Raw genomic sequence first — 110,560 nt, 5'->3', positions numbered from 1 at the left:
CGGACCGCGGGATCAACTTCATCGACACGGCGAACGTCTACGGGACGCCCCACGGGACGAGCGAGGAGTACATCGGCGAGTGGCTCGCCGAGCGCGACCGCGAGGACTACGTGATCGCCTCGAAGGTGTACTTCCCGTTCGACGGCCGCGGCGAGCCCGGCCCGAACGACTCCGGGCTGGGGCGGAAGCACATCCGCGCGCAGGTCGAGGGGACACTCGACCGCCTCGACACGGACTACCTCGACATCTACTACATCCACCGCTGGGACGACGGGACGCCCATCGAGGAGACGATGCGCGCGCTCGACGAACTCGTCGCCGAGGGGAAGGTCCACCACCTCGGCGCGTCGACGATGGCGGCCTGGCAGCTGACGAAGGCGCAGTGGACCGCCGACGTCAACGACTACGCCGCCTTCGACGTGGTCCAGCCGCTCCACCACGCGGGCTACTACGAGGACGTGAGCGAGTACCTCGACGTCTGTATCGATCAGGACCTGGCCGTCTGCCCGTACTCCCCGCTCGCCGGCGGATTCCTCACCGGGAAGTACGAGCGCGCCGACCCGGACGACCCCGAGCAGGTTATCGCGCCCGACGGGTCGCGCGCGAGCTTCGACGACCGGTTCGAGCGCTTCTACCTCTCGGAGCGCGGCTGGACGGTGCTCGACGCGGTCTGCGAGGTCGCCGACGAGCTCGACGCCACGCCCGCGCAGGTCGCGCTCGCGTGGCTCTCCGGCTGGGACGAGTTCACCTGCGTTCCCATCGTCGGCGCGCGGACGGTCGACCAGCTCGACGAGAACGTCGCCGCGACAGACCTCGACCTCTCCGACGCGCAGTGGGACCGGATCATGGACGCGCGCTACGATCCGGACGGGAACCTCTGGGGGCACTGAGGGGCCGCGAGACTGCGGTGGCCGGGGCGGGCGGCGACCGGGACGCCCGCTACGCCTCGAAGTCCGGGAGGTCGTCCGGCGCGTCGAAGTCGGCCTCCCAGTCGATGTACTCCGTTTTGAGCGTCTCGCAGACGATCTGGCCCAGCTCCGTGAGACCGGCGTTGATCGCGGAGACGGTCCCCCACGAGTCCAGGTCCGGGTGGAGGTCGCGCTCCTTCCAGTCCTCCGGCAGTCCGGGCGCGTGATAGCCGACGCGGTCGGCGAAGTCGTCCCAGAAGAAGTCGAACCGGGAGACGAGACCGAGGTCGAGCGCGATCCGCCAGTCCTCCTCGTCCATGTCGCTGCCGGCCGTCCACTCGTCGAACGCCTCCTCCCACGCGCCCTCGCGGAGGAACGCCTCCAGCTCGTCGCGGCGGTACTCGCCGCCCGAGACCTCGGCGTCCTCGTACTCGTTCGGGTCGACGGCGGCGAGTTCGGGGGGATCCGGCGGGTCGACGTCGAGTGACATGTTCCGGTGTGGGGGCCGCCGGGGCAAAACGCTACGGGAACGGTCCGGGTCGTCGCGGCGCTGTCGGTGCGTCCGATCCGGTCCTTTTACCGCGGCTCGACTCCGAGGGCGAGTATGGACCTCCGCGCCGTCTCGCGCCGGGTGGGAATCGCCGCAGCCGTCGTCACCGTGGTCGCGCTCGTCGCGCCGTACGCGGTCATCTCGGGGCCGGAGTACGCGTCGCAGCTGGCGACGTACTACGCGTCCGGCGTCGTCGGCTGGGGCGGAATCACGCTGTTCGCGCTGTTGAGCGCGGTCGTCATCGCCTCCGTCGAGCAGGGGAACGTCGACCCCGGGACGCTCGCCGGCGTGGCGGTCGTCCTCGCGTTCGCGACCACCCTGAGCGCGGCGAGCTGGGCCGCGGCGGTCGAGCCGAGCCCGGTGTTCCGCGACAACCTCTGGCTGGTGTGGCACGCGCCCGCCGTCGTCGCGCTGTCGATCCCCCTGCCGCTCTCCGCGGCGGCGTACGCCCGGGCCGTCTTGTCGTAACGCCCTGTCACTCTCGCGCGGCGGCCCGACCCCGCGGCCGACGCTCGCCGAACGAAAGGCCCTTATGCCGGACCCGAATATCGTCGAACGGACTAGGTCGGGCGGTTAGGCCCCGCTCGTAACCCGTGAGGCAGTCTTTAGCGGGGACCGAACAGCGGGCACGTCCGGTCAGACCGGCACGGGCCCCGAGAGCCAACGTGGAAGCCTCGTCCGCCGGGGACAGCGGTCCGCGACGCCCGCTCGCAGGAGCGGTCCGTCGCGGTTCGTCGGCGACACTGGGTCAGGCGCGGAAGCGAGCAGCCCACCGCCGGACGCCCGTCGCTCGTCGGGTCGCGGGGTGGAGGAGGCAATCGGGATACCCCGTGACGGAACGCCGGGCTCCCCCGCCTGTCCGCCATTCATACGCAGTTTTTGACTGATTAGCGGCTGGTTCGTTGGGATACGCTCGGGTCGATTAGCTGTACGCGATTGACCTCGCCACGACCGAGACCGCCGAAGCCTCAGCCGCTCGGCGATACGTGATCACCAACACGGACACGACCGCCGAAGCCCCAGCCGCTCGGCGATACGTGATCACCAACACGGACACGACCGCCGAAGCCCCAGCCGGGAGGACTCGATGCGCTCGCTGTGCTCCTCGTCGCTCGCGTTGCTTACTCCTGCGGTGCTTGCGTCGCGCGTCTTCGTCCTCCCGGCTGCCCCTTCGATTCCCGCCCCGCACAGCACAGCAACCGCACCTCACGCCTCCCCAGCCTCGTCGGCCGCGTCCGTCGGGCTCCCTTCGGTCGCCCTCGTCGCGGCCGACTCCCTCGCGCGGTGCGCCTCGCGGTCGCCGAGGGCGACCGCTCGGCGGCACGCGCAGTAGAAACCGTGTGGGGTGATGTAAGACACCGACAACCCGGGGCGCGTTGTCGCCGGTTCCGACACCGGTTTGTCGCCGGCCCGCCGCGGATCGCCGTGAGCGATTCCCCGACCGGGGTCGACCGCGATCCGGAGCCGCGACCCGTACGCGAGGACCCGCCGGCCGAGAGCCGCCGGACGCGGCTCTGGCGCTACGGGTTCAACCTCCTGCCCGCGTACCGCGGCACGGGGGCGCGCGTCGACCACATCGCAGCCGACTGGCGCTACGTCCGAATCCGGCTCCCCCTGAACTGGCGCACTCGGAACGCGGTCGGGACGATCTTCGGCGGCAGCATCTACGGCGCGATCGATCCCGTGTACATGATGATGCTCCGGCGGGTCCTCGGCGACCGGTTCACCGTGTGGGACAAGTCGGCCGCGCTGGAGTTCATCGAACCCGGCCGCGACACGCTGTACGCCGAGTTCGAACTCCCGGCGGCCGAGACGGAGCGGCTCCGCGAGACGCTCGACCCCGGCGAGTCGACCGACCGCGAGTACCTCGTCTCGCTCGTCGACGAGGCGGGGACCGTCCACGCGGCCTGCGAGAAGACGCTGTACGTGCGCCGCGACGAGTGGGCCGGGGGCGTTCGTCAGGCTCGGGGACAGTCAGTCGTCCGCGACCTGACGGACGGAGTCGAGCGGCGACACCGAGATTAGCAGCCGGTCGTCGGCCGTCGCGCTCACCATCTTGGACTCGGCGAACCGGCTGCCGTCGGCCCGGAGCCCCGTGCTGGTCCCGGTCCACCGCTCCCCGCCCGTCACGGCCGGAATGACGTTCGTTTCGAGGTGTTCGATCGCCGGCTCGGGGTGGAGCCGCTGCCACGGCTCCCCCTCCAACTCCTCGGGGGCGTAGCCGTACAGCGCGCCGTACTCCTCGCCCACGAACTCGAAGGTCCCGTCGGGTGCCACGGTACAGATCCCGTCGAGCGTCACGGACGCCGCGGACGGGTCGCCGACCCCCTCGGTCCCGAACCCCTCGGTCCCGCCGGCGGCGACCCGCTTGACGCGGCGCAACAGCGCGGTGTACCCGTCCGCGCCGCCCCGTTTCGAGACGTAGTCGCTGACGCCGACGCGGACCATCTCGGCCGCGATGTCGGCCGGGCCGGTCGCGGAGAACAGGAGGAACGGGAGGTCCGGGTCGACCTCGCGGGCCGCGGAGAGCAGTTCGACGCCGGTCAGGCGGGGCATGTCGTAGTCGCTGACGACGCAGTCGAACGACTCGCGTTCGATGCGACGGAGCGCGTCGTCGGGGCGTGTTTCGACGGCGGTCTCGCAGTCGAGGTCGTCGTCGCGTTCGAGGCGCGTCGCGACGAGCCGGGCGAGTCCGGGCTCGTCGTCGACGCACAAGACGCGGAGCGTCTCGCTGGTCATGGGCACCGTCCGGGGAGGCCGTTTATATTCGTGTCCGCCCGATCCTCAGCGATGAGAACCGGACGGGTCGGGGGCTGAAAGAGCGGAGACGGCGATCCGACCGACGGCCCTACGCCGCCGCGCCCGCCGCGAGCGCCTCCTCGACCGTCTCGACGAAGCGCTCGGGGTGTTCGACGTGCGGGAGCAGGCGCGCCCGGTCGAAGACGACGAGGCGAGCGTCGGCGGCGTCGGCGAGTTCGCGCCCGTCGGTAAGCGGGCTCACGGTCGCCTCGCGACCCCAGACGATGGTCGGCGGGACGTCCAACCCGGCGAGCGCGGCGGCGAGGTCGATCTCGCTGTTCAGGCTCCCCGAGACGAACGAGGCGGGCGCGAACCGCGCGTTCTCGACGTGAGTCGTGCGCCACTCGTAGTCGGTCCACTCAGCGCTCGGGTTCGCGGGGTCGTCGTAGCCGTGGTCGGCGTTGAAGTAGCGGATCGACGGCTTCGACGTGATGCCGTTGAACAGCGCCCGCCCGACGAGCGGGGCGCGGAGCAGCTCGCGCAGCCACCCCTTCGCCGGGCTCGGCCCCGCGGTCGCGGTCGGACAGACCGCGAGGAACCCGCGCAGGTCGACGCCCCCCTCCGCGTCGCCGTCGTCCACGGCCGCGACCGCGTACGCCGCCGACAGCGAGGAGGCGACGACGGCCGGCTCGTCGAAGTCGGCGAGGAAGTCGTGGACGAAGTCCTCGTACAGCGCCGCCGAGTACCGCAGCGGCGGCCGGTCGGAGCGGCCGTACCCCGGGAAGTCGGGCGCGACGACGTGGTAGTCGGCGGCGAGGTCGTCGAACACCGCACGCCACTCGCCGGAGGAGCCGGCGGCGTTGATCCCGTGGAGTAAGACGAGGTCCGGGTCGTCCGGGTCGCCCGCCTCGGTGTACGCGACGTCCATCCCGCGCCAGCGGAAGGTCCGGTCGTCGCCGTCGAGCGGGGGTTCCAGTTCGCCCTCGTACCGGAGGCCGGTGTTGAGCGCGGCGAGCGCGCCGACGCCGAGGACGGCGCTGCCGAGGAGGTTCCTGAGCTTCATGGAAAACTGTTGGTTCGCTGGCGACTTATACCCGTGGGACGCGGCCGGAGTCGGCGGGCGCGCGCAGCGCCGCGGCGACCCGGATCACTCGTCGCGCGCTCGGTCGCCCGTCTCCTCGACGCAGTCCGCGATCGGGCCCACGATCGCCTCGGCGACCGCGTACGGGTCCGTCTCCCGGTCGCGCACGCGCTCGGCGAGGCGGTCGATCCCGCCGCGGCGCTCGATCTCGTCGGTCGCGAGCGCCCCCACGTCCGCGCGCACGAGGGTGCGAATCTCCTCGGCGTACCGCCGCCGCTCGGTCGCCGCGATCTCGCCGGACTCCCGCAGGTACGCCGCGTGCGCGTCGAACGTCTCGATCAGCGCCGCGACGCCCTCGCCGGTGTTCGCGACGGTCTCTAACACCTCCGGCGTCCACGACTCGTCGTCGTCCGCGTCGTCCGCGTCCGCGACCCCTGCGGCGTCTCCCGTCTCGCCGCTCTCGGAACCGCCCGCGTGACCGGCGTCGCGGTGGCCCGACCCGGAGCCGTCCGCGCCGGTCGAGGCCATCGACGCCGCGCCGTGGTGGCCGGCGTCGCGGCCGGTCGTCCCGCCCTCGCGGCGGTGGACCATCTCCTCCAGTTCGGCGACGGTCCGCTGTGCGCCGTCCATGTCGGCTTTGTTGACGACGAACACGTCGCCGATCTCCAGGATGCCGGCCTTCAGCGTCTGGACGTCGTCGCCGGAGCCGGGCTGGACCAGCACCGCGACCGTGTCGGCCGTACGGACCACGTCGACCTCGTTCTGTCCGGCCCCGACGGTCTCTAAGATCACTACGTCCTTGCCAAAGGCGTCGAGCGCCTTCACGGCGTCCGCGGTCGCGGTCGAGAGGCCGCCGAGCTGGCCGCGGGCGCTCATCGACCGGAAGAACACGTCCATGTCGCCGACGTTCGACCCCATCCGGATCCGGTCGCCGAGGACGGCCCCGCCGGTGTACGGCGAGGAGGGGTCGACCGCGATCACGCCGACGGTGTCGCCGCGGTCGCGGTAGTCGGCGGCGAGCTTGTCGACCAGCGTCGACTTCCCGGCCCCGGGCGAGCCGGTGATCCCGACGACGTCCGCGCCGCCGGTGTGCTCGTGGAGCGCGGAGACGATCGCGCGGTACCCGGGCGTGCGGTTCTCGATCTTCGTGATCACGCGGGCGAGGGCGCGGTGGCTCCCGTCGAGTAGCTCGTCGACGAGGGCGGCGTCGGCCGCCGAGAGCGTCGGCGCGTCCCCGAGCGCGGGTGCGTCCGACCCGTCCATCTACGCGCGCTCCGGGACGTTGTTCCGGATGAACTCGATCGTCTCCTCCATCGGCGTCCCGGGTCCGAACACCTCTGCGACGCCCAGTTCCTTCAGGTCGGCCTCGTCCTCGTCCGGGATGATCCCGCCGACCAGGACGAGCGTGTCGTCGAACGCGTCGTACTCCTTGAGCCCCTCGATGACCTTCGGGACGAGCGTGTTGTGCGCGCCCGAGAGGATCGAGATGCCGAGCACGTCGACGTCCTCTTGCACCGCCGCCTGAACGATGTCGTCCGGCGCGCGGTGGAGCCCGGAGTAGACAACCTCGAAGCCGGCGTCGCGGAACGCCCGCGCTATCACGTGTGCGCCCCGATCGTGGCCGTCAAGGCCGACCTTCGCGACCAGACACCGGACGGCCCGTTCCTGCTGTTCGGCGCTCATGCCACACTCTGGGTCGCGTGTCCGCTTGATTCTAACGGACGATGGGGAAGGTTCGGGCGGGAGTGCCGCGGTCGCCGGACCCCTCCGCGGCCGACGCCGCGACCGACGCGTTGAACGCGCGGGCGACCGTAGTCGGCCCGATGACCGACAGCGCCGACCGCGACGACGCCGGCACCGCCGCGAGCGACGGGGACGACCGACTCCCAGCGGGGACGCGCGTCGGCCGCGCCGCGCTCCGGGTCGCGGATCTCGACGAGACGACCGCGTTCTACCGGGACGTGGTCGGCCTCGCGGTCCTCGACCGCACCGCCGAGCGCGCGACGCTCGGGGTCGACGGAACGCCGCTACTCGTCCTGAAACGCGACGCCGACGGCCCGGCGCGGAGCCGGACCGACGCCGGTCTCTTCCACGCCGCGTTCCGGGTCCCGTCCCGGGCGGCGCTCGGTGAGGCGCTGGGCCGCGTCCGGGAGCGGTGGCGGCTCGACGGTGCCTCGGACCACCTCGTGAGCGAGGCGCTGTACCTCGACGACCCCGAGGGCAACGGCGTGGAGATCTACCGCGACCGGCCACGAGAGGAGTGGCCGGTCGACGAAAACGGCGGGGTACGCATGGCGACCGAACCGCTCGACGTCGAGGGAGTCGTCGCGGCCGCGACGGGCGAAACGGAGGCTGAGGGGACGGCTTCCGCGGACCCCGTCGACCGCGCGCCGGCCGGCACCGACGTGGGCCACGTCCACCTCGAAGTCACCTCGCTGTCGGCGTTCGAGGCGGTCTACGTCGACGGACTCGGCTTCGAGGTCGGAACGTCCGGCCCGGACGTTCGGTTCGTCGCGGCCGGCGGCTACCACCACCACCTCGGCGCGAACACATGGCGAGGACGGACGACCCCGGCGGGCGGACGCGGCCTCGCGTGGTTCGAGGTGGTCGTGCCCGACGAGACCGCGCTGGACGCGGTGCGGGCACGACTCGACGCGGTCGCGGCGGGAGCCGGGAGCGGAGGGGGAGTCGGGAGCGGGGGCGGAGTCGGGAGCGAGGGCGGAGTCGGGAGCGGGGGCGGAGTCGGGAGCGGGGGCGGAGTCGGGATCACCGTCGACGAGCGCGACGACGGGATCGCCGTCACCGACGCCGACGGGATCGAGGTCCGCGTCCGGACGGAGTGAGCGACCGCCGCGGAGCGGTCGCCGTCGGAGCGGCTGACGCGCCCGTCAGCCGACGATCGTCCGGAGCGTCGACTCGGTCAGCAGCGAGGTGACGCCCAGCGCCTCGGCCGTCATCCAGCCGATGAAGGCGAGGTACATCGCGAGGAAGACGTACCCCTCCTCGGTGGTGATCTCGAAGTCCGTCGCGGCCATCACCACCACGACGAGGGTAGTGTAAAACAGGAATAAGAGGAGCGGCACGGACGTGAGGAAGCCGATCGAGACGCCGCCGGCGAGGATGACGCCGATCGGGAGCGCGGCGACGAGGTTGAACGTGTTCGTCCCGAAGACGTTCGCGACCGCCGCCCGCTTGTCGCCGGCCTCGCCCATCTTCACGCCGACGAGCAGGTCGGGGAAGGAACTCATCGCCGACAGCACCGTCACGGAGACGAGGAACGACGGCGCACCGAGCGCCTCGGAGATCTGTACCGTCATCGTGACCATCGACTCGACGCCGACGAGCACGACGACCAGTCCGGCCGCGAACAGCCCGACCTGTTTCGGGAGGTTCGTCGATTCGGTCCGTTTCAGGTCCGACGCGCCGCTCTTGCCGCCGGCGAGGAGGATGACGTACACGCCGTACAACACCAGCAGGCCGACCCCCATCTGGGGGGTTATCCGCGCGATCTCCCGCCCGTCGGTCCCGAGGACGCCGATCGCGATCACGCCGAAGAGGGCGAGGACGGCGACCATGTAGAAGATGGCGTCGCGGTAGACGATCCCCTGCGTCGTCGTCGTGTCGCCGCTCGTGATGGAGACGGCGGCCGGGATGACCAAGATATTGAACACCGCCGTCCCGATGAGCGCGCCGGCACCGACGCCGAAGTCACCGAGGACGAGTACCGAGATGAGGATGATCGCGAGTTCGGGAAACGACGTCGCGGCCGCGACGATGAGCCCGCCTTGGATGGCCTGCGAGACGCCGAAGTGGTCGCTGATCTTCGAGGTCGTCGACTCGATGACGTTCGCTCCCTTCCAGGTCAGCAGGAACCCGATCGCGCCCAACACGATCCACACGACGAGCGACTGGTCCCCGATCAGTTCCTGTAGTACCGTCACGTTTCGTTGCTGCGTCCGGAGGCGATTATCGCTTCCGGAGTCAGGCGTCGGTTCGAGCGCCGAACCGCTCGTCGAAGACCGCGATCACGCGGCGCTCGATCTCGTCGCGGATCTCGCGGACGTCCTCGATGGGCCGTTCGCCGGGGTCGTCGAGGTCCCAGTCGTCGGTGTCGACGGTCTCCAGATCGAGCGTCGAACACCCCATCGTCGCGACGAAGTCCGACCCGGCGAGCGCCGCGTCGGAGATCGACTGCGGTTCGCGGCCGTTCACGTCGAGGCCGACCTCCGCGAGCGCCTCGACGACGACCTCGTGGATGCTGTCGGCGGGCGCGGTCCCGCCGGTCCGGATCTCGAGGCGGTCCCCGAGCCCGCGGCGGTCGCGCTCGCGCTCCGCGAACGCCGTCGCCATCTGGCTGCGGCCGGCGTTTCGGACGCACATGAACGTGAGCACGGTCGTTTCGTCGGTGTCCGTCTCGTCGGTGGGCGTCTCGTCGTCCGCGGTGTCTGTGGTTGTCATGTCGTGTGGGTGTCGCGTCGCGGTCGCGGGTCGCGTCCGCCGCCGGATACCGCGCCGCCCGCGCTGCCGCCGTCTCAGTAGATCAGCTCGTCGTCGTTCTCGACCATGTACAGGGTCCGCGCCGCGATGTTGACCGCGTGGTCGGCGATCCGTTCGAGGTCGCGCACGGCGAGCAGCGCCTGCGACACCTCGTCGAGCGAGGCTTCGAGCGCCTCGTCGTCGGTCGCGCCGCCGTCCGCGTCGCCGTCGGCGTCGCGCGCCTCGGTCCGGGCGCGGTCCGCCTCCAACAGCTCGCGGACGACTGCCTCGCTCGCGCGGCGGCAGCGCTCGTCGAAGTCGTCGTCGCGGGCGGCGATGTCGCGGCAGGCGTCCGGGTCGCGCGCCGCGTAGGCGGCGACCGCGTCCGCAACCATCTCGCGGGCCGCCTCGCCGAGCCGGCGCACGTCCACCGCCGGGTGGACGCCGCCGTCGGGACCGCCGTAGTCCGCGAGGTTCGTCGCGAGGTCGGCGACCCGTTCGAGGTCGGTGATGATCTTGAAGGAGGCGGCGACGAGCCGCAGGTCGCCCGCCACGGGCTGCTGGAGCGCCAGCAGCTCCGTACACTCGTCTTCCAAGGCGAGGTACGTCTCGTTGACCTCGTGGTCGCCCTCGATCACCGAGCGGGCGAGGTCGTCGTCGCCCGACACCGCCGCCTCGACCGCGTCGTCGAGGCGGTCGCAGACGGTCTCTCCCATCTCGACCACGCCCTCTCGGAGGTCGTCGAGCCGATCCCGGTAGTTCTCTCTGGGCATCTATCCGAACTTCCCCGTGATGTAGTCCTCGACGCGCTGCTGTTCGGGGTCCTCGAAGATCTTCGCGGTGTCGTCGTACTCGACCAGTTCGCCGCCGGTGAGGAAGACGGCCGTCCGGTCGGAGATGCGCGCCGCCTGCTGCATGTTGTGCGTGACGATGATGACGGTGTACTCCTCGGCCAGATCGTCGATCAGGTCCTCGATCTTCGAGGCCGCGACGGGGTCCAACGCCGAAGTGGGCTCGTCCATCAAGATTACTTCCGGGTCGGGCGCGATGGCGCGAGCGATACAGAGCCGCTGTTGCTGCCCGCCCGACAGCTCCAGCCCCGAGGAGTGAAGCTGGTCTTTCACCTCGTCCCACAGGGCGGCTCCCTTCAGCGACTCCTCGACGCGGGCGTCGACGTCGCCGTCGAACCCCTGTATCTTCAGGCCGTACGCGACGTTGTCGCGGATCGACTTCGGGAACGGATTCGGCTTCTGGAACACCATCCCGATCTTCCGGCGGAGGGCGACCGGGTCGACGTCGGCGTCGTACACGTTCTTCCCGCCGAACTCCACGTCGCCCTCGACGCGGCAGATGTCGATCATGTCGTTCATCCGGTTGATCGTGCGGAGGAACGTCGACTTGCCGCAGCCGGAGGGCCCGATGAGCGCCGTCACGCGCTTTTCGGGGATCTCCATCGTCACGTCGTTTATCGCCTGCTCGTCGCCGTAGTAGACGTTCAGGTCCCGGGCGGCGACCGCGGTGCCGGCCTCGTTGACGGGCGCGCGGTCGTCGTTCGAGTCCGCCTGTACCTCCGTCGTGATCAGCGAGTCGTCCGATGTCGTGTTACTCATTGTTAGCTCCCGCGCTCCGCGCGGTTCCGCAGTAGGATGGCCGTCCCGTTCATACCGACGAGGATGATCAGCAGCGTGATAACGCCTGCGGCGACGACGCCGTACCGGAAGTCGGCCTGTGGGAACCCGGCCCATGTGTAGATCTGCATCGGCATGGCGCTGAACCGACTGAAGAGGCTGCTCGGCGGGTTGAAGACGGTCGTCGCCGCGCCGATCATAATGAGCGGTGCGGTCTCGCCGATCGCCCGACCGAGCGCGAGGATCGTTCCGGTGAGGATCCCCGGCATCGCCTCGGGCAGGACGACGTTCTTCGTCGTCTGCCAGCGCGTCGCCCCCATCGCGTCCGACCCCCGACGGAGGTCGTCCGGCACCGACCGGATCGCCTCCTGCGCGGAGATGATCGTGATCGGCAGGATGAGAAGCGAGAGCGTCAGCGCGGCGGTCACCGCCGTCCCGATGCCGAGTCCGAGGAGGTTCGCGAACAGCCCCAGCCCGAGGAGTCCGTACACCACCGACGGGACCGCCGCGAGGTTCGCGATGTTGACCTGAAGAATCCGCGTCAGCGTGCCGATCGGTCCGGTCCCCGGCGTGTACTCTTCGAGGAAGACCGACGTGCCGACCCCGAGGAGGAACGACAGCACCGCGACGAGCGCGATGATTATCACCGAGCCGACGATGGCCGGATACAGGCCGGCATTCGCGGGCGTCCGCGACGGTGCCTCCGTGACGAATCCGGCGTCGAGCCACGGGTCCGGCGCGGGGACGCCCCACGCCTCGACGACCAAGGCTCCGACGACGACGCCGCCGGCGATGAGGAACGGGAGCGCGAGGCCGACGACGCCCTCGCCCACGTCGACGACGCGGGAGACGTACACCGCCGTCGGCACGCCGGTCGTGACGAGGACGAGGAGGACGGTCGGTGCCGGCAGTCCCGCGCCGGTCGCCCAGAAGCCGCCGGCGGTCGCGACCGCGAGCGGGAGCCCGGCGGCGACCGCCGCGACGGTTCGACCGCGTCGGTCGGCGACGACGAGCCCCCCGGCGACCGCGATCGGGACGGCGATCGTCCAGAGGTAGATGAGGAGGTCAGACGGGTACGTGGGGATCACGTCGCGGAGGACCACCGCGGCGACCAGCCCGAGGAACCCGACCGGAAGCGCGGCGGTTCGCGCCCGCGACGCCTCGCGGACCCGGCCGTACGCGTACAGCCCGACTGCGGGGAGGACGCCGAGCGTGTACGCGAGGAACCACACGAGCGAGTCGAACACTAAAAAGAGGGTGCCGACCGCGAGGCCGAGCGCAGCGCCGCCGACGAGCCGCCCGAGGAGACCGAAGCCGACGGCCCCCGGCCGACCGTTGCTGCCAACGTACGTGAGGTACGCGGCGACCGGCGCGGCGACGACGAAGAGGTACGCGAGCTGCCAGTTGAGCCGCGGGATCGGCACGAGAAGGGACTCTATCGCGGTGAACACGACGGCGACGGCGACGAGCCCGCCGCCGAGCGCGCCGAGCGCTCGGCGCGTGACCGCTGGGTCGTCCGCGCTGTACAGGCAGAACGCGAGGAAGGGGACGACGAGCGTGACGAAGTAGGTGAGCAGCCACTCGGGGCTGGCGTTCGACAGGTCGAAGGCGTCGATCGCGACGTACACGAGGAGGACGCCGAGCGCGACGAGTCCGAACACGCTCGCGCCGAGCGAGAGGTACTCGAAGGCGATCCCGCGGACCCGACTCACCTCGCCGAACCCGTCCGCGTTCGCGTTGTCGGTCGCCATCAGTACTCCTCCCGGTAGCGTTCCGCGATGATGTCGCTTATCACGTTCATTACGAGGGTCACTACGAACAGCGCGAGACCGAGCGCGAACATGGAGTTGTAGGGGAGCGTGCCGCCGGTGAGGTCGCCGCCGGTGATCTGGACCATCGCGACGGTGATCGTCATGCCGGATTCCAAGAGGACGTCGGCGGGGTTAATGAACGGGATGCCGAACGCGGCCTCCCGGACCGCCGGCATCCGCGCCTGTGCGCCCATCGCGACGACGACGATCATCGTCTCGCCGATGGCGCGGGAGACGGCGAGGATGTACGACGAGGCGATCCCGGAGATGGACGCCGGGACGACGATGCCGGTCGAGACCTCGAACTTGGTCGCGCCGAGCCCGTAGCCGGCCTGTCGGAGTTCGTCGGGGACGGCGCTCATGGCGTCCTCGGAGATCGACGACACCATCGGGATGGTCATGATGCCGACCATGATCGAGGCCGACAGGGCGTTGAACGTGCTCATCTCGGGGAACAGGGTCGCCTTCAGCGCCGGCGTGATGTACACCAGCGCGAAGTACCCGTACACCACGGTGGGCACGCCGGCGAGGATCTCAAGTAGGGGTTTCAGTATCGACCGGGCGTTCGGCGTCGCGTACTCGCTGAGGTAGATGGCGGTCAGCGTTCCGATCGGAAGAGAGATGAACGCCGCCGTGACCGTCACCGTGATCGTCCCGATCAACAGCGGGACGATACCGAACGCCTGCCCGCCGCCGGCCGGATTCGGACTCCAGTTGGTGCCGGTGAGGAACTCGGGAATCGGCGTGGCCCGGAAGAACACCACCGCGTCCGACAGGAGCGTGACGAAGATCGCGGCCGTCGTGAGCAGGGTGATCGCCGCGCACGCCGCGAACAGCCCGCCGTAGGTTCCCTCCTTCAGTCGTGTGAGTCCGCTCTGGCGGCTCAGATCGGGACTCTCTGTGCTGTCAGTCACGAACGGTGGGGTATCGCACGCAGTCGTAAATCAATACACCGGTTCATCGCGCCGGCTCAGCCCTGCGCCTGCTCGATCGCGTCTTCGAGGATACTCATCTGCTCTTCCTGCGTCTCCTCGGTGGCGGGCACGTAGCCGACATCGCCGGCGACGAGGTCCTCGTCGGTCGTCTGCTCGACGAAGTACCGGGCGAACTCCGCGATGTGTTCCTCGCCGAGCGACTCGATCGACGGGTACGTGAAAAGCGGCCGGGAGAGCGGCGTGTACTCGCCCGACGAGGCCGTTTCGAGGCTCGGCTCGACCGGGCCGTCGCCGTCGTCGATGCCCAGCGCCTTCAGCTGGTCGGGGTTCTGGAAGTAGTACGCGAAGCCGAAGTACCCGATGGCGTACTCGCTGCCGGAGACGCCCTGCGCGATGGTGTTGTCCTGTTCGGTCGCCTGATAGTCGCTCGTGTGGCCGCGTTCGCCGAGGGTGGACTCGATGAAGTAGTCGTACGTGCCCGAGGTGTCGGCCGCGCCGAACCGCTCGATCTCCTCGTTCGGGAACTCGTCGCGGACCTCGTCCCACGTCTGGGCGGGGTCGGACTCCCAGATCTGCGCGAGCTCCTCGGTCGTGAGCGAGTCGATCCAGTCGGCGTCGGGGTTGACGACGACGGTGAGCGCGTCGGTCGCGGCGACGAGTTCGACGTACTCGACGCCGTTCTCGGCGCAGAGCTCCTCCTCTTCCGGCTGGATCGGCCGGCTCGCGTTGTTGAAGTCCGTGTCCCCAGTACAGAAGAAGTTCGAGAAGCCGCCGCCGGACCCGGTCGAGCTGATGTCGGGGTCGACGCCTGGATGCTGGGCGGCGAAGTCCTCCATGACCGCGCTCATCAGCGGGAACACCGTGCTCGATCCCGCGATGTTGATCGGGCCTGAGAGTTCGCCGTCGGAGCCGTCCCCGCCGTCGGAGCCGTCACCGCCGTCGGAGCCGTCCGAACTCTGGGTACAGCCCGCGAGGCCGAGCGCCCCCGCGCCGGCGAGCGCCGCGAGCGATTTCCGCCGGGTGATTCCCGTAGCGTCCGCGTCGTGGCTAGAAGCCATCACCCGACAGTGGGCGAGTTCCGGTTAAGTAGTATGCTATGAGGAGTACTGGGGCGCGGGTACGACACGGTACGGCTACGTTTGGCTCCGTACGCTATATAGAACTACATAGATTACCGACCGTGGCCGGCGAGGCGAGTACGTCAGCGTCCCACCGCGTCGAACTCGGCACGAACCGGGACGTGGTTTTAAGTCCCCGTACCGGGAGACACCGGACGAATGGTCCCTCCCACGACCGACGGGCCGCCCGCGCCGACGACCTCCCGAGAGGAGGCGTGGGTGGCGCACGCGGCGCTGCTCGACGCCGCGCGGAACGCGACCGAGGACGCCGAGCCGTACCGCGGGCCGCTCGAATCGATCGAGCGCGGCGAACCGCTCGACCGCGAGGGCGTCGCCGTGCTCCGCGACGCGCTCGTGGACTACCTCGGCGACGCGCCGGTCCGCGACCGGGCCCCCGGACGGGCGCTGTTGCGGCGCGTCGACGACGCGGCGGACGCGCAGTCGCGGCGGGCCTGACGCCCGAACGGCGTCGACGCCGCGGCGCGGAAACGGTCCCCGCTACGCCTCGACCGCCTCGATCAGCAGTTCCGCCACGTCGACGATCTCCACGTCGTCCTCGAAGTCCCCCGTCTTGCGACCGTCCTCGAACATCGTCGTACACATCGGGCAGGCGACGACGAACTTCTCTATCGCAGCGCCGGCGTCGGTGTCCTCGACCGCCTCGCGGAGGCGCTCCTCGCTCGGCTTGACGGCCTCGTCGTGTTCGGTCCAGAGCCCGCCGCCGCCCCCGCCACAGCAGAACGAGTCGTCGCGCGAGCGCGGCATCTCGTGGAGCTCCGCCCCCGTCGCGCGGATCAGCTCGCGGGGGGCCTCGTACTCGTCGTTGTACCGCCCGAGGTGACAGGGGTCGTGGTAGGTGACGGTGTAGTCCAGCTCGTCGCCCGACAGATCGAGTCGGCCGTCGTCGACGAGCTCTTCGACGACCTGCGTCCAGTGGAACACGTCGACCTCGCCGTCCGGGTTCCACGGGTCCTCGCGGTCGAACGGCATCATCGGGTCGTCCGCGAACTCCGCGAAGTCGACCTCGGGGTACTCGTTTTTGATCGTGTTATAGGAGTGCGGGTCGGTACAGACGATGTTCTCGAACTCGCAGTCCGCGAACGTCTCGACGTGGTGCCCGGCGAGTTCGAGGTAGAGGAACTCCTCGCCGATCCGGCGGATGTCGTTCCCGTCGGTCTTCTCGTCGTCGAATAGGATTCCGAAGGACACGTCGGCCTCGTCGAAGAGGCGGGCGAGCGCGCGGGCGACCTTCTTGTTTCGGTCGTCGAAGCTCGGGTAGTCGCCGACGTACCAGAGGTACTCGACCGACTCCTCGCGGGCGTCGGGCACGTCGACGGAGTCGTCCAGCTCGTCCGCCCAGTCGCCGCGCGCCGACTGCGACTCGCCGAAGGTGTTCCCCTTCTGCATCACGTCTTGGAACACGTCCTGGAGGTTCGAGTCGACCGCCCCCTCGTCGACGAGCTGGCGGTTCATCTTCGTGAACGAGGTGAGGTGTTCGATGTCGACCGGACAGGCGTCCATACACGCCATACAGGACATACACGACTCCATCGACTCGCTGGCGATGACGCCGCCCTCGTCGGCGACGATGGGGACTGTTCCCCCATCAGTAGCCATCCGGTCTCCGCTCCCCGCCACCGGGTCGTCGCTGACGGACTCGCGGTACGACTTCAGGTCGAGGATGACGTCCCGCGGGTCGAGGTTCCGGCCGACCGTGTCGGCGGGACAGGCGTCGGTACACCGCCCGCACTTCGTACACGCGTCGCCGTCGAGCAGCTCCTTCCACGTGAAGTCGTCCAGCGACTCGGCGTTGGTGTGATCGAGATCCGCGGGGACGTTCGGGAGCCGCGCGCCCGCCTTCTCGTCGCGGACGACGACGTTGGCGAACGAGGAGATCATGTGGAACGGCTTCGCGTACGGGATCCACGCGACGAACGCGAACGCCAGCAGCGAGTGGCTCCACCAGATGACGCCGTAGGCGGCCTCCGCGCCCGCCGCCGTGAGCCCCGCCGTCTGCAGGCCGGTCGCGAGCGCCATCCCGACGAAGCTCACCGTCTCTGTCGCCCGCTGGGGCTGGCCGACCATGCTCACGCCCTCGACGAGGAAGCCGCCGACGCCGAGCAGGAACAGGGTCCAGAGGAACGCGTCGTCCTCCAGCGAGGTGTGTTTCCCCCAGAGCCGCCCCTCGCGGCTCCGGTAGCGGCGGTAGCCGGCCATGCCGACGCCGACGACGAACAGCAGGCCGAACGCGTCGACGGCGAACTGGTAGGCGAGATAGAAGTCGCCGACCCAGAACGACTCGCCCGCGAGCGGGCGGTAGAGGTCGATGTCGATCCCGAGGATGGTCGTCGCGACGAGTAAGACGAGGAACCCCCAGAGGACGAACGTGTGCATCACGCCCGCGTACAGGTCCCCGTCGAACTGGTTCTCGTTCGAGAGGACCGTCTTCGTCGCGGCGACGACCCGACCGGGCAGGTTCGACAGCCGGTCTCTCGGGTCCGCGCTCCCGCGGGCGTACGCGGCGAACCGCGCGTAGACGCCGTACAGGAACACGGCGACCGCGACAGCGGCGAGCCAGTAGAACGCGGCCTTCCCGACCGGACCGACCGTCCAGAAGGTCTCGCGGGTGGCCGCCTGTAGGGGAGTCATGATCGATCACCGGGATACGGAGCGGTTAAAACTTGCCACAACGCGGAGTTCGTCGCTCGGCGTTCACGCGGTTTCGGGAGCGTGCGCCGGCGACGGTGGTCGACTCACGCGACCCGCAGGACCGCGGCCGCGAGCATCGCGGCCGCGAGCGCGAGCGCCGGGAGGTCGACGCGGCGGAACGCCAGCCGCGGGAGCGTCGGGTTCCACGCGAAACACCGGGCGACGAGCGCCGTCCCGAGGCGGTCGGCCCGCCCGAACGCCCGATTTATTCCCGCGACCGCGACGATCCGCATCCGCTCGCGGACCGGTCGCTCGCCGCCGCCCCGAGCCCGCATCGCCTCGCGCGCGGACAGCAGGTCCCGTTTCAGCAGGGGCAGGAACCGGAACACGAGGGCGACGCCGACCCCGAGGAACTGCCCCGGCTTGCCCGGGACCGTCCGCTGGACCGCCGCGCGCGACTCCCGGACCGGCGTCGACCGGACGTACGCGGCCGCGACGACGAGGATCAACAGCACGCGGTAGCTCGCCAGCCCGGTCGCGGCCGCGTCGTCGACGTCGAACCAGGGGTCGCCGACGGTCGCGCCCGCGACGAGGGGCGCGACGAGCAGGAAGGGAAGCGCGAACCGGTACGCCCACAGGTCCCGCGGCCCGCCCCCGGCGAGCGCGAGGCAGCCGGCCGCCACGAGCGTGAGGACGGCGAGTCCGCGAGGGGTGGTGTACGCGTACGCGACGACCGCGAAGGCGACCTGAACGAGGAGCTTCGACCGGGGGTCGAGCCGGTGCGCGAGCGCGCCGTCGGGAACGTACGAGAGGGTCACGCCGGATCTGTTCCCGTCGACGACGAGTCGCCCTCCGCCTCGAAGGCGGCCGGCACCCGCACGTCGAGCCCGGGGAGGTCGGCGACCGCGCGCTCGGGGGGCGCGTCGACGGCGACCCGCCCGTCCGCGAGGCCGACGACGCGGTCCGCGAGCGCGAGCACGTCGCGCAGGTCGTGGGTGACGACGACGACCCCGACGCCGTCGGCGCGGAGGTCGCGGAGCCGAGCCACGACGGACCGGCGCGCGGGCTCGTCGAGTCCGGTGAACGGCTCGTCGAGCACGAGGTGGTCCGGCTCCATCGCCAGCGCGCCCGCGATCGCGACGCGCTCGCGCTCGCCGCCCGACAGCGACGCGATCCGGTCGTCCCCGCGGCCTCGCATGTTCACGGCGTCGAGCGCGGCATCGACGCGGCGGTCGATCTCGGCGCGGTCGAGTCCGAGGTTCTCCGGCCCGAACCCGACGTCGCCGCCGACGGTCGCGGAGACGATCTGATCCCGGGGGTCCTGAAACACCATGCCGACCGCGGTTCGGGCGGCGAGGGCGTCGTCCGCGACCGGCGTCCCGTTGACCGCGACCGCGCCGGCGTCGGGGTCGACGAGCCCGTTGAACGTCCGCACGAGCGTCGTCTTGCCGGAGCCGTTCGCGCCCGCGATCGCGACGAACTCGCCGTCGGGAAGCGACAGCGAGACGTCGTCGACGGCGACGACGCCGGCGTCGGGGTCGCCCTCCGCACTCGGGCCGCCGCCGTACCGCACGGTGAGGCCGTCGGCGTCGATCACGGCGTCAGGCCGCGGTGATCGCGTCGGACCGGACGATCCCGACCGCGGCGGCGATCTTCGCGGCCTCCGCCGGGAGGAACACCACCGCGCCCTGGAAGACCGCCTCGCCGAGCGCGAGGTCAAGCGAGAGGACCAGTCCGACGACGCCGAGCGCGTAGATGACGAGCGTGCCGACGACCGTCGCGGCGAGGAGCGTCGGAAGGCGGACGGCGTCGAGGTCCCGGAGCGCGAGGCCGCGGTGGACGATTCCGCCGACGAGCGCGGCCGCGATCGGGTACGACCAGAGGTAGCCGGCGCTGTCTCCGACGAGCGCCGCGAACCCGGCGGAGCCGCCGGCGAACACCGGCGCGCCGAGCGCGCCCGCGAGGAGGTAGAGGGCGAGCGCGAGGCCGCCCCACAGCGGCCCGAGGAAGATCCCGGCGAGGAAGACGCCGAGCACCTGTAGCGTCACCGGTGCGGGCGACAGCGGGAACGGGAACGATACGTACGCGAACGCCCCGACGAGCGCCGCGAACAGCGCGGCGCGCGCGAGGTTCGTCGCCGCCTCGTCGCCGACGAGGTCGACGGACTCCGTGTTCGTTGCCATACCTGAACGGACTCGTAAACTCACTTGAACGTGATGGTTTACGAGTCGGCCGGGTCGGTGCTGGTCCCGGATCGGCGGCCTTAGTGCTACTCCAATAATCCACGGATAATAACGTTCATAGCCGCGCGACGTTCACGACGCGAGTATGCCCAACATAAGCGTCGAGATCCCGGCGGAGTTGCTCGCCGACCTCGACGAACACGTCGGCGACGACGGGAAGTTCGTGAACCGAAGCGACGCGGTGCGCGCGTCGATTCGCAAGAACCTCGACCTGCTCGACGAGATCGACGCCCGCCACGACCGGCTCGACGACGACGCGTCGGCGACGGGGGCCGAGGCGACGGAGGACGCCGATGAGTAGCCGGGCCGGGGAGGCGAGCAGTCCCTTCCGGACCGACCCGCTAGACCGGTCGGCGGTCGCGGCGGTCGGGCTGATCACGCTGTTCACGGTGGCGCTGGCGACCTCGCAGCTCACCGCCGCGAAGGTGCTCGCCCTGCCGCTCCCGTTCGCGCTGCCGGTCGTCGGCCCGGAGATCACGCTGCCGGGGGCCGCGCTCGCGTACGCGCTGACCTTCCTCGCGTCGGACTGCTACGCGGAGCTGTACGGGCGGCGCGCCACGCAGGTCGTCGTCAACGTGGCGTTCCTCGCGAACTTCCTCGTGCTGGCCCTGGTGTGGACGACGCTCGCAGCGCCCGGGGTCGACCCCGAGGTGTCGGCCGCCTTCCAGACCGCGCTCGGACCGGCGGCGAACGTCGTCGTCGGCAGCCTGCTGGCGTACGTCGTCAGCCAGAACTGGGACGTGTTCGTCTTCCACGCGATCCGCGACCGCACCGGCGAGCGCATGCTGTGGCTCCGCAACCTCGCGTCAACGGCGACGAGTCAGGCGCTGGACACGGTGATCTTCGTCGGCGTCGCCTTCTACGCCGCCCCGATCCTGCTCGGCGTCGGGTCCCCGCTCCCCGGGAGCGTCCTCCTCGCGCTCGGCGTCGGACAGTACCTCCTCAAGCTCGCGATCGCCGTGCTGGACACGCCGGTCGTCTACCTCGTCGTCGGAACGGTCCGGAACCGAACGCCGTAGGCGACTCGGCCGAGCGACCGACGAACCGAAGTTCCACGAGCGCAAGAGACTTACCGCCCGCACCCGTGTGAACTGTAAGCATGGATCTTCGCGTCCAGGGGGACGTTCCCCCCGACCCGTTTCTCGGTGCCGCGGACCTCTTCGAGACCGAGCGCTCCGTCGAAGCGCCGGTCCGCGTCGTGGTCCGCGACGACCCCGACGAGCGGACCTGGGCCGGTCACTACGACGACCACCACGTCCTGAACGTCTCGCGGCGAGCCGCCACGAGCGCGATGGCGCGCGAACTGGCGATCCACGAGCTCGCGCACATGGCCCGCTACGAGGAGGGCCACCCCTCGCACCTCCAGTCGACCGAGGAGGCGCTGTACCTGGGGCTCTCCGGCGAGAAGGTCGAGCGGCGCAAGCTCGCGCACTGTTACCAGATCGCGAACCACATGAAAGACATCTACGCCGACGACATCACGCTCTCGGTCGCGCCCGCGGACAAGCTCCTCGGCTTCCTCGAATCGACGCTGGCGGCCGCCGTCGCGGACCGGCCCGACGTGTCGCGCACCGGCTCGCCGCCGGTGACGGCCGGGGCCGACCCGGAGATCACGGCCGTCAACGCCGCGTTCGCGCTGGCGCTGGTCGAGCGACACGACATCGCCGGCCGCAACCACCGGATCTACGACCTCGCGCGGGCCGCCGGCAGCGACACCGACGCCGTCGACGTGGACGCGTTCAAAGACCGGTTCCTCGACCTCGGACACGACCCCTCGGAGAGCGACTACCGGAAGGCGCTCGTCGCGGCCGCCCGCGCCTACGCCGTTTAAATAGCCGCGCGGACGGACGGCTTCACGTATCCCCTGTCGAACGACAGACCGTCGGCGAGGAACGATTAGGTGTAAATCCGACTGCGGTGGCGCGCGCCTGCGAGCGGTCGCCACGGGCGACCGCGAAGCAGCGCCGCGCGAGGGAGTCGCGGCAGCTTAAAAGCGGCCGCGACGAGGCTGGGGAGGCGTGAGGCCCGGTTGCCGCGCGTTCCCGCCAGCAGCGTGGCGCGGAGCGCCACCGGCAGCCGGCGTGGACGCCGGCGACGAAGCGAGCGGGAGCACGGAAGTCACAGCCCGCGTGGTTCGAGAATCAGAGATTCCCGTCATCACGAGAACCTTCGGTGTTCGAACGACAGCGAAGCGGGCAGGACCGCCTCTTGGCTGGGGCTTCGGCGGTGCTCGGGTCGATCTGTGATTTATAAGCAACCACATATCGCGGAGCGGCTGGGGCTTCGGCGGTGTTCGCCGCCAGTCGCCAATCGATCACTGATAAACGAACGGTCGAGCGGACCGAGACGACTCTCGTCGCGCCTCGGACCGGACCCTACTCCGCGTCGCCGCGGGCGGACTCGCCGTCGCCGTCGGCCTCCGCGACCGCGTTCCCCTCGACGGGGTCGGTCGCCTCCGTTGAGGCAGTCGAGTCGTCCGCGGCGGCCGCCCCGTCGAGGACGGTCACGCGGGCGGACATGATCCGCGTGTTGTCGACGCGCTCGATGCGGATCCGGATGCCGTCGAACTCGATCTCCTCGCCCTCCTGAACGAGTCGCCCGGCGCGGTTGAACACGAAGCCGGCGAGCGTCTCGAACTCCTCGCCCTCCGGGAGGTCGATCCCGAGGATCTCGTTGACCTCGTCGATGTTCACCTCGCCCTGGACGACCGCGACGTTGTCCTCGACGAACTCCACGGGGGCCTCCTCGTCGCCTTCGAGGATCTCGCCGACGATCTCCTCGACCATGTCCTCGAGGGTGATGATCCCCTCGGTGGTGCCGAACTCGTCGATGACCGTCACCATCTGGAGGCGGTTGTCCTGCATCTCCGCGAGCAGTTCGTCGGCGTTCTTCGACTCGGGGACGTGGAGCGTGGGCTTGACCACGCGCTCCAGAGAGGGCGTCCCCTCGGAGTAGCGCAGTTCGCGGACCAGATCGCGGACGGTGACCACGCCGATGATGTTGTCGAGGTTCCCCTCGTAGACGGGGACGCGCTCGTGGTCGGCCTGGATACACGTCTCGATCGCCTCCTCGACGGAGTCCTCCTTCGCGACCGCGGTGACGTCGAGCCGCGGCGTCATCACCTCCTTGGCGATGGTGTTGTTGAACCGGAAGATGCGGTCGAGCATCTCCCGTTCCTCTTCCTCGATGACGCCCTCCCGTTCACCGGTCTCGATGATGTCCTGGATCTCGTCGCGGGTGACGTACGTCGACTCGATGGCCGCGGAGCCGCCGATGAGGGCGTTGACCCCTTTGACGATGTAGTCGAAGAGGACGACGAGCGGGTACAGCGCGTACTCGGAGAGCTTCAGCGGGCGGGCGATCCGGAGCGCCCACGACTCGGTGTTCTCGACGGCGTACGACTTCGGCGCGCTCTCGCCGAATATCAGCACGAGCGTCGTGATCCCGAACGTCGTCGCAAGCACGGACTGCCCGCGAGAGAGGTAGATCCCGAACAGCGCGGTCGCGATGGAGGTCATCGCCACGTTGACGATGTTGTTGCCGACGAGGATCGTCACCAGCAGGCGGTGAGGGTTCTGTTTCATGTCGCGGATCGTCTCCGCGCCCGTCACTCCCTCGTCGACGAGGCTGTCGATGCGGTGTTGCGGCAGCGAGAACATCGCGATCTCGGACGAGGAGAAGAACGCCGAGAGCCCGACCAAAAGCAGGATCGCGACGACCCCGAGGGCGGTCACGACGCCGTCACCCGGCATCGGTATCTGGAGGACGTCGACCACCGCTGCGCTAGACGACAAGCCCATATTCGTTTGTCATCCGTCGCCCCGCGATTAAAGCGTTCCCTTCGGCTACCCTCACCCGAGGGTGCCGCTGCCGACACGATTACCCGTCTCGCGGGCGAATCGAGGCGCATGAGCGAGCCACAGATCACCCTGTACCGGCTTCAGGCGTGTCCGTTCTGCGAGCGCGTGGTCCGGACGCTGAACGAGCTGGACCTCGAGTACCGCTCCCGATACGTCGAGCCGATGCACTCCGAGCGCAACGTCGTCAAGCGCGTCTCCGGCGCTCGGAGCGTCCCCGCGATCGTCGACCGGGAGACCGGCGTCACGATGTCGGAGAGCGCGAACATCGTGGAGTACCTGAACGGGACGTACGGCGAGGGGGGTGCCTGAGATGGTCGACTTCGACGTCGTCTCCCTGCCCGAGACGGACCACGTCGCCGAGGGCGACACGGCACCGGACTTCACCCGCCCGCTCGTGAACGACGAGTACTGGGAGGACCGCGCGCTCGCCGACGCCGTCGACGGGCCGACGCTCCTGCTCTTCCACCCCATGGACGGGGCCTTCCAGGGGACGTACCTCTACAACACGGTCGACGACCACGGCTGGGCCGCCGACGTGGACGTCCTCGGGGTCTCCATCTCGACGCCGTACGCCCACAAGCGCCTGCTTGCGGACCGCGGCGACGGCGTCCGGGTCTTCTCCGACCCGGGAGCGGGCGTCATCGAGGAGTACGGGCTCGCCCACGACATCGACGGCATGACCGGTGTCACGGAGAGCCGGCCGGCCGTGTTCCTCCTCGACGCCGACCGCACCGTCGAGTACGCGTGGGTCGCGGACGAGCACCCCGCGTTCCCCGACGCCGAGGCGATCGACGACGCGGTCGCCGACCTCGTCGACTGAGCGGCCGAACGCTGTCGGTTAGTCCGGATATCGCACACGCGTCACCCTTTTTCAACTCCGCGACGAACGGACGCACGTGACTGCCGACACGAGCGACGACCGGCCGGATCGAACCGAGGCGCTGCGCGCGGCGGCGACCGCCGTCGAGCGCGGCGATCTCGTCGTCTACCCGACCGAGACGGTGTACGGGCTGGGTGCTGACGCGCTCGACGCCGCCGCCGTCGAACGCGTCTTCGAACTGAAGGGGCGGGACCGGGACGACCCCCTCTCGCTCGGGGTCGCGAGCGTGGACGACGCGCTCCGGTACACGCGGCCGACCGAGTTGGCCGTCGCGTTCGCGCGGGCGTTCCTCCCCGGGCCGGTGACCGTCGTCGTCGAGCGCGACGACCGGGTGCCGGACGCGCTCACCGCCGGCCGCGACCGCGTCGGGATCCGCGTGCCGGACCACGAGATCGCGCGGGCGCTGCTCGCCGAGACCGGCCCGCTCACCGCGACGAGCGCCAACGTGTCCGGAACGGGCAGCGTCACGCGTCCCGACGACCTCGGCGACCGGATCCGGGGGGGCGTCGCCGCCGTGATCGATGGGGGCGAGACGCCCGGGACCGAGAGCACGGTCGTCGACCCCGAGACCGGGGAGATCCACCGCCGCGGCGCGATGGCCGGTGCCATCGAAGCGTGGCTGGCGGACCCGCCGGTAGAGGGGTGAGGAGAGCCGAGAAGGGGCGGTTCGGAAGTTCGCGTCCGATCAGACGGAGAGTTCGCCCTTCGCTTTGATCACGTCGAGGTCCTCGGCGTCGACGGTCTCGACATCGAGCCAGTGCGGGACGTACTCGCGTTTGTCGTAGGCCTCTCGCTCGTCCTCGGTGCCGACAGTACACCAGAGCTGCGGCTCGTCCGGGCCGTGCCAGCCGCCTTGGACGTTGATGCCGAAACAGACCAGCTCCTCGCCGTCGTGTTCGATCACCGCGTCCCGCCGGATCCCCGGGTCGCCGCGGACGATGAGGTGTCTCATGTGCCGGCGTTCGCGTGTTCCGGGCTTAATCGCTTCGATACCGCAGGTCGGACCGGGACCTGCGACGGGCGCGTCGAAAACGGAGGCGGCGGCTCAACCCGAGTAGTAGTACTCGCCGTCGCGTTTCTGCTGGCTGTCGAGCTGCGACCCCGGCTTGTTGATCCGGGGGCGGCCGGTGCGCTCGTCGCGGCGGAAGGTGATGTCGAGGTCCGCGAGGAAGTCGTTCATCCCGGCGCGCATCTCCTGCGGGGGCGCGGCGCGCCCGCGCTCGGCCGGCTCGCCGTCGAACACCATCAGGCGGTCGGCCAGCAGGTCGATCATGTAGATGTCGTGGTCGACCACCATCACCGTCGCGTCGTGGTTCTCGGCGTAGCGGCGGATCGCGGTCGTCGCCCGCACGCGCTGTTCCACGTCGAGGTGCGCGGAAGGCTCGTCGAGGAGGTAGAGGTCGGCGTCCTCGGAGAGACACGCCGCGATGGCGACGCGCTGGCGCTCGCCGCCGGAGAGGTCCGAGAGGTTCTGCTCCATCACGCGTTCGAGCTGGAGCGGTTGGGCGATCTCCGTGTTCCAGTAGGAGGATCCGAACTCGTCGGTGATCGAGGCGAGGAACGCGTCGACCCGCATGTGCTGGTCGATGTCGATGTACTGCGGCTTGTAGGAGATGTCGAGCGCGAAGTCGAGTTCGCCCTGGTCGGGCTCCAAGTCGCCGGTGAACAGCTTCGCGAGCGTCGACTTCCCGATCCCGTTCGGGCCCACGACGCCGAGCACCTCGGAGCGGTTGATCTCGCCGCCCTCGACGCGGAGTTCGAACTCGCCGTCGCCGTACGACTTCGTCAGGTCGGGGTACTCGATCAGCGTCTCGCTCCGCGAAGCGACCCGCGGCGCGTGCTCCTCGAAGGTGATCGCCGACGGGCGGATCCGCATGTTCTCGTTGTCGAGATAGCCCTTGAGATACTCGTTGATCCCGTTGCGGACCGACTTCGGGTCGGTGATGACCCCGTACGCGCCCGGCTCACCGTACGCGACGTGGAGCGTGTCGGCGAGGAGATCGAGGATGGCGAGGTCGTGCTCGACGACGAGCATCGACCGGTCGGCGGCGTCGTCGTCCGCCAGCTCGCGGATGAGCCGGGCGACGATCATCCGCTGGCCGATGTCGAGGTACGGGGTGATCTCGTCGAGGAAGTAGAAGTCGGCGTCGCGCGCGAGACACGCCGCGATGGCGACGCGCTGGAGCTCGCCGCCCGAGATGGAGTCGATGTCCTGGTCCATCACCGGGCGGATGTTGAGCCGGTCGACGAGGGAGTCGAGCGCGCCGCGCTCGTCGGTGCGCTCCAGCAGCTCCCGGGTGTTGCCGTCGAACTGGTTCGGGATCTGGTCGACGTACTGGGGCTTGCGCGCGACGGTCACCTCGCCGTCCTTCAGCGATTCGAGGTAGTTCTGGAGCCCGGTGCCGCGGAAGCGGTCGAGCACGCGCTCCCAGTCGCCGTCGGCCGCGTGGTCGCCGAGGTTCGGGACCATCTCGCCGGCGAGCGCGTGGACGGCGGTCGACTTCCCGATCCCGTTCGGCCCGAGGATGCCGGTGACGCTGCCCGGCTCCGGCGTCGGGAGGCCGTACAGCGAGAAGGCGTTGTCGCCGTAGCGGTGGACCGGGTCGTCGTCGAGTTCCGAGGGGAGGTTGATGATCTCGATGGCGTCGAACGGACAGGAGTTGACGCAGATGCCGCAGGACTCGCCGAGACAGATTTCCTCGGAGATGTGGATCTGCTCGGGGTCGCCCTCCGCCGCGTCCTCGCCCCGCTTCGTGATACACTCCTTGCCCGTCCGGTTTGGCGGGCAGTCCTTCATACACTCGTAGTTACAGCGGTCGGGCTGACACCGGTCGAGGTCCACGACCGCGATGCTGTCGTCGGCCATCTCAGACCCCCAGATCGACGGCAGAGGTCAGCAGCACCGTGTAGCTGATGAACCAGAGGGTGAACGTGAGAAACGCCACGTAGAGGTTGTCCTTGATGCCGAGGTCGCCGACGCCGACCGCCTTGAACACCGGGTACTGGACGATGACGAACGCGCCCAGCACGAAGACCGCGGTGGTGCTCGCGGCGGCGGCGGGGTCGGTCCCGACGTAGGCGGCCGAGACGAGGCCGGCGGCGATGCCGGCGAGACAGCAGATGGTCGTGACGACCACGCCGCGGGCGTGGTCGGACAGGCCCGAGTCGTCGCTCATGCCTTCGGATCCGCGAGCGCACGTGAAAAACCGTTCGTTCCGGGCGTCGGCCGGTTGCGTCCGAGCCGATCTCGGGGCCGATCCGCAGTCGTCCGTCGGGTGCGCGCCGCCGCGGCCGAGGCGCGCGCGAGCCGAATCGCTGACTGACTGGTCAGTCTAGCGGGTAGAAGCCAGCAATAATTACTGGTTTTGAACGCAAAATGCGGCGTATATCTCCGGTAAACGGCGTTTTCGCGGGGGTGCTCCATCAACATTTATGAGCGTGTGTGGTTTCGAATCGTAACGATGGAAGGAACCCAAACGGAGGGCCTCGACGACCTCCCCCCGAGCGCCAAACTCGTCTTCAAGGTGCTCGAATACAACGGACCGCTGACCCAGAAGGGGATCGTCCAGGAGTCGATGCTGTCGGCGCGAACCGTCCGATACGCGCTCGAACGGCTGGAGGGCATCGGCGTCGTCGACGAGGACGTCTACTTCGCGGACGCCAGACAGAACCTCTACAAGCTCACGGAGCCGGCACAGGAGTTCACCGCCGACGAGAGCGAGGCCTCCTGTACGGCCGACTGACGCCTCACCGTCGATCGCTCCGATCTCTTCGTCTTTCGTGTCGACGGCCCGGAGCGGCGCGTGTCGGTCACCCCGGACGCTCCGAACGACTACTCCGGCCGCTCCGCGTCGGTCTCCCGCGCGCCGCGGACCGCCGCGGCGATCGTGAGAGCGATCGCGACCGACAGCGCCGACGTGGCCGCCAGCACGAACGCCAGAAGGAGGAACCAGACGTCCGGGCCGAACAGCGGGTACTCGCGCGTGTCGATCACCGGCCCGAGCAGTTCGAGCGTGCGGACGAGGTACAAAAGCACCGCGAGCAGCGCGCCGACCGCCGCCCCGACCCGGGCGTTGCGGTAGAACGACAGCGACTCCAGCAGGACCAGCATCGGGGGCTTCGATGGCTCGTCGCTCACGGCCTGGCGTACGGCCGGCGGCCGCAAAGAGCCATCGGAACGGAGCGGGTCGATTCGGTCCCTCACGATCGAAACGGACGTATGAGGGCCTGACAGCGTTAGTGGCAGGGGTCAAGTGGGTCGGCCGAGAAGCGCCGCGTATGCCCAGAGTCGTGCTGTCGGCGTTCCCGATGATAGACCCGGAGACGTACCGCGAGGTCCTCGCCGACGCCGTCGACGGCCCCGTCGAGGTCGAGGTCGCGGAGATGGGGTCGACCGAGCGGTTGATTGAGGCGGCCGCCGGTGCCGACGCGGTCGTCACCGACATCAACACCCCGGTCACGGAGGCGGCGCTGGACGCCGTGGACCTCGACGTCGTCGTCCGCTCGGCCGTCGGCGTGGACAACGTCGACGTCGCGGCGGCGGCCGAGCGCGGCGTCACCGTCACCCGCGTCCCCGACTACTGTACCGAGGAGGTGGCGACCCACTCCGTCTCGCTGCTCTTCGCCTGCCTGCGCTCGCTGAAGCCGTACGACGACTCGGTCGACGGCGGCGGGTGGAGCTGGGAGGCTGGCGCGCCGGTCCGGCGCGTGAGCGCGTCGACGATCGGCCTCCTCTCGTTCGGACCGATCGCGGAGCGGGCGGCCGAACAGCTCTCCGGGTTCGACCCCGACCTCGTCGCGTACGACCCGTTCGTCGACGCCGACGAGATGGCCGAGCACGGCGTCGAGAAAGTCGACTTCGAGGGCCTGTTCGACCGCGCCGACCACGTCGGCGTCTACGCGCCCCTGACGGACGCGACGCGCGGGGTCGTCGACGCGGACGCGCTGGCGCGGCTGAGCGAGGACTCGGTCCTCGTCAACGTGAGCCGCGGGCCGGTGGTCGACGCCGACGCCCTGCTCGACGCGCTGGAGACTAACGGGATAAAGGCGGCCGGGCTCGACGTGCTCGAAGCGGAACCCCCGGAGGGCGACCCGCTCGTCGGCCGCGACGACACGCTCGTCACGCCGCACGCGGCGTGGTACAGCGAGGAGGCGAGAGACGACCTGAACCGGAGCGGCGCGGCCGACGTGGCGGCCGTCCTCAACGGCGAGACGCCGGACGGCCGGGTCGACCCCGACGCCGACTGGCTGTAGGGCAGGGCAGGACGGAGAAGCGGAGATCGTCGTCTACAGGCGATCGAGCGCGTCGAAGTCGTCGTCTTTGTTTTCGCCGTCGAGATCGTCGCCGTCGAGGTCGTCTCCACGGAAGTCTCCTCCGCCGAGGTCGTCGCCCCCGGAGTCGTCGTCGGTCGGGTAGCTCGCGTCGAGCCCGGCGGCGAGGCCGGGACCGAGGTCGTACGTGTCCCGGACCGTCTGCGCGAGGACGCCGTCACGGTCGAAGACGACGTAGACGGCGACGAACTCGTGTGCCGCCGGGCGCAACACGAACACCTCCCGGGGGTCGTCGTCCTCGCGGGAGTCGTTCACGCGCGCCACGAGCGGCTCGACCGGGAGCCGGCCCGACCGGACCTCCTCGAAGGTGTCGCCGCCGGGGCCGTCCGCGAAGAGGTACAGCGCGCCGTTGGGGTCGCCGTCGTTCGAGCGGGTCGTGATCGAGCCGACCGGCTCGCCCTCGGCGCGGATCTGCTCCCAGGTCTCGACGGCCGCCTCGAACATCCCCTCGACGTCGTCTGCGAAGCGGAACCGCGTCTCGCGGACGACCTCGACCTCGCGGAAGCGGGCGGAGCCGTCGGTCCACGCGAGCGTCGCGTCGACGACGAAGCCGGGACGGAGCCCGTCGACCGCGTCCGCGAGGTCGTCCTCGTACCCCTCGGCGGCCGCGTAGAGGGGGTCGTACCGGTCCTCGGCGTCGGGGGTGGTCGGGTCGACCGGCCCGTCGGGGAATTCGACGAGGACGAACTCCTCGGCGTCGGCCGTCGGGGTCGAGTTGGTCCCCGCGTCCGGGTCGCCGTCGATATCCGGCCGCTGGCGGCGGTCGTGGACGCGGAACCGACCGCTCGTCGTCGGGTCCATACCCGACGGAGGGGCGGCGGGCGGAAAAGCCGGTCGGAAGCGGGCCGTCCGGCGGCCGGAGAGCCGACCGGAAGCGGGCGGACCGGTCGAAGATGTGACCGGAAGCGGGCCGTGGGCGGGGAGTGAAAATCGCCCGCGGATCCGTGTCGTTATGGGGCGGGCGGCCCAAGGAATCGGCAAATGGGGATCCTCGAGGACAAGTCGAACGCCCGGCTCTTCTACAAGTACCTCTCGAAGGTGTACGACCGGATTAACAGCTTCAACTGGAACGAGGAGATGCGCGCGGAGGCGCTCTCGTGGCTGGAGTTCGGCGACGACCCGAGAGTCCTCGACGTGGGGTGCGGCACCGGGTTCGGCACCGAGGGCCTGCTCGAACACGCCGACGACGTCCACGGGCTCGATCAGAGCATCCACCAGATGGAGAAGGCGTTCGAGAAGTTCGGACGACACGACCGCGTGAACTTCTACCGCGGGGACGCCGAGCGCCTCCCGTTCCGCGACGACGCGTTCGACGTGGTCTGGTCGTCCGGATCGATCGAGTACTGGCCGAACCCCGTCGAGGGGCTCCGCGAACTCCGGCGGGTCGCCAAGCCCGGCGGACAGGTGCTCGTCGTCGGTCCCGACTACCCGCACAACCCGGTCCTCCAGCGGGTGGCCGACGCGATCATGCTGTTCTACGACGCCGACGAGGCCGACCGGATGTTCGCCGAGGCCGGCTACGAGGAGTTCGAACACCACATCCAGCAGGCCACCCCGCAGAGCCCGCGAGCGATCACGACCGTCGCTCGGGTCCCGGGAGGTGACGAGGCGGACGACGCGGACGGCGACGAAGCGAGCGACGCGGACGGCGCGGACGCCGCCGAGACGACCGCCGACGACTAGGGCCTCGGTCCCGCCGCGAGGCCGTTCTCACTCGGGCTCGACGACCGTCTCCAGCGACGCGACCGGCCGCCCGTCGACCGCGATCTCGACGGTTACCGTCCGGCCCGGGGCGAGCGTCGGGTCGTCCCGGCGACGCGGAACGTCGCCGTGTCGCCGGCGCGCCACGTATCGCCGCTGGCGGCGTTGAACGGCCCGGTCGGTCCCGGACGGTACCCGGTCGCCGAGAAGAACGGGACCGGCGGCTGCTCGTCGAGCGGTTCGCCGTCGACCCGGACGCGGACCGTCGCGGCCGCGACGTCGATCGGATCGCCGCCGCGGTGGTAGATCGAGACGCGGTCGTCGGTCGCCGACAGGGACAGCACCGCCGACGGTGGCGGGTCGCTCGGCGCGTCGAGCGTCGCAGTCGCGACGCCGCCGGCCAGCACGACCGTGATCGCGATCAGCAGCACGCCCGCGACGGGAGCGATTCCGCGACCGTCGCGGCGAACGACCGGTGACACGGCGGTGGTGGCGCGGGTTCGTACATAAGGAGTCGCACGGCCGGCCGGCCCAGTTCGGGAGGGGCCTCACTCGTCGCCGACCGGTCTCGGCGTCGGCAGCGGCTCGATGTCGCCGACGACGACGACGCGGGGCTCGTCGACGACCGTGATGCGGTACGCCTCGGACGGGGAGAGCGTCCGGACGACCCCGGCCTCGTTCGTCGCGCCGATGGCCTGACTGTCGCCGTCGCCGACCGACTTGGTGACCGTGACGTCGGGGACCGGTTCGCCCGTCTCGTCGTCGCGGACGGTGACGGTCACCGGGCCGCCGGGGTAGGTCCGCTCGACGGTGACGTTGAACCCGTCGCCGCTCTCCGAGAGCGACTCGCTGTCGGGGAATGCGGCGAGATCGATCCGCTGGTGTTCGACGAACACCCGCTCGGTCCCCCCGCTGACGAAGGTGCGGAGGGTGCCGAACTCGTGGGGGATCGTGATCCGCTGGACCGCGCCCGCGCCGAACGCGTCCGGCTCGCGGAGCGCCGCCGTCTCGGGGTACGCCGCCTCTGTGACCTCGATCGCCAGATCGTTCGAGATGGGGCCGCCGCCGCGGTCCCAGCGGTCCGTCCGGAAGACCTCGCGGACGTACTCGCCGTCGACGGCGGTCGCGAGCACGACCGCGCCCTGACTCGACGCGACGTACATGTCGGTCTGAGGCGACTCTCCCCTGGCGGTCGCGAGCGCCTGCTCGCGGACGGGCCCCTCGTACACCTGTAGCGCCACCTGGAGCTCGTCGAGCCGGCTCGGGGAACTGAAGCCGTCGGTCGCCTCGGCGAGCGCGTCGATCTCGTCGAGGCGCTCGTCGTACTCCCGGGCGGTCGCCGCGATCCGGACGAGTTCGTCGACCAGCTCGCGGTCGGACAGCTCCCCGGCGGCGTGCGCGGCGAAGGCGTTCGCCTGCCGGCTCTCGAGCGCCACCTCCGCGCGCTCGATCCGGTTGATCTCCGCGAGGATCTGCTGTTGGCGCTCGACGGTCGAGTCGGCGTCTTCGATCCGACTGACGACGGCCGCGGTCTCCACCGCGGCGTCGGCGTCCGCGGTCGCGAACCCGAGCGACGATCCGAGGTCCGGGCCGCGCGAGTACGTGCCGACGCGCGTCTCCGCGCCCGGCGGCGTCGACAGGGTGCGGAGCGTGAGGTTCGACCGGTCTATCTGCGGCGTCGACGCCTGTTCGGTGACTGGCGACGACGATCCCGGAGGGACGCCCGAACCGGGGGAGACTGTCGAGTCGGCGACAGCGCTCGAACCGTGGGAAACGGTCGAACCGCCGGACGACGGGGACGCGCCCGGCGCGGCGACGGTCGCGACCGGTCCCGCGAGCAACAGGACCGCGACGACGGCGGCGAGGAGGGCTCTCATCGTCCGTCGATTCGCCCCGTGACACAAAAAATCCACCTACTGCGACCGGTCGTCGGGCGAGTCCACCCGTGCGGACCGAACCGTCGACGGCGATGGGAGCGGCGGCGGCGGACGCGGCGGCGACATTCGACGGCAGCGGCGACATTCGACTGGTTTCGTGTCAAAAAATAGCGTATGGAAAGCGTTTTGCCCGGCGCGCGAGTGGGCCGAGACGTATGCGGAACCCCGCTCTTCGCGCGCTTCTGGTCGCGGCCGTCGCGTTCGCGCTGATAGCGAGCGCGGGCGCTGCGGTCGGCGGCGCGGTCGCCGTCCCTTCCACCCCCCACGCGGACGAATCCCCGCCGACCGCCGCCGTCGGCGGCGACGCGCCGCGTCCCGCCGAGTCGCCCTCCGTCGAGCGCCGGGCGACGGCGCTTCGACAGCAGACCGACGACGCCATCACGTCGCCGTCGGCGACGCGGATCCTCGTCGAGTTGAACCCCGACCGCAGCGCCGACTGGACCGTGGCGGTCCGGTACTCGCTGGCGGACGAGAACGAGACGGACGCGTTCGAGACCGCCGGCGAGCGGTTCCGGGCGGGCGAGGTCGGCCCGAGCGCCGACCTGTTCGAGGGGTTCCGGCGCGAGGCGAACCGCAACGTCGACCGGTCGATGTCGATTCGGGACGTCGACCGCGAGTTCGTCGTCCACGATGACACCGAGGAGTTCGACGTGGCGACGGAGGACGCCGTCGCGGTCGGCGAACTGCGGCTGACGTTCACCTGGACGGCGTTTCTCGCGCAGGACGGCGAGAGCCTCGTGCTCGGCGACGCGCTGACGACGCCGGGCAACGGGACGTGGCTCCGGAGCCTCGAAGCGTCGCAGACGCTGGAGGTGGCGACGCCGGAGGGGTACACCGTCACCGGAACACCGAGCACGGCCGTGACGCGGCTCTCCGACGGCGACGTGATCATCGAGGGCCCCCAGACGTTCGACGGCGGCGAGCCGGTGGCGATCGTCTACGGGCCCGCCAGCACGCCGCCGTGGGGCACGATGCTGGCCGCGCTCCTGCTCGCGGCGACTCTCGTCGCCGGGAGCGTCGTGGGATACCGCCGGATCAACGCGGAGGACGCCGAGGCCGGCGGAGCGGTCGCGAACGGCGACGAGACGGGGACGAGAGACGAGGGCCCGAGTCCCGTCACCGGTCCGAACGGGAGCGGGAACGGCACTCCGAATGGGAGCGGGGACCCCGGTCCGAACGGGGACGGCGGCCCCGAGACGAACGCCGGAGAAGCCAAGGAGGCGGACGATGACGGACCGGACCTCTCGCTGCTGTCGGACGAGGAGCGCGTCGAGCGGCTCCTCGACGAGAGCGGCGGCCGGATGCGACAGGCCGACATCGTCGCCGAGACCGGGTGGTCGGACGCGAAGGTGTCGCAGTTGCTGTCGGCGATGGCCGACGAGGGGCGCGTCGAGAAGCTCCGGCTGGGCCGCGAGAACCTCATCTCGCTGCCCGACGACGGAGACGGCGAGGACGCCGACGGGAGCGGCCGCGTCGACGACTGAGCGCCCCGACAGGACGACTGAGCGGCCGCGTCGACGGGCCGGAGCCTCGATCGGAGAGGGAGGAAACCGCTGGTCCGCCGTCGCGCGTTCCGAAAACCATTACACGGCGAGCGGCCCAGTATCGATCATGAAGGTTCTGGTGACCGTCAAGGAGGTCGCGGAGGCGGACGACGACTTCGCGATCGAGGGGACCGACATCGCCGAGTCCGACCTCGAGTACGACCTCAACGAGTGGGACGACTACGCCGTCGAGGCCGCCGTCCAGTTGGCAGAGAGCGGGGTCGCGGACGAGGTCGTCGCCGTCACCGTCGGCCCGGAGCGCTCCGAGGAGACGATACGGATGGCGCTCGCGAAGGGCGCTGACCGCGCGGTCCGCGTCTGGGACGACGCGCTGGAGGGGTCGTTCCCTGACGTCGCCTCGAAGGTGGACCTGTTCGAGGCCGTCGTCGAGGAGGAGGAGCCGGACCTGATCCTCGGCGGCGTTCAGGCGGCCGACACCGGCTTCGGCGCGACCGGCGTCGCGCTCGCCGAGCGGATCGGCTTCGAGCACGCCGCGGTCGTCAACCACCTCGACGTCGACGCGGACGAGGGGATCGCGCACGTCCACCGCGAGCTGGAGGGCGGCGTCGAGGAGCTGACCGACGTCGACCTCCCGGCGGTGTTGACGGTCCAGACCGGGCTCAACGAGCCGCGGTACGCGAGCCTCCGGGGGATCCGACAGGCGCAGCGCAAGGAGATCGCCGCGAAGGACCTCTCCGACCTCGGCCTGACCGCCGACGACGTCGAGAGCGCGCTGACGATCACATCGATGTACGAGCCGGAGAGCGAGTCGGACGCGGAGATCATCGAGGGCGACGCCGGGGAGTCCGCGGGTCGCCTTGCGGAGGTCCTACGGGAGAAGGGGGTGAGCGCGTGATGAGCGTACTCGTCGTCGCCGAACACCGCCGCGGAGACCTCCGGGACGTGTCGTACGAGGCGATCACCGCCGGGCGAGAGCTCGCCGACGAGCGGGGCGGCGACCTCCACGTGGCCGTGGTCGGCGGCGACGTCGACGCGTTCGCGGAGGAGCTGAACCGCGAGGGCGTCGACGCGATCCACGCCGTCGACGACGGCGAGGAGTTCGACCACAACGCCTACCAGGCGGCGGCCGCGGAACTCGCCGACCGGCTCGACGCCGGCGCGGTGGTACTGCCGAACTCCGTCAACGGGCTGGACTACGCGCCCGCGCTCGCCGAGGCGCTCGGCGTCACGCTCGTGACCGACGCGGTCGGGATCGAGTACGACGACGGGCTCACCGTCACCCGCGAGATGTACGGCTCGAAGGTGGAGACGACCGTCGACGTCGCCGGGGACCGGTTCGTCCTCACGGTCCGCGGCGGCGAGTGGCCGCCCGCCGAGGGGGTCGGCGACGCGACCGTCGAGGCGGCCGAGATCGGCCTCCCCGAGTCGGGGGCGCGCGTCACGGGCTTCGAGGAGGTCGGCGGCGGCGACGTCGACATCGCGGACGCCGACGTGCTCGTGTCGGTCGGGCGCGGCATCGAGGAGGAGGAGAACCTCGAACTCGTCGAGGAGCTGGCGGACGCGCTCGGCGCGACGCTGTCGGCCTCGCGGCCGATCGTCGACAACGGCTGGCTGCCGAAGAACCGGCAGGTCGGCCAGTCGGGGAAGGTCGTCACGCCGGACGTGTACATCGCGGTCGGCATCTCCGGCGCGGTCCAGCACGTCGCCGGCATGAAGTGGTCGGACACGATCGTCGCGATCAACACCGACCCGAACGCGCCCATCTTCGACATCGCCGACTACGGGATCGTCGGCGACCTCTTCGACGTGGTGCCCGAGCTGATCGACGAGTTCGCCTGATCGACGAGTTCGTCTGTGCGGCGGCTCGGAGATCGGCCCGACCGCGCGCCGTTCTCGGTTCGTTTATCACCCCGCCGACCCTCGGATCCGGCAATGAGCGAGGGCGACGAGCAGACGGCCGCGACGGCGACGGGCCGGGAGATCTGGATCGAGAAGTACCGGCCGCAGACGCTCGACGACATCCACGGACAGGAGGAGATCGTCGAACGGCTCCAGAGCTACATCGCGCAGGACGACGTGCCGCACCTCCTTTTCTCGGGGCCGGCCGGCATCGGGAAGACCACCGCGGCCACCGCGATCGCCCGCGAGATCTACGGCGAGGACAACTGGCGCGGGAACTTCCTCGAACTCAACGCCTCCGACCAACGCGGGATCGACGTGGTCCGCGACCGGATCAAGGGGTTCGCGCGCTCGTCGTTCGGCGGCGACTTCCGGATCGTGTTCCTCGACGAGGCCGACTCCCTCACCGACGACGCGCAGTCGGCGCTCCGCCGGACGATGGAGCAGTTCTCCGACAACACGCGCTTCATCCTCTCGTGTAACTACTCGTCGAAGATCATCGACCCGATCCAGTCGCGCTGCGCCGTCTTCCGCTTCTCGCCGCTCTCGGACGAGGCGGTCGGCGGGATGGTCCGCGAGATCGCGGCGGCGGAGGATATCGAGGTGACGGACGAGGGGATAGACGCCCTCGTGTACGCGGCCGACGGCGACATGCGCCGCGCGATCAACTCCCTCCAGGCGGCGGCGACGACGGGCGACGTGGTCGACGAGGAGGCGGTGTACGCGATCACGGCGACGGCGCGCCCGGAGGAGATCGAGTCGATGGTGACCGACGCGCTGAACGGCGACTTCGCGCGGGCGCGGTCGACGCTCGACACGCTGCTCACGGAGACGGGGATGGCCGGCGGCGACGTGATCGACCAGCTTCACCGCTCCGTGTGGGAGTTCGAACTGAGCGAGCGCGAGGCGGTGCGGCTCATGGAGCGTATCGGCGAGGCCGACTACCGGATCGCCGAGGGCGCGAACGAGCAGGTCCAGTTGGAGTCGCTGCTCGCGGCGCTTTCATTGGACGAATAAGTCCGTTCCGGGCCTCTACTCGTCTTTTATAAATCTTTGACCGCGGATCTGCGGTGAACACCGCCGAAGCCCCAGCCGCTCGGCCAGACGTATTCGCTAATAAATCGCTGACCGACACGAACGCCGCCGAAGCCCCAGTCGGGAGGCGGGCGCACGCTCGTTGCGGTCCTCAGTCGCTCGCGTTGCTCCCTCCTTGCGGTCCTTACATCGCCTGCGCCCGCCTCCCGACTGCCCCTTCGAGTCCCACCCCGCACGGCACCTCACGCCTCCCCAGCCTCGTCGGGCGTGCCGCGGCGACGGGTAGTGTTTAAATCGCGGCGGCGGCGAGGGTCGGTATGCTCGTCGTCGTCTCGGACACGCACGCACGCGAGGAGTCGAAGCTTCAGGGGCGGACCGCCGAGGCGGTGCGCGAGGCCGACCTCGTGATCCACGCGGGCGACTTCTACCGCGAGCCCGTGTTCGACGCCTTCCGGTCGGCCGCCGCCAGCCTCCGGGCCGTCTACGGCAACAACGACGACGCCGCGATCCGCGACCGCGTCCCCGAGGTGCGGACCGTCGAGTACGCCGGGGTGCGGTTCGCGGTCACGCACCGCCACCGCAGCGGCGACACGGGCCTCGTCATGCTCGGGCGCGGCCGCGACGCGGACGCCGTCGTCTGCGGCCACAGCCACCGCCCCCGCTTCGACGACGCCGGCAGGCTACCGATACTGAACCCCGGGAGCCACGCGCAGCCGCGCGGTAACCGCCCGGCGCACGCGGAGCTGACCCCGTCGGACGAGGGCGAGGGGGCCGAGCTGGACGGCAGACTGGTGACGCCCGACGGCGAGACCTTCGAGACGTTTCAGATTGCGGGCGGGAACGCAGAGTAGCGGGGAGGAGAGCGGGCCGCCGTCGCGGACGGCGGGACCGGAGGCGACGCCCCGCGACGGCCCGGCCGGCCGACGGTCGTGTGCACGGGAGAGGACCCGGACTGCTGCGGGTGCGGGTGCCGGCGGTCGGTCGCACGGTGGGGGAGGGTACCGGGCAGGGGAGGGAGCGTGCGACTCCGATCCGCCGGCGCGTCGGTCGGCGGTTCGAGCGTTTGAGGGCCGAAGCGGGGGTCGCATCAGTACGTACCGCGGGTGACAACATATACGTGGCTGAGAGACAAGCGGGCGTTTTAGTCACCGATCGCCCCGTCGGGGCGGCCGCGTCGCCGGGTGGTCGGGCGACCCGCCGCCTCGAAACTTATAACCGCGCCCCGACGGATTCGAACGTATGCTCCCGGTCCAGCCGCTGGTCGTCCTGCTGTTGGTGGGTCTTCTCGGGCTCTTCTTCTTCGGGTTCCTCCTCGTCCGTCGCACGGTGACGGGACTGAACGAGGGGTACAACGACGGGCGGAACTGATGGTCCTCGTCACCGCCGCGACGCTGGTCGTCGCCGCCGCCGCCAGCCTCTTCATGGCGTGGTCGATCGGTGCCGGCTCGTCGGGGTCGACACCGTTCGCGCCCGCGGTCGGCGCGAACGCCATCTCCGTGATGCGGGCCGGCCTCGTCGTCGGTGTCCTCGGGCTGCTCGGCGCGGTACTCCAGGGCGCGAACGTGACGGAGGCGGTCGGGACCGAGCTGATCGGCGGGGTGACGCTCACGGCGGTGGCGGCCATCGTCGCGCTCGTCACGGCCGCCGCGCTGGTCGCGGTCGGCGTCTTCGCCGGCTACCCGATCGCGACGGCGTTCACCGTCACGGGGGCGGTCGTCGGCGTCGGGCTCGCGATGGGCGGCGACCCGGCGTGGCCGAAGTACGCCGAGATCGCGACGCTGTGGGTGCTCACCCCGTTCGTCGGCGGGGGCGTCGCCTACGGGGTCGCCCGGATGCTCATCGGCGAGTCGCTGCCGGAGCGACCGCTCACGGCCATCCTCGCCGGACTCGTGGGGGCGATCCTCGCGAACGTCGGGTTCGCGCTGCTCGGTCCCGCCGGGGAGCAGGCGTCGGTCGCGGCCGTCCTCGGGTCGGGACTCGGGGTCGGCGACGCGGGGCCCCCAGCGGTGAGCCTCGCGCTCGCCGCGCTCGTCGCGGTCGCCGTGTACGCTGACCTCGGCCGCGACCGCGAGGGCGCACAGCGCCGGTTCCTGCTCGCGATGGGCGGGCTCGTCGCGTTCTCGGCGGGCGGGTCGCAGGTGGGCCTCGCGATCGGCCCGCTCGTCCCGATCTTCAGCGAGGTGGGCGTCCCGGTGTGGGCGCTGCTCGTCGGCGGCGGGGTCGGGCTGCTGGTTGGGTCGTGGACTGGCGCGCCGCGGATGATCAAGGCCATCTCGCAGGACTACGCCTCGATGGGACCGCGGCGGTCGATCTCGGCGCTCATCCCGTCGTTCGCGATCGCGCAGACCGCCGTCGCCTTCGGGATCCCCGTCTCGTTCAACGAGATCATCGTCTCCGCGATCGTCGGGGCGGGGTACGCCGCCGGCGACGCGGGCGTGAGTCGCAAGAAGATGGGATACACCGTCCTCGCGTGGATCGGCTCGCTCGTCGGCGCGTTCACGCTCGGGTTCGTCGTCTTCTCGGCCGTGGACTTCGCGCTGTGAGGTGAGTCGACGGCGGAGGTTTACGGGACGCGCAGCCCGCTTTTCGGACCTTTAGACGGGGAGCTCCGGGTACGTCGGGAGCCGCGCGGACCGGGAACTCCCGTCGACGAACGGGAGGTCGGCGGCGGTCGCGGGGACCTCGTCGCCGTCGACCCGGACGTCGACCGCGTCGAGGTCGGCGTCGAACGCGACGACCGCCAGCGCGATCGGGGCGTCCGTCGCGGGACCGACCGCGGCGCGCGTGACCTCGCCGACCGCCTCGTCGCCGTCGAAGACGGCCGCGCCGGAGCCGGGGAGCGCGTCGTCGATTCCCCTCGGGTCGGCATCTGCGTCAATGTCGGCGACCGCCTCGGCGAGACCGTCGAGTTCGAGACCGACGAGCCGCCGGCTCGGTCGACCTTGGTTCTCCACGCGCGAGACGACCTCCTGACCGACGTAACACCCCTTGTCGAAGTCGAGCGCGTTCCGGAGCCCGAGGACGTTCGGGACCGTCCCCGCCAGTTCGTACTCGAAGAGGGGGGTTCCGGCCTCGGTCGCGAGCGCGTCCCACGTCCGGTAGCCGAAGGGCGTGGCGTTGAGTCCGCGGTTGATCAGGGTGTCGAACACGTCGCCCGCGTCGGCGGCGGCACAGACGATCTCGTACCCCTCCTCGCCCAGCGGCGCGTCTGTCGCGATCACAGAGACGCCGGCGTCGACCATCGACCCGCGGACGAACGAGAGCGGCTCCTCGGGTGCCCCGGGACCGCCGAGGACGGACGCGACCTTCTCCGTCGACTTGGGGCCGTGGACGCCGAACACGCCGAACTCCTCGGAGACGTCGTCGATCTCGACGTCCTGGATGAACACGTTCTCCGCCCAGTCGGCGGCGACCGACTCCGTCCGCTCCGGCGGGAGGAACACGAGCAGGCGCTCGTCGGCGTTGTACACGTACATGTCCGTCTCGATCCCGCCCTGCGGGTCGAGCAGGAGGGCGTAGGTCCCCTCCCCGTCCTCGCTCGGGACGCGGTTCGAGACGGCGTTGTCGACGAACTCGACGCGGTCGCTCCCCCGGACTGCGAGGACGCCGTATCCCATCTCGATCACGCCGGCGACCTTGCGGACCGCCTTCCCGACGCGGACGGGCTTGCCGTAGTGGTCGACGACCTCGCGGCCGCCGCGGTCGCGGTACGCCGCGCCGTGCGCGTCGTGGGTGCCGGAGACGAGTGTCATGGTCGCAGGGACGCGATCGAGCGTCAAAAGGCCGCCGTCTCCGGCGACGCGGGACGAGACGGTAGCGAGGGGAAGACGGTAGCGCGGGGCGAAACGACGGCGACGCGCGACGAGACGGCGGTTACAGCCCGATCCGGTCGCGGATCGCGTCGACGAGGCTCTCCGAGGAGTCGTCGTCCGGCGCGTCCGGGTCGGGGACGACCCGCTCGTGGGCGTACACCCGGACGCGCTCCTCGGTCTCGACGACGATCAGGGAGTCCTCCTTCAGCGCGGAGAGCGCCTCCTCGACGGCGTCGATGTCGGCGTCGACGGCCGCGCGAAGTTCGAGGACCGTCATCCCCTCGTCACCGCGGTCGACGAGCGCGTCGAGCAGCGCGACCTCGACGTCGGGCCGGTCGCGGTATTCCGGCTTTGCGGCCATACGCGTCCTTTGTACGGGGCGGACTTTACGTCTACCGGCGACGCGTCCGGAACGAACGGCCGGTCAGCGAACGAGCCGAGAACAGGTGCCACAGAGGTGCTCCTCTTTCACGTCGACCTCGCGGACGGTGGGGGAAAACGACATCACGCACTTGCTGTTGTCGCAGTGTTCCAAGCCGAGCGTGTGTCCGATCTCGTGGACGACCTCCTTGCGGACGCGGTCGCCGAAGACATCGACCGCGGGCTTGGTGGAGACGCCGCCGTCGGAGGAGGTACGGAGGCGGTGCGTGGAGATGACGGAGCCGCTCCCGTTGAGGTACGCGAGCCCGAACACGTAGTTCCGGCGGCGGTAGTAGAGGTCCTCGGGCGTGATACCGATGTTCTTCTCGCCGCCGCCGACCCGCGTGACCGTCTCGATGAGGTCCTCGGCGCGGTACTGGGAGCGGTCGGCGTCGAACGCGGACCCGGGGATCGGCTGATCGTCGTGGACCGTCACGTCGCAGTCGTATACTGAGCGCAGCGCGCCGGAGGCCTCCCGTTTCACTTGGGGGGTGACGTCTCCGACGGGGACGATGTCCACGAGCATGGAACCGCTTTTGACCGCCGCAATCATAAAGCCCGCGCCGTGGCACCATCACCCCCGTCGGAAGGGGCACTCGCCGACGCGCTCGACCGATACGAGCGGCTGATCGAGGTCGGCGTCGGTCGACGGCCGGGCGTGGCCCTCGCGCTCGCCGACCGCGGTCGCGAGGTGGTCGCGGTCGACGTCGAAGTGAGCGACGCGGCGCGGGACGCGGCGAGCGAGACGCGAGGTGCGGGCGGGGGATCGCTCCGCGTCGTCGCTGCGGACGTGACGGCGCTGACGACGACCGGCGACCGAGCCGTCGACCGCGCGTTCGGACTCGACGCGGGCGAGGGTAACGGAGACACGACGGGCGTCGACGCCGTGTACGCCCGGAACCTCCCCGCCGAACTCCAGCGACCGACCGTCGCGCTCGCCGAGCGGCTCGACGCCGCCTGCCTGTTCACCACGCTCGGGTTCGAGGAACCGGTCGTCGAGGTCCGGCGGCGCTCGACGGAGTCGGGGCCGGTCGTGTACGTCGCGCGGTGACCGCTGCGCCTCGGCCGGGCCGGGACCGAACCGGCGACCGCGAACCCGAACGTTCATTCCGCCGCCAGCCGGGGTAGCGGTATGCAGGTCGACGCAGTGGTCCTCGACATCGACGGGGTGTTGGTCGACGTGGCGGACTCCTACCGGCGGGCGATCCTCGAGTCCGTCGACCGGGTGTGCGGCAAGCCGATCGACCCGGCGGCGGTCCAGGCGTTCAAGGACGCCGGCGGGTTCAACAACGACTGGGAGCTGACGGACGCGGCCGCGCTGTTCGTGTTGGCCCGCCGCGAGGGGCTCCGGATGGACGTCGACGAGTTCACCGACCGCGTCCGCGAACTCGGCGGCGGCCTCGACGCCGCCAAGGAGGTCGTCGGCGACCTCCCGCGGGTCGCGCAGGCCCGCGTCCGCGACCAGTGGGACCGCGACGCGCTCCGCGAGACCTTCCAGGCGCTGTACCTCGGCTCGGAGCTGTACCGCGAGCTGGAGGGCGGCGAGCCGCCGGTCGAGACGGACGGGTACATCCACGACGAGCCGACGCTCGTCGACCCCGAGACCATCGCCGACCTCACGGCGCGGTTCGACGTGGGCGTCCTCACCGGGCGACCGGCCGCGGAGGCCGACATCGCAGTAGAGCGCGTCGGCTTCGACGTGCCGGAGGACCGCCGGTTCACGATGGACGACTGGGAGGAGGGGAAGCCGCACCCGCGGGCGCTCGTGGAGCTCGCGGAGCGGTTCGACGCCGACCGGGTCGCGTTCGCCGGCGACACCCTCGACGACGTGCGGACCGCGCGCAACGCCGACGAGACCGACGCGACGCGCGTCTACTACGGAATCGGCGTGTTGACGGGCGGACTGACGGGTGAGGCGGGTCGCGAGAAGTTCGCCGAGAGCGGCGCGGACGCCGTCGTCGAGGACGTGAACGAACTGGTGGACCTGTTGGAGTAGCGGGCGAACACGCCGGCGAAAGGATGGGCCCTGCCGGATTCGAACCGGCGATCAACTCGTTATGAGCGAGTCGCTTTAACCGGACTAAGCTAAGGGCCCGTGCGGTTTCGGGATAAATGAGGCACGGTCTTTAGGCTACCGCATTACGCTGACCGGAGGCGATCGAGGACGGTGTCGAGCCGGTACTCCGCGTGCCAGTTCACGTTCGCTCGATTGCCGTTCGCGGCGGGTTCGTACCGGATACTCATCTGCGCCTTCTCGGTCTCCTCAATGCCGACGAGATACTCCTCGTCACAGGCGGGAGCGTACACCGCGAAGAGATCGACTCGTCCGTCGTGACCTTCCCGCTCGTATCCGGAACTCTTCGTCCGCGTACTCCGGGTTCGGAATCGAACCGCCCCGTCGGTCGTCGCCTCGAACGCCGTTTTGATTTGGAGCCGACGGAACTCCTCGCCCGGTTCGATCACGAGGTCGTACGGTTCGTTGTCGTACGCGGGGGTCGACACGGGGATTCCGCGGCTCACGAGTTCGGACTTCACGGTCGCTTCGGCGGCCTGCCCGCGTTCGTGCGGCCCGTCGAGCGAGGCGAACCGCTCGCTTCGGTTCGACATGGACGTGAGAGGACGAGTTACGACAGACAAGCAGACGGCTCGGCGGAGCGACGCCGACGAAGGAATGAGGACGCCGAAGCCAGGACTCGAACCTGGGACCGCCTCGTTAACAGCGAGGCGCTCTACCAACTGAGCTACTTCGGCTCATCCTTCGGTACTCACGTTGTTTTGATAGGGCTTTCGTTTCCGCCCGACGGGGCGAAGTTCGACGGACGCGAACGGTGCGAGACGGTGACGCGGTGGCCGGCCGGCCGCGGGGCCGCCGATCCGACCGACACGTTTTCGGCCGGACCCCGAGTGGTGTCGATATGGACGACGAGGAGCCGCTCGGCGAGGAGTTGGACGCGGTGCTGTCTCGCGTCCGCGAGCGCGTCCTCCCGGAGCCGGAGGAGCGCGAGCGGCTGAAGGCGGCGAGCGCGGCGCTGACCGAGCGGACCCGCGAGGCGATAGCCGACCTCTCGGTCGACGCCGACGTGGTTCAGGTCGGGTCGACCGCGCGCGGCACGTGGGTCGCCGGCGACCGCGACATTGACCTCTTCGTCCGGTTCGACGCGGACCTCGACCGCGCCGAGCTGGAGCAGTACGGGCTGACAGTCGGACACGAAGTCCTCCCCGACGGACACGAGGAGTACGCGGAACACCCGTACGTGAAGGGGAACTACGACGGGTTCGACGTCGACCTGGTGCCCTGTCACGACGTGGAGACGGCGGGGGACCTGGTGTCGGCGGTCGACCGCACCCCGTTCCACGACGCGTACCTCTCGGCGCGGCTCGACGACGACCTCGCGGCGGACGTGGTGCTGGCGAAGGCCTTCCTGAAGGGGATCGGCGCGTACGGCAGCGATCTCCGGACCGAGGGCTTTTCGGGGTACCTCACGGAGCTGCTCGTGTTGGAACTCGGCGGGTTCGTCCCGCTCGTCGAGTCGGCCCGGAGCTGGCACCCGCCGGTGGAGTTCGACCCCGAGGGACACGCCGAGCGCACGTTCGAGGACCCGCTCGTCGTCGTCGACCCCACGGACCCGACGCGGAACGTCGCCGCGGTGCTGTCGGCGACGAACCTCGCGCGGTTCCAGCACTACGCGCGGGAGCTGCTCGCGGCTCCGAGCGAGGCCCTCTTCGAGCCGGACGAGCCGGAGCCGCTCGACCCCGGCGAGGTCCGCGACCACCTCGACCGACGGGAGACGACGCCCGTCGCGGTCGTCTTCGACGCCCCCGACCTCGTCGACGACCAGCTGTGGCCGCAGCTCCGCCGCTCGCTGGACGGAATCGTTCGCGGACTGAACGACCACGGCTTCGACGTCCTCCGGTCGCGGGCCATGACGGACGCGGGAAGCGAGACGGAGAATTCCGCCGGAACGACGCGAGCGGCGCTGTACGCGGAACTGGAGGTGACGGAGCGACCGGCCGTCGAGCGCCACGAGGGACCGCCGGTCGCGGTCCGGAAACACGCGGCGAGCTTCTACGAATCGTACGTCGACGACGTCGACCCGGACACGTACGGCCCGTTCATCGACGGGGACCGCTACGTCGTCGAGCGCGAGCGCGAGTTCCCCACCGTCAGGGAGTACTTAGAGAGCGACGCCGCGAGCGACGTGGCGCTCGGCGCGCAGGTGGAGTCGGCGTTCGACGACCGCGACGTGCTGGTCGGCGACGCGGTCGCGACGCTCGCGCCCGCGTTCGGCCGACCGCTCCGCGAGTTCTACGAGCCGCGACCGTGAGAGCGTCCGTCGGTGCGCGGCCGCGAGGGTCCGGAGCCGAATCCGGACGGCGGCGAGAGGGCGGGCGTCACCGAGAGACGCGGTCGAGAAGCCAGTAGACGACCGCCGCGACGAGAGCGACGACCGCCGCGAGCGCCGAGAGCAGCCCGGCGACGCGGGGGAACGACAGCCAGAACGCGGCATAGAAGGCGAGCGCGAACGCGAGCAGGCCGACGACCAGCACTCCGCGGGAGGGGTTCTGGACCGCCGCGACGAACGCGCGCTGGAGGATCGAGAGGTCGCCGAGCTCGGGGACGTCTTCCGGGTCCGCGTCCTCGGGGAACGGTCCGGAGTCGCCCGAGTCTGCCGACTCGGCGTCGACGGAGCGGTCGGTATCGGTCACGCGCTCGGATACGGGCCGGAGGATCCTGTACCTATCGCTTGTCGGCTCGGACCGAGCGGGCGACGAACGGAAACCGGTCGGGGATCGGCCGGCGCTCAGTTCAGGAGGCCGCCGCTTACGAGCGAACCGAGCAGGAACGCGACCAGCGCGGCCGCGAGGTTCAACGCCGCGACGGCCGCCGCGGCGCGGCCGCCGGTCTCGTTCGCCGCCCGGACGGTCCCGACGGCGAACGACGAGAACGTCGTGAACGCCCCGCAGAAGCCGACGCCGAAGAGCAGCGTCGCCGCCGACCCGACCGGTGCGGCGGCCACCGCACCGAGGGCGAAGCTCCCGAGCGCGTTGACGGCGAGGACCGACCGATCCCCTCCGACGCGGAGGCCGACCGCGTGACGAGAGACCGCGCCGAGGGCCCCGCCGACGCCGACGAGCGCCGGTGCGAGGAGCGATTCGACGGTCATTACGGGTCCCGCCCCCCGACGGCGAGACCGAGCGCGGCCGCGGTGAGTCCGGTGACGTAGCTGACGGCGACGTACCACGCGCCCGTCGGGGTTCCGAGGGCGACCGCGTCCGAGACGAACGTGCTGTACGTCGTGAACGACGAGAGCGCGCCGGTCCCGACGAGGAGCCGGATCCGCTCGCTCGACGTCCGAGTCAACAGGAGCCCGAGCGCGAACGAGCCGAGGACGTTCGCGGTCAGGGTGCCGACCCCGGTCGCCGTCCCGTCGAGGACGGTGAGCCCAGCACCGCGGGTCGCCAGGGCGACGAGCCCGCTCGCAGCGGCGTCGGTCGCGTACCTGGCGACCGCGCCGAGGAACCCACCGACCGCGACGAGGAGGACGCCGTGCGAGGTCCGCTCCATGCGCGTTGGTGGGTCGCGGGGCGCTTGTACGTTCTGACCCGGAGTACCGCTCCGTCCCCGGAGTCACTCCGCGTCCGACAGGCGACTCGCGCGGGGGCTCTCCCCCTCGTGCGGCGTCCTCCGTTCGCGGATCCGAACGGTGTGAGCGGTCTCGGTGGCGTCGTCGACGACGAGCGCCTCGCCGACGCCGTCGGGGAGCCTGGACGCGAGGTCGCCGGCGAGGTACGTCGCCTCCGCCTCCGCCAGCCGGTCCACGTCGCGCTCGGCGGTGAGCCGGTGGGAGACGAGCAGGTCCGACTGCGAGACGGCGACGCTCGGCAGCGCGGCCGGCCGCTGGGTCGCGCAGACGAGCGAGACGCCGGGGGCGCGCCCGCGGGTCAGGAGAGTCCGGAGCGCCGGCTCCCCGACCCCGCCGAAGAAGGCGTGCGCCTCGTCGACGAGCAGCCACGGGAGCCGCGGGAGGTCCCCCTCGACCCGCGCGTCGTAGAGGCCGCGGGCGACCGCGCGGACGACGGCGGCCGCGGCCTCGTCGGGAACACCGGCGAGGTCAAGGACGACGGGTTCGCCATCTGCCGCGAGCGAGGCGACCGGCGGCGCGTCGGCGTCGAAGATTCCCCACGACGCCGCAAGCCGGAGGTGGTTCGCTGCGGCGCGCCGCGTCTCAGCCGGGGCGTCGGCCGCGTCGACCGCCTCGCGGAGCGCCGAGAGCGACGGGGACGGACGGTCGGCGGCCGTCGACTCGGCGTCGGCGGCGTCCGTTCGCCCTCCGCGGCCCTCGTCGACCGCGTCCGCGACGACGCGCCAGACGAGGCTCCCCGGCCCGCTCGCCGGGTCGAGCCCGAGGAGGTCCGGCCACGCCGACGGCGGTATCGACGCGGGCCGGACCGCGGGGTCGACGACGCGACCGCCGGCCGCTTCGAGACCGCCGAAGACGCCCATCGGGTCGACGACGACCGGGGCGACGCCGTCGGCCTCGGCGAGTTCCTCGGCGAGGACGCCGAGCGTGTAGGACTTGCCCGTCCCGCGCTTGCCGAAGACGACCCCCGCGTGCGGGCGGTCGAGGTCGACGCCGACCGGCGCGCCGACGCTCCCGTCGCGCGCGAGGAAGGAGCCGATACGGGCGGTGTGCGGCGGGTCGCGCTCCGTTCCGTCGTCGCCGTCGCGGCCGAGTACGTACACGCCGTCGGGTCGTCTCGGCATCGCGTAAAAACGGTCGGACGTGGAGGCGATCGGATTCAGTCGAGAGGTCGAACCTGACCGCCGCCGGCCGACTCTTTATATACCATACCGCGGCCACCCGGCGTATGTCCGATCGAACACACGACTCGCGCACCGCGAACCGGCGGACGTTCAGCACCGACACCCGAGCGATCGAGGGGCTTCCCGTCCGCCTCGTCATCGCCCTGGTCGTCGGGGTCGCCAGCCTCAGCGTGATGATGGGGATGATCGGCGACATCGACGGGCTGGCCGCGACGGAGCTCGACGCGCAGCCGCAGCCCGAGGTGACCGCGCCCGGCGACCAGACGATCGAGGTCGCGGTCGTCGACCCGGACGGCTCCCGGGTCGCGGACGCGACGGTCATCGTGCGCGGGGGGTCGGCGCGGATGGACGGAGTCGCCACCGCGCAGACGGACAGCGAGGGCGTCGCGAGCGTCGACGTCGATCCGGAGCTCGGTCCGAACCAAGCGGACGGGACGCTCACGGTCGACATCAAGCCGCCGGCGGAGGGCGACTTCGTCGACGAGCGGGGGAACACCGAGGTGCTCGTCGTCGAGGAGTGAGACGGGTGGACGGCCCCAGAGCCGCAAGCCCGATCGGCTCTGCCGGACGTGGGAGCGGCCGGCAGTGCCGGCAGCGGGCTTCGCCGGCGGACACTCGCGGCGGGAATCGTTCTGCCGCCGGTTCTGGTAGCTATCGGTATCTCCGCTTTCGTATATCGCTTATCCGTTCCGGACCGACGGTGATATCATGACATCTTCGACCGATCGGCCTACACCGGCGCTCCAAGAGTGGGACTTCGAGCAGCGCGGTCGCGTCGGGATCTGGACCCTCGACGGATGGCAGGGGTGGGCCGACGAGGAGCTTGAAACGGCGAGTGAACACTATCGGAGCAGAGCCAGCGAGGACGATATCGAGGCGACGATCGCCGTCTTCGGCGACGAGGCGAAGCTCTCTCAGGAGACCCAAGAGTACATGGCGAGCGAGTGGTCGGAGAACGTGAACCGAGCGGGAGTCGAGCGCGTGGCGTTCGTCGCCGACGGTATCACGAGTATGGCGGTCAAGTCTCGGCTTGACGTCGAAGCCGAAAAAGAGGAGTTCGACACGGTGGAAGAGGCGCTCGGCTGGGCGCGGTCGTAATTCCGTCAGAGGCGGTCGTCCCAGTCGATCCAGTCCTGTTCCCAGCCGTGTCGACGGCGGCGGTCGCGCTCGGCGTGTTCGGCGTCCTCCCGCCGCGCTCGGTTTCGCTCCACGCCGGGCTGTTCGCCCTCGACGAGCATCGGCTGGAGCCGCGCCGGGCCGTGGGTTTCGACGGTCTCGAAGCCGGTCGGCGCGGGATCGTCCGCGTCGGCGTTGACTTCGCCGGCGTCGTTGGTGCGGTCATCCGCGCCGGAGCCGTCGGGCGACGACGGTTCGATCGCCGAGACCGTCTGGACCCCAGCGCCGCGCGGGTAGACGATCCGACCGTCGGCCGCGAGCTGCTCGCGGAGGGCGCGCGGCGGCTCGACCACGGCCGCTTCGAGGAGGATCCGGTCGTACGGCGCGTACGCCGGGAGCCCGTCCGCGCCGTCCGCGCGGTCGACCAGGACCGCCTCGTAGCCGGCCGCGTCGAGGTTCGACCGCGCGGCCACGACGGCGGACCGGTCGATGTCGACTGCGTGAACGCGACGAGCGCCCGCCATCTCCGCGATCATCGCGACGGAGTACCCGACGCCAGCGCCGACGACGAGGACGGAGTCGCCCTCGCCGGCGTCAAGCGCGGTGACGAGGCGGACCACGGTTTCGAGCGAGAGCGAGTGGGGGTCGTCGCCGTCGACGCCCCCGCCGCGGGGGGAGTCGTCCACGAAGGGGTCGCGGGGGACCCGCTGGAGCGCGGTCAGCACGGGGGGGTCGATCGGCTCGCCGATCGAGTGTTCGAGCCTCTCGATCATGTCCGCCCTGAGCGACGCTTCGTCCATGGCCGGACTCGGGACTCGGTCCTCTAAAAGCGTGCGTTCGTCGGGTCGGTGCCGCGCGCCGACGGGAAACCGCCTCGGCGGGGACAACGGTCACCGCATCGGCACGAATCGCACGCCGCCGTGGTCCTCGCGGTCGACGCCGTCCTCGCCGACCGTCAGGCGGACGAGGCGCTGGCGGCCGTCCTCCCGGACGGGTGCGACGACGCGGCCGCCCGGGAGAACGCGGTCGACGATCGCCACCGGTATCGACTCGGGCGCTGCGCAGGTGAGGTAGGCGGCGTCGAACGGGGCCTCGTCGGCGAACGCCTCGCGCCCGTCGCGGGCGACGACGGTCACGTCGTAGCCGAGGCGGTCGAGTCGCTCGCGCGCGCCGGCCGCTAGCTCCGGGACGCGCTCGGCGGAGAAGACGTTCCCGGGACCGACGGCCTCGGCGGCGACCGCGGCGTGGTAGCCGCAACCGGTTCCCACCTCGAAGACGCGGTCGCCGCACTCGACGTCGAGGAGATCCGTCATCGTCGCGACCATGTGCGGCGCGCTGACCGTCTGGTCGTGGCCGATCGGGAGGGGGCGGTCTGCGTACGCGGACCCGCGGTGCGACTCCGGGACGAACTCGTGACGCGGGACGGCACCGATCGCCGACAGCGTTCGCTCGCTCGCGTCGAGGCGTCGGCGGAGCGCGCTCACCAGCTCGCGTCTGGCGGCCGCGTGGTCGGCGTCACTCATGAGGGGAGATAACACGGGGCGCGTGGAGAAAGCATCGGCTAGGAGGCGAACGGACCGGATCGAGGGGGTCAGACGGTCGGTGTCAGTTCACGTCGATCGTGTGTCCGCCGTCGTCGGGGGAGCGCTTGGGGAGCGTGACGGTGAGCACGCCGGCGTCGAAGGACGCGGTCGCGGCGGCGGCCTCGACCGGCCGCGGGAGCGGGACCCGGCGGGAGACGGACCGGAGGCGGCGCTCACGCCGATGGTAGCGGACGCCGTCGGCGGTCTCGTCCGCGTCGTCCGCGTCAGTCGCGTCGTCCGCGTCGTCCGCGTCAGTCGCGTCGTCCGCGTCGTCCGCGTCAGNGTCGTCCGCGTCAGTCGCGTCGTCCGCGTCGTCCGCGTCAGTCGCGTCGTCCGCGTCGTCCGCGTCAGTCGCGTCGTCCGCGTCGTCCGCGTCGTCCGCGTCGCCCTCGTCGGCGACGGCGAACTCGGTCGGCTCCTCCCGGGAGCCGGCGATCACGAGCGCGTCGTCACGGAGTTCGACGTCGACGTCGGCGGCGTCGAATCCGGGGAGGTCGGCGACGACGACGATCGACTCGTCGTCTTCGATCACGTCGACGTCGACGTCGCGGGCCCCGGGAAGCCGCGGAACCTCGGGGGCGGTCCCCTCCAGCGTCCCGCCGAGTTCCTCGAACTCGCGGCCCATCCGTTCGAGCAGTTCCTCGATCTCGTCGAAGGGATCGCGTCGGGTCATACAGGACAGGATTCGAGACGGAGCGTCTTGAACGTACTGGCGGGCCGAGGGGCGGAGTCGCCCGGAACCGGTGGCCGACAGACACTATCCGCTGGCGACCCATCCGATCGTATGCAGCTGTTCTGGCACCGCGGGGACGCTCGCACGCGAGACAACGCCGGCCTCGCGGCCGCGGCCCGAGAGGGGGCGGTCGTGCCGGCCTTCGTGTACGACGCCGACCTGCTCGCGACGGTCGGCGCGCGACAGCGCGCGTTCTTTCTGCGCCACGTGAACCGACTGGAGGAGCGGTATCGGGAACTCGGGAGCGATCTGATCGTCCGCGCCGGCGACCCCGACGAGGTTCTCGCCGACCTCGCGGCGGAGTACGAGGCCGAGACGGTGTTCTACAACGAACACTACCGACCGGCCCGCCGGAACCGGCAGCGGGCGGTCGAGGACGCGCTCGCGGCGGCGGGCGTGGGGACGGACTCCCGGACGGATCTGGTGTTGGTGGACCCGGGGCGGCTGGAGGCGCGCTACCCCAATCACAGTCAGTTCCACGACGACTGGGAGGCCGTTCCGAAGCGCGGCCCGTACGCCGAGCCGGACCCGGAGGCGCTGGCCGACGTGCGCGACGGCAAGACGGTCCCCGAGCCGGAGGCCGACATCGACCTCCCCGAGGCGGGGTACGAGGCCGCGCGCGAGCGGTTCGACGAGTTCCTCGATTACGGGATCACGTCGTACAACGACACGCGCGACGACCTCGCACGGGCGGTCGAGGAGCCGACGCACGCGGTCTCGCGGATGTCGCCCTACCTGGCGACGGGCGCGATCGGGATCCGCGAGCTGTGGGCGGGGGCGAGCGACGCCTACGACGCCGTGACCGGCGGCGAGCGCCGCAACGTCGACAAGTACCGCTACGAGCTGTCGTGGCGCGAGCAGATGTACCACCTGCTGTACTACACCCCCGATTTGGCCGTCTCGAACTACAAGTCGTTCCCGAACGAGATCGCGTGGCGCGACGACGACGCCGCGTTCGAGGCGTGGACGCGCGGCGAGACGGGCTACCCGCTCGTCGACGCCGGGATGCGACAGCTGAACGCGGAGGGGTATATCCACAACCGCCCGCGGCAGGTGGTCGCGAGCTTCCTGACGAAGCACCTCCTGATCGACTGGCGGCGCGGGGCGCGCTACTTCACCAAGCAGCTGATCGACCACGACTACGCCTCCAACCACGGGGCGTGGCAGTGGACCGCCTCGACCGGGACCGACTCCGTCGACGTGCGCATCTTCGATCCGGTGAGCCAGATGAGCAAGTACGACGCGGACGCCCGGTTCGTGAAGGCGTACGTCCCGGAGCTCTCGGACGTGCCGGCGGGGAAGGTCGTCGACTGGCCGACCCTGTCGCGGGCGGAACGCGAGGAGCTCGCGCCCGACTACCCGCACCCGATCGTCGACCGGAACGAGGGGTACGAGCGGGCCCAGCGCGTCTTCGAGGAGGCGCTCGGGAAGCGGTAGGCGGCCGACCGCGCCGTCGGCTCCCGCCGTTCCGTATCCGAGTCCTTTTCGTCGGTCCCCGAGAACGCCTCCGCCATGTCCACCGTCACGGTCGCCGACATCGAGGCCGCCGCCGAGCGGGTCGCCGACACCGACATCGTCCAGCGCACGCCGGTCGAACGGAGCCGGTCGCTGAGCGAGCGGTGCGGGGCGGACGTGCGGCTCAAGATGGAGCACCTCCAGCGCACCGGCTCGTTCAAGACGCGCGGCGCGTACAACGCGATCTCGCGGGCGCTCGACGGCTCCGGAGCCGGAGGCGACGAGCCCGCGATCGAGCGCGTCGTGGCCGCGAGCGCGGGCAACCACGCGCAGGGGGTCGCGCTGGCGGCGGCGGACGCCGGGATCGACGCGACGATCGTGATGCCCGAGTCCGCGCCGGCCGCGAAGATCGAGGCGACGCGCGCCTACGGCGCGTCGGTCGTCCTCCGAGGGAGCGCCTTCCCCGAGGCGATGGCGCACGCGCAGACGCTCGTCGACGAGCCCGGCGCGCGGTTCGTCCACGCGTTCGACGACCCCGACGTGGTCGCCGGGCAGGGGACGCTCGGGCTGGAGGTGATAGACCAGGTGCCCGACGCCGACGCCGTCCTCGTCCCGGTCGGCGGCGGCGGGCTCGCGGGCGGGGTGGCCGCCGCGGTCAAGGCGCGGTCGCCGGAGACGCGCGTGATCGGCGTCCAGACGGAGGGGGCCTCGACGCTCTCCGAGAGCCTCGCGGCCGGCGAACTCGTCGCGCGGGATGAGCCGGACACCATCGCCGACGGGATCGCGACCGGCGGCCTGAGCGAGCTCACCTTCGGGCTCCTCGACGAGCACCTCGACGACGCCGTGGTCGTGAGCGACGACGACGTGGCGAACGCGATCCTGCTACTCCTAGAGCGCGCGAAACAGATGGTCGAGGGCGCGGGCGCGACCGCCGCCGCCGCGCTCCTGAACGACGACGCGGTCGACGACCTCGACCTCGCGGGCGAGACGGTCGTCCCGCTGCTCTGCGGCGGCAACATCGACGTGACGACGCTGAAGGAGGTGGTGACCCACGCCCTCGTGGACCGCGACCAGCTGATCGAGCTCGCCGTCCGGATCGACGACACCCCCGGGACGATGGGCGAGATATCGACGCTGATCGGCGGCGAGCGCGCGAACATCCGGACGGTGCGCCACGAGCGCAGCCGACCGGACCTCCCGGTCGGCGACGCCGACCTCGTCTTCGAGGTGGAGACGAACGGGCCGGCCCACGTCGACCGCGTCCTGAACGCGGTGCGCGAGGCGGGTTACGAGGTCGAGTGGACGACGCGGGAAGAGTGAGGAACTGCGTCGGTTGCTTATAAACGAACTGCGGTGGCGCGCGCCTCCGAGCGGCCGCCCTCGGCGGCCGCGAGGAGCGCCGCGCGAGGNGCCAGCGACGAGGCTGGGGAGGCGTGAGGCTGCGGTTGCGGTGCTGGGCGGGACTCAAAGGGGCAACCGCGAGGACGGCGGAGGCGACGTGAGCACCGGAACGAGGGAGCGGAGCGACTGAGTGAGGAGCGCAACGAGCGTCCGCCGTCCTCGCGGTTGGGGCTTTGGAGGTGTTCGCCGCCGATCCGTCAGCAACTATTTATAAGCGAGCGGCAGAGACGTTGGAAGCGACTGCGACGGTCGTAGCAACGGTTTATAAATGTACGATCGAACCACCGGAACGTCCGCATCGCCGTCCTCACCCGATCCGACGATTTAAAACGCTCACCCGAGCTACCACGTCGTAATGAGTCTCGTCGTTACCGACACCTTAGAGGACGAGCGCGTCGAGTTCACGGCCGACGGCGACGTCACGCTGTACGTCTGCGGCCTGACGGTGTCGGACGACCCCCACCTCGGGCACGCCCGCCTGTGGTTCCACGCCGACGTCCTCCACCGGTGGCTCGAACACGTCGGCTACGACGTGCGCCACGTCGAGAACGTCACCGACGTGAACGAGAAGATCACGGCCCGCGTCGGCGAGCGCGACGAGTGGGCCGCGGAGCGCGACGTGGCCGAGACGTTCACCGCGAGCGTCTTCGACGCGATGCGCGGGCTGAACCTGAAACGCGCCGAGGTGTACCCCCGCGTCACCGAACACGTCCCGGAGATAATCGACCTCGTCGAGACGTTGGTCGAGAAGGGGTACGCCTACGAGTCGAACGGCTCCGTCTACTTCGACGTGACCGCGTTCGAGGAGTACGGGAAGCTCTCGAACCAGGAGCTGGACGCGCTCGAAGCGCAGGGCGAACCGGACGAGCGGTCGGAGAAGCGCAACCCGTCGGACTTCGCGTTATGGAAGGCGGACGGCGTGAGCGAGACCGCCGCGCGCGAACACGCGAAACACGACCACGGCGCGGCGACGCCCGACGGCGAGACGTGGGAGTCGCCGTGGGGCGAGGGGCGACCCGGCTGGCACGTCGAGTGCTCGGCGATGTCGACGACGCACCTCGGTGACACGCTCGATATCCACATGGGCGGCCGGGATCTGGTCTTCCCCCATCACGAAAACGAGATCGCGCAGTCGGAGGCCGCGACCGGCGAGACGTTCGCGCGCCACTGGCTCCACGTCGGCCTGCTGGAGATGGACGGCGAGAAGATGTCCTCCTCCATCGGCAACTTCTGGACGGTCCCGGACGCCCTCGACGGGCTCGGCGTCAACGTGGTCCGCACCTTCTACGCCGGGGCCGCCTACCGCTCCGAGCAGGCGCTCACCGAGGAGGCGATCGCCGAGGCCGAGGAGCGTTGGGAGCGCCTCTCGCGCACCTACGACCGCGCCGTCGACGCGCTCGACTCCGTGGACGCCGGCGCGAAGGCGACCGACGACGACCTCCGCGAGGCCGTCGAGACCGCCCGCGAGGACTTCGCGGCCGCGATGAACGACGACCTCAACCTCCGCGAGGCGACCGCGGCGCTGCTCGATCTCACGGACGCGGTGAACCGTCACGTCGACGGGGCGGGCGACGCCGACGGCGAGTCCGCCTATGACTACCGCGCGCTCCGCGAGGCGGTGGAGGCGTTCGAGGAGCTCGGCGGCGACGTGCTCGGCCTCCAGTTCGAGTCGCCGAGCGACGGCGACGCGGACTTGGCCGGCGAACTCGTCGAACTGATCTTGGACGTGCGCGAGACCGAGCGGGAGGCGGGCAACTACGAGCGCGCCGACGAACTCCGGGACGCGCTCCGCGAGGTCGGCGTCGAGATCGAGGACGGCCCGGACGGCGCGACGTACCGGTTCGAGTGAGGGCGGGCCGCGGCGGGCGTCACTCGTTCCGCTCGCGTTCCAACTCCGCTTCCAGTTCAGACACGCGCTGTTCGAGTTCGTTCAGGCGCTGGCTCTGGTCCGGTTCGTCGTCCCAGAAGAACGCCCCGACGAACAGTCCGGCGATGAGGCCGAAGAGCGCTCCGGGCGGTCCGAGCAGGGAACCGATCAGCAGTCCGAGCAGGCCGCTGACGAGGAACAACGCGACGCCCATACCGGCGTCTTGTGAAACTGAATTTATAAATACTGCCTCGCATCGAAGCGCCCGTTCAGGTCGGGATGGAAACTCAGTCCGACTGCGACGGAGTCTCACTCCGACCGGGACGGGGCCTCAGTCCAACACGTGCTCGGTGTCGTACGACCCGAGCACCTTCACCCACCCCTTGTCGGCGATGGCCTCGACGTCCCCGACCGCCTTCGCCATGTGGTCCTCGTAGAGGCCGGCGTCGACGTCGAAGTGGAACAGGTAGTCGCCGAGGCGCTCGCCGCTCGGGCGCGACTCGATCCGCGAGAGGTTGAGGTTGCGGTCGGCGAACGCCTCCAGCAGTTCCAGCAGCAGGCCGGGGTAGTTCGCGTTCGGATAGACGATGAGGGTGGTCTTCCCGCCGGCGTCCGACCGCGCCGACTCGGGGGCGACGACGAGGAAGCGGGTCGCGTTCGAGGTGCGGTCCTGGATGTCCTGCGCGAGGATTTCGAGGTCGTCGCCGGCGTTGTCCGGGTGGCCGATCCCGGCGACCCGGGCGTCCTCGCGGGCGCGCTCGACCCCGCGAGCGGTGGAGGCGACCGCTTCGAGGCTCACCGACGGGTAGTTGGACTCCAGCCAGTTGCGACACTGCGCGAGCGCCTGCGAGTGGCTCGCGACGACCTCGAACTCGTCGTCCTGCGCGAGGAGGGCGTGGCGGATCGGGGTGACGACCTCGCGGGTGACGGACACGTCGTACTCCGCGAGGGCGTCGAGGCTCTCCGTGACGGAGCCCTCGATGCTGTTCTCGATGGGGACGACCCCGCGCTCGAACTCGCCGTCGGCGACGGCGTCGACGATGGCGGTGACCGACTCCCGGAACGACACCTCGGCGGCGACGGCGCGCGCGGCGCGGTGCGAGTACGTGCCGGCGGGGCCCAGCGTGACGGCGTTCATCACTCCACCGTACCCGGGGCGGTGAGAAAAGCCTGCGGGGCGCGGCGACGTTTGGGGCGGACGCGTTCCGACGGGTGCCGAAGCCCGTTACTCCTCGTCCGCGTCGGTCGGCACGCCGCCGAGGTTCCCCTCGTCGTCGAACAGCTTGGCGCGGAGGAACCGCGTCCGGTAGCGGTTCGCGCCCTCCTTCGTGTCCGCCTCGCGGATCTCGTCGGTCCGGCCGTCCGCGACCGCGTCGATGATGTCCTCCACCTGCTCCTTCTCGCTCGGCGTCAGGTCGAACTCGTAGGTCCGCGGCTGCTCGCTCTCCAACCGGGTCCACTTGCGCGCGGCCGAGACCACCACGGAGCAGGGCTCGCGGCAGGGGAAGACGCCGTCGCCGCCGTCGACGTCGAGGTCCGTGTCCTCGTCGTACCCCCACTCCCGTCGCTTCAGACACTGCGAGTCGTCACAGCACGCCTCCGCGACCCAGTTCACGTGCTCGTGGCCCTCGCCGCGGTCCCACGTCTTCACGACGCCGTAGATGCCGGACTGGCGCTCCATCGTCTCGCGCCAGTGGTTCACGTCCAGGTTCCCCTCGCGCTCGCGGTGCCAGTTGGCGACGGTCGCGGGGTATATCGTCTCGACCGTCTCGTAGAGGTCGCGCGGACCGAGGTCGGGGAACACCCACCCGCCCGCGAGCGACGGCGCGGTCTTGAGCGGCCGGTACCGGCCCTTCTCGTCGAGGGTGACGAGGTCGCGCGCGTCGAGCGGGTCGTCGTGGGCGTCGAGGTCGTCGACGGGGACGCCGGCGTCGTCCGCGTGGCGCACGTCGTAGCGGCGCTCGCCCCGGTCCGTGACGGTCGCCGTGATCTTCAGTTCGCCCCACGCCCGCTCGACGCCCGCCGCGAGCGCCGCGTAGCGGGCCGCCACCGTCTCGCCGTCGGCGTCCTCGATCCACCGGACGAAGGCGCGGCGCGGCCCGAACTCGCCGACGACGCGCTCGAACGCGTACCAGTCCGTGACCGCCGGCGCGCGCTCGTCGAGCGCGGCGTGGAGGTCGCGCTCGGAGAGTCCGGTCCGGCGGTCGCCGCCGTCGAGGACGAATTCCGCGTCCTCGTCGCGGGCGACGCTGAACCCTTCGAACCGGAGCGGGTCGCCCGCCTCGCGGTCGGCGAGCGCGTCGAGGACCGCGTCGAACGCGTCGCCGGGGAGATCGATATCGGGGACCGCGGGCGCGTCGTCGCCCGCCTCGTCGGTCGCGGAGGTGGAGTCGCCCACGGTCAGTCCCCCGTGGCGACGCGGGTCGTCTCGCGCACGTCGTCGAGGGCGGTGCCGAGGCTAGCGCCGGCGTCGGCCGCGCGCTCTAAGACCACGTCGGCCATCAGGGGTTCGGTGCCGACCGCGCCGGCGTACCAGATCCGGGTGCCGTCGACGGTCTCGGGCACGTCGTACCCCTCGGTGTGGTCCTCGCAGAGCCCCACGTCCTCCGGGATGTCCTCCTGCGTGTGGTAGCCGTCGGCGATGAAGAGGGGGACTAAGACGACGTCGTCGCTCTCGAAGTGCTCGGGGAGGTCGTCGACCTCCGGCTCCTCGTCCATGTACAGCGCCTTCACCTCGTCGAAGCGGTCGCGCTCGGCGATCCGGTCGGCGTGGTACTCGATCGCCTTCGCCGAGTTCTCGTTGCGCTCGGTGCCGTGGCCGACGACGGCCAGGCCGAAGTCGTCCCCCACGTCGGGGTCGTCGGTGACCGACTCGGCGCGGCGGACGATCACGTCGGTCATCGCGCGGTGCGTCCCCACCGGGCCGCAGTAGTGGACCTCGCGGTCGATGTCCTCGGCGACGAGCGTGGCCTGGTCCGCGGAGAGGCCGTCCGAGCCCCACTCCGAGACGTCCCACCCGTCGAGGCGGAGTTCGCGGGGGATCACCTGCTCGGTGAAGTACCCCTCCGAGACGAACAGCGGGACGACGTACACCTCGTCGCCCTCGACGGTGCGGAGCACCTCCCGGAAGTGCGGCTCCTCCTTCCAGAAGCCGGTGCGGACCTCGTCGAACGCACCGGTGGCGCGGATCGTGTCGGCGTGGTCGTAGGTCGGCGCGCTCGACTCCGGATTGAGGTGAGAGCCGTGCGCGACGATGACGAGCGACTGCATACCCGTGCTGGGGCCGCGCCGCTCTTAGGGACTTCGGAGGCTTCGGGAGGGCGAGAACGGGTCAGGGCGCGTCGAACCTCGGCACGGCGTCGAGCGCGGCCTCGACGATGCGGACCGCGTCGGGGCCGTCCCGCCGACCGACGACGCAGACCAGCGCGTCTCCCGCGACGCCGGCGGCGGCGATCCGGACCTCTCGGGCGGCGAACCGACGGACGACCGTTCCGAGCGCCTCCGCGTCGACGTCTCCGGTCGCGACGACGGCCGTGTGGTCGCCGTCCGAGACGACGCCGGTGTCGCCGACGCGGAGGAGCGGAGCCGTTTCGTCGCCGAGTTCGGCGACGCCGACGCCGCTCCGCATCGAGACCGTCGTCTGACGCGACTCGGTCGCGTACGCGGGGAGGTCCTCGCGGAAGCGGCGGAGCGCGGCCGCGATCGCGTCCGAGTCGCCGTCAAGGTCGGCGGTCTCGGCGAGCCACTCGGCCGCGGCGCTGTGGTTCAGGAGTCCGGCGCGGAGCGCGTCGAAGACGAACGGGCGCGACCGGACGGCCTCGCGGGTGTCGGCTGCCAGCGACATGCCTCCCGGTGCGCGGGCGCGGCGCAAGCCGGTTTCGGTCGCGGTACCGCGCGGCGGGCGGTCGCCGCTCAGTCGTCCTCGGCGACCCCGGCCGCCGGCGACCGCGCGGACTCCGACGACGGGGCGGACTCGGCGGCGGGCGCGGGGTCCGCCGCCCGCGACAGCCACCGGAGGAACCCGCCCATCGCGACGAGACAGACGACCGCGAAGGGAGCGCCGGTGACGATCACCGACGACCGGAGCGCCGTCGCGCCGCCGACGACCACCAACACCGACGCGATAGCGCCCTGAAGGACCCCCCAGAACACGCGGTTCGCGCCCGACGGCTCCCGGCTGCCGCCGGTGGTGAGCATCCCGACGGCGAGCGTCGAGGAGTCGGCGGAGGTGACGAAGAACGTCGTCACCAACACGAGGAACAGGAGCTGCCACAGCTCTCCGCCGGGGAAGGCCCCGAAGATGACGTACCCGGAGACGCCGTCGCCGAACTCGCCCACCGCGCCGAGCACGTCGACCGCCCCGGAGTCCTGGAGCCGGATTGACGTGCCGCCGATGACGGTGAACCACAGCGCGGAGACCGCGGTCATCGTGCCGAACGCGGTTCCGACGACCGATCGGATCGTCCGCCCGCGGGAGATCCGGGCGAGGAACAGCCCGACGAACGGGGCCCACGCGATCCACCACGACCAGTAGAAGACGGTCCACGCCGCGGTCCAGCCGGGGCCGTTCTCGACGCCGCTGCCGGTGAAGAGGCTCATCTCGAAGAAGGAGGTCGCGTACGTGCCGAGCGCCGCCACGCCGACGTTCAAGACGTCCGTCGTCGGGCCGGCGACGAGCGCCACGCCGAGGAGGAGCGCCATGACGCCGACGTTGAACACGGAGAGCCGCCTGATGCCGCGGCCGACGCCCGCGACGAGCGACAGCGTGAACAGCGCGGTGATACCGACGATGACGACGACCGTCTCGGCGTCGCCGAACGAGACGCCGGTCCGGAACGTCACGCCGGTGAGCAGCTGCGTGGCGATGAAGCCGAGCCCCGTCGCGATCCCGCCGATGGTGGCGACGACCGCGAGCGTGTCGACCGTCCGGGCGACGACGCCGTCGAGTCCGTCCGGACCGAGGAGCGGGTACAGGGCGGTTGAGACGCGGAACGGCGCGTCGTGGCGGTACGCGAAGTACGCGACCGGGAGGCCGATCGCGAGGTACCCGCCCCACGCGCTGATCCCGTAGTGGAAGACCGTGTACGCGACCGCCGGCACCGCCGCCGCGCTCGACTCCGCGGCGACCTGCCCCGCGAACAGCGGCGGAACGGTCTGGTAGTGGAGCAGCGCTTCGACGGGACCGAAGAACACGATCCCCGCCGAGAGCCCGGCGGAGAAGAACATCGCGACGTACGAGAGCGTCCCGTACTCCGGGTCGCCGTCGCCGAGGCGGACGCGCCCGTACTTCCCGACGAGGAGGTAGCCGGCCGCGAGCACCAGCGCGAGGACCGATCCGAGGTACAGCCACGCAAGCCCCTGACCGAACGTCACGAACGCGGCGTCGATGGCGGCCGCCGCGCCGTCGGTGTCGGTCACGGTGTACGCGAGGAAGGCGAACGTGACGAGCGACCCGACGGCGAACGGGACGGGATCGACCTCGGCGCGGAACGAGCGTATCGACTCGACGACGGAGCGTTCACTCATAAATGAGCGTCTACCGATCGGTGGGGCGCGATCCGCTTAAACCTGTTTCTGAACCCGCTAAATCAGATATTACGAGAAAGTGGACGCCGAATATTCGCTTATAAATATGATACCGTCCGAACGGGCGGACCCGGAGCGAGTCGCGTCCGAGCCGCCGGGGCAAGTGACTCGTGTCGCGGGGGCGTATCCCTCCGCGTGAACCACGTCCCGAACGAGGCGCTGGCCGCGGTCGACGCGTTCGGCGAGGGGCACCTCCGCGGGGACCCGCCGGCCGTCCGGGAACGGCTTCGATCGGATCTCCGGGTTCGGATAACCGCGAACGGGGACGGCCGGACCGCCCGCTGTCGGTTCGAGACGGAACACGCGCGAGCGCCGCCGACCCTCCGCGATCGCGGCTCGTTCCTCGCCACGTACGTCGACGGGATCGACGAGCGGCTCCGCGAGTGGGGGATCGGGCCGCCGGAGGCCTACGAGTACCGCGGGACCGTCGACGACACGCACCGGTACGAGGGGACGCTGTCGCTGCCGTGACCGGGGCGGCGGGACTCGCGTCGGGGATTTATGGGGCCGTCGGACGCAGGGCGTGACGTGATCCGAACCGCCGCCTACGCCGCGCACGTGCTGTCGGGGGCCTTCTGGACCGGGGCCGTCCTGTTCGTCGTTTACGCGGTCCTCCCGCGGGCGCGAGAGGGCGCGCTGTCCCGGGAGTCGTTCGCCGACGCCGCGCACCGCCTCCTCATGGTCACGCGCTGGACCGGCGTCGCGCTGCCGCTCACCGGGGCGTACCTCATCTGGCTGCTCTACCGGCCGCTGGAGCTTCTGACCGGCACGTCGCGTGGGTGGGCGGTCCTCGCGATGCTGTCGCTGTGGGGGGTCATGAACGGACTCGTCGAGTTGGGGGTCCTCCGAATGCGTCGGGAGACCGACCCCGACGTGGGGTGGGGGACGTATATGGCCGAGGGGTTCCCGACCGAGGCGCTCGACGGTGCCGGGAACGCGCCGGGGGCCGCCCGGTTGGCGACGGTCGCGCGCCCCTACCTGCTGGCGAGCGGGGCTCTGGCCGTCCTGTTGCTCGTCGACGCCGCGCTCTTGGCCGGCGGGCTGCCGGGGTGAGGCTGGGGCGACCGAGAGGGCCGAGACGGCTCGGGAGCGACCGAGAGCATCGAACCGAGCCGTTCGTATATAAACGACCTCGAACCGGCCGTCGCTGCCGGACGAAGTTCAATGGTAACTCCCCACACGGATAGGCGACGACGGCCGCGTTGTAGTGCGGTTTTCGACGGCAACCCTCGGCGGCGATCGCTCGCATCCGTTCGCCGCTCACCGAGAGATTTATATAGAATCACAATCAATCAAACGCTGTATGAGTCAGCGAATGCAGCAGGGCCAGCCGATGATCATTATGGGCGAGGACGCCCAGCGCGTCCAGGACAAGGACGCACAGGAGTACAACATCTCCGCGGCGCGCGGCGTCGCCGAATCCGTCCGCTCGACGCTCGGACCGAAGGGGATGGACAAGATGCTCGTCGACTCGATGGGCGACGTGACCATCACCAACGACGGCGTCACCATCCTCCAGACGATGGACATCGACAACCCGACCGCCGAGATGGTCGTGGAAGTCGCCGAGACCCAGGAGGACGAGGCCGGCGACGGGACGACCAGCGCGGTCGCCATCGCGGGCGAGCTGCTGAAAAACGCCGAGGACCTCCTCGAACAGGACATCCACCCGACCGCGGTGATCAAGGGGTTCAACCTCGCGAGCGAGTACGCCCGCGAGCAGGTCGACGAGGTCGCCACCGCCGTCGACCCCGACGACACGGAGACCCTCCGGAACGTCGCCGAGACGTCGATGACCGGCAAGGGCGCTGAGCTGGACAAGGACGTGCTCGCCGACCTCGTCGTCCGCGCGGTACAGGGCGTCACCGTCGCGGCCGACGACGGCTCCCACGTGGTCGACCTGGCGAACCTCAACATCGAGACCCGCACCGGTCGGGCGGCGGGCGAGTCCCGCCTGCTCACCGGCGCGGCGATCGACAAGGACCCCGTCCACGAGGACATGCCGACCGACTTCGAGTCGGCCAACGTCCTGCTCCTCAACGACCCGATCGAGGTCGAGGAGGCCGACGTCGACACCTCCGTCAACGTCGACTCCCCGGACCAGCTCCAGAAGTTCCTCGATCAGGAGGAAGAGCAGCTCCGCGAGAAGGTCGACACGATCGTCGAGTCCGGCGCTGACGTCGTCTTCTGTCAGAAGGGGATCGACGACCTCGCGCAGCACTACCTCGCGAAGGAGGGAATTCTGGCGGTCCGCCGCACGAAGAAGTCCGACCTGACCTTCCTGAAGAACGTGCTCGACGCGCCGATCGTCACGGACCTCGACTCGCTTTCCGCGGACGACCTCGCGGTCGGCTCGGTCGAGCGCGACGCGGACGAGGAGCTGTTCTACGTCGAGGGCGAGGACGCCCACGGCGTCACGCTCCTCCTGTACGGCACCACCGAGCACGTCGTCGACGAGCTCGAACGCGGCATTCAGGACGCGATCGACGTGGTCTCGACGACCGTCTCCGACGGGCGGACCCTGCCCGGCGGCGGCGCGGTCGAGGTCGAGATCGCGCGCCGGCTGCGCGACTACGCCGACTCCGTCGAGGGCCGCGAGCAGCTCGCGGTCGAGGCGTTCGCGGACTCGCTGGAGCTGATCCCGCGCGTGCTCGCCGAGAACGCGGGCCTCGACGCGATCGACCTGCTGGTCGACCTGCGCGCGGCCCACGAGGCCGGCGACGAGCACGCCGGGCTCGACGTGTTCGCCGGCGAGGTCGTCGACACGGCCGAGGCGGGCGTCGTCGAGACGGCCCACGCCAAGGAGCAGGCGATCGCCTCCGCGGCCGAGGCCGCGAACCTCGTGTTAAAAATCGACGACATCATCTCGGCGGGCGACCTCTCGACCGCCGGCGGCGACGACGAGGGCGGTGCCCCCGGCGGCGGCATGGGCGGCATGGGCGGTATGGGCGGCGCGATGTAGGCGAGGTTCCGGAAGAACCAACCTCAACCGCCGCAGCGATGACCGCTCGATAACCACTGCCGTTCACACGCTCCGTTTTCTCCCCCGTTTCGCGCGACAGTCGACAGCGACCGCCACATCGAAACGACCGACCGGACCGGGACGACGCGCTCCGACCCGGGCCGACCGCGGCGGTCGCCCGTGCGCGGCCCGCGCATCCGCGGCCGCACCTCTTTACGGATCCGCACCGTACGAGTCGGTGATGACGAACCTGACACTCTACGAGCTGGAGGGCTGTCCGTACTGCGCGAAGGTGAAGACGAAGCTCTCTGACCTCGGTCTGGAGTACGACTCGGTGATGGTGCCGCGCTCGCACAGCGAGCGCACCGAGGTCGAGGAGGTCTCCGGACAGACGGGCGTGCCGGTCCTCGTCGACGAGGAGCACGGGGTCGAGGGGATGCCGGAGAGCGACGACATCGTCGAGTACCTCGAAGAGACGTACGGCAACGCGAGCTAAGCGGCCGGTCACGCGGGAAGCGCGGTCGACGGACGCGGCGTCGACCGAACGAGAGGCTATTTATTCGGCGGGGGTGAGGTGTCCGGCGTGCGACTCGTTCACCGTCCCGCCGCGGCGACCGACCGATCCGAGACCGTCCTCGCGAGCGACGTCGACGTCGCGCGCTCGACGCTCGAACAGGCGCGGGGGCTGATGTTCCGCCGGTCGATCACGGACGACTACGCCCTCGTGTTCCCGTTCGACGAGGCCGACACGCAGTGGCTCCACATGCTGTTCGTGCCGTTCGCCATCGACGCGGTGTGGCTCGTCGACGGCGAGGTCGCGGCGAAAAAGCGGCTCGCCCCGTTCGTCGGGCTGGGCCGCGGTCGCGCCGACACCGTCGTCGAACTTCCGGCGGGCGCGGCGGAGTCGGTGAGCGTCGGCGACGAACTGCGGCTCGTCGACTGAGCCCCCGACCGGTCGGGCGCTCCGGCCGCGAGCGGGGCGGCGGAGCGCGTCAGGCGTCCCGCTCGCTCGGACTGAACAGTTCCGCGTCGTCGGACGGCGGGCCCTCCGCGGCGCGAAGCGACAGTTCGATTCGGCTCCCGCCGGCCTTGCTCTCGGCAATGTCGAGTGTCCCGCCGCCGGCCGAGACGATCCAGTTCACGTACCAGAGGCCCAGCCCGCTCGCGTGTTCGAGCGGCGTCTCCTCGCCGGTGAGGACGGCGCGCTCTGCGGGGGGAATCCCCGGCCCGTCGTCGGCGACGACGAGAGAGATCCACGACTCGCTGGGGAGCTCGGCGGCCGAGACCCGGACTCGCGGCTCGTCGGCGTCGTTGTGCCGGATCGCGTTGTCGACGAGTTCGGTGATCGCCTCGGGGAGGAACGAGACGGCGGAGACGACGAGCTCCCCGGGGACGTCGACCTCGACGGCGGCCCGGTCGTGGATCGCCGGGTCGAGCGATTCGAGCGCGGCGTCGACCGCGGGGGCGAGCGCGACGGGGCGCGGCGAGGGCCGCTGCGAGAGCAACCGTTCCACCTTCCGGGACGTCTCGCCGAGGCGCAACAGCCGCTCGGCGGTGTCGACGACCCGCTGAAGTTCGGCGGTGAGGTCCGGGTCGTCGATCGCCTCGATGGCGCGGGCGGTGAACCCCGTCACCACGTTGAGGTCGTTCCGGAAGTTGTGGCGCAGCACGCGCGTCAGCACCGCGAGCCGCTCCTCTCGCAGCGACGCCTCGGTGACGTCCTCGCCGACGCCGACCGCGCCGACGACCCGGTCACCGTCGGTGACGGGACCGATAGAGAGCCGGTAGGGGACGCGCTCGCCGGAGCGGGTGAGCAGCCGCGCCTCGCAGGCGGCGGGGTCGGCGTCGCGGTACACCCGTGAGAGCGCCTCGCTGACGGCGTCGCGCGTCGCCTCGTCGAACAGCGACGTGAGCGCCGTCCCGGACAGCGCAGCCGGCTCGTAGCCGGAGTCGGACGCCAGCCGGCCGTTCCACCGCGAGAGCGTCCCCTCCTCGGTACACCGGAACAGCGCGAGCGGGACGGTCCCGGCGAGCGCGTCGACCAGCCGCCGCTCGGCGTCGCGCTCGTTCGCCGCCGCGACGCGCGCGGTCGCGTCCGAGAACCCGACGACGAGCCACTCGTCGCCGGCGATCGTCGCCGTGTGGAGCGCCGCGTCGACCCGGAGCCCCGGGTCGCCGATCCGGACGTCCCACTCGAACCGCTCGGTCCGGGCGTCGTCGGGGACGGACCCGCCGGCGTTCGAAGCCCGGGCGGCAACCTCCGAGAGCGGCTCCCCGGCGACGGTGCGGTCGGTCTCGCCCACGTCCGGGAGGCCCATCAGCGTCAGCGTGCCGCGGTCGTGGCCGAGGAGGTCGACCGCGGCGGGGTTCGCGGCGCGGATCGCCAGCGTGTCGGGGTCACACACGAGCGTCGCGGTCGGGACCGCCTCGACGAACGCCCGGAGCACTCCGGTCGCGTCGACGGCCCCGTTCGGGTCGGCGGCCCCGCTCGACGACGGCCGGTCGTCGGTCGGGGGGTCCGCGTCGCGGTCTCCCATCTGTCGGTGATCGAGACACTCCGCGCATATGTGTTTATGGATTTATGGGTCGCGGCGACCCGGGAGGGGTGCGGGCCGAGACGCGCGTCGATCGTCGGCCGGGACGCCCGTCGGCTCTCGACCGGAGACCGGTCAGTCCGCCTTCACCTGCCAGTCGCGGACGGTGTCCGCGCCCACGCCGTCGACGTCGGCCGCGAGGTCGTCCGGGTCGGCCGACTTGAGCTCGTCGACGCCGTCGATGCCGGCGTCCTTCAGCTTCTCCGCCGTCTTCTCGCCGATCCCCTCGACCGCCTGAAGCTCCGACCCCTCCTGCCGGGCCGTGAACTCGCGGTAGTTACAGATCGGACAGCCCAGTTCCCACGGCTCGTCGCCGGAGTGGACCCGGAGGTGCGGGAGGTCGTGTTCCTCGCAGCGCTCGTCGGTCACCTCGATCTCGCCGCGCCGCGGGAGCGGTAGCGAGTAGTCGCAGTCGGGATAGCGCGTGCAGCCGACGAGCCGGGAGCCGGAGCGGAGCCGCTTGATCGCGAGGTCGCCGCCGGCGTCGGCGGTTCCACCGCCTCCGTCGCGCGGCGAAGCCGCGCCCTCCCCGCACTCGGGACACGCGCCGATCACCTCGTCCTCCTGCTCGTCCGCCTCGTCGGCCTTACACTGCGGGCAGCCGTGGACGAACGTCTTCCGGCCGGCGAGCATCTTCACGTGCCGGAGGTCGTGGTCCTCGCAGGTCTCGTCGAGGATGAGCGGCTTGCCCGTCGAGGGGAGCGGGAGGGTGTACTCGCAGTCGGGGTAGCCGTCGCAGCCGACGAAGTACGACCCCTGTCGCGACTTCCGAACGAGGAGATCCGAGCCGCACTCCGGACAGGGACCGAGCGTCTTGTCCGCCTTCAGCGAGTCCTGGAGGTGGTCGCCGACCGCCTCGCGCGACTCGGTGAGGTCGTCGAACACGCTCGAAAGCAGCTCGCGGGACGCCGCCGTCACGTCCTCGTACTCCTTCTCGCCGGCCGCGATGGCCGCCATGTCCCGTTCCAGCTGGGCTGTCATCTCCTCGCTCACGATCCGGTCGGCGAACTCCTCGGCGGCCTCGACGACCGCCTCCGCGAGCCGCGTCGGCCGCGGCGGGTCGCTCTCGACGTAGTTGCGGTCGTACAGCTTCTCTATCGTGCGGTGGCGGGTCGCCTTCGTCCCGAGCTGTCGCTTCTCCATCTCCTCGATGAGGCGGGACTGGCCGTAGCGGCGGGGCGGCTGGGTCTCTTTCCCCTCGGTGGCGCGGTCCGACAGCGACAGCGTCTCGCCGACCTCGACGTCCGGGACGATCCGCTCGTCGCTGGACCGGTACGGGTACACCTCGTGATACCCCGCCTCCAGCAGCCGCTTGCCGTTGGCCTTCAGCCGCAGGCCCCCGTCGGCGACGAGGTCGGCGGGCGTCGCCGCGTCGTCCGGGTCCCGCAGCGCGGCGAGCCCGTCCGCGCGCTCGGCGATGGGGGTCGCGTCCCCGTTCGCGAGCGCGACGACGCGCAGCCGCTCCCACGTGGCCGGGTCGGCGCAGGTGGCGAGGAAGCGGCGGACGATCAGCTCGTACACCTCCCACTCGTCGTCGGAGAGGTCCGAGGCCGAGGGGAGCTCGCCGGTCGGGTGGATCGGCGGGTGGTCCGTCGTCTCCTCGTCGCCCTCGGTCGGCTCGATCTCGCGGTCGTCGTCGTCGATCAGGCTCGCGGCGTCGGTCCCGAACGTTGACGACTCCGCGAGGTCGGCTATCAGCTCCTCGGGCTCCAAGTCGTCGGGGTACACCGTGTTGTCGGTCCGGGGGTAGGTGACGTAGCCCGCGGTGTACAGGTCCTCCGCGAGGGACATGGCGCGCTGCGCCGAGTGGCCGATCGACCCCGCGGCGCGGATGAACGCGGTGGTGTTGAACGGCGTCGGCGGGTCGTCGGTCTGGGTCCGTCGCGTCACGTCGTCGACGGTGGCCCCGTCGGCGGCGTCGAGCGCCTCGGTGAGCGTCTCGGCGACGCCTTCGTCCCAGACGCGCTCGCGCTCGTTGCCCTCGTCGTTCAGGTAGAAGTAGCGCGCCTCGAAGGGGTCGCCGCCGGACTTCGCCAGCTCGCCGGTCAGCTCCCAGTAGGACTCCGGATCGAACGCCTGTATCTCCCGCTCGCGGTCGACGATGAGCTTGAGCGTCGGGCCCTGGACCCGGCCGACGGAGATGAAGTCGTCGCCGAGCTGACGGGCGGATAAAGAGAGGAATCGGGTGAGGGCGGCCCCCCAGGTGAGGTCGATGGTCTGGCGGGCCTCGCCGGCGGCCGCGAGCTCGAAGTCGAGCTCGTCGGGGTTCGCGAACGCCTCCTGCACCTCGTTTTCGGTGATCGAGGAGAAGCGCACGCGGTCGACGGGCGCGTCCTCGTTCACCTCGCGCACCAGCTCGTAGGCCTCCTTGCCGATGAGCTCGCCCTCGCGGTCGTAGTCGGTCGCGATGACGACGCGGGAGGCGTTGCGGGCGAGCCGCCGGAGCGCGGCGACGATCCCCTTCTGCGTGGGCGTCTTCGTGACGGGCGCGTCGATCAGCTCGACCGGCTCGACGTCGCGCCAGTCGTTGTACTCGGCGGGGAAGTCGACGCCGACGACGTGGCCGGCGAGGCCGATACACCGCTTGCCGCCCCACTCGTAGACGTTGACGTCGTTGGTCCGCTCCGCCGTCGCGGACTCGCCGCTCAGGATGTCGGCGATGCGCCGCGCGGCGTTGTCCTTCTCCGTGATTATCAGTTCGGGGCCGCGACTCATTGCGCCGAGATACGCCGCTCCCGGGTCTAAAGCTTTCGCGACGCGAGATCGGCGGCAGGCGCGGGGTCGAAGGCCCTCAAAAGACGGGTCGGCGCGTGACCGTCACCGGGCCGCGTCGTCGGATTCCGCGAGGAACTCCGCGTCCGTGGGCTCCGCGTACGGTTCCGGCGGTTCGTCGTCCGCGTCGAGTTCGCGCCGTGCGAGGTGGTTCTCGAGTTGGCGGCGCTTGTTCCTCCCTTTCCGCTCGCGGCCCGATTTCGTGTCTGGCATCGTCACCCGTGCCAAATATACCCACACATATGAATCTTGTGTCGGTACGCGGACGAGTCACGCGGCAATGAGGATGCGGTATTTAAACCACCAGCTCCGGCGGCGACAGTTCTTTATGAATATCCGGTGGCGCGTGCCTCCGAGCGCGCCGCCGAAGGCGGCCGCGAGGAGCACGCGCGAGGGAGTCGCGAGTGGACGGGCGACCGAAGGGAGCCCGGAGCGAGCGACGAGGCTGGGGAGGCGTGAGGTGCGGTGCTGTGCGGGGCGGGACTCGAAGGGGCAGCCACGAGGCGGGCGTAGGCGACGTAAGCACCGTAGCGAAGGAGCGGAGCGACTGAGCGAGGAGCGCAACGAGCGTACGCCCGCCTCGTGGCTGGGGCTTCGGAGGTGTCCGCATTGGCCCCGGCAGAACCACGAGAGGGATTTGAACCGAGATCAGACGTGCTCACACCTCGCACCGTTCGCTGTGCGCGACTGATAAGGTTCAAATCCGCAGACGCTTCGCTGTCGCAGTACTCGCTCGTCGCTGTCGCTCCTCGCTCGCAGTCGGCGTCGACAGAAACGCCAGGAGAGGGATTTGAACCGAAATCAGACGTGCTCGCTCACTCCGTTCGCTGCGCGCGACTGATAGGGTTCAAATCCCTCAATCTCGGGTTTCGACGAACGGCTCGCTCCGCTCGCCGTGTTGTTCGTCGAAAACGCCAGGAGAGGGATTTGAACCCCCGATCCCGGATGGGAACACGCTTTCCAGGCGTGCGCCTTACCACTCGGCCATCCTGGCTCACCCGGTGATACTCCGGTGCGACTGTTAAGTCCTTCTTTTCGCTCGCAGTCGCACCTCGGCGGCGTAGGAGATACCGGCCGACGCCGCGGCGACGGCGAACGCGACGAGCGCCTGCCCGCCGACGCCGATCGGCAGCGACCCGGGACCGAGGAGCCGGTATCCCTGCGCGAGCGCGAGGAACGCGAAGCCGCCGACGGCTCCCCACAGCGCCGCGGACCGCGCTCTGGCGCGCGGGGTGGCCGGCGCGCCGGGCGTCGCCGCCGACTCCTCGCCGCCGTCGGCCATCTACTCGACGACCGCGACGGCCTCGATCTCGACGCCGACGCCCTTCGGGAGCGCGCCCGCCTGGACCGCCGATCGCGCCGGCGGAGACTCGTCGAAGTAGCCGGCGTACGTCTCGTTCATCTCGTCGAAGTCGTCGATGTCGTCGAGGAACACCGTCGTCTTGAGCACGTCCTCGGGCGACGCGCCCGCCTCCTCCAGCACCGCGAGGAGGTTGTCGAGCGCGCGCTCCGTCTGGACCGCGATCGACGCGTCGTCGAGCAGGTCGCCGTCGGGCGTCAGCGGGATCTGCCCGGCCGTGAACACGAGGTCGCCGTCGGTCGTCGCCTGACTGTACGCGCCCACCGCCGCCGGCGCGTCGTCCGTGTGGATGGTCTCTTTCATGCGAGTGCGACTTCGCCCGGCGGCCTCAAGAGTACTCTGGAGCGAGCCGGGCGGGGCCGGTCGAAGCCGGCCTAGCGGGACCACCGTCAGACACAAGACTTTCGAATGGTAACACGACACGTATGACGGGTGATCAGCTCCTGCCGCTCGCCGCGGTCTTCGTCGGCGTGGCGGCGGTCAACCTCGCGGTGATGTGGGTGCTCGTCCGGCGCGACCGCGACATCGCGGAGCTGTTCGGCTCGGCGGCGACGCGGTCGTCCGACGCCGACCGCGACGCAGGGCCGGTCGATCCCGGTTCGACGCCCGCGACCGCGTCCGGCGCGGGCCCCGATACGACGGACGAGGCGGGAGAGCCGCGCGACCCGCCGCCGCTCGACGCGGACGGCGAGACGGTCGTCTGCCGGCACTGCGGTGCCGAGAACCGCGCCGGCTACCAGTACTGTCGGTGGTGCGCGCGCTCGGGGTTCGTCGACGAGGAGGCCGGGGTCACGGCTGGGACCGCGATGACCGACCGGTCGCTGTGAGCGGGCGAAATAAGGGCGGTCGAAGCGAGAGCAGTCGGGAAGGGAGCGGTCGAAGCGAGACCGATCAGGCGACGTCGACCCGACAGCCGGCCGCGTAGTCGATCCCGTCGAGCGCCTCGATGCCGTCGTCGCCGCACACCGGACAGTCCGGGTTGCGCGCGTACGGCACCGTCTCGAACGAGAGGTCCATCGCGTCGTAGAACAGCATCCGGCCGACGAGCGGGTCGCCGACCCCGATGAGCAGCTTCACCGCCTCCGTCGCTTGGAGGCAGCCGACGGTCCCCGGGAGGACTCCGAGGACGCCCGTGCTGGCACAGTCCGGGACCGTCCCCGGCTCCGGCGGCTCGGGGAACAGACAGCGGTAGCAGGGGCCGTCGGGCGAGAGCGTCGTCACCTGCCCCTCGAACTTGTAGATCGCGCCGTGAGAGACGGGGACCTCCTCGATCCGCGCGGCGTCGTTCACCACGTACCGAGTGGCGAAGTTGTCCGAGCAGTCGACGACCACGTCGTGGTCGGCGATCAGCTCGCGGGCGTTGCTCGCGTCGAGCCGGGTCTCGTGTTTCTCCACGTCGACGTCGGGGTTGAGGTCGGCGACGAAGTCGGCGGCCGAGTCCACCTTCGTGCGCCCCACGTCGCCGTCGCCGTGGATGACCTGCCGCTGGAGGTTCGAGCGTTCGACGACATCGTCGTCGACGATTCCGATGGTGCCGACGCCGGCGGCCGCGAGGTACTGGATCGCGGGCGCGCCGAGCCCGCCCGCGCCCACGACGAGGACGCGGCCGTCGAGCAGCCGCTTTTGTCCCTCGGGACCGACGTCGTCCAAAATGACGTGTCTGGAGTAGCGGTCGAGTTGGGTCGCGTCGAGAGAGAGGCTCATGTGCGTCACCTGTGCCGGCGCGGATATAACCGTGTTCCCGAAGGTTCGGCCCGCCCCGTCGACGCCGGCGGAGGCGTTTTCGATCCCGACCCCGCCGCGTTTACTCCGACCCCGCCGCGCTCACTCTGTCGACGCCGCCACCGAGTCGGTCATCCAGCAGCCGTCGACGTCGCCGAGGGCGTCGTCGGTCCCCTGACTCCCGCCGTCGATGAGTTCGAGCCGGAACGCGTACCGGCCGGTTACGTCGCCGCCCTCGCGGGTGACGACCTCGACCTCGGCCGTCCCGCCGTCGACCGCCGGCACCGAGTACGCCGCGGTGTCGTACGTGCGCATCGGCGCGTACCGCTCCGTCTCGAACAGCGCGGCGTAGTCGTCCACCGAGCCGACGGTCGCCCGGTTCTCCGGCGACGCGAACGCCCGCAGGGTCCGCACGCCGTCGTTCGTCGCGTTGTCGTCGTACCGGAGCGCGTTCAGTTGGATCTGGACGACCTGAAGCGCCGACCGCTCGCAGGTGGGGACGGCCGCGGTGTTCCTGGCGACTTCGTCGGTCGGCCCGTCCGTGGGCTCGCCGTCGACGCCGTCCACGGAACCGCCGTCGTCTCCGTCGCTGTCCCCGGTTCCGCCTCCGCCGCCGGCCGCGCCGCCCGGCCCGACCGCGTCCGACCCAGTCGGCGACGGCTCGGTCGACTCTCCGCCGCCGACGCCCGCGAAGCCGTCCAACCCGTCCGATCCGACGGCGGTGCCGACGAGGGCACCCCCGACGCCCGCGGCGAGGAGCGCGACGACCGCGACCGCCGCGAGGAGGGTCCGGGGGTACGTCCGTTCCGTCGCCGCGTCGGCGGGTTCCCCAGCATCGGTTCGGGAGGGCGAACGCGGCCGCGGTCCGGGACCGTCTCGGCGCGTCGCGTCGCCGGCCGCCGCACCGGCGGTCCTCACTCCGCCGACGGTCGCTTCATCGGTCGTTCCCCCGGCGGTCGTCATCGTCTCGTCCGCGGGGTTATCGGCCGTCGTACCGCTGGCCACCCCGTCTACGGTCGTTCCGTCGGCCGCCTCGTCGCCCGTCGACCCGCCCGCCGTCGACCCGTCCGCCGTCGAACCCGCGGCCGCCACGTCGTCGTACTCGGTCGAGCGGACCGGAACGCCGAGGACCCGCTCGGCGAGCGCGTTCGCGTCCGCCGGCGGCGCGGCGTACAGGAGGCGCTCCCGGAGGTCCCCGGGAGTGACGACCTCGACCGCGTCGCCGAGGGGTTCGCCGTCGAGCGACTCGCGGGAACCGCCCGCGACCGCGACGGCGTCGACCGACCCGTCCGGCAGGGGCTCATCAGCGGCCGCGACGACGTGAATCTCGGTCCGCCGATCGCCGTCCGACACCGTGACGCGGGGCGGGTCGACCGTCGCGCCGTCGGCGGTCGCCGCGTACGTCTCGCCGACGAGCGTCGCGAGCGCGTCCCTGTCGAGCGACTCGACCGCGGTCGCGAACTCGTCGAGGGGAATGGGGTTGCTCGCGGTCACCGGTGAATCGCCACGTAGTACCGTTAGTATGTGACGCGTTGTCTTTGCTCTTGCGTCGAGCGGATCCGGTGCCGCGGCTGGGCGGCGAGAGCGAGTCGGGAATAAAAGCGGGTGTCGTCGACCGCGGGCCGGGTTACTTGCCCTGTCGGTCGTTCGAGGTGACGCTCGGGCGCGTCTTCTCGGTGCCCTTGCCGCGCTTGCGCTGGCCGCGGCCCTTGGTGCCGGCGGAGGTGAGACCGCGGTACGCGCGGCCCTTGTGGTCGTCCGAGCAGATCCAGTTCAGTTCCTCGTCGTTCTCGATCGCGGGGTGGGCGGGGTCCACGAGGATGACCTCGTGCCACTTCTGCGAGCCGTCCTCACCGACCCAGTAGGAGTTGAGCACGCGGAGGTTGCGGTACTTCCGCGAGGCGCGCTCCTCGGCGATGCGCTGGATCGACTTGCGGCGCGAGACGCGGTTGACGCCCTGCCGCTTCGAGCGGCGACCGGCCTTGAAGCGCTGCTTGCGCGAACCGCCCTTGCGAACGCTCACGCGGGCGACGATGACGCCCTGCTTGGCCTTGTAGCCCAGTTCGCGGGCCTTGTCCAGCCGAGTGGGGCGCTCGATGCGCTCGATAGCGCCCTCGTCGCGCCACTCCTGTTTGCGCTGCCACTGCAGCTCAGCCAGTTTCCCCTCCTTGGGGGACCGCCACGCCTCCTTGATGTGCGAGTAGAAGCTTCGTGCCATTGTGTGTCCGCGGACGGTTGCGATTCAGCCGCGAGGGGCCACATGTCGTCTCGTCCCGGGACGCGCGTCGGTCGATCCGACGGCGGTCCCGGCGGCGAGTGCCCGCTGTGTCCGCACCAGCGAGTTATCGGCAGTACCCGCGGTTCGCCCTTAACGGCTTCGTTCCCCGGATCGCGTGCGAGCGCGTGCCTCGAGACGGCGGTGCGGTCGGTGTCCCCAGCGCACCGGCGACCGATCACATCGCGGCCGCGCGTCGATCGATTAAAGTCCATTTGTATCGATGAACCGCCAGTGGTACACAACGACGCCGCGCCGGGCGGACGCGGACTCGACGGAGGTGGTGTCCGGTGGGATCCGTGAGGCTGGTCGTCGTCGCGGGGACGACCGCGACGGCCGCGATCGACGGCATCAGCGCCGCGGGCGCGGACCCGGACGTACGGACCGAGACGCCGAGCGCAGACCTGGAGATCGTCGAGACGGGGCGGCCCGCGCCGGACTCGCCCCTGCCGGTGAGTCCGACCGACTGTCCGACGCCCGCGGTCGCCACCCGCGCGGTCCGCGAGCTGTTGGGCCCCGACTCGCTGCCGGTCACGGCCGTCGACGCCGGGCTCGGCGCGCCGACCGCGGCCGCCGTCCGCGACATCGGCGCGGCCCCGGGCGGCGACGTGCGCGACCCGGAGCCGGTCCCGGAAGCGGCGACCGCCTTCGAGCGGGCCCGCGCGCTCGCGCCGGAGCTCGCCGCCCCGGAACACGACGCGCCAGCGGGCGGCGACGGCGATAGCGGGCGAGGCCGGGGAGAGGCCGCCGAACTGCTCCTCGCCGAGACGATCCCCGGCGGGACGACGACCGCGCTCGGCGTCCTGACCGCGCTCGGCGAGCGGGCCGCCGTCTCCTCGTCGCTGCCGGCGAACCCGATCGAGCGGAAGCGGCGCGTCGTCGCCGAGGCGCTGGCGGCGAGCGGCCTCGAACCGGGCGACGCGGCCGGCGAGCCGACCGAGGCGGTCCGGCTCGTCGGCGACCCGGTCCTCGCCGCGCTCGCCGGCCTGATCGTCGGCTGCGCGGACGCCGGCGTCGACGTGACGCTCGCTGGCGGCACCCAGCTCGCGGCCGCGGCCGCGCTCGCCCGACACGCCGGCGTCGAGCGGCCGCTCCCGCTCGCGACCACGTCGCTCGTCGCGGACGACCCCACCGCCGACCTCCCGGCGGTCGCCGACGACCTCGACCTGCGGCTCGCGGCCGCCGACCCGGGGTTCGCGGAGAGCGACCACCCGGCGATGGCGGCGTACGCCCGCGGCGAGGCGAAGGAGGGCGTCGGCATGGGCGGGGCGCTCGCGCTCGCCGAGCGGGCGGGCGTGGCCGACGCCGCCGTCCGCGAACGGATCGCCGCCGTGACCGACCGCCTGCTCGCCGAGCGCTCGGAGGGCGGAGGGGCCGCGAGCGGACCGACCGCCGCGAACGGAGGCGACGCGCCGTGAAGGGGCTCGTCCTCGGCGGCACGGCCTCCGGCGTCGGCAAGACGGTCGCGACGCTCGCGACGCTGCGCGCGTTCGAGGCGGCGGGACGGACGGTCCAGCCCGCGAAGGCGGGGCCGGACTTCATCGACCCGAGCCACCACGCCCGCGCGGCGGGACGCCCCTCCCGGACGCTCGACCCGTGGCTTCAGGGGGCCGACGGGCTCCGGCGCAACTACGCCCGCGGCGACGGCGACGTCTGCGTGATCGAGGGAGTGATGGGGCTGTACGACGGCAGCGTCGCCAGCACGGCCGGGGTCGCCGCCGCGCTCGACCTCCCGGTCGTCCTCGTCGTCGACGCGAGCGCCGGGATGGAGAGCGTCGCGGCGACCGCGCTCGGCTTCCGCGAGTACGCCGACCGGACGGAACACGACCTCGACGTGGCGGGCGTGATCGCCCAGCGGGCGCACGGCGGCCGCCACGAGTCGGGGATCCGCGAGGCGCTGCCGGAGTCGCTCGACTACTTCGGCCGGATCCCGCCCAGCGACGACCTCGAAATTCCGGACCGACACCTCGGCCTCCACGGCGGCGACGAGGCGGCGCTCCCGGACGGCGCGCTCGACGAGGCCGCAGAGACGCTCCGGGCCGACCGGCTGCTCGACGCCGCCCGCGAGCCGACGCCGCCGGAGGTCCCCCCGGGCGAGGCGCGGGGCGCGGCGACCGCCGGCGACGGACCACGCGTCGCGGTCGCCGACGACGCCGCCTTCCGGTTCGTCTACCCCGCCACGCGCGAGCGGCTCCGCGAGCGCGCGACCGTGGTCCCCTTCGCGCCCGCGGCCGGGGACGACCTCCCCGACTGCGACGGCGTCTACCTCCCCGGCGGCTACCCGGAGCTCCACGCCGAGGCGCTCGCCGAGGGGCCGGCGCTCGGATCGATCGCCGACGCCGCGGCCGAGGGCACGCCGGTCCTCGGCGAGTGCGGGGGGCTGATGGCGCTCGCGGAGACGCTGACGACCGCGGACGGCGACGCGTACGAGATGGCGGGCGTCCTCCCGGCGTCGATCGAGCGCTGCGAGCGGTACCAGGCGCTCGACCACGTCGAACTCCGCGCCCGGAGCGACACGCTCACAGCGGGGGCGGGCGACCGGATCCGCGGCCACGAGTTCCACTACTCCGCGGCCGACGCCGCCGGCGACGCGCGGTTCGCCTTCGACGTGGTGCGCGGGACCGGGATCGACGGCGACCGCGACGGACTGACCGAACACCGCACCCTCGGAACGTACGGTCATGTCCACCCGGAGAGCGGGGCGTTCGACGCGTTCCTCGACGGACTATGATCCCGATCGGGGGCGGGGCGGGCGCGGAGAACGCGGCAATCACGGTGACCACGGCGACCGCGGCGAGGCCGTCGGGCGTCGCCGCCGTTCCCTCCCTCACCGCGGCAGCCGCGGCCGCCGCCATCGCGGTCGTCGTCGCCGTCGCGCTCGACGCCGCGCTCGGCGAACCGCCCGGACGAGTCCACCCGGTGGCGCTGTTCGGAGCGGCGGTCGCCCCGTTCGACCGCGACTGGAAGCGCCCGGACGCGGTCGGGGTCGCCGTCGCCGTCGCGCTCCCGCTGGCCGCCGCGGTCGCGGTCGGCGGGACCGTCGCGGTCGCGGCCGGGGTCGGTCCGCGCCTATACGGCGTCCCGCCCGTCGGCGTCGCGGCCGCGGCGCTCGCGCTGTGGGTGACCGTCAGCCGTCGGATGCTCGTCGCGGTCGCGGCCGAGACCGTCGCGCTGACCGAGACGGACCCCGAGGCGGCCCGCGAGCGCGTCGTCGCGCTGGTCGGCCGCGACCCGTCCGACCTCTCGCCGCCCGACCTCCGGAGCGCCGCGGTCGAGAGCGCGGCCGAGAACCTCGCCGACGGCGTCGTCGCCCCGCTCGGCTGGTTCGTCGCGGGAGCGACCGCCGGGGTCGCGGCGGCGGGTGTCGCCCCCCTCCTGGCCGCGTCCCTCTCGCCCGCGGCGCTCGCGCTCGGCGGCGGGTCGGCCGCGGCCGCCTGGGCGAAGGCCGTGAACACCCTGGACTCCATGCTCGGCTACCGGTCGAAGCCGGTCGGGCGCGCGAGCGCCCGCCTCGACGACGCCGTCATGTCCCTCCCGGCGCGGGCGAGCGCCGTCTGTCTCGCCGTCGCGGCGCGGTCGCCGGGGTCGCTCCGGGATGCGAGATCCCTCGCCCGCGAGCCGGCGTCGCCGAACTCCGGGTGGCCGATGGCGACCGCGGCGGTCGCGCTCGGCGTCCGGTTGGAGAAGCGCGGGGCGTACGTCCTCGACGGGGGCCCGGAGCCGCCGACGCCGGCGACCGCCCGTGACGGGGTCCGCCTCGTCGGGACCGCCGCCGGGGTCGCGGCCGCGGTCGCCGTCGGCTGGCTGCTCGCGCTCGCGGGGGTGACGGCGTGGTCCTGACCGGGGCGGTCGCCGCGTTCCGCGGTGCCGTCGGCTTCTGCTCCCGGATTCCGGTCGGGAGCGGCGAGGCCGACTGGGAGGCGTTCCGGCGGCGGCCCGCGGCCCTGCCGGCGGTCGGTTACGCGCTCGGCCCCCTCGTCGCGCTTCCGGTCGTCGCGGCGGCCGCCGCGCCCGTCCGCGTGCCGTCGGCCACGGTCGCGGTCGCGTTCCCCGCGTGGCTCTCCCTCGTCACCGGGATCACCCACCTCGACGGCGTCGCGGACCTCGGGGACGCCGCGGTCGTCCACGGCGACGCCGACCGCCGGCGGGCGGTATTGAAGGACTCGTCGCTCGGCGTCGGCGGCGCGCTCGCCGTCGCGCTGGTCGTCGTCGGTCTCGCGACCGCGGGGGCGGCCGTCGCGGACGCGATTCGTCTCTCAGCAGGCGGCGCGGCGGCCCTCGTCGTCGCCGCGGAGGTGAGCGCGCGGGGCGCGACGGCGGCGCTGGTCTGTCTCGGCGACGCCGCACACGAGGGGCTCGGCTCCGCGCTGACCGGCGAGTCCGGCCCGCGCTCCCTCGCGGGCGTTGCCCTCGCAGTCGCGCCCGCGGTGCCGCTGGCCGGAACGCTCGGCGGCTCCGCCGGCGTCCGGGCGACCGTCGCCGCCCTCGTCGCCGCGGGCGTGGTCGGCCTCCTCGCGTTCGCGTGGGCGCGGGCGCGGCTCGGCGGCGTCTCCGGCGACGTGCTCGGCGCGACGACGGAGCTGGCGCGGGCGACGGCGCTCCACGCGGGGGTGATCGCGTGGACGCTCTCGTGATGTGCGGCGGCCGCGGCACGCGGCTCGGCGGCGACGGCGAGAAGCCCCTGGCGGCGGTCGCCGGGCGGTCGATGGTCGACCGCGCGCTCGACGCCCTCGCCGCGAGCCGGGTCGAGACCGCGTACGCCGCCGTCTCCCCGCACACCCCGCTGACGCGCGAGCGACTGGTCGCGCGCCGGGAGGAGGAGGCGTCCCGGCCGGATCGCGGGTCGCTCGAACTCGCCGTCGTCGACACGCCGGGCGACGGCTACGTCGCGGACCTCCGGGCGGCGTTGTCCGGGGGACCGACCGCGCCGACGCTCACCGTCGCGGCCGACCTCCCGCTGCTCGACGGCCCGGCCGTCGACGCGGTCCTCGACGCCCGCGCCGCGGCCGACGCCGACGCGCTGTCGGTCAGGGTCCCCGCGGCGCGCAAGCGGGAACTCGGCGCGAGCGCCGACGCCGTGACCCGGTACGACGACGAGGGGGACGGCGACGGGGACGGCGGCGACGCGGACGGCGGAGATGCGGGCGACGGCGACGCGACCGCCGACGTTCCGGCCGGGGTCAACGTCGTCGGGGCGCTCGGCGGCGCGGGCGACGAGGCGGTCCGCGCGACCCGCGACGCTCGCCTCGCCGTCAACGTCAACCGCCCCGCGGACCGGCGGCTCGCGGAGCGGATCCTCCGGGAGGACCCGGGCGCACCAACCCTCCCGACCGGCGGGGTCGACTGGCTCGACCGACCGGACGCGGGGTCGGCCGCCGACGGGGGTGGACCGTCGTGAACCGCGAGCGGGCGGCGGCGCTGGGACGCGAGCCGCACGGGAGCAGCGACGACCCCGACCTGCTCGACTTCAGCGCGAACGCGAACCCCGAGGTCCCCGACGGGGTCGAGCGCGCGTACCGCGCCGCGTTCGAGACGGCGCGGACGTACCCGCCGGAGCCGCCGGAAGCGTTCCGCGCGGCCGCCGCGGAGTACGTCGGCTGCGACCCCGAGAGCGTGGTCCCGACGCCGGGCGGGCTGGCGGCGATCCGCGCCGCGGTCGCGCTCGCGGTCGACGACGGCGACACCGCCCTGCTCCCGGCCCCGAGCTTCGGCGAGTACGCCCGTGAAGTGCGGCTACAGGGGGGCGACCCCGCCTTCGTCGACGCCGAGCGCGTCCTCGACGCCGACCCGAGCGGCCACGCGCTGGCGGTCGTCTGTACGCCGAACAACCCCACCGGGACCGGCTACGACCGCGAGTCCTTGCTCTCGTTCGCGGCGCGCTGCCGGGCCGCCGGGACCGTACTGCTCGTCGACGAGGCGTTCCTCGGGTTCACCGAGCGCGAGTCGGTCGCGGGGACCGAGGGCGTCGTCGTCGCGCGGGCGCTCACGAAACTGTTCGGGCTCCCCGGGCTCCGGACCGGCTTCGCGGTCGGGGTCGGCGACCTCGGCGCGGCGCTGCGGGGCGCGCGCCGCGCGTGGAACGTGAGCGCCCCGGCGCTCGCGACCGGGGAGTACTGCCTCCGACAGGGCGGATTCGTCCGCGAGACCCGCGAGCGCGTCCGGCGGGAGCGCGGTCGGCTGCGCGCGGCGCTGACCGACGCCGGGTACGCCGTCGCCCCCTCCGAAGCGCCGTTCCTCCTGCTCGACGTCGGCGACCGCGACATCGACCGCGTGATCGGGCGCGCCCGGGAGCGCGGCGTGGCCGTCCGGGACGCGCGGACCTTCCGCGGGCTCGACTCGCACGTCCGGGTCGCGGTCCGCCGGCCGGCGGAGAACGACCGGCTCCTCGCCGCGCTCGACGCGGGCGACGGGAGCGACGGTGACGGAGAGGGCAACGACGGGAGCGGCGGGGAGGGAGGCGACGGGAACCGGGGTGCGGCCGCCGATGTTTGACGCGACCGTCAGCGAGGGGGTGCTCCGGCTACACCGCCCGGAGACGCGCTGGGTCTCGACCGGCTGGGACGGGGGGCGGGCGCGGGCGGCGGCCGCGTACAACGTGACGGTCCCGGAGGGGTTCGACCGGACCGACCTCGCGGCCTACCGCGACGAGCGGCTGGCGCGGGCGGGGTTCGACGACGGAAGGAACGACTCCGGCGGCGGCGCTCCCGACCGCGACGCCCCGCCGACGCTGTTCACGGGCGTCTCGATGGACCACGCGCGGGGCGCGCGGCTCGGGCCGGTCGTCGCGTACGCGACGGTCGGGCTCTCGAACCCCGCGATGCTGCCGATGGAGCCGGCTGGCGCGGGCGTATCGGACAAATCGGCCGAGATGGACGACTCGCGGAGTGCGGAGCCGACCGACCGCCCCGAGCGCCTCGGGACGGTCAACCTGATCGTCGGCACGACGCGGCGGCTCGCGCCGGGGGCCGCGGCGAACCTCGTCGCGGTCGCGGCCGAGGCGAAGGCGGCGACGCTGCTCGCGGCGGCGGGCGTGCCGGGGACGACGAGCGACGCCGTCGTCGTCGCCGACGACCCGGACGGCGAGCCGGCCGAGTTCTCCGGGAGCGCCACGGCGGTCGGCGCGGCGGCCCGCGCCTGCGTCCGGGACGCGGTCCGCGCGGGCCTGCGGTCGCGGTACCCGGACGGCGACGTGCCCGGTCCGACGGCCGACGCCGAACACGGCGTCGTCACCGACGAGCGGGCGGAGGTTTTCGATCCATGACCACGACCCACGACGACACCACGAACGGAGACGACGTATCGCACGAGGAGACCGACGACCGCGCCGCCCGCACTCCGGGCGGCGGCGCGGCCCCGGAGCCGCAGCCGATCGAGCCGGGCGCGCCCGAGGAGTTCGGGCTGGTCCAGGCGTTCTGGGGCGGCGGGAAGGGGAAGACCACGGCGGCGATGGGGATGGGCTTCCGGGCCGCGGGGCACGGCTACCGCGTCCACATGCTCCAGTTCATGAAGGGGGGCGCGGACAGCGTCGAGGGCGTCAGGGGCGAGTACAACGCGATCGCGGCCGTGCCCGGGTTCTCCTACGAGAACGCCGGCCACTACGGCTGGCACGGCCTGCTCGACGGGTCGGCCGACGACGAGCACGAGGCGAAGGCGACCGCCGCCTTCGAGCGCGCGGAGGCCCTCGTCGCGGCGGCCGGCGAGGCCGACCTGACGGAGCCGTTCCCGCTCGACGGCGACCCCGAGCACGGCGTCCACATGCTAATCCTCGACGAACTGCTGTACGCGGTCGACCGCGGCCTCGTCGACGGGGACGCCGTCGTCGCGCTCGCGGAGTCGAAGCCGGACGGCCTCGAACTCGTCCTCACCGGGAGCCACGCCGAACCCGACTACCTCGACGGGGTCGCCGACCTGATCACGAACGTCCGGAAGGAGGCACACCCGTTCGACGACGGCCAGCGCGCCCGCCGGGGGACGGAGTACTGACGGTGGCGGGGGGAGTCCGATGAGCGGCGACAGCGCGGGGGACGCCGACACCGTCCTGATCGCGGGCACGGCGAGCCACGTCGGCAAGAGCACGCTGGCGGCCGGGCTCTGTCGGCTGCTCGCGCGCCGCGGCGTCTCCGTCGCGCCGTACAAGGCGCAGAACATGAGCAACAACGCCCGGGTGGCGCTCGCCCCGGACGGCGAGTGGGGCGAGGTCGGCGTCTCCCAGCACGTCCAGGCGCGGGCGGCCGAGACGGTGCCGACGACGGACATGAACCCCGTGCTGCTCAAGCCCCGCGGCGGCGGGGAGAGCCAGATAATCGTCGACGGCGAGGCGGTCGCGAACGCCCCGGCGTCGACCTATTACGACGACCACTGGGCGGACGCCCGCGACGCCGCGATCGCCGCGCACGAGCGGCTGGCGGCCGGCCACGATGTCATCGTCGCCGAGGGCGCGGGGAGCGTCGCCGAGATCAACCTTCACGACCGCGACCTCGCGAACGTCGAGTGCGCGCGGTTCGCGGACGCGCGGATCCTGATCGCGGTCGACATCGAGCGCGGCGGCGCGTTCGCGAGCCTCTACGGGACCCTCGAACTGCTGCCCGAGGACCTCCGCAAACGCGTGTGCGGGGCCGTGATCACGAAGTTCCGCGGCGACCCGGACCTCCTCGAACCCGGCATCGACGAGATCGAGGCGCGGACCGGCGTCCCGATAGTCGGCGTCGTCCCGCACGACGATCCGGGCCTGCCGGCGGAGGACAGCCTCTCGCTGCCGGACGCGGCGACCGCCGGAGGGGAGGCCGGGAGCGCGAGCGAGGGCGAGGGCGTCCTCGGCGCGGACGACGGCGTCCCCGACGACGAGGCCGTCCGGGTCGGCGTCCCGCGGCTCCCGCGCATCTCCAACTTCACCGACCTGGAGCCGCTGGCGCGCGAGCCGGGCGTCCGCGTCGTCTACCTCCCGCTCGACGCCGCGCTGGACGGGGTCGACGCGGTCGTCCTCCCGGGGTCGAAGAACACCGTCGACGACCTGCTCGCGCTCCGCGAGGCCGGCTTCGACGCGGCCCTGCGCGCGTTCGACGGCCCCGTGGTCGGCGTCTGCGGCGGCTACCAGCTCCTCGGCGAGCGCCTCGTCGACGCCGCCGTCGAGGGGACGGGCGACCGCGAGACGGTTCCGGGGGTCGGCCTGCTCCCGGTCGAGACCGGGTTCTCGGCGGACAAGCGCGTCGAGCGCGTGACCTGTGCCGTCGACGGCGTCGGACCGATCGCCGGCGCGGACGGGGAGGCGACCGGCTACGAGATCCGCGCCGGGCGGACGCGGCTCCTCGACGGGAAACGGGGGGAGTCGACGCCGGCCGCGACCGAGCCGCTCGGCGCGGAGAGCGTCGCCACCGACCGGGTGCTCGGGACGTACCTCCACGGGCTCTTCGAGACGGAGCGCGTGCGCGACGCGTTCGTCGAGGCGGTCTTCGAGCGGGCGGGGCGGCCGCGCTCGGACGCAGCGGCGGTCGACCGCTCGCCGTACGACCGCGCGGCCGACCTCGTCGCGGACAACGTGGACCTGCGCGCGGCCGGACTCGGCGACCTCGCCGGGTCGTCAGATCGGGCCGACAGGTAGACCCGATGGCGGAAGTTATATTGTCATATATGCCCAATACTGCGATATGAGTGACGCAGCCGACGCGAACGAAGCGGTCGACGATGACGCGAAGACGGAGCGCGAGCGCATCCGGGAGCGGAAGCGCCGGGAGCTCGAAGCGCGCCTCGACGACGGGGAATCGCTCGCGGAGGCCGGGAGCACCGATTCGGGTGACGACGGCGGGTCGGGGACACCGAGCGAGCCGGTCCACGTGAACGGGACGGACGAGCTCCGGCGGACCGTCGACGACCACGACGTCGTCCTCGTGGACTGTTACGCCGACTGGTGCGGGCCCTGTCAGATGATGGAGCCGACGATCGAGGCGCTCGCGGCCGAGACCGACGCCGCGGTCGCGAAGGTCGACGTGGACGCCAATCAGGCGGTCGCTCAACAGCTGGGGGCGCGAAGCATCCCGACGCTCGTCCTGTACGCGGACGGAGAGGCGGTCGACCGGTTCGTCGGCGCGCAGGACCGCGCGACGCTCGAGTCCGCGATCGACGAGCACGCCGCCTAAGGCGGGGGGTCAGTTCTCGGCGAGCGTCTCTTCGAGGAGCTTCCGCTGCGCCGCCGCGAGGTGTTCGGCGAACGTCGAGGGGGCGATGTCGAGCGCGTCGGCGACCACGCTCGCGTTGGCGTCGCGGGGGCGTTCGAAGTACCCCATGCGGTAGGCGGTCCGCAGCACCTCGCACTGGCGGTCGGTGAGCCGGCCGCGGTCGACGAGGGTCCGGTCCGACAGCTCGTCGCCGCGCGTCGCGCCGTGGACGAGGTAGCGGACCTCGACGCGGTCGACGACCCCGTCGAGCGCCGAGACGACGTCGCGGAGGCGTTCGAGGTCGGGGAGGTGTAACGTTAGGAGGAGGACGCCGTCCTCGGCGCGCGCGTCGGCGATCGGGCAGTCCAGCTCCTCGATGATCCGACAGGCGCACGCGCCGTCGTCCGGGCGGTCGTACCGGTACACCCGCTCGCTGCCGAGGTCGATCACCGACGAGGCCGACGGGACGCCCTCCGCGTCTTCGACCGCGGCCGGGTCGCGGGCGCGGAACTCCTCGGTGTGTGTGTCGCCGGCGTGCGTCCAGTTAACGCCCGTGATCGGGCCGTCGTGGGCGGTCGACGCGGCGACGACCGGGCAGTTCCCGGTCCCGTGGATCGCGACGCCCGCGCGGACGCCGTCGGGCGTGGCCTCTGCGGGGCTCTCGGACGACTCCCCTTGGGTTCCCATCGCGTCGGGCTAAGGGGGACGGGCACAAAGTCCTGATCCCAGACGGGCGCTCGTTTCGCCCGTTACCCCCCGTGAACACCCGCAGTACTGAGGGTCCGACGATATCGGTCCGGGGCCCGGAGTCGCGGCCGTGAACCGATCGATCCACGCCCTCGGCGCGCTCGCCCTGACCGGTGCCGGTGCCGCGATGAGCGTCGCGGCGACCGCCGGCCTGGCGTTCGAGACCGGCGGCGGCCCGAACCCGCTCGTCGCGGCGGTCGCGCTCGCGGTCGCCGCGACGAGCCTCGGGTACACCGCCGCGACGGAGACCCGCGACGCCCTGCGGACCGGTGAGTTCGGCGTCACCCGCGTCGACCTCGGCAACGCGGCCGCGGTCGCCGTCGGCGCGCCCGTTACGTTCCTGCTCTCGGTCCGGCTCGGCGTCGGGCCGGTCGTGGCGTCCGCGCTCGTCGGCCTCTGCGCGTACCTCCTGACGGAGACGTACGGCGCGCCCGCGTACTGCGGCTCGTTCGTCGGGATGGCGACCCCGGCGGCCGGGGCGGACCTCGGGACGGTGGTCGCCGCCGGCCTCGTCGCGGCCGTCGTCTTCGTGCTCGTCAAGCGCGCGTTCAACGGCTTCGGCGGGAAGCTCGGGACGACGGCGTTCGTCGGCTGCCTGTCGGTCGCGGCGCTCGGCGGGCTGGCCCCCGGCACGGGGTCGGTGCCGGGTCCGACCGTCGCGGCGGGGCTCGTCGGGGTCGCCGCCCTCGCCGCGCTCGCGACGTTCCTCCTCTCGGTCCGGTTCGACCACGGGCCGGTCGTCGGCTCCGCGGTCGTCGGGCTCGTCGCCGGGGTCGTCTGCCCGCCGCTCTTCGCCGCCGGCGACGCGGTCGCGGCGGTCGCCTTCTGCGCGTCGTTCGCGGGGATGGCGACGCCGGAGCGGATCCCCGGCCCCGGGGCGATGCTGCTGGCCGGCGGGGTCGCGGGGACCGCGTTCGTCGGCGCGACGCCGTACTTCGTCGGCTTCGGCGGAAAGCTCGGCACGATCGCGTTCGCCGCCTGCCTCGTGACCGCCGGGGTCCTGTCGCTCGGCCGCGTCCTCGCGCCGGCCGTCGGCGACGCCGTGACCGGGTGAGTCGCCCGCGAGGTCCCGCCGAGCGCGCACGGGTATTTAAAACACCACGCAACTCCGGTCACATCGGGAGGGGCGTGGAGGCCCTATCCGAACGCGATGCCCGATCCGAGCGAGACCTCCGAGCGCCGATTCGAGTCGAACCCGACCGTCTGTCCGTTCTGCGGGGTCGGCTGCAGCGTCGAGTACGCCGGCCGCGGGAGCGCGACGGGCGTCGAGGGGCCGGTGAACGGCCGCGGAGAGATCTGTCCGAAGGGGGCGGCCGCGTTCGACGTGGTGGACCACGGGGACCGCCTGACGGAGCCGCTGGTCGAACACAACGGGAGCTTCGTCACGGCCCCGTGGGAGGAGGCGCTCGACCGCGTCGCGAGCGGGATCGGAGAGGTGGTCGAGGAGCACGGGGCCGACGCCGTCCAGTTCTTCGCCTCCTCGAACTGCACGAACGAAGAGAACTACGTCCTCCAGAAGCTCGCGCGCGTCCTCGGCACGAACAACGTGGACAACTGCGCGCGGCTCTGTCACGCCTCGACGGTCGCCGCGATGAGCGAGCGGTTCGGCGCGGGCGCGATGACGAACACGCTCGACGACCTGGGGGAGGCGGACTGTATCCTCGTCAACGGGGCGAACCCGGCCGAACAGCACCCGGTCGCGTTCCGGTCGTACATCCTCCCGGCGGTCCGCGACGGCGCGACGCTGGTCCACGTCGACCCGCGCGCGAACGACACGACCGAGGCGGCGGACGTCCACCTCCCGCTGCGGCCCGGCACCGACATCCAGCTGTTGAACGCGGTCGCCGCGGTGCTCGTCGAGGAGGACCTCGTCGACGAGGGGTTCCTCGCGGAGCGGACGACCGGCTTCGACCGGCTGCGCGAGCACCTCGCCGACGTCGACGTCGCGGCGAGCGCCGAGGCGGCCGGCGTCGACCCCGAGGCGGTCCGCGAGGCGGCGCGGGCGTACGGCGAGGCCGACCGCGCGGCGGTGATCACCGGAATGGGGACGAGCCAGCACCGCTGCGGCACCGACAACGTCCACGCCCTGCTCAACCTCGCGCTGCTGACCGGTAACGTCGGGAGACCGGGGACGGGCGTGAACCCGCTGCGCGGGCAGAACAACGTTCAAGGGGCGAGCGACGTCGGCGGCCTTCCCGGCGTGCTCCCCGGCTACGAGCCGGTGACGGACCCGGACGCCCGCGAGCGCGTCGCCGAGGAATGGGGCGTCGAGCCGCCGGCGGAGCCCGGGCTCACCGAGGTCGAGGCCACCCACCGGTTCGGCGACGAGGTGCGGGCGGCGGTCGTCTTCGGCGAGAACCCGGCGGTCACGGAGCCGAACGCGACCGCGGTCTCGTCGGCGTTCGACGACCTCGACTTCTGCGTCGTCATCGACCTCTTCGAGACGCGGACGGCGGAACACGCGGACGTCGTCCTCCCCGGGAGCGCGTGGGCGGAGAAGTCCGGGACCGTGACGAACACCGACCGGCGCGTGATGCGGATGCGGCCGAACGCCGACCTCCCGGGCGACGCCCGGCGCGACTTCGAGATCCTGACCGAACTCGGCCGTCGCCTGACCGACCGGCCCGAGGAGTTCGCGTACGACGGTCCCGAGGCGGCCTTCGACGAACTGACGCGGGTCGCCTCCATCTACGAGGGGATGAGCTACGAGGGGGTCGGCGACGGCTACCAGCGGTGGCCGTTCGACGCCGAGGCGGGGACGGGGACAGACGTGTTACACGCGGAGACGTTCGCGACCGGCGAGCGGACCGCACCGCTCGCGGTCGTGGACGCGGACCCGCCCGCGGACGACCTCGACGCCGGCGAGTTGACCCTGACGACCGGGCGCGTCCTCCAGCACTTCAACAGCGGGGCGCTCAGCCGGCGCTCGGACCGTCTCATGGCGATGCGCGGCGAGGACGTCCTCCAGATCCACCCGGCCGACGCCGCAGAGCGCGGGATCGAGGACGGGGACCGGGTGGTCGCCTCGAACGAGCGCGGGACCGTCGAGGCCGCGGCCGACGTCACGCCGGCGGTCCGCGAGGGGGTCGCGTTCTGCACGTTCCACTACGCGGAGCCGCTCGCGAACGCCCTGACGGGCGACGCGCTCGACCCGGCGGCGAAGATACCGGAGTTCAAGCACTCGGCGGTCGCGGTCGAACCGGCCGCCGACGCGGGAGCCGCCGGGGAGAGCGACGCGGCCGGCGAGGGCGACGCGGCCGCCGGGGACGACTGAGCGGCGTCGTCGCTGCCGCGGCCGCCGAGAGATCCGCCCGACCGCGCCGAGGTATTCTCCGGCGACACCGGAAGTATCGCCCGTGATATTCGGGTGTTGCTTCTTTTATAACCCAAAAGGAGAGGGCCCAGTATGGCTTCACGTGGGGATTTCGGTCGAGACGACTTCGGGCGGGGCGGTTTGAACGACGGACTCGACGCCGACGAACTGGTCGAGGAGATCGGGCTCGACGCCGACGAGATCGCGTGGCGGAAGGAGTTCGTGGGATTCGACGAGGAGGACGAGCGCCGACTGAGCCGGTACGGGGACGCGTTCGCGGAGAACGCGGAGCAGATCGCGGACGACTTCTACGACAACCTCACCGGGTACGACCAGACCGTCGACGTGATCGGTCGGTCCGAAAAGGGAGTCGAACAGCTCAAGCGGACGCAGTCGGCGTACCTCGTGACGCTCGCCGAGGGCGACTACGGCCCGGAGTACTTCGAGGACCGGGCGCGGATCGGGAAGCTCCACGACATGCTGGAGATGCCGATGAAACACTACCTCGGCCAGTACGGGGTGTACTACGACCTCATCCTCCCGCTGGTCGGCGACCGGCTCGTCGACTCGCTCACCGACCGGCTGGCCGAGGGCGGTGCGGGCGGCGAGGTAGACGACGAGACCGCGGCGGCGGTCGAAGCGGAGGTCGACGACGCGATCGAGGACATCCTCTCGGTCCTCCGGATCGTCAACCTCGACATGCAGGTCGTGACGGACACGTACATCCACTCGTACAGCGAGAAGCTCTCCGCGGCCGTCGAGGAGAACGAGCGGCTGATGGCCGAGGTGGAAGCCGAGGTCCGAGAGCCGATCGGCGACCTCCGCGAGTCGGCGGGCGACGTCGCCGACAGCGCCGCCGAGGTCGGCGACGCGGCCGAGGACCAGTCGCGGCGGGTGGCCGAGGTCTCCTCGGAGGTGGCGAACCTCTCGGCGACCGTCGAGGAGGTGGCGTCGACCGCCGACGAGGTGGAGCGCACGAGTAGCCGGGCGGAGGCGCTCGCGGAGGACGGCCGGGACGCGGCCGACGACGCCGCGGCGGCCATGGACGACATCGGCTCCGCCGTCGACGAGGTGGCCGCCGACGTCAGGGCGCTCCAGGACCGCGTCGAGGAGATCGACGAGTTCGTCGACGCGATCAACGGGATCGCGGACCAGACGAACCTGCTCGCGTTGAACGCGTCGATCGAGGCGGCCCGGGCGGGCGACGCGGGGGCCGGGTTCGGCGTCGTCGCCGACGAGATCAAGTCGCTCGCGGAGGAGTCACAGCGGCACGCGAGCGACATCGAGTCGATGGTCGACGGGATCCGCACCGACACCGAGGAGACGGTCGAGAGCCTCTCGGAGACGACCCAACGGGTCGACGACGGGAGCGATCGCGTCGGCGACGCGACCGAGAGCCTCTCCGCCATCGCCAAGGCGGTGACGGAGACGGCGAACGGGATCGACGAGGTCTCGGACGTGACCGACGAGCAGGCCGCCGCCGCCGAGGAGATAGCGGCGACGATAGACGGCGTGGTCGAGCGGTCGAACGACATCACCGAGGAGATGCGGGAGCTGGCGGCCGAGAGCGAGCGCCAGTCGGATGCGGTCGAGGCGCTGGAACGCACCGTGCGCCGGTTGGCCGTGGGCGACGAGGACGGCGGCGGCTCCCGCGTGGCGTCTCGGACGGACGGCGGGAGGCCGGCTGGGGGAACGGACGGCGGGAGGCCGGCCGGGGGAGCAGGCGGCGGCAGGCCGGCCGGGGGAACGGACGGCGACCGGGAGGTTCCGCCGGGCGTTCCCGAGGGGATGCCGGAGTTCGTGGTCGACCGGCTTTCCGACGAGGAGCTGCGGGCGATCGCGGCCGAGGAGGCCGGTGGGAACGATCCGGTGTGAGGAGGGGGCCTAACGTGGTCGGAGCCGTGAGTCGATCTGATCCGTGAGGCGATCGGATCCGTGAGGCAGTCGGACCGATCGGCCGCGGGTGAACCGCGGCCCGCGGACCGCGTTCAGGGCGTGAAGTACGCCTCCGCCCCCCGAAGGCCCGGGAGTTCGCGGAGCGCGCGGGCACCGCAGCGGCCGCAGGCGGTCGGCTCGTCCGGGTCGTCCGGCAGCGCGAACACCGTCCCGCAGGCGTCGCAGACGACGTAGCGGAGCGCGAGCGACGGGGCGTCGGTCATGGCCGCGGTAGGCGGGCGACGCACTTGAACCGACGCCCGGGCGCGGCGCGTCGCTACTCGCCGGAGCCCGGATCGCCGGAGGACTCGATCCGCGCCTCGTACTTCGCCAGCGCCTCGTCGAGCGCTGCCGAGGCGTCGATGTCGGCCGCCTCGGCGAGCGCGAGTAGCGCGAACAGCGCGTCGCCGACCTCGTCGGTCGCGACCGCGGCGGCGGCTGGGTCGCGCCCGTAGTCGGTGGAGGTCGTCACCTCCTTCGCTATCTCGCCGACCTCGCTCTCCAAGTCGAGGACGTGGTAGGCGAGGTCGGTCTCCAGGCCGTACTCGTCGACGAACGCGGCGACGCGGTCCTGCTCGTCCATGTGCGTCGCCTCCCCGCGGTCGGACAAGAAGCCCCCGCTCGACGAGGCCGCACCGCCGGCTTCGACCGTGGCGAGGACGGCCGGTCACGCAACCCTGAAGTCGCGAGCGACCGCACGGATCGTATGAAAATCGCCATCTTGGGCGGCACCGGAGACATCGGGGAGGGGCTCGCGCTGCGGCTGGCCGCGGACACGCCCCACCGGGTCGCAGTCGGCTCGCGGGAGGCCGAGAAGGCCGAGACGAAGGCCGAGGAGTACACCACCGAACTGGAGAGCCGCGGGCTCGACGCCGCGGTGACCGGCGGCGAGAACGCCGCGGTCGCCGCCGACGCGCGGATCGTCGTGCTCGCGGTGCCGCCGTACCACGTCGGCGACACCGTCGAGGCGGTCGCGGCGTCGCTGGACGACGGCGACGTGCTCGTCTCGCCCGCCACCGGGATGAAGCGCGACGAGGAGGGGTTCCACTACCACAAGCCGGGCGCGGGGTCGGTGACGGCGATCGTCGCCGACGCGGCCCCCGAGGGCGTCGCGGTCGTCGGCGCGTTCCACAACCTCGCCGCCGCGCGGCTGGCGAACCTCGACGCCGACCTCGGCGTCGACACGCTCGTGATCGGCGACGACCCGGACGCGAAGGAGACCGTGGCCGACGTGGCCGAGGGGATCGAGGGACTGCGCGCGCTCGACGCCGGCGGGATCGCCAACGCACCCGAAATCGAGGGGCTGACGCCGCTTCTCATCAACGTCGCGCAGAACAACGACGGCCTTCACGACCTGGGCGTCCGGTTCCAGTAAGACGATCTAGTTGTCGGCTGTGGGTCGTTGATCGGTCCGGACGGGGTCGACGATCCGGTCGGTCGCTACGACGCGGTTGCTGCTGGGGACACGACCACCGAAGCCCCAGCCGCTCGGCTACACGCAGACACTGTTCCGACAGAGACCACCGAAGCCCCAGCCGCTCGGCTACACGCAGACACTGTTCCGACAGAGACCACCGAAGCCCCAGCCGCGAGGACTCGCGCGACTCGCTGCGCTCCTCGCTCAGTCACTACGTTCCTTCGCTGTGGTGCTTGCGTCGTCGTGCTTCGCCCTCGCGGCTGCCCCTTCGAGTCCCCGCCCCGCACAGCCCCGCACCTCACGCCTCCCCAGCCTCGTCGGCGGCTTCGCCGCCGGCTGTCCGAGAGACCTTCGGTCTCTCGCTACTCGCGGCCGCCTTCGGCGGCGGGCTCGGAGGCACGCGCCGGCCACCGTCGGTGGTCTGTCACGGACGCTCGTCGCGCAGTCGGTGGATCCGACTCCGCCGGCGGTTCCGTTAGGCCTTTGCGCGGGCGTCCCCTCCGCACGGTAGATGGAGTATTTGCAGCGTCGGGTCGGGTTAGTCGAGGACCGGATCGAGTCGGTCATCGACGACGTCGAGCCCGACGAGCTGTCCGACGAGGTCGGTCACGTCGTCCTCGCGGGCGGCAAGCGGGTCCGCCCCGCGGTGACCGTCCTCGCGTGCGAGGCGTTCGACGGCGACCCGGAGGCGGCGGTCGACTTCGCGGCCGGCATCGAGTTCGTCCACAACGCGTCGCTCGTGGTCGACGACATCATCGACCGCTCCGAGGTCCGCCGCGGCACCGCCGCCGCGTGGGCCGAGTTCGGCTACGGCCCGGCGATCATCGCCAGCGACGGCCTGCTCGGCGAGGCGTTCGCGCTGTTCTCGACGGACCCGCGCGCGATGCGCACCGTCGCCGAGGCGATGGTCGAACTCGGCGAGGGCGAGGCGACGGAGCTGGCGGCGCGACCGACCAACGAGCAGGAGTACATGCAGCTGGCGCGCCGGAAGACGGGCGCGCTGTTCCGCGCCGCCGCCGAGCTCGGCGCGGTCGCGGGCGGCGCGGAGCCGCACGCGATCGACTCGTTCGGCGAGTACGCCGAGCGCGTCGGCGTCGCCTTCCAGATGCGCGACGACGTGTTGGACGCCACCGCCGACGCCGACGACCTCGGCAAGCCGACCGGGCAGGACGCCGAGATGGACCGACCGAGCGTCCTTCAGGTCACGTCGCTGTCGCCGGAGGAGATCAACGAGCGCGCCCGTGCGGAGTCCGAGCGCGCGCTCGCGGCCCTCGACGACGCCGACCCGCCGGAGACCGAGGCGATCGAGTACCTCCGCGATCTGGCGGAGTTCGTCGTCGTCCGCGAGCGGTAGGAGCCGCCCCGGACGGCGACTGCGAGGAGAGGCCGGTTCAGTCGTCGGCCGGTTCTTCGACGGCGTTCTCGCCGATCGGCTCGCTGTCCCAGTACGCGTGGTCGTCGTCCGTCCGGAAGCAGGTCGCCGTCCGGCCGTCGCCCACGTCGTACGCGGGGGGCGTCGACTCCCGGCAGGCCGCGCGCGCCTGCGGACAGCGCGTGTGGAACCGGCAGCCCGGAGGCGGGTTCCGCGGCGAGGGCACGTCGCCGCGGAGCGTGTCGAACGCCTCGTCGCGCGCCTCCGTGGTCGCGCGCGGCACGCTCGACAGCAGCGCCTTCGTGTACGGGTGCGCGGGGTCGTCGAAGATCTCCTCGACCGGCCCGATCTCGACGATCTCGCCGAGGTACATCACCGCGACGCGGTCGCAGACGTGCCGGACCACGCCGAGGTTGTGCGCGATGAAGAGGAACGTCAGCCCGAAGTCCTCCTGGAGGTCGTCGAGGAGGTTCAGGATCTGCGCCTGAACGCTCACGTCGAGCGCCGACACCGGCTCGTCCAAGACGACGAAGTCGGGGTCTAAGGCGAGCGCCCGGGCGATCCCGATCCGCTGGCGCTGCCCGCCGGAGAACTCGTGCGGGTACCGGTCGATCTGGTCGGCCGAGAGCCCGACGCGTTCGAGCAGGTCCCCGGCGCGGGCCCGGCGGATCTCTCGATCCGAGGCGTCGACGGAGACCGTCACGACGATCTCCTCGTCGCCGGTCGTCTCGACGGTCGTTCCGAGCAGGTCTCCCTGCCGGTCGAGGGCGGCGACGACGCCCGCCTCGTCCTCGCGGACGGTGACGGCGACCCGCGCGGCCCCTCNGTCTCCCTGCCGGTCGAGGGCGGCGACGACGCCCGCCTCGTCCTCGCGGACGGTGACGGCGACCCGCGCGGCCCCTCCCTCGGCGTCGACGACGCGGTCGACGTCGCCGTCGACGCGAACCGTGACGGCTCCGGCGTCGAGGGAGGCCCCCTCGACGGTCAGGTCGGCGGTCGTCTCGACGCTCGGGTCGCTCCGGGGGAGCCCGTGGATACGGAGCCCCTCGGCGACGATGTCGCCGGTGGTCATCCGCGGGTCGAGACTGGAGAACGGGTCCTGGAACACGATCTGCGCCCGTTGCCGGAACTCCGTCAGCTCGCCGTCGGTCATCTCGCGGAGGTCCGCCCCGTCGAACGTGACCTCGCCGGCGGTCGGCTCGCGCAGGCGCAACACCGTCTCGCCCGTCGTCGACTTCCCGCAGCCGGACTCGCCGACCAGCCCCAGCGTCTCCCCCTCTCGGACGTCGAAGGAGACGCCGTCGACGGCCTTCACGCTCTCCGACTCCGCGCCGAGCAGGCGGTCGACGAGCGACTGGTCGTCCGCGTAGTACTTCTTCAGCCCGTCGACGGAGAGCAGCGGGTCGCTCATTCGTCCTCACCTCCGTCTTCGTCGAAATACGCTTGCGGGAGCGCGTCCGCCGGGTCGTACTCGCGGTCGGCGAGGACGCACTTGGCCCCGTGGTCGGCGGCGGCGTCGACGGTGCGTTCGGCGGGCCGGTCGAGGCACGCCTCCATCGCCTTCGGACACCGGTCCGCGAAGTAACACCGGTCGCCCATCTCGGCGTCGACCAGGCTCGGGACGTTGCCGCCGATCGGTTCGAGCCGCGCCTTCGGGTCGTCCACGTCGGGGATCGACCCGAGCAGCCCCCGCGTGTACGGGTGGACGGTCTCGTTGAACACCGAGTCGAGCGTGCCGCGCTCGACGACCTCGCCCGCGTACATCACGCAGACGCGGTCGCACATCTCGGCGATCACGCCGAGGTCGTGGGTGATGAGCACGATGCTCATCCCGCGGTCCGCCTGAATCTCCTTCAGCAGGTTCAGGATCTGCGCCTGGATCGTCACGTCGAGCGCGGTCGTCGGCTCGTCGGCGATCAGCACGTCGGGTTCGCCGGCGAGCGCCTGCGCGATCATCGCGCGCTGGAGCATCCCCCCGGAGAACTGGCCGGGGTACTCGTCGACGCGCTCCTCGGGGTCCGGGATCCCCACCTGTCCGAGCAGTTCGACGGCCCGGTCCATGCTCTCCCCGCTCGTGTAGTCGCGGCCGGGAACGATCCCGTCGAGCAGGTACTTCCCCAGCCCGTACCCCTGCGTCCGCGAGCGCGTCGAGCGCGGGTTCGCCCGCGCCCGGCGCTGCACCTCGACCGCCTCTGCGATCTGCTCGCCGACGGTGATGGAGGGGTTGAAACTGCTCATCGGGTCCTGGAAGATGACGCTGAACGACGGCCCCCTGAGGGACCGGCGAACCCGGGGCGGCACGGTCCGGAGGTCGACGTGGCCCCCGTCGACCCGCACCGAGTCGTCGCCGCGGAACTCGTCCGCGAGGTCGGGGTCGCGGTACCACACCTCGCCGGCGGTGACCCGGCCGGGCGTCTCGACGAGGTCGACCAGCGACAGCGCCGTCACCGACTTGCCGGAGCCGGACTCGCCGACGACGCCGAGGATCTCGTCCTCCCGGAGGTCGAAGGAGACGGACTCGACCGCGTTGATCTGTCCCTCCTCGGTGAAGAACCGGGTCGAGAGGTCCCGGACCGAGAGCACGTCGTCGGCCCCCGGCGTCCCGGTCGGGGTCGCGTCGCCGGTCGATCGGGGGGCGACCCCCTCCTCGGCGTCGCCGACGCGGGGGGCGTCGCTCATGCGGCACCCCCTTCGCCCTCGATGCCGGGGTCCAAGGCGTCGCGGAGCCAGTCGCCGAGCAGGTTGATCCCGATCACCGACAGCATGATCGCGAGGCCGGGGATCGAGGCGATCCACCACTGTCCCGAGGAGACGTAGTCGCGGCCCTGCGAGATGTCGAAGCCCCACGACAGCGTCGTCCCGGAGAAGCCGAGGAACGACAGCGAGCTCTCCAAGAGGATGATCGCCGCCACCTGGACCGTCCCGAGGACGATGATCGGCGTCACCGCGTTCGGCAGGACGTGCCGAAGGATGATCGCGTTGTCGTCGGCCCCGAGCGCGCGCGACGCCTTCACGTACTCCTGCCCGCGCAGGGAGAGCGCCTCCCCGCGGGCGACGCGGGCGAACCACACCCAGTTGACGAGGCCGACGACGAGCACCACCGTTATCGGCAGCACGAAGCTCTCCGGCATCCCCGGCGCGAGCCCGGCGACGACGAACGGGTCGGGGACGTCCACCGCCGCGCGGCCCCACAGCCCGATCAGCGCGACCGCTAACACGAGCGACGGGAACGCGAGGCTCACGTCGGCGATCCGCATCAGCGCGTCGTCGACGCGCCCGCGGTGGTAGCCGGCGAGCAGCCCCACGGGGACGCCGATGGAGGCTGCGAGCAGGGTCCCCAGCACGCCGACGACGAGCGAGGTGCGAGCGCCGTACACCACCCGCGAGAACATGTCGCGGCCGAGCCCGTCGGTGCCGAAGACGTGGTCCGGATCGGCCGTGATCTCGACCTCCTCGGTGACCGTCTGGATCTCGCCGTCGACCATCTGCGAGGTGGTCCGCTCGGTGGTCTCCGAGAAGCCGACCGGCGGCAGCTCGCTCTGGTCCAGCTGTTGCTCGGTCGGGTCGTGGGGCGCGACGAAGGGGGCGAAGACGGCGGTCAAGGTGATGAGGACCACCAGCGCCAGCCCGAGCTTCGCGAGCCCGCTACCTCTGAACTCCTTCTTGAGATTTCGGATGACACGTGAAGATACCATGTTAGTCGTTCACTACCTCCGGGTCGAGATAGGCGTACACAACGTCGACGAGGATGTTCACGAGGACGAAGCTCGTCCCGATGACGATGAGGCTCCCCTGGAGCGCCGGCCAGTCGCGCTGGTTGATGCTCTCGATGACCAGCGTGCCGAGGCCGGGCCACGAGAACACCGCCTCCGTGATGACGGCCCCGCCGATCAGCGTCCCGAGCTGAAGCCCGAGGACGGTGATCACGGGGATGAGCGTGTTCCGGAGCGCGTGTTTGTACCGGATCAGCGTCCGGGGGAGCCCCTTGGCCCGCGCGGCCTGGACGTAGCCCTTGCTGAGCTCGTCCAACATCCCCGACCGCGTCAGCCGGGTGATGAGCGCCATGAAGTAGGTTCCCAAGGCGATCGCGGGCAGCGTGATGTACGCGAGCCACGCCAGCAGCGTCCCGACGAACGGCTCGGCGTTCACCACCGACAGCGCGACGTCGCCGACGTCGACCCCGCGGCCGCTGGTGTTGAACACGTCGAACTCCACGGCGAAGATCAGGATGAGCATGATCCCGAGCCAGAAGTTCGGGGTGGAGATGCCGCCGAGCGACAGTAGCGTCGCGCCGTAGTCGACGGGTTCGTTCCGGTTCGTGGCGCTGACGACGCCGAGCGGGATCGCGAGGGCGATCGCGACGACGCTGGCGGCGACCGCCAGCTCGACGGTGGCGGGGAGCCGCTCGAACACGAGCGTCGTGACCTCCTGTCCCTTGATGTACGACCGTCCCATGTCCCCCTGAAGCAGGTTGAAGACGTACTGGCCGTACTGGACGTACAGCGGTTGATCGAGCCCCAGCTCCGCGGCGATGGCGGCCCGCGTCTCCTGTGAGGCGTCGAGCGGCGCGACCGCGTTGATCGCGCTGCCGGGCGTGACGAACCGGAGCGCGAACACGACCGTGATGACGCCCCAGACGACCCCGACCCCTTGGAGGCTTCTTTTGAGTGCGAATCTGCCGAATGACATTAATAACGGTATGGAGAGGTGGCGGCGGCGTTACTGTTGGGTGGCGGTGTCGGGGTCGATGAACTCGTCGGTCCGCGGCTCCCACGAGATGTCGCTGGAGACGCCGTAGACGCTGAACTGCTGGTGCATGAACACCCACGGCGCGAGGTCGTGGGCGAGCTGGTTCGCCTCCTGGAGGATCTCGACGCGCTCGTCGGGGTCCTCCGTCGCCTCGGCGTCCGTGAGCAGTCCGTCGAGCTCCTCGTTTTCGAGGACCGTCAGCGCGCCGCTCGACGAGAGCAGCGGCGTCAGCGTCTGGCTGCCGTCGAACTCGCCGTTCCCCCAGCCGAGGAGGTTGAAGTGCGGGCGGTCCTCGATGTCCGGCGCGGTGACGTCCTGGACGAGCGAGGAGAACTCGCGCTGTTCGACCTCACAGGAGACGTTCGACAGCGAGTCGATCTGGTTGGCCGCCGCCTGCGCGATGTCGACGTCCCGGAGGTACCGACCGATCGGCGTCTCCAGGGTGATCTCGACGCCCGCGTGGCCGGACTCCTCGACGAGCCGCTCGGCCTCGTCGGGGTCGTACGGGTACGGATCGATGTCGGGGTTGTAGCCGACGTGTCCCTCCAGCGTCGGCTGGGCGGTGATGTTGCCGAACCCGTTGAGCACGTTCTCGATGATGCTCCCGACGTCGACCGCGTGGTTGAGCGCCTGCCGGAACTGCTGGCTGGAGAACGGCTCCACGTCGTAGCGCATCTGGAGGAAGATGATCCGCGCGCTCGGCACGGAGTTGATCGTCGCCACGTCGGAGTTGTTCACCCGGGAGACCTCGTTTGGCGGGACGTTCGTCACGATGTCGGTCTCCTCGGCGAGCAGCTGGTTGACTCGCGTGCTCGACTCGCTGGAGGCGCTCATCCTGAGTTCGTCGACCGCCGGCGCGCCGTCCCAGTAGTCCTCGTTCGGCTCGTAGAGAATCTCGGTACCCGAGCTGTACTCCGTGACGCGGAACGGGCCGGTCCCGTTCGCGTTCCGGTTGATGTAGTCGCCGCCGTTCTCCTCGACCCACGACTGCTGGACGATTTCGCCGTTCGTCGCGAACAGCTGGAAGGCGATCGGGTTGTACCCCTCGAACGAGACCGTCACCTCGCCGTCGCCGGCCGTCACCTCGTCGACCACGCCGAGGTCGTTCGACTGCGGACTGGCGATGCCGACGTCCTCGAAGACGATCCGGCGGATGCTAAAGCGGACGTCCTCCGCGGTCAGGTCGTCGCCGTTGTGGAACGTGACGCCGTCCCGGAGCGTGAACCGGACGCTCCCGTCGTCGGTCCGCTCCCAGTCGTCCGCGAGGCCGGCGATGATGCCGCCCTCCTTGTCGCGGTCGAGGAGGCCCTCGTACGCCTGCCCGACGATGATCTCCGTGTTCGTCTCGGCGTGGTCCTGCGGGTCGAGCCCGGAGTCCATCTGGCCCATGGTGACGCCGAGTTCGAAGGCGTCGCCGCCGTCCTCGCCGTCCTCGCCGTCCATGCCGTCCTCGCCGTCTTCGCCGTCCATCCCGTCCTCGCCGTCGCCGCCGTCGCCGCCGTTTCCGGAACACCCCGCGAGCCCGACCGCGCCGGCCGTCCCGGCGTACTTGAGTACCGTCCGCCTATCGATGTGATCGTCGTTGTCAGTAGGCATAGGCGATCCCATACGACAGAACGTTATGAACCTACCGGCGGACGCAGCGGTAGTGTTCAGATAAGCTGATTCCATGCGAAGGCAAAGGATCTGAGCCACTCGTTTGCTGTTTCTGCTTCGGCGTTGCTGAAACAGTNGGTAGTGTTCAGATAAGCTGATTCCATGCGAAGGCAAAGGATCTGAGCCACTCGTTTGCTGTTTCTGCTTCGGCGTTGCTGAAACAGTTTGAGAAACTGGTAGTTCTGCGTTTTACCTCACGAAAGACACGTTCGACGCTGTTCCGATTTCCATGTCGTTCGTATCTGAAATCGAGGCCGTGTTTACGACAGGCTCGCTGAAGTGGAGCCGCACCATCAACGAGAAAGATCGCGTCATCTACGTCGTGTTTTTCGCGGAGTTCCGCGAAAAACCGATCTGCGATCGCGTTATTTCTCGTCGGTTCAAGCCGTGTGTGTAGCAGATCATTTGNTCTAAACAGCCGCTGAGGCGGTCGTTTTCTGGCATAGAACACTTTGAAAACGCACCGCCTCACTTTCAAACCTTATCTGAACACCGTCGACGCAGCGTCTGTCGCCACCGCCTGCTGGCGATCCGTTGACAGAACGTCTCGCCGAATTCCCGCCGATCAGCGGCGGAACGGGCGTCTCCGGCGCGAGTGGAAACCGACGCCTATGTAGGGGCGGGGGCGGTAGCCGGGGCCCATGAACGGAGCCGATCCCGGACCGCGGTGGGGGGCGGTCGAGGAGGACGCGGAGTCGACCGCGGCGGCGTACCGAGAGCGCGGCTGGCGGGCGTTGACGGCCCATCCCGGCGACGTGAACCCCGTGCCCGACGCCGCCCGGATCGACGTGTTGCTGCCCGGGTCGGAGTTCGAGGAGGCGCTGTCGGCGGTCGAGGACGCCGCGATCGACGGCGTCGACGTGTACGCGGGGGCCGCGGGGGGCGTCGCGTACCGGCTCGTGGTCGCGACCGACGAGGCGGCGGCGGTGGTGCTGTGCGTGCCGACGTACCTCCGAGACGACGACCTCGCCTCGCTGCGCGCGGCCGCCGAGGCGTCGGGGTCGCTCACCGTCCGGTTGCGCCCCCTCGACGACCGCGACCACGTCGAGGTCGCGGTCGACGACCCCGCGGTGTTCTTCGACGCGCCCGAGGCGTGAGAACCACGTGCGTGGGTATCGATCCCGGCGTCTGACTTCGACGTATTCATACTTGTGCGATCACGATCATCGGTATGAATCGCGCAGAGAAGGCGGCCCTCCAGCTACAGGCGGTCGCCGTGTTGCGGATGCTGAAGGAGACGCGGACGTACGAGGAGCTGTCGGCGGTCACCGGACTGCCCGCGGGCGACCTGAACCGGTACGTGAACGGCCACGTCCTGCCCGGCACGGACCGCGCGAGCGAGGTCGTCGAGTCGGTCGGGCGCGAGGCGCTCGCCGACGAGCTGGTCGCGCGCGTCGAGTTCGACGACGAGGGGTACGTCGACAACTCCGGCGTCGTCTTCGACCAGTCGTTCCTCGACCTCGTGGCCCCGGTCGCCGCGGAGACGTTCGAGTTCGAGTCGCCGGACGTGGTCCTCACGGCCGCGACCGACGGGATCACGCTGGGCGCGGCGATGGCCTCCTTCTTCGACGCCCGCTTGGCGTACGCCAAGAAGTCGAAGGAGACCGCGGTCGAGGAGTTCATCGAGTCGCGCCAGCGGCTCGCCTCCGGCATCGAGCTCACCTACTACCTCCCGGCGAGCGCCATCGACGCCGGCGACACGGTGTTGGTCGTCGACGACCTGATCCGCTCGGGCGAGACCCAGGAGCTCCTCCTCGACATCGCGCTACAGGGCGACGGCGACGTCACCGGCGTGTTCGCGCTCATCGCGGTCGGCGACGAGGGGATGGACCGCGCGCGAGCGATCACCGACGCGCCGGTCGGGGCGCTGACGACGTTCGAGTAACCACGTTCGAGCATATTCTGCGGAAATAATTCGCCCGGAGGGCGTTTTTGATCCGTATTTATGGATCAGTCACCGAGGCGTTCAGCAAGGCTTATCACTCGATCCCGGGGAACACTCACCCGTTCAATGGGGCTTTCAGACACGCTGGCCGCGCGGTTCGACGTCGAGTCGCACGGGTCGGACGTCCGCACCGAACTGGTCGCCGGGCTCACCACGTTCCTCGCGATGTCGTACATCATCGTGGTGAACCCCGCGATCCTCTCGGAGGCGATCCAGATCGAGGGGTACGGACAGGGCGAGGTGTTCCAGATGATCGCCATCGCGACGATCCTCTCGGCGGCGGTCGGGACGGTCGTGATGGCGCTGTACGCCAACCGCCCGTTCGGGCTCGCCCCCGGACTCGGGCTCAACGCCTTCTTCGCGTACACGGTCGTGTTGGGGCTCGGCATCTCGTGGCAGACGGCGCTCGCGGCGGTGTTCGTCGAGGGCGTCCTGTTCATGCTCCTGACCGCGGTCGGGGCTCGCGAGTACGTCATCCGGTTGTTCCCCGAGCCGGTGAAGAAGTCCGTCGGGGCCGGTATCGGACTGTTCCTGCTGTTCATCGGCCTCCAGGAGCTCCAGATCGTCGTCCCCGACGACTCGACGCTCGTCACGCTCGGCGGGATATTCGGGAACCCGTGGGCGATCCTCGGCGTCCTCGGCCTCGTCCTCACGTTCGTGCTGTGGGCGCGGAACGTCACCGGTGCCATCGTCCTCGGGATCGTGACCACGTCGCTCGCCGGCTGGGGGCTCACCCTCGCCGGGTTCTTCGACCGCGGGACGATCACGCCCGAGTCGCTGCCGGCGGCCCAGTACGACATCACGCCGCTCGCGGGCGCGTTCGTCGACGGGCTCTCCGGGATCGACCCGCTCACGTTCGTCCTCGTCGTGTTCACGTTCTTTTTCGTCGACTTCTTCGACACCGCCGGGACGCTGATCGGCGTCTCGCAGTTCGGCGACTTCCTCGACGAGGACGGCGACCTCCCCGACATGGACAGGCCGCTGATGGCCGACGCGGTCGGTACCACCGCCGGCGCGATGCTCGGCACCTCCACGGTGACGACGTACATCGAGTCGTCGACCGGCGTCGAGGAGGGCGGCCGAACCGGCCTCACGGCGCTGGTCGTCGCGCTGCTCTTCGTCGCGTCGCTGGTCGTGATCCCCGTCGTGGCGGCGATCCCGGCGTACGCCTCCTTCACCGCGCTGATCGTCGTCGGCGTGATGATGCTCCAGGGGCTCGTCGAGGTCGACTGGAGCGACCCCGCGTGGGCGGTCTCCGCGGGGCTCACGGTCACCGTGATGCCGTTCGCCTACTCCATCGCGGACGGGCTGGCGGCCGGCATCGTCGCGTATCCGATCATCAAGCTCGCCGTCGGCGAGGCCGACGAGGTCGCGCTCGGCCAGTACGTCATCGCCGCGCTGCTCGTCGTCTACTACGTCCTCTCGACCCGCGGCGTCATCCTCTGAGGCGGTCCGGGCGACGCGGACGTACGGCGTCGCCGGAACGCCCTCGACGCCACCCCGCCGGAGCGCTCTTGAGGCGTCGGGGTGAATCCGAGGGCGAGAGACCTGATTCATGACCGACCGCTCCGACGAGCTCACCGTCGCCGACCGAGACCGACACGCCAGCGACCCGGCCCGCGAGCTCGCGCTCGACTGCGTCACCGCCGGGGTCGAGGCGGCGCACCCGGCCGGAGTCGTCGCGGACGCGCTCGCCGTGGAGGACGGCCGACTCGTCGTCACGACCGTCGACGGCCGGACCGCGAGCCGCGACCTCAACGGGTACGACCGGGTCGTGGTCGTCGGCGCGGGCAACGCGGCGGGCCACTTCGCGGCCGCGCTGGAGGGACTGCTCGGCGACCGGATCGACGGCGGCGCGGTCGTCACCGACGACCCGGTCGAGACGGAGCGGGTCGCGGTCCTGCCCGGCGACCACCCGACCCCGAGCGAGGCGGGCGTCGAGAGCGCCCGGCGGGTGCGGGCGGTCGCGACCGACGCGGGCGCGTCGGACCTCGTGATCGGGCTGATAACGGGCGGCGGGAGCGCGCTGCTGGCCGCGCCCGCGGCGGGCGTCGGGCTCGACGACCTGCGCGAGACGACCGACGCGCTGCTGGCCAGCGGCGCGACGATAGCCGAGATCAACGCCGTTCGAAAGCACCTCTCGGCGGTGAAGGGCGGCGGGCTGGCCCGGGCGGCCGCGCCCGCCGACGCGCTCGGCCTCGCCGTCAGCGACGTGACCGGCGACGACCCGAGCGTGATCGCGAGCGGCCCGCTCTCGCCCGATCCGACGACGTACGCGGACGCGTTCGCCGTCCTCGACCGGCACGGCGTCGGCGTCCCGCCCGCCGTCGAGGAGCGGCTCGACCGCGGCGTCGCCGGCGAGGTCGCGGAGACGCCCGGGCCGGACGATCCGGTCTTCGACGGCGTCGCGGTCCGGGTCGTCGCGAGCGCGCGCACGGCCCTGAACGCGGCCCGCGAGGTCGCGGCGGAGCGGGGGTACGAGCCGCTCGTGCTCTCCTCGCGGGTGCGCGGCGAGGCCCGGGAGGCGGCGAAGACGCACGCGGCGGTCGCCGAGGAGTGCCGGGCTGCCGGCGACCCGGTCGACCCGCCCGCGGTCGTCCTCTCGGCTGGCGAGGTGACGGTGACGCTCGGCGACGACCCGGGACGCGGCGGGCCGAATCAGGAGTTCGCGCTGTCGGCGGCGCTCGAACTCGACGCTGCGGGACCGGACGGCGGTGGCGTCGCCGTCGCGAGCGTCGACACCGACGGGATCGACGGAAGTACCGACGCCGCGGGGGCGCTGGTCGACGACCGGCTCGCGGGCGAAGACGGGAGCGACCGCGACGACGACGGTCCGCTCGACCGCGAGGCGGCCGCGAGGGCGCTCGGCGCGCACGACGCGTACGGGGCCCTCGACGACGCCGGCGCGCTGCTCCGGACCGGCCCGACCGGGACGAACGTCAACGACCTGCGCGCGGTCGTGATCCCGGCGGGGGCGGACGACTCTCCGGCGGCGGACGAGTAGCGCCCGGGGGTTCGGGAGACGCTCGGAGGACGTTCGGGAGGGACCGTTCGAGTCGTGTTGGGAAGGGGCAATCCGAGGCGCGTTCGGAAGTGACTAAGTGCCGGCCGGCAAATTCTGCGGCATGCAGACGCTGCTCCTCAACGCGGACGACGTGTCGGAAAACGCCGAGATGGACCGCGTGATCGACGCGGTCCGCGGCGCGTTCACGGCATACGAGCGCGGCGACGCCAAGATGCCGGCGAAGTCGTACATCGACCTGCCCGAGTACAACGGCGACTTCCGGTCGATGCCCGCGTACCTCGACGTGCGCGAGGAGGACGTGGCCGAGGAGACGGCGACCGGCGACGGGTGGGACGCCGCCGGGATCAAGTGGGTGAACGTCCACACCGACAACCCCGCCGACCACGACCTCCCGACCGTGATGGGGACGATGATCTACTCCGACCCGGAGACGGCGTTCCCGCTTGCGGTGCTCGACGGGACGACGCTGACGATGAAGCGCACCGGCGCGGCCGCCGCGGTCGCCACCGACCACCTCGCCGTCCCCGACGCCTCCTCGCTCGGGATCGTCGGCGCGGGCGTCCAGTCGTACACGCAGTTGGAAGCGATCGCGGAGGTGCGGGACATCGAGGAGGTCGTCGTGAGCGACCTCGACGAAGAGCGCGTCGCCGCCTTCATCGACCACTTCGAGGACCGGTTCGACGTGCGCGCCGGATCGGTCTCGGAGGCCGGCCACTGCGACATCCTCTCGACGGTGACCCCGGTCGAGGACCCGATCGTCGGCCCCGACGACGTGGGCGAGCACACGCACGTCAACGCGATGGGCGCGGACGCGGAAGGCAAACACGAGCTGGCCGACGACCTCCTCTCGGACGCCACGGTCGTCATCGACGACCACGAGCAGTGTACGCACTCCGGCGAGATCAACGTCCCCTACGCGGCCGGGACGCTCACCGACGAGGACATCTACGGCGAGGTCGGCGAGATCGTCGTCGGCCGGCGGGCGGGCCGCCCCGGCGCGACGGGCACCCCCGCGGACGCCGACGGCGTGAGCGGCGTCAGCGTCTTCGACTCGACCGGCCTCGCGATCCAGGACGTCGCGGCCGCCCGGGTCGTCTACGAGCGCGCCGACGAACTGGACAACGGCTACCCGTTCGACCTGCTCGGACTGGACGACTGAGTCCGGTCGGGACCGGGTTCCGGCGGTCGAGTTCGACCGCGACGCGCGGATTTTTCACCGACGCCGCCCTACTGGGCTCGTGAGACTCGTCAGCGTCGCCGCGCTCGCGGAGAACCGGGTGATCGGGAAAGAGGGCGAGGTGCCGTGGCCGCACATCGAGGCGGACGTCAGGCAGTACCGCGAGCGCGTCGCGGGCTCGCCCGTAATCTTGGGCCGCCGCACGTTCGACTCGATGCGCGACGACCTCCCCGGGAGCCGGCAGATCGTCGTGAGCCGCAGCGTCGACGCCGTCGACGTGCCGAGCGCGACGGTCGCGAACGGCGTCGAGGCGGGGCTCGCGCTGGCCCGCGAGGTCGCCGAGGACGCGATCGACGACGAGACGGCGGTCGCCGCCGAGGCCGACCCGACGCCGAGCCGGACCGACGGGGACGGGGTCGTGTACGTCCTCGGGGGCGGGACCGTCTACGAGCTGTTCCAGCCCCATCTCGACGGGATGGCGCTGAGCCACGTCGACGGGAGCTACGAGGGTGACACCTACTACCCGCAGTGGGACGACGAGGAGTGGGAGGTCGCGGCCGAGACCGACTACGACCGGTTCACCCTGCGCGAGTGGGTCCGTCGCGGGCGCTGAGCGGAGCGGGGAGCGACGGCGCGATTCCGGCAGACCGCCGGGCCTACGACCCGTCTGCGCGCTCGTTAGCGTACCGTTCGAGCTGGAGCGCGGTGCTGTCGGCGAGGCGGTCGAGCGCGTCGTCGACCCCGTGTTCGCGGGCGTCGACGGACGCCTCGGCGACGAGCGTCCGGACCGTGTCGAACGGACCGATCCGCGCGCCCGTCGTGGCGACGCCGTCCTCCGCGTCGAGGAGCTGGTTCACGGCGGTGCGGTAGCCCGGGTTCTCGTCGAACCAGCCGTCGCGGTCGAGCCGGTCGACCGCGCCCTCGTGGACCGGGAAGTAGCCGGTCTCGCGGTGCCAGCGCGCCTGTCGCTCCGGGGCCGCGAGCCAGCCGAGGAACGCCGCCGCGGCGCGCTGCTCGGCGGTCGACGCGCCGTCCGCGACCCACAGCGACCCGCCGCCGACGACGACGCCGTGGCGCTCGTCGGCGACCGGGAAGTAGCCGACGCCGACCGGGAACGAGGCCCCCTCCCGGACGTCGACCATCGCGGAGGTCGACCCGATCAGCATCCCGGCGCGCCCCTCGTGGAACGCCTCGCGGGCCTGTCCGCGGGCCTCGATCCCCGGGTCGTGGTACAGGCCGTCGGCCGCCATGTCGGCGATCCACTCGTATATCCGCTCGGCGACCGGGCCGTCGAACCGGCTCTCCGTCGGCGTGCCGCCCCGCCCGTTGTCGGCGTCGACGAGCGGCTCGCCGGCCTCGGCGAACCACTGCTCGACGAACCACGAGTAGGTCGCGGACGTGATCCCCGTCTCGGTCGCGCCGCTCTCGACGAGCCGCTCGGCGCAGCGGCGGACCTCGTCGAACGTCTCGGGCGGGTCGTCGGGGTCCAGCCCGGCGCGCTCGAACGCCGCGCGGTCGTAGTACAGCACGGGCGTCGACGCGTTGAACGGCATCGAGTGGAGGACGCCGTCGGTCCGGTAGTAGTTGGCCACGGGAGCGAGCAGGTCGTCGGGGGAGAAGCCGGCCCCCGGACCGCCCGCGCCGTCGGAGCCGCCGACGCCCCCGACATCGGCGTCGAGGAGGCGCTCGACCGGCGTGAACGCGCCGCTGTCGAGCGCGCGCTGGGTCCCGATCTCGTAGAGGTGTGCGATCGCCGGCGGGTCGCCCCTGTCGGCCGCCGCGAGCGTCGCCTCGAAGACGCCGCGGTAGCTCCCCTTCGAGGCGGGCCGGACCGCGATCCCGTCGGTCTCCGCGGCGAACTCGGCCGCGAACTCGTCGAGGAGCCGCGCCTTTCGCCCGCCGAACGCGTGCCAGAAGTCGAGGACGACCGCGTCCTCGTCGTCGGTCGCGTCGGCGTCGTACGCGTCGAGCGCGTCGTCCAGCGTTCCGGTCCGGTCGGCGAGCGTCGACGCGCCGGCGGCCACCTCGGTCAGCGACGTCTTCTGGGCGTGCGCGACCGCGGTGGCGTCGCCCGCGTCCGCGGCCGTCTCCTCGGCGAGGTCGCCGACCGACTCGACCGCGTCGACGACCGCCTCGATCGAGGTCGCCTGATCGTCGGTGGCGTCGCGGATCTCGGCGACCCCGCTCGTCGTCTCCTCCACGCCCGCGGCGAGGTCGGTGAACGCCTCCAGCGCCTCCTCGGCGGTGGCGATCCCCTCGTCGGCGCGCTCGCGCATCTCGGCCATCTCGTCGACGGTCGCGTC

General features: G+C 71.4%; 112 protein-coding genes, 3 tRNA genes, 1 other RNA gene and 3 pseudogenes (1 of these 119 cut by a window edge). 57 read left to right on the top strand and 62 right to left on the bottom strand.

What is annotated here, in order from left to right:
- Positions 1–890, top strand: the 3' portion of a protein-coding gene (locus C472_RS09720; protein ID WP_006629654.1) for an aldo/keto reductase. The gene continues 136 nt to the left of window position 1, outside the view; the window shows 890 of its 1,026 coding nt (coding positions 137–1,026); its start codon lies off the left edge, out of view; its stop codon occupies positions 888–890.
- Positions 891–939: 49 nt separating this feature from the next.
- Here the strand turns inward: C472_RS09720 and C472_RS09715 are convergent, their stop codons facing one another.
- Positions 940–1,398, bottom strand: a complete 459-nt coding sequence (locus tag C472_RS09715) for a hypothetical protein (RefSeq protein WP_006629653.1) — start codon at positions 1,396–1,398, stop codon at positions 940–942.
- Positions 1,399–1,512: 114 nt separating this feature from the next.
- Here C472_RS09715 and C472_RS09710 point away from each other — a divergent pair, with 114 nt between their 5' ends.
- The 3 genes and pseudogenes from C472_RS09710 to C472_RS09705 form a co-directional block, all read left to right on the top strand.
- Positions 1,513–1,926: a DUF7548 family protein gene (locus tag C472_RS09710; RefSeq protein WP_006629652.1), complete on the top strand. Its 414-nt coding sequence runs from the start codon at positions 1,513–1,515 to the stop codon at positions 1,924–1,926.
- 85 nt (positions 1,927–2,011) lie between these two features.
- Positions 2,012–2,323, top strand: an RNA gene (gene ffs, locus C472_RS16365) — signal recognition particle sRNA.
- Between the two features lie 560 nt (positions 2,324–2,883).
- A pseudogene (locus tag C472_RS09705) lies at positions 2,884–3,399 on the top strand (DUF4442 domain-containing protein); the annotation flags it as partial.
- 33 nt (positions 3,400–3,432) lie between these two features.
- Here C472_RS09705 and C472_RS09700 read toward each other — a convergent pair.
- The 4 genes from C472_RS09700 to C472_RS09685 all read right to left on the bottom strand — a co-directional run bounded on the left by C472_RS09700 (position 3,433) and on the right by C472_RS09685 (position 6,961).
- Positions 3,433–4,197, bottom strand: coding sequence for a response regulator (locus C472_RS09700; protein WP_006629649.1), 765 nt, complete (start codon positions 4,195–4,197; stop codon positions 3,433–3,435).
- Positions 4,198–4,306: 109 nt separating this feature from the next.
- Complete coding sequence (locus tag C472_RS09695) at positions 4,307–5,260, bottom strand: alpha/beta fold hydrolase (protein WP_006629648.1); 954 nt, start codon at positions 5,258–5,260, stop codon at positions 4,307–4,309.
- An 84-nt stretch (positions 5,261–5,344) separates the two neighbouring features.
- A complete protein-coding gene (gene meaB, locus C472_RS09690; RefSeq protein ID WP_006629647.1) occupies positions 5,345–6,541 on the bottom strand; it encodes a methylmalonyl Co-A mutase-associated GTPase MeaB in 1,197 nt (398 codons plus the stop codon).
- On the bottom strand, positions 6,542–6,961 hold the full coding sequence (locus tag C472_RS09685; protein WP_006629646.1) for a cobalamin B12-binding domain-containing protein: 420 nt from the start codon (positions 6,959–6,961) through the stop codon (positions 6,542–6,544).
- Positions 6,962–7,101: 140 nt separating this feature from the next.
- Between C472_RS09685 and C472_RS09680 the strand changes: the two genes are divergently transcribed.
- Positions 7,102–8,121 carry a VOC family protein gene (locus C472_RS09680; protein WP_049906505.1) on the top strand — a complete coding sequence of 340 codons (1,020 nt, stop codon included), beginning with the start codon at positions 7,102–7,104 and terminating at the stop codon, positions 8,119–8,121.
- Positions 8,122–8,166: 45 nt separating this feature from the next.
- On the opposite strand, the gene C472_RS09675 is transcribed toward C472_RS09680, so the two are convergent.
- From C472_RS09675 to C472_RS09645, 7 genes are all read right to left on the bottom strand, one after another.
- On the bottom strand, positions 8,167–9,219 hold the full coding sequence (locus C472_RS09675; protein ID WP_006629644.1) for a sodium:calcium antiporter: 1,053 nt from the start codon (positions 9,217–9,219) through the stop codon (positions 8,167–8,169).
- A 40-nt stretch (positions 9,220–9,259) separates the two neighbouring features.
- Positions 9,260–9,736 (bottom strand): arsenate-mycothiol transferase ArsC, encoded by a 477-nt coding sequence (locus C472_RS09670; RefSeq protein WP_006629643.1) that lies wholly within the window; start codon positions 9,734–9,736, stop codon positions 9,260–9,262.
- A gap of 74 nt (positions 9,737–9,810) precedes the next feature.
- Positions 9,811–10,527: a phosphate signaling complex PhoU family protein gene (locus C472_RS09665; RefSeq protein WP_006629642.1), complete on the bottom strand. Its 717-nt coding sequence runs from the start codon at positions 10,525–10,527 to the stop codon at positions 9,811–9,813.
- Complete coding sequence (pstB, locus tag C472_RS09660) at positions 10,528–11,364, bottom strand: phosphate ABC transporter ATP-binding protein PstB (RefSeq protein ID WP_006629641.1); 837 nt, start codon at positions 11,362–11,364, stop codon at positions 10,528–10,530.
- 2 nt (positions 11,365–11,366) lie between these two features.
- Positions 11,367–13,133, bottom strand: coding sequence for a phosphate ABC transporter permease PstA (gene pstA / locus C472_RS09655; RefSeq protein ID WP_006629640.1), 1,767 nt, complete (start codon positions 13,131–13,133; stop codon positions 11,367–11,369).
- Complete coding sequence (gene pstC, locus C472_RS09650; protein WP_006629639.1) at positions 13,133–14,107, bottom strand: phosphate ABC transporter permease subunit PstC; 975 nt, start codon at positions 14,105–14,107, stop codon at positions 13,133–13,135. The genes pstA and pstC overlap by 1 nt, the downstream gene beginning before the upstream one ends.
- Positions 14,108–14,163: 56 nt before the next feature.
- Positions 14,164–15,186 carry a PstS family phosphate ABC transporter substrate-binding protein gene (locus tag C472_RS09645; protein ID WP_006629638.1) on the bottom strand — a complete coding sequence of 341 codons (1,023 nt, stop codon included), beginning with the start codon at positions 15,184–15,186 and terminating at the stop codon, positions 14,164–14,166.
- Between the two features lie 219 nt (positions 15,187–15,405).
- Here C472_RS09645 and C472_RS09640 point away from each other — a divergent pair, with 219 nt between their 5' ends.
- A complete protein-coding gene (locus C472_RS09640; RefSeq protein WP_006629637.1) occupies positions 15,406–15,702 on the top strand; it encodes a DUF7853 family protein in 297 nt (98 codons plus the stop codon).
- A gap of 42 nt (positions 15,703–15,744) precedes the next feature.
- On the opposite strand, the gene C472_RS09635 is transcribed toward C472_RS09640, so the two are convergent.
- The 4 genes from C472_RS09635 to C472_RS09620 all read right to left on the bottom strand — a co-directional run bounded on the left by C472_RS09635 (position 15,745) and on the right by C472_RS09620 (position 20,078).
- Entirely contained in the window at positions 15,745–17,895 is a 2,151-nt protein-coding gene (locus C472_RS09635) for a (Fe-S)-binding protein (RefSeq protein WP_006629636.1), read from the bottom strand.
- Between the two features lie 104 nt (positions 17,896–17,999).
- Positions 18,000–18,713 (bottom strand): energy-coupling factor transporter transmembrane component T family protein, encoded by a 714-nt coding sequence (locus C472_RS09630; RefSeq protein ID WP_006629635.1) that lies wholly within the window; start codon positions 18,711–18,713, stop codon positions 18,000–18,002.
- The gene (locus tag C472_RS09625) at positions 18,710–19,492 is read right to left on the bottom strand and encodes an energy-coupling factor ABC transporter ATP-binding protein (RefSeq protein ID WP_006629634.1); all 783 of its coding nucleotides are present in this window, start codon (positions 19,490–19,492) and stop codon (positions 18,710–18,712) included. Before C472_RS09625 ends, C472_RS09630 begins: the two co-directional genes overlap by 4 nt.
- A 4-nt stretch (positions 19,493–19,496) precedes the next feature.
- The gene (locus tag C472_RS09620) at positions 19,497–20,078 is read right to left on the bottom strand and encodes a biotin transporter BioY (protein WP_006629633.1); all 582 of its coding nucleotides are present in this window, start codon (positions 20,076–20,078) and stop codon (positions 19,497–19,499) included.
- A gap of 145 nt (positions 20,079–20,223) precedes the next feature.
- Between C472_RS09620 and C472_RS09615 the strand changes: the two genes are divergently transcribed.
- The 3 genes from C472_RS09615 (at position 20,224) to C472_RS09605 (ending at position 21,969) form a co-directional block, all read left to right on the top strand.
- The gene (locus C472_RS09615) at positions 20,224–20,439 is read left to right on the top strand and encodes a ribbon-helix-helix domain-containing protein (protein ID WP_006629632.1); all 216 of its coding nucleotides are present in this window, start codon (positions 20,224–20,226) and stop codon (positions 20,437–20,439) included.
- On the top strand, positions 20,432–21,157 hold the full coding sequence (locus C472_RS09610) for a queuosine precursor transporter (RefSeq protein ID WP_006629631.1): 726 nt from the start codon (positions 20,432–20,434) through the stop codon (positions 21,155–21,157). Before C472_RS09615 ends, C472_RS09610 begins: the two co-directional genes overlap by 8 nt.
- 80 nt (positions 21,158–21,237) lie before the next feature.
- Positions 21,238–21,969 carry a DUF5781 family protein gene (locus C472_RS09605; protein WP_006629630.1) on the top strand — a complete coding sequence of 244 codons (732 nt, stop codon included), beginning with the start codon at positions 21,238–21,240 and terminating at the stop codon, positions 21,967–21,969.
- A gap of 544 nt (positions 21,970–22,513) precedes the next feature.
- On the opposite strand, the gene C472_RS09600 is transcribed toward C472_RS09605, so the two are convergent.
- A complete protein-coding gene (locus C472_RS09600; RefSeq protein ID WP_049906494.1) occupies positions 22,514–23,938 on the bottom strand; it encodes a hemolysin family protein in 1,425 nt (474 codons plus the stop codon).
- A 108-nt stretch (positions 23,939–24,046) separates the two neighbouring features.
- Between C472_RS09600 and C472_RS09595 the strand changes: the two genes are divergently transcribed.
- From C472_RS09595 to C472_RS09585, 3 genes are all read left to right on the top strand, one after another.
- Positions 24,047–24,307 (top strand): glutaredoxin family protein, encoded by a 261-nt coding sequence (locus C472_RS09595; RefSeq protein WP_006629628.1) that lies wholly within the window; start codon positions 24,047–24,049, stop codon positions 24,305–24,307.
- Position 24,308: 1 nt separating this feature from the next.
- Positions 24,309–24,818 carry a redoxin domain-containing protein gene (locus C472_RS09590; protein WP_006629627.1) on the top strand — a complete coding sequence of 170 codons (510 nt, stop codon included), beginning with the start codon at positions 24,309–24,311 and terminating at the stop codon, positions 24,816–24,818.
- A gap of 76 nt (positions 24,819–24,894) precedes the next feature.
- Entirely contained in the window at positions 24,895–25,524 is a 630-nt protein-coding gene (locus C472_RS09585; RefSeq protein ID WP_006629626.1) for an L-threonylcarbamoyladenylate synthase, read from the top strand.
- Between the two features lie 39 nt (positions 25,525–25,563).
- On the opposite strand, the gene C472_RS09580 is transcribed toward C472_RS09585, so the two are convergent.
- From C472_RS09580 to C472_RS09570, 3 genes are all read right to left on the bottom strand, one after another.
- Positions 25,564–25,830 (bottom strand): HAH_0734 family protein, encoded by a 267-nt coding sequence (locus tag C472_RS09580; protein ID WP_006629625.1) that lies wholly within the window; start codon positions 25,828–25,830, stop codon positions 25,564–25,566.
- A 93-nt stretch (positions 25,831–25,923) separates the two neighbouring features.
- The gene (locus C472_RS09575; protein WP_006629624.1) at positions 25,924–27,744 is read right to left on the bottom strand and encodes a ribosome biogenesis/translation initiation ATPase RLI; all 1,821 of its coding nucleotides are present in this window, start codon (positions 27,742–27,744) and stop codon (positions 25,924–25,926) included.
- 1 nt (position 27,745) lies between these two features.
- Complete coding sequence (locus C472_RS09570) at positions 27,746–28,054, bottom strand: EMC6-like membrane protein (RefSeq protein WP_006629623.1); 309 nt, start codon at positions 28,052–28,054, stop codon at positions 27,746–27,748.
- Positions 28,055–28,339: 285 nt separating this feature from the next.
- On the opposite strand from C472_RS09570, the gene C472_RS09565 reads away from it, so the two are divergent.
- On the top strand, positions 28,340–28,621 hold the full coding sequence (locus tag C472_RS09565; protein WP_004598013.1) for a MarR family transcriptional regulator: 282 nt from the start codon (positions 28,340–28,342) through the stop codon (positions 28,619–28,621).
- An 89-nt stretch (positions 28,622–28,710) separates the two neighbouring features.
- Here the strand turns inward: C472_RS09565 and C472_RS09560 are convergent, their stop codons facing one another.
- On the bottom strand, positions 28,711–29,016 hold the full coding sequence (locus C472_RS09560) for a DUF7536 family protein (protein WP_449271987.1): 306 nt from the start codon (positions 29,014–29,016) through the stop codon (positions 28,711–28,713).
- A 140-nt stretch (positions 29,017–29,156) separates the two neighbouring features.
- Between C472_RS09560 and C472_RS09555 the strand changes: the two genes are divergently transcribed.
- Positions 29,157–30,131, top strand: a complete 975-nt coding sequence (locus C472_RS09555) for a C-terminal binding protein (RefSeq protein ID WP_006629621.1) — start codon at positions 29,157–29,159, stop codon at positions 30,129–30,131.
- A gap of 33 nt (positions 30,132–30,164) precedes the next feature.
- Here the strand turns inward: C472_RS09555 and C472_RS09550 are convergent, their stop codons facing one another.
- Positions 30,165–31,010: a DUF6663 family protein gene (locus C472_RS09550; protein ID WP_006629620.1), complete on the bottom strand. Its 846-nt coding sequence runs from the start codon at positions 31,008–31,010 to the stop codon at positions 30,165–30,167.
- 180 nt (positions 31,011–31,190) lie between these two features.
- Between C472_RS09550 and C472_RS09545 the strand changes: the two genes are divergently transcribed.
- Complete coding sequence (locus tag C472_RS09545; RefSeq protein ID WP_006629619.1) at positions 31,191–31,892, top strand: methyltransferase domain-containing protein; 702 nt, start codon at positions 31,191–31,193, stop codon at positions 31,890–31,892.
- 27 nt (positions 31,893–31,919) lie between these two features.
- On the opposite strand, the pseudogene C472_RS09540 reads toward C472_RS09545, so the two are convergent.
- A pseudogene (locus tag C472_RS09540) lies at positions 31,920–32,359 on the bottom strand (type IV pilin N-terminal domain-containing protein).
- A gap of 99 nt (positions 32,360–32,458) precedes the next feature.
- Positions 32,459–33,787, bottom strand: coding sequence for a DUF7096 domain-containing protein (locus C472_RS09535; protein WP_006629617.1), 1,329 nt, complete (start codon positions 33,785–33,787; stop codon positions 32,459–32,461).
- A gap of 215 nt (positions 33,788–34,002) precedes the next feature.
- Between C472_RS09535 and C472_RS09530 the strand changes: the two genes are divergently transcribed.
- From C472_RS09530 to C472_RS09505, 7 genes are all read left to right on the top strand, one after another.
- Entirely contained in the window at positions 34,003–35,331 is a 1,329-nt protein-coding gene (locus tag C472_RS09530) for a helix-turn-helix transcriptional regulator (RefSeq protein ID WP_006629616.1), read from the top strand.
- A gap of 127 nt (positions 35,332–35,458) precedes the next feature.
- Positions 35,459–36,247: an electron transfer flavoprotein subunit beta/FixA family protein gene (locus C472_RS09525; RefSeq protein ID WP_006629615.1), complete on the top strand. Its 789-nt coding sequence runs from the start codon at positions 35,459–35,461 to the stop codon at positions 36,245–36,247.
- Entirely contained in the window at positions 36,244–37,191 is a 948-nt protein-coding gene (locus C472_RS09520) for an electron transfer flavoprotein subunit alpha/FixB family protein (protein WP_152420631.1), read from the top strand. Before C472_RS09525 ends, C472_RS09520 begins: the two co-directional genes overlap by 4 nt.
- A gap of 93 nt (positions 37,192–37,284) precedes the next feature.
- Positions 37,285–38,268, top strand: a complete 984-nt coding sequence (locus tag C472_RS09515; RefSeq protein WP_006629613.1) for a replication factor C small subunit — start codon at positions 37,285–37,287, stop codon at positions 38,266–38,268.
- Between the two features lie 335 nt (positions 38,269–38,603).
- Positions 38,604–39,137 (top strand): metallophosphoesterase, encoded by a 534-nt coding sequence (locus C472_RS09510; protein ID WP_006629612.1) that lies wholly within the window; start codon positions 38,604–38,606, stop codon positions 39,135–39,137.
- Positions 39,138–39,525: 388 nt separating this feature from the next.
- Positions 39,526–39,654, top strand: a complete 129-nt coding sequence (locus C472_RS18015; protein WP_256470648.1) for a DUF7859 family protein — start codon at positions 39,526–39,528, stop codon at positions 39,652–39,654.
- Positions 39,654–40,829 (top strand): inorganic phosphate transporter, encoded by a 1,176-nt coding sequence (locus C472_RS09505; RefSeq protein ID WP_006629611.1) that lies wholly within the window; start codon positions 39,654–39,656, stop codon positions 40,827–40,829. The genes C472_RS18015 and C472_RS09505 overlap by 1 nt, the downstream gene beginning before the upstream one ends.
- Positions 40,830–40,880: 51 nt before the next feature.
- Here the strand turns inward: C472_RS09505 and ygfZ are convergent, their stop codons facing one another.
- The 3 genes from ygfZ to C472_RS09490 all read right to left on the bottom strand — a co-directional run bounded on the left by ygfZ (position 40,881) and on the right by C472_RS09490 (position 43,044).
- Positions 40,881–42,038: a CAF17-like 4Fe-4S cluster assembly/insertion protein YgfZ gene (gene ygfZ / locus C472_RS09500; RefSeq protein ID WP_006629610.1), complete on the bottom strand. Its 1,158-nt coding sequence runs from the start codon at positions 42,036–42,038 to the stop codon at positions 40,881–40,883.
- A gap of 121 nt (positions 42,039–42,159) precedes the next feature.
- Positions 42,160–42,459, bottom strand: coding sequence for a DUF6432 family protein (locus tag C472_RS09495; RefSeq protein ID WP_006629609.1), 300 nt, complete (start codon positions 42,457–42,459; stop codon positions 42,160–42,162).
- Between the two features lie 63 nt (positions 42,460–42,522).
- Positions 42,523–43,044: an archaemetzincin family Zn-dependent metalloprotease gene (locus tag C472_RS09490; protein ID WP_006629608.1), complete on the bottom strand. Its 522-nt coding sequence runs from the start codon at positions 43,042–43,044 to the stop codon at positions 42,523–42,525.
- A gap of 39 nt (positions 43,045–43,083) precedes the next feature.
- Between C472_RS09490 and C472_RS09485 the strand changes: the two genes are divergently transcribed.
- Together C472_RS09485 and C472_RS09480 are read left to right on the top strand one after the other, a co-directional pair.
- Positions 43,084–43,569, top strand: a complete 486-nt coding sequence (locus C472_RS09485; RefSeq protein WP_006629607.1) for a UPF0146 family protein — start codon at positions 43,084–43,086, stop codon at positions 43,567–43,569.
- Positions 43,570–43,650: 81 nt separating this feature from the next.
- On the top strand, positions 43,651–44,514 hold the full coding sequence (locus C472_RS09480; RefSeq protein WP_006629606.1) for a TIGR01548 family HAD-type hydrolase: 864 nt from the start codon (positions 43,651–43,653) through the stop codon (positions 44,512–44,514).
- 24 nt (positions 44,515–44,538) lie between these two features.
- Here C472_RS09480 and C472_RS09475 read toward each other — a convergent pair.
- The 3 genes from C472_RS09475 to C472_RS09465 form a co-directional block, all read right to left on the bottom strand.
- Positions 44,539–44,613: transfer RNA gene (locus tag C472_RS09475), tRNA-Ile, on the bottom strand.
- Positions 44,614–44,657: 44 nt separating this feature from the next.
- Positions 44,658–45,125 (bottom strand): group I intron-associated PD-(D/E)XK endonuclease, encoded by a 468-nt coding sequence (locus C472_RS09470; RefSeq protein ID WP_006629605.1) that lies wholly within the window; start codon positions 45,123–45,125, stop codon positions 44,658–44,660.
- Between the two features lie 71 nt (positions 45,126–45,196).
- Positions 45,197–45,269 (bottom strand) — tRNA-Asn (locus C472_RS09465).
- Between the two features lie 164 nt (positions 45,270–45,433).
- On the opposite strand from C472_RS09465, the gene cca reads away from it, so the two are divergent.
- Positions 45,434–46,843 carry a CCA tRNA nucleotidyltransferase gene (gene cca, locus C472_RS09460; RefSeq protein ID WP_006629604.1) on the top strand — a complete coding sequence of 470 codons (1,410 nt, stop codon included), beginning with the start codon at positions 45,434–45,436 and terminating at the stop codon, positions 46,841–46,843.
- A gap of 67 nt (positions 46,844–46,910) precedes the next feature.
- Here cca and C472_RS09455 read toward each other — a convergent pair whose 3' ends face one another.
- The 4 genes from C472_RS09455 to C472_RS09440 form a co-directional block, all read right to left on the bottom strand.
- Positions 46,911–47,225 carry a hypothetical protein gene (locus C472_RS09455; RefSeq protein ID WP_006629603.1) on the bottom strand — a complete coding sequence of 105 codons (315 nt, stop codon included), beginning with the start codon at positions 47,223–47,225 and terminating at the stop codon, positions 46,911–46,913.
- A gap of 95 nt (positions 47,226–47,320) precedes the next feature.
- On the bottom strand, positions 47,321–47,683 hold the full coding sequence (locus C472_RS09450) for a fluoride efflux transporter FluC (RefSeq protein ID WP_006629602.1): 363 nt from the start codon (positions 47,681–47,683) through the stop codon (positions 47,321–47,323).
- Positions 47,683–48,084: a fluoride efflux transporter FluC gene (locus tag C472_RS09445; RefSeq protein WP_006629601.1), complete on the bottom strand. Its 402-nt coding sequence runs from the start codon at positions 48,082–48,084 to the stop codon at positions 47,683–47,685. Before C472_RS09445 ends, C472_RS09450 begins: the two co-directional genes overlap by 1 nt.
- Positions 48,085–48,147: 63 nt before the next feature.
- Positions 48,148–49,284 (bottom strand): ATP-binding protein, encoded by a 1,137-nt coding sequence (locus C472_RS09440; protein WP_006629600.1) that lies wholly within the window; start codon positions 49,282–49,284, stop codon positions 48,148–48,150.
- Positions 49,285–49,388: 104 nt separating this feature from the next.
- On the opposite strand from C472_RS09440, the gene C472_RS09435 reads away from it, so the two are divergent.
- Together C472_RS09435 and C472_RS09430 are read left to right on the top strand one after the other, a co-directional pair.
- Entirely contained in the window at positions 49,389–49,865 is a 477-nt protein-coding gene (locus C472_RS09435) for a DUF7382 domain-containing protein (protein ID WP_006629599.1), read from the top strand.
- Between the two features lie 187 nt (positions 49,866–50,052).
- A complete protein-coding gene (locus C472_RS09430) occupies positions 50,053–50,442 on the top strand; it encodes a hypothetical protein (protein ID WP_006629598.1) in 390 nt (129 codons plus the stop codon).
- Positions 50,443–50,447: 5 nt separating this feature from the next.
- Here the strand turns inward: C472_RS09430 and C472_RS09425 are convergent, their stop codons facing one another.
- The 3 genes from C472_RS09425 to C472_RS09415 all read right to left on the bottom strand — a co-directional run bounded on the left by C472_RS09425 (position 50,448) and on the right by C472_RS09415 (position 52,716).
- Positions 50,448–51,260 (bottom strand): protein-L-isoaspartate O-methyltransferase family protein, encoded by an 813-nt coding sequence (locus C472_RS09425; protein ID WP_006629597.1) that lies wholly within the window; start codon positions 51,258–51,260, stop codon positions 50,448–50,450.
- A 90-nt stretch (positions 51,261–51,350) separates the two neighbouring features.
- Positions 51,351–51,983, bottom strand: coding sequence for a protein-L-isoaspartate(D-aspartate) O-methyltransferase (locus tag C472_RS09420; RefSeq protein WP_006629596.1), 633 nt, complete (start codon positions 51,981–51,983; stop codon positions 51,351–51,353).
- Positions 51,984–52,065: 82 nt separating this feature from the next.
- Positions 52,066–52,716 carry an Hsp20 family protein gene (locus tag C472_RS09415; protein WP_006629595.1) on the bottom strand — a complete coding sequence of 217 codons (651 nt, stop codon included), beginning with the start codon at positions 52,714–52,716 and terminating at the stop codon, positions 52,066–52,068.
- A 111-nt stretch (positions 52,717–52,827) separates the two neighbouring features.
- Here C472_RS09415 and C472_RS09410 point away from each other — a divergent pair, with 111 nt between their 5' ends.
- The 3 genes from C472_RS09410 (at position 52,828) to cysS (ending at position 57,481) form a co-directional block, all read left to right on the top strand.
- Positions 52,828–54,213 carry a cryptochrome/photolyase family protein gene (locus C472_RS09410; RefSeq protein ID WP_006629594.1) on the top strand — a complete coding sequence of 462 codons (1,386 nt, stop codon included), beginning with the start codon at positions 52,828–52,830 and terminating at the stop codon, positions 54,211–54,213.
- Between the two features lie 75 nt (positions 54,214–54,288).
- Positions 54,289–55,551, top strand: a complete 1,263-nt coding sequence (gene ilvA, locus C472_RS09405) for a threonine ammonia-lyase (protein WP_006629593.1) — start codon at positions 54,289–54,291, stop codon at positions 55,549–55,551.
- A 436-nt stretch (positions 55,552–55,987) separates the two neighbouring features.
- Entirely contained in the window at positions 55,988–57,481 is a 1,494-nt protein-coding gene (gene cysS, locus C472_RS09400; RefSeq protein ID WP_006629592.1) for a cysteine--tRNA ligase, read from the top strand.
- 19 nt (positions 57,482–57,500) lie between these two features.
- On the opposite strand, the gene C472_RS09395 is transcribed toward cysS, so the two are convergent.
- The 6 genes from C472_RS09395 to C472_RS09370 form a co-directional block, all read right to left on the bottom strand.
- A complete protein-coding gene (locus tag C472_RS09395; protein WP_006629591.1) occupies positions 57,501–57,713 on the bottom strand; it encodes a hypothetical protein in 213 nt (70 codons plus the stop codon).
- Positions 57,714–57,830: 117 nt separating this feature from the next.
- Positions 57,831–58,637 (bottom strand): prephenate dehydratase, encoded by an 807-nt coding sequence (pheA, locus tag C472_RS09390; RefSeq protein WP_006629590.1) that lies wholly within the window; start codon positions 58,635–58,637, stop codon positions 57,831–57,833.
- An 87-nt stretch (positions 58,638–58,724) separates the two neighbouring features.
- Positions 58,725–59,897 (bottom strand): DR2241 family protein, encoded by a 1,173-nt coding sequence (locus C472_RS09385; RefSeq protein ID WP_006629589.1) that lies wholly within the window; start codon positions 59,895–59,897, stop codon positions 58,725–58,727.
- Positions 59,898–59,899: 2 nt separating this feature from the next.
- Entirely contained in the window at positions 59,900–60,769 is an 870-nt protein-coding gene (locus C472_RS09380) for a CbiX/SirB N-terminal domain-containing protein (protein ID WP_006629588.1), read from the bottom strand.
- Between the two features lie 61 nt (positions 60,770–60,830).
- Positions 60,831–61,343, bottom strand: coding sequence for a DUF7523 family protein (locus C472_RS09375; protein ID WP_006629587.1), 513 nt, complete (start codon positions 61,341–61,343; stop codon positions 60,831–60,833).
- 68 nt (positions 61,344–61,411) lie between these two features.
- A complete protein-coding gene (locus tag C472_RS09370; protein WP_006629586.1) occupies positions 61,412–63,025 on the bottom strand; it encodes a BCCT family transporter in 1,614 nt (537 codons plus the stop codon).
- Positions 63,026–63,220: 195 nt separating this feature from the next.
- Between C472_RS09370 and C472_RS09365 the strand changes: the two genes are divergently transcribed.
- The 5 genes from C472_RS09365 (at position 63,221) to C472_RS09345 (ending at position 66,990) form a co-directional block, all read left to right on the top strand.
- Complete coding sequence (locus C472_RS09365; protein WP_006629585.1) at positions 63,221–63,556, top strand: hypothetical protein; 336 nt, start codon at positions 63,221–63,223, stop codon at positions 63,554–63,556.
- Between the two features lie 57 nt (positions 63,557–63,613).
- A complete protein-coding gene (locus tag C472_RS09360) occupies positions 63,614–64,138 on the top strand; it encodes a hypothetical protein (protein ID WP_006629584.1) in 525 nt (174 codons plus the stop codon).
- 262 nt (positions 64,139–64,400) lie between these two features.
- On the top strand, positions 64,401–66,047 hold the full coding sequence (thsB, locus tag C472_RS09355) for a thermosome subunit beta (protein ID WP_049906503.1): 1,647 nt from the start codon (positions 64,401–64,403) through the stop codon (positions 66,045–66,047).
- 241 nt (positions 66,048–66,288) lie between these two features.
- Complete coding sequence (locus tag C472_RS09350; protein WP_006629582.1) at positions 66,289–66,543, top strand: glutaredoxin family protein; 255 nt, start codon at positions 66,289–66,291, stop codon at positions 66,541–66,543.
- A 78-nt stretch (positions 66,544–66,621) separates the two neighbouring features.
- Positions 66,622–66,990 carry a DUF192 domain-containing protein gene (locus C472_RS09345; protein WP_006629581.1) on the top strand — a complete coding sequence of 123 codons (369 nt, stop codon included), beginning with the start codon at positions 66,622–66,624 and terminating at the stop codon, positions 66,988–66,990.
- A gap of 49 nt (positions 66,991–67,039) precedes the next feature.
- Here the strand turns inward: C472_RS09345 and C472_RS09340 are convergent, their stop codons facing one another.
- The 6 genes from C472_RS09340 to C472_RS09320 all read right to left on the bottom strand — a co-directional run bounded on the left by C472_RS09340 (position 67,040) and on the right by C472_RS09320 (position 73,076).
- Positions 67,040–68,584: a PAS domain-containing sensor histidine kinase gene (locus C472_RS09340; protein ID WP_006629580.1), complete on the bottom strand. Its 1,545-nt coding sequence runs from the start codon at positions 68,582–68,584 to the stop codon at positions 67,040–67,042.
- A gap of 132 nt (positions 68,585–68,716) precedes the next feature.
- Entirely contained in the window at positions 68,717–71,356 is a 2,640-nt protein-coding gene (locus C472_RS09335) for a DNA topoisomerase I (protein ID WP_006629579.1), read from the bottom strand.
- A 102-nt stretch (positions 71,357–71,458) separates the two neighbouring features.
- Positions 71,459–71,626: a hypothetical protein gene (locus tag C472_RS17540; RefSeq protein WP_006629578.1), complete on the bottom strand. Its 168-nt coding sequence runs from the start codon at positions 71,624–71,626 to the stop codon at positions 71,459–71,461.
- A gap of 699 nt (positions 71,627–72,325) precedes the next feature.
- Positions 72,326–72,407: transfer RNA gene (locus C472_RS09330), tRNA-Ser, on the bottom strand.
- Positions 72,408–72,434: 27 nt separating this feature from the next.
- Positions 72,435–72,695, bottom strand: a complete 261-nt coding sequence (locus C472_RS09325; protein WP_006629577.1) for a hypothetical protein — start codon at positions 72,693–72,695, stop codon at positions 72,435–72,437.
- The gene (locus C472_RS09320; RefSeq protein WP_006629576.1) at positions 72,696–73,076 is read right to left on the bottom strand and encodes a RidA family protein; all 381 of its coding nucleotides are present in this window, start codon (positions 73,074–73,076) and stop codon (positions 72,696–72,698) included.
- A gap of 122 nt (positions 73,077–73,198) precedes the next feature.
- Here C472_RS09320 and C472_RS09315 point away from each other — a divergent pair, with 122 nt between their 5' ends.
- Complete coding sequence (locus C472_RS09315; protein ID WP_006629575.1) at positions 73,199–73,600, top strand: DUF7577 domain-containing protein; 402 nt, start codon at positions 73,199–73,201, stop codon at positions 73,598–73,600.
- 64 nt (positions 73,601–73,664) lie between these two features.
- Here the strand turns inward: C472_RS09315 and ubaA are convergent, their stop codons facing one another.
- The 3 genes from ubaA to C472_RS09300 form a co-directional block, all read right to left on the bottom strand.
- Positions 73,665–74,477 carry an SAMP-activating enzyme E1 gene (gene ubaA, locus C472_RS09310; RefSeq protein WP_006629574.1) on the bottom strand — a complete coding sequence of 271 codons (813 nt, stop codon included), beginning with the start codon at positions 74,475–74,477 and terminating at the stop codon, positions 73,665–73,667.
- A gap of 120 nt (positions 74,478–74,597) precedes the next feature.
- Positions 74,598–75,989 carry a hypothetical protein gene (locus C472_RS09305; RefSeq protein WP_006629573.1) on the bottom strand — a complete coding sequence of 464 codons (1,392 nt, stop codon included), beginning with the start codon at positions 75,987–75,989 and terminating at the stop codon, positions 74,598–74,600.
- Positions 75,990–76,122: 133 nt separating this feature from the next.
- Positions 76,123–76,713 carry a 50S ribosomal protein L15e gene (locus tag C472_RS09300; RefSeq protein WP_006629572.1) on the bottom strand — a complete coding sequence of 197 codons (591 nt, stop codon included), beginning with the start codon at positions 76,711–76,713 and terminating at the stop codon, positions 76,123–76,125.
- 347 nt (positions 76,714–77,060) lie between these two features.
- On the opposite strand from C472_RS09300, the gene C472_RS09295 reads away from it, so the two are divergent.
- From C472_RS09295 to trxA, 10 genes are read left to right on the top strand one after another with little or no spacing between them, the layout of a single operon-like run.
- Entirely contained in the window at positions 77,061–78,188 is a 1,128-nt protein-coding gene (locus C472_RS09295) for a nicotinate-nucleotide--dimethylbenzimidazole phosphoribosyltransferase (RefSeq protein ID WP_006629571.1), read from the top strand.
- Positions 78,185–79,501, top strand: a complete 1,317-nt coding sequence (locus C472_RS09290) for a cobyrinic acid a,c-diamide synthase (protein ID WP_006629570.1) — start codon at positions 78,185–78,187, stop codon at positions 79,499–79,501. Before C472_RS09295 ends, C472_RS09290 begins: the two co-directional genes overlap by 4 nt.
- Entirely contained in the window at positions 79,498–80,610 is a 1,113-nt protein-coding gene (locus C472_RS09285; RefSeq protein WP_006629569.1) for a CobD/CbiB family cobalamin biosynthesis protein, read from the top strand. The genes C472_RS09290 and C472_RS09285 overlap by 4 nt, the downstream gene beginning before the upstream one ends.
- Positions 80,601–81,404 carry an adenosylcobinamide-GDP ribazoletransferase gene (cobS, locus tag C472_RS09280; RefSeq protein ID WP_006629568.1) on the top strand — a complete coding sequence of 268 codons (804 nt, stop codon included), beginning with the start codon at positions 80,601–80,603 and terminating at the stop codon, positions 81,402–81,404. The genes C472_RS09285 and cobS overlap by 10 nt, the downstream gene beginning before the upstream one ends.
- Positions 81,404–82,168: a GTP--adenosylcobinamide-phosphate guanylyltransferase gene (locus C472_RS09275; protein WP_006629567.1), complete on the top strand. Its 765-nt coding sequence runs from the start codon at positions 81,404–81,406 to the stop codon at positions 82,166–82,168. Before cobS ends, C472_RS09275 begins: the two co-directional genes overlap by 1 nt.
- On the top strand, positions 82,165–83,262 hold the full coding sequence (locus C472_RS09270; protein ID WP_006629566.1) for an aminotransferase class I/II-fold pyridoxal phosphate-dependent enzyme: 1,098 nt from the start codon (positions 82,165–82,167) through the stop codon (positions 83,260–83,262). The genes C472_RS09275 and C472_RS09270 overlap by 4 nt, the downstream gene beginning before the upstream one ends.
- On the top strand, positions 83,255–84,031 hold the full coding sequence (locus tag C472_RS09265; protein WP_049906488.1) for an adenosylcobinamide amidohydrolase: 777 nt from the start codon (positions 83,255–83,257) through the stop codon (positions 84,029–84,031). The genes C472_RS09270 and C472_RS09265 overlap by 8 nt, the downstream gene beginning before the upstream one ends.
- The gene (locus C472_RS09260) at positions 84,028–84,753 is read left to right on the top strand and encodes a cob(I)yrinic acid a,c-diamide adenosyltransferase (RefSeq protein WP_006629564.1); all 726 of its coding nucleotides are present in this window, start codon (positions 84,028–84,030) and stop codon (positions 84,751–84,753) included. Before C472_RS09265 ends, C472_RS09260 begins: the two co-directional genes overlap by 4 nt.
- Before the next feature lie 19 nt (positions 84,754–84,772).
- A complete protein-coding gene (locus tag C472_RS09255; RefSeq protein WP_006629563.1) occupies positions 84,773–86,368 on the top strand; it encodes a cobyric acid synthase in 1,596 nt (531 codons plus the stop codon).
- Between the two features lie 46 nt (positions 86,369–86,414).
- Positions 86,415–86,903 carry a thioredoxin gene (trxA, locus tag C472_RS09250; protein ID WP_006629562.1) on the top strand — a complete coding sequence of 163 codons (489 nt, stop codon included), beginning with the start codon at positions 86,415–86,417 and terminating at the stop codon, positions 86,901–86,903.
- Between the two features lie 9 nt (positions 86,904–86,912).
- On the opposite strand, the gene C472_RS09245 is transcribed toward trxA, so the two are convergent.
- Positions 86,913–87,608: a helix-turn-helix domain-containing protein gene (locus C472_RS09245; protein ID WP_006629561.1), complete on the bottom strand. Its 696-nt coding sequence runs from the start codon at positions 87,606–87,608 to the stop codon at positions 86,913–86,915.
- Positions 87,609–87,795: 187 nt separating this feature from the next.
- Between C472_RS09245 and C472_RS09240 the strand changes: the two genes are divergently transcribed.
- From C472_RS09240 to C472_RS09230, 3 genes are all read left to right on the top strand, one after another.
- Complete coding sequence (locus C472_RS09240) at positions 87,796–88,722, top strand: hypothetical protein (RefSeq protein ID WP_049906499.1); 927 nt, start codon at positions 87,796–87,798, stop codon at positions 88,720–88,722.
- Positions 88,723–88,818: 96 nt separating this feature from the next.
- Complete coding sequence (fdhF, locus tag C472_RS09235) at positions 88,819–90,942, top strand: formate dehydrogenase subunit alpha (protein WP_006629559.1); 2,124 nt, start codon at positions 88,819–88,821, stop codon at positions 90,940–90,942.
- Positions 90,943–91,122: 180 nt separating this feature from the next.
- On the top strand, positions 91,123–92,856 hold the full coding sequence (locus tag C472_RS09230) for a globin-coupled sensor protein (RefSeq protein WP_006629558.1): 1,734 nt from the start codon (positions 91,123–91,125) through the stop codon (positions 92,854–92,856).
- A gap of 113 nt (positions 92,857–92,969) precedes the next feature.
- Here C472_RS09230 and C472_RS17290 read toward each other — a convergent pair whose 3' ends face one another.
- A complete protein-coding gene (locus C472_RS17290; RefSeq protein ID WP_161612629.1) occupies positions 92,970–93,140 on the bottom strand; it encodes a hypothetical protein in 171 nt (56 codons plus the stop codon).
- A gap of 53 nt (positions 93,141–93,193) precedes the next feature.
- A complete protein-coding gene (locus tag C472_RS09225; RefSeq protein WP_006629557.1) occupies positions 93,194–93,499 on the bottom strand; it encodes a MazG nucleotide pyrophosphohydrolase domain-containing protein in 306 nt (101 codons plus the stop codon).
- Positions 93,500–93,622: 123 nt separating this feature from the next.
- On the opposite strand from C472_RS09225, the gene npdG reads away from it, so the two are divergent.
- On the top strand, positions 93,623–94,291 hold the full coding sequence (gene npdG / locus C472_RS09220) for an NADPH-dependent F420 reductase (RefSeq protein WP_006629556.1): 669 nt from the start codon (positions 93,623–93,625) through the stop codon (positions 94,289–94,291).
- Positions 94,292–94,844: 553 nt separating this feature from the next.
- A complete protein-coding gene (locus C472_RS09215; protein ID WP_006629555.1) occupies positions 94,845–95,687 on the top strand; it encodes a polyprenyl synthetase family protein in 843 nt (280 codons plus the stop codon).
- A 37-nt stretch (positions 95,688–95,724) separates the two neighbouring features.
- On the opposite strand, the gene C472_RS09210 is transcribed toward C472_RS09215, so the two are convergent.
- The 6 genes and pseudogenes from C472_RS09210 to C472_RS16360 all read right to left on the bottom strand — a co-directional run.
- Entirely contained in the window at positions 95,725–97,116 is a 1,392-nt protein-coding gene (locus C472_RS09210) for an ABC transporter ATP-binding protein (RefSeq protein WP_006629554.1), read from the bottom strand.
- Positions 97,113–98,384: an ABC transporter ATP-binding protein gene (locus C472_RS09205; RefSeq protein ID WP_006629553.1), complete on the bottom strand. Its 1,272-nt coding sequence runs from the start codon at positions 98,382–98,384 to the stop codon at positions 97,113–97,115. Before C472_RS09205 ends, C472_RS09210 begins: the two co-directional genes overlap by 4 nt.
- Complete coding sequence (locus tag C472_RS09200; protein WP_049906486.1) at positions 98,381–99,400, bottom strand: ABC transporter permease; 1,020 nt, start codon at positions 99,398–99,400, stop codon at positions 98,381–98,383. Before C472_RS09200 ends, C472_RS09205 begins: the two co-directional genes overlap by 4 nt.
- 1 nt (position 99,401) lies before the next feature.
- A complete protein-coding gene (locus C472_RS09195; RefSeq protein WP_049906485.1) occupies positions 99,402–100,394 on the bottom strand; it encodes an ABC transporter permease in 993 nt (330 codons plus the stop codon).
- 30 nt (positions 100,395–100,424) lie between these two features.
- Positions 100,425–102,050 (bottom strand): ABC transporter substrate-binding protein, encoded by a 1,626-nt coding sequence (locus tag C472_RS09190; RefSeq protein WP_006629550.1) that lies wholly within the window; start codon positions 102,048–102,050, stop codon positions 100,425–100,427.
- Positions 102,051–102,195: 145 nt separating this feature from the next.
- Positions 102,196–102,516, bottom strand: a pseudogene (locus tag C472_RS16360) (IS6 family transposase); the annotation flags it as partial.
- Positions 102,517–102,751: 235 nt separating this feature from the next.
- Here C472_RS16360 and C472_RS09185 point away from each other — a divergent pair.
- The 6 genes from C472_RS09185 to C472_RS09160 all read left to right on the top strand — a co-directional run bounded on the left by C472_RS09185 (position 102,752) and on the right by C472_RS09160 (position 108,870).
- Positions 102,752–103,207, top strand: a complete 456-nt coding sequence (locus C472_RS09185) for a DUF7529 family protein (RefSeq protein ID WP_006629548.1) — start codon at positions 102,752–102,754, stop codon at positions 103,205–103,207.
- Positions 103,208–103,281: 74 nt separating this feature from the next.
- Positions 103,282–103,995: a phosphoribosyltransferase family protein gene (locus C472_RS09180; protein ID WP_006629547.1), complete on the top strand. Its 714-nt coding sequence runs from the start codon at positions 103,282–103,284 to the stop codon at positions 103,993–103,995.
- A 126-nt stretch (positions 103,996–104,121) separates the two neighbouring features.
- Positions 104,122–105,501: an NCS2 family permease gene (locus C472_RS09175; protein ID WP_006629546.1), complete on the top strand. Its 1,380-nt coding sequence runs from the start codon at positions 104,122–104,124 to the stop codon at positions 105,499–105,501.
- 109 nt (positions 105,502–105,610) lie between these two features.
- Positions 105,611–107,059 (top strand): glycerate kinase type-2 family protein, encoded by a 1,449-nt coding sequence (locus C472_RS09170; RefSeq protein ID WP_006629545.1) that lies wholly within the window; start codon positions 105,611–105,613, stop codon positions 107,057–107,059.
- A gap of 121 nt (positions 107,060–107,180) precedes the next feature.
- A complete protein-coding gene (locus C472_RS09165) occupies positions 107,181–108,239 on the top strand; it encodes an alanine dehydrogenase (RefSeq protein ID WP_006629544.1) in 1,059 nt (352 codons plus the stop codon).
- A gap of 79 nt (positions 108,240–108,318) precedes the next feature.
- Positions 108,319–108,870, top strand: a complete 552-nt coding sequence (locus C472_RS09160) for a dihydrofolate reductase (RefSeq protein ID WP_006629543.1) — start codon at positions 108,319–108,321, stop codon at positions 108,868–108,870.
- Positions 108,871–108,913: 43 nt separating this feature from the next.
- Here the strand turns inward: C472_RS09160 and C472_RS09155 are convergent.
- Positions 108,914–110,560: extracellular solute-binding protein (locus C472_RS09155; protein ID WP_006629542.1), on the bottom strand; the 1,647-nt coding region annotated here is incomplete at its 5' end.

The sequence above is a fragment of the Halorubrum tebenquichense DSM 14210 genome (assembly GCF_000337415.1).
Taxonomy (GTDB): Archaea; Halobacteriota; Halobacteria; order Halobacteriales; family Haloferacaceae; genus Halorubrum; species Halorubrum tebenquichense.
The sequence above is the reverse complement of the archived record's forward strand: the minus strand, read 5'-3'. Positions and strand labels throughout refer to the sequence as shown.

What these genes read in the sequence shown, in the direction of transcription:
- C472_RS09590 (WP_006629627.1), top strand. Translation starts at nt 24,309, where the DNA reads ATGGTCGACTTCGACGTCGTCTCCCTGCCCGAGACGGACCACGTCGCC.
- C472_RS09260 (WP_006629564.1), top strand. Translation starts at nt 84,028, where the DNA reads ATGACCACGACCCACGACGACACCACGAACGGAGACGACGTATCGCAC.
- C472_RS09195 (WP_049906485.1), bottom strand. Translation starts at nt 100,394, where the DNA reads ATGTCATTCGGCAGATTCGCACTCAAAAGAAGCCTCCAAGGGGTCGGG.
- C472_RS09695 (WP_006629648.1), bottom strand. Translation starts at nt 5,260, where the DNA reads ATGAAGCTCAGGAACCTCCTCGGCAGCGCCGTCCTCGGCGTCGGCGCG.
- C472_RS09350 (WP_006629582.1), top strand. Translation starts at nt 66,289, where the DNA reads ATGACGAACCTGACACTCTACGAGCTGGAGGGCTGTCCGTACTGCGCG.
- fdhF (WP_006629559.1), top strand. Translation starts at nt 88,819, where the DNA reads ATGCCCGATCCGAGCGAGACCTCCGAGCGCCGATTCGAGTCGAACCCG.
- C472_RS09255 (WP_006629563.1), top strand. Translation starts at nt 84,773, where the DNA reads ATGAGCGGCGACAGCGCGGGGGACGCCGACACCGTCCTGATCGCGGGC.
- C472_RS09240 (WP_049906499.1), top strand. Translation starts at nt 87,796, where the DNA reads ATGAGCGTCGCGGCGACCGCCGGCCTGGCGTTCGAGACCGGCGGCGGC.
- C472_RS09680 (WP_049906505.1), top strand. Translation starts at nt 7,102, where the DNA reads ATGACCGACAGCGCCGACCGCGACGACGCCGGCACCGCCGCGAGCGAC.
- C472_RS09375 (WP_006629587.1), bottom strand. Translation starts at nt 61,343, where the DNA reads ATGTCGCTGGCAGCCGACACCCGCGAGGCCGTCCGGTCGCGCCCGTTC.
- C472_RS09215 (WP_006629555.1), top strand. Translation starts at nt 94,845, where the DNA reads ATGGAGTATTTGCAGCGTCGGGTCGGGTTAGTCGAGGACCGGATCGAG.
- C472_RS09525 (WP_006629615.1), top strand. Translation starts at nt 35,459, where the DNA reads ATGAAGGTTCTGGTGACCGTCAAGGAGGTCGCGGAGGCGGACGACGAC.
- C472_RS09600 (WP_049906494.1), bottom strand. Translation starts at nt 23,938, where the DNA reads ATGGGCTTGTCGTCTAGCGCAGCGGTGGTCGACGTCCTCCAGATACCG.
- C472_RS09685 (WP_006629646.1), bottom strand. Translation starts at nt 6,961, where the DNA reads ATGAGCGCCGAACAGCAGGAACGGGCCGTCCGGTGTCTGGTCGCGAAG.
- C472_RS09550 (WP_006629620.1), bottom strand. Translation starts at nt 31,010, where the DNA reads ATGGACCCGACGACGAGCGGTCGGTTCCGCGTCCACGACCGCCGCCAG.
- C472_RS09710 (WP_006629652.1), top strand. Translation starts at nt 1,513, where the DNA reads ATGGACCTCCGCGCCGTCTCGCGCCGGGTGGGAATCGCCGCAGCCGTC.
- trxA (WP_006629562.1), top strand. Translation starts at nt 86,415, where the DNA reads ATGAGTGACGCAGCCGACGCGAACGAAGCGGTCGACGATGACGCGAAG.
- C472_RS17540 (WP_006629578.1), bottom strand. Translation starts at nt 71,626, where the DNA reads ATGCCAGACACGAAATCGGGCCGCGAGCGGAAAGGGAGGAACAAGCGC.
- pstB (WP_006629641.1), bottom strand. Translation starts at nt 11,364, where the DNA reads ATGAGTAACACGACATCGGACGACTCGCTGATCACGACGGAGGTACAG.
- C472_RS09670 (WP_006629643.1), bottom strand. Translation starts at nt 9,736, where the DNA reads ATGACAACCACAGACACCGCGGACGACGAGACGCCCACCGACGAGACG.
- C472_RS09325 (WP_006629577.1), bottom strand. Translation starts at nt 72,695, where the DNA reads ATGGCCGACGGCGGCGAGGAGTCGGCGGCGACGCCCGGCGCGCCGGCC.
- C472_RS09575 (WP_006629624.1), bottom strand. Translation starts at nt 27,744, where the DNA reads ATGGCCGACGACAGCATCGCGGTCGTGGACCTCGACCGGTGTCAGCCC.
- C472_RS09545 (WP_006629619.1), top strand. Translation starts at nt 31,191, where the DNA reads ATGGGGATCCTCGAGGACAAGTCGAACGCCCGGCTCTTCTACAAGTAC.
- C472_RS09595 (WP_006629628.1), top strand. Translation starts at nt 24,047, where the DNA reads ATGAGCGAGCCACAGATCACCCTGTACCGGCTTCAGGCGTGTCCGTTC.
- C472_RS09420 (WP_006629596.1), bottom strand. Translation starts at nt 51,983, where the DNA reads ATGAGTGACGCCGACCACGCGGCCGCCAGACGCGAGCTGGTGAGCGCG.
- C472_RS09635 (WP_006629636.1), bottom strand. Translation starts at nt 17,895, where the DNA reads ATGACTCCCCTACAGGCGGCCACCCGCGAGACCTTCTGGACGGTCGGT.
- C472_RS09570 (WP_006629623.1), bottom strand. Translation starts at nt 28,054, where the DNA reads ATGAGCGACGACTCGGGCCTGTCCGACCACGCCCGCGGCGTGGTCGTC.
- C472_RS17290 (WP_161612629.1), bottom strand. Translation starts at nt 93,140, where the DNA reads ATGACCGACGCCCCGTCGCTCGCGCTCCGCTACGTCGTCTGCGACGCC.
- C472_RS09180 (WP_006629547.1), top strand. Translation starts at nt 103,282, where the DNA reads ATGAATCGCGCAGAGAAGGCGGCCCTCCAGCTACAGGCGGTCGCCGTG.
- C472_RS09700 (WP_006629649.1), bottom strand. Translation starts at nt 4,197, where the DNA reads ATGACCAGCGAGACGCTCCGCGTCTTGTGCGTCGACGACGAGCCCGGA.
- ilvA (WP_006629593.1), top strand. Translation starts at nt 54,289, where the DNA reads ATGTCCACCGTCACGGTCGCCGACATCGAGGCCGCCGCCGAGCGGGTC.
- C472_RS09285 (WP_006629569.1), top strand. Translation starts at nt 79,498, where the DNA reads ATGATCCCGATCGGGGGCGGGGCGGGCGCGGAGAACGCGGCAATCACG.
- C472_RS09640 (WP_006629637.1), top strand. Translation starts at nt 15,406, where the DNA reads ATGGTCCCTCCCACGACCGACGGGCCGCCCGCGCCGACGACCTCCCGA.
- C472_RS09200 (WP_049906486.1), bottom strand. Translation starts at nt 99,400, where the DNA reads ATGGTATCTTCACGTGTCATCCGAAATCTCAAGAAGGAGTTCAGAGGT.
- ygfZ (WP_006629610.1), bottom strand. Translation starts at nt 42,038, where the DNA reads ATGACACTCGTCTCCGGCACCCACGACGCGCACGGCGCGGCGTACCGC.
- pstA (WP_006629640.1), bottom strand. Translation starts at nt 13,133, where the DNA reads ATGGCGACCGACAACGCGAACGCGGACGGGTTCGGCGAGGTGAGTCGG.
- C472_RS09480 (WP_006629606.1), top strand. Translation starts at nt 43,651, where the DNA reads ATGCAGGTCGACGCAGTGGTCCTCGACATCGACGGGGTGTTGGTCGAC.
- thsB (WP_049906503.1), top strand. Translation starts at nt 64,401, where the DNA reads ATGCAGCAGGGCCAGCCGATGATCATTATGGGCGAGGACGCCCAGCGC.
- C472_RS09315 (WP_006629575.1), top strand. Translation starts at nt 73,199, where the DNA reads ATGACGGGTGATCAGCTCCTGCCGCTCGCCGCGGTCTTCGTCGGCGTG.
- C472_RS09410 (WP_006629594.1), top strand. Translation starts at nt 52,828, where the DNA reads ATGCAGCTGTTCTGGCACCGCGGGGACGCTCGCACGCGAGACAACGCC.
- C472_RS09300 (WP_006629572.1), bottom strand. Translation starts at nt 76,713, where the DNA reads ATGGCACGAAGCTTCTACTCGCACATCAAGGAGGCGTGGCGGTCCCCC.
- C472_RS09610 (WP_006629631.1), top strand. Translation starts at nt 20,432, where the DNA reads ATGAGTAGCCGGGCCGGGGAGGCGAGCAGTCCCTTCCGGACCGACCCG.
- C472_RS09470 (WP_006629605.1), bottom strand. Translation starts at nt 45,125, where the DNA reads ATGTCGAACCGAAGCGAGCGGTTCGCCTCGCTCGACGGGCCGCACGAA.
- pheA (WP_006629590.1), bottom strand. Translation starts at nt 58,637, where the DNA reads ATGAACGCCGTCACGCTGGGCCCCGCCGGCACGTACTCGCACCGCGCC.
- C472_RS09450 (WP_006629602.1), bottom strand. Translation starts at nt 47,683, where the DNA reads ATGACCGTCGAATCGCTCCTCGCACCGGCGCTCGTCGGCGTCGGCGGG.
- C472_RS09620 (WP_006629633.1), bottom strand. Translation starts at nt 20,078, where the DNA reads ATGGCAACGAACACGGAGTCCGTCGACCTCGTCGGCGACGAGGCGGCG.
- C472_RS09565 (WP_004598013.1), top strand. Translation starts at nt 28,340, where the DNA reads ATGGAAGGAACCCAAACGGAGGGCCTCGACGACCTCCCCCCGAGCGCC.
- C472_RS09665 (WP_006629642.1), bottom strand. Translation starts at nt 10,527, where the DNA reads ATGCCCAGAGAGAACTACCGGGATCGGCTCGACGACCTCCGAGAGGGC.
- C472_RS09440 (WP_006629600.1), bottom strand. Translation starts at nt 49,284, where the DNA reads ATGCCGAGACGACCCGACGGCGTGTACGTACTCGGCCGCGACGGCGAC.
- C472_RS09205 (WP_006629553.1), bottom strand. Translation starts at nt 98,384, where the DNA reads ATGAGCGACGCCCCCCGCGTCGGCGACGCCGAGGAGGGGGTCGCCCCC.
- C472_RS09580 (WP_006629625.1), bottom strand. Translation starts at nt 25,830, where the DNA reads ATGAGACACCTCATCGTCCGCGGCGACCCGGGGATCCGGCGGGACGCG.
- C472_RS18015 (WP_256470648.1), top strand. Translation starts at nt 39,526, where the DNA reads ATGCTCCCGGTCCAGCCGCTGGTCGTCCTGCTGTTGGTGGGTCTTCTC.
- C472_RS09515 (WP_006629613.1), top strand. Translation starts at nt 37,285, where the DNA reads ATGAGCGAGGGCGACGAGCAGACGGCCGCGACGGCGACGGGCCGGGAG.
- C472_RS09265 (WP_049906488.1), top strand. Translation starts at nt 83,255, where the DNA reads ATGTTTGACGCGACCGTCAGCGAGGGGGTGCTCCGGCTACACCGCCCG.
- C472_RS09605 (WP_006629630.1), top strand. Translation starts at nt 21,238, where the DNA reads ATGGATCTTCGCGTCCAGGGGGACGTTCCCCCCGACCCGTTTCTCGGT.
- C472_RS09490 (WP_006629608.1), bottom strand. Translation starts at nt 43,044, where the DNA reads ATGCTCGTGGACATCGTCCCCGTCGGAGACGTCACCCCCCAAGTGAAA.
- C472_RS09275 (WP_006629567.1), top strand. Translation starts at nt 81,404, where the DNA reads ATGTGCGGCGGCCGCGGCACGCGGCTCGGCGGCGACGGCGAGAAGCCC.
- C472_RS09165 (WP_006629544.1), top strand. Translation starts at nt 107,181, where the DNA reads ATGCAGACGCTGCTCCTCAACGCGGACGACGTGTCGGAAAACGCCGAG.
- C472_RS09510 (WP_006629612.1), top strand. Translation starts at nt 38,604, where the DNA reads ATGCTCGTCGTCGTCTCGGACACGCACGCACGCGAGGAGTCGAAGCTT.
- C472_RS09535 (WP_006629617.1), bottom strand. Translation starts at nt 33,787, where the DNA reads ATGAGAGCCCTCCTCGCCGCCGTCGTCGCGGTCCTGTTGCTCGCGGGA.
- ubaA (WP_006629574.1), bottom strand. Translation starts at nt 74,477, where the DNA reads ATGAGCCTCTCTCTCGACGCGACCCAACTCGACCGCTACTCCAGACAC.
- C472_RS09445 (WP_006629601.1), bottom strand. Translation starts at nt 48,084, where the DNA reads ATGGAGCGGACCTCGCACGGCGTCCTCCTCGTCGCGGTCGGTGGGTTC.
- meaB (WP_006629647.1), bottom strand. Translation starts at nt 6,541, where the DNA reads ATGGACGGGTCGGACGCACCCGCGCTCGGGGACGCGCCGACGCTCTCG.
- C472_RS09335 (WP_006629579.1), bottom strand. Translation starts at nt 71,356, where the DNA reads ATGAGTCGCGGCCCCGAACTGATAATCACGGAGAAGGACAACGCCGCG.
- C472_RS09395 (WP_006629591.1), bottom strand. Translation starts at nt 57,713, where the DNA reads ATGGGCGTCGCGTTGTTCCTCGTCAGCGGCCTGCTCGGACTGCTGATC.
- C472_RS09370 (WP_006629586.1), bottom strand. Translation starts at nt 63,025, where the DNA reads ATGAGTGAACGCTCCGTCGTCGAGTCGATACGCTCGTTCCGCGCCGAG.
- C472_RS09435 (WP_006629599.1), top strand. Translation starts at nt 49,389, where the DNA reads ATGTCCGATCGAACACACGACTCGCGCACCGCGAACCGGCGGACGTTC.
- C472_RS09425 (WP_006629597.1), bottom strand. Translation starts at nt 51,260, where the DNA reads ATGGACGAAGCGTCGCTCAGGGCGGACATGATCGAGAGGCTCGAACAC.
- cysS (WP_006629592.1), top strand. Translation starts at nt 55,988, where the DNA reads ATGAGTCTCGTCGTTACCGACACCTTAGAGGACGAGCGCGTCGAGTTC.
- npdG (WP_006629556.1), top strand. Translation starts at nt 93,623, where the DNA reads ATGAAAATCGCCATCTTGGGCGGCACCGGAGACATCGGGGAGGGGCTC.
- C472_RS09430 (WP_006629598.1), top strand. Translation starts at nt 50,053, where the DNA reads ATGACATCTTCGACCGATCGGCCTACACCGGCGCTCCAAGAGTGGGAC.
- C472_RS09170 (WP_006629545.1), top strand. Translation starts at nt 105,611, where the DNA reads ATGACCGACCGCTCCGACGAGCTCACCGTCGCCGACCGAGACCGACAC.
- cca (WP_006629604.1), top strand. Translation starts at nt 45,434, where the DNA reads ATGGACGACGAGGAGCCGCTCGGCGAGGAGTTGGACGCGGTGCTGTCT.
- C472_RS09175 (WP_006629546.1), top strand. Translation starts at nt 104,122, where the DNA reads ATGGGGCTTTCAGACACGCTGGCCGCGCGGTTCGACGTCGAGTCGCAC.
- C472_RS09185 (WP_006629548.1), top strand. Translation starts at nt 102,752, where the DNA reads ATGAACGGAGCCGATCCCGGACCGCGGTGGGGGGCGGTCGAGGAGGAC.
- C472_RS09190 (WP_006629550.1), bottom strand. Translation starts at nt 102,050, where the DNA reads ATGCCTACTGACAACGACGATCACATCGATAGGCGGACGGTACTCAAG.
- C472_RS09495 (WP_006629609.1), bottom strand. Translation starts at nt 42,459, where the DNA reads ATGGCCGCAAAGCCGGAATACCGCGACCGGCCCGACGTCGAGGTCGCG.
- C472_RS09505 (WP_006629611.1), top strand. Translation starts at nt 39,654, where the DNA reads ATGGTCCTCGTCACCGCCGCGACGCTGGTCGTCGCCGCCGCCGCCAGC.
- C472_RS09380 (WP_006629588.1), bottom strand. Translation starts at nt 60,769, where the DNA reads ATGCAGTCGCTCGTCATCGTCGCGCACGGCTCTCACCTCAATCCGGAG.
- C472_RS09340 (WP_006629580.1), bottom strand. Translation starts at nt 68,584, where the DNA reads ATGGGAGACCGCGACGCGGACCCCCCGACCGACGACCGGCCGTCGTCG.
- C472_RS09715 (WP_006629653.1), bottom strand. Translation starts at nt 1,398, where the DNA reads ATGTCACTCGACGTCGACCCGCCGGATCCCCCCGAACTCGCCGCCGTC.
- C472_RS09320 (WP_006629576.1), bottom strand. Translation starts at nt 73,076, where the DNA reads ATGAAAGAGACCATCCACACGGACGACGCGCCGGCGGCGGTGGGCGCG.
- C472_RS09245 (WP_006629561.1), bottom strand. Translation starts at nt 87,608, where the DNA reads ATGGGAACCCAAGGGGAGTCGTCCGAGAGCCCCGCAGAGGCCACGCCC.
- C472_RS09225 (WP_006629557.1), bottom strand. Translation starts at nt 93,499, where the DNA reads ATGGACGAGCAGGACCGCGTCGCCGCGTTCGTCGACGAGTACGGCCTG.
- C472_RS09530 (WP_006629616.1), top strand. Translation starts at nt 34,003, where the DNA reads ATGCGGAACCCCGCTCTTCGCGCGCTTCTGGTCGCGGCCGTCGCGTTC.
- C472_RS09615 (WP_006629632.1), top strand. Translation starts at nt 20,224, where the DNA reads ATGCCCAACATAAGCGTCGAGATCCCGGCGGAGTTGCTCGCCGACCTC.
- C472_RS09645 (WP_006629638.1), bottom strand. Translation starts at nt 15,186, where the DNA reads ATGGCTTCTAGCCACGACGCGGACGCTACGGGAATCACCCGGCGGAAA.
- C472_RS09555 (WP_006629621.1), top strand. Translation starts at nt 29,157, where the DNA reads ATGCCCAGAGTCGTGCTGTCGGCGTTCCCGATGATAGACCCGGAGACG.